This window comes from Dactylosporangium sp. NPDC051087, from assembly GCF_055586325.1.
In genome coordinates this window covers 159496-258860 of record NZ_JBVJIJ010000021.1, presented here as the reverse complement: position 1 = coordinate 258860, position 99365 = coordinate 159496, and the positions used below count along the sequence as shown (strand labels likewise).

The window sequence follows — 99365 nt, the reverse complement described above, 5'->3', positions numbered from 1 at the left end:
AGCCAGGATCAAACTCTCCAACAAAATCTGTGGAAAACCTGTCCTAGCAACAAACAATCGTTTGTCACCAAAGGAATCTCCGACCACGCCATAAAAGACGCGGCACGGGGTCAATCAATTGGCACTGGCTTAACAAGCACCCTGTTGAGTTCTCAAACAACCAACACACACCGCTGAAGCTCGCTTAGCGAAGCTTACTTCATCCGGGGCAACTTCTCTACTTTACCAGGTCGCTCGCCGTTGTCAAGTCCGTATTTCCGGGCTATTCAACTTCAAGCGGCTTTCCCGAGCATAACAACAGCACCGTTTCCGGTGATCTTGTTTCGGGAGATCCGGTAGGACCGGCCGGCACTGGAGCGTTACGCTCGCTTGCCCGCCCGGCTCCCTGCCGACTTTGTTACTTTACCAGTCCGTTCCGTCCTGTCAAGTTCGCGTTATCCGCTTGTCGACCTTCTGGAACGTTTCCCGCACACGGCAGCCGCACCGTTTCCGGTGTGGTGTCGTGCTGGGAATTCCGGCTGGACCGGCCGGCTCGAGCCTCTCGGCTCTCACCCGCCCGGCTCCCTGCCGGCTGGATCAACCTACCCGGCCGGCTTCGCGATCGCAAATCCGGCCGAGACCGGTTGTTACCGCACCACCCAAGCAGAAGTCCGGCGAACCGGTCGTTTCCGACCAGCCCCTCGGACCTGGAGAACCGTACGGGGAACGGCGAACCTGCGTCAAATCGGCCGTGCGCCGGTGTCCCGGAACAGGGAGGATGACGGAATGACGCCTAGCCCCCGTGCGGACGCGCTGATGGAGATGCTCTTCCCGTTGTGGCAGCTCGTCATCGGTGTCGTCGTGGCGTTGGTGATCGTCGTCGCCACCTATCGGCTGGCGCTGCGCGGACCGTCGAGAATGCGGACCGTGCTGCTCATCACTGGCGCCGCGATCGTGGGCATCACCGTCTTCGGCATCCTCAGCGCCCGCCAAGCCTGACGAAGCTTTCGTCAGGCTTGACGAAACCCCCGTCAGGCCTGACGAAGCACGACCCGGCACCGCAGCACGGCGGACCCGATCAGACGAGGCGGCGGTTGGCGAGGCTCGGCAGCGTGGCCCGGATCTCCGCCTGGCGTGCGAAGTCGAGATCCGCGAACGTGACACCCACGACATCCGGCGCCATGGCGACCACGGTCCCCCACGGGTCGATCACCATGCTGCGCCCGAAGCACGTCCGGTTCGGGTCGTGGTTGCCGACCTGCCCCGCGGCGAGCACGTAGCACTGGTTCTCGATCGCTCGGGCGCGCAGCAGTGGCTCCCAGTGATCCCGTCCGGTGTGCAGCATGAACGCGGCAGGCACCACGAGGACGGTCGCCCCGTCGACGGCCAGTTGCCGGTACAACTCGGGGAAACGCAGGTCGTAGCAGATCGACAGACCGACGACGGCCCCGTCGATCGGCAGGAGCGTGGTCTGCGCGCCGGGCGCGACGGTCTGGGACTCCTGATAGGAGACCCGGTCGGGGATCTCGACGTCATACAGGTGGATCTTGCGATACGTGGCGGCGAGCCCGCCCTGCCGGTCGAACACAAGGGTCGTGTTGTAGGTGTGCTCGGGATCCGGTCCGATCTCGTGGAACGAGCCGGCGTGGACCCAGATCCCGAGCTCTCTCGCGGCGTCGGCGAAGAACGCCGCGAACTCGCCGTCGATCGGCTCGGGCTCCGGCGCGCCGTCGGCGCGGCCGAGATAGTCCACATATTCCGGGAGCACCGCCAGGTCCGCTCCGCCCGCTGCCGCACGCTCCAGCAGGGTCCTGGCCACCTTCAGGTTCTCGGCCCGGTCGTCACGGGCGTTGAGCTGACACACCGCTACGCGCATACCTTCAGCCTACCGATCAGGCGGCGGTGAGCACGAGGGCCGCGGCGGCGAGACCGAGCCCGGTGATCTGCAGCGGCCGCATCCGCTCCCGGTCGACGGCCATCGCGAGGAAGACGGTGCTCACCGGGTACAGCGACGCGATCGGCGCAGTGATGCTCAGCATCCCCCCGCGGACGGCGATGAGGTAGAACGCGTTGGCGGTCACGTCGAACACGCCCGCGGTGCTCGCGAGCGCGACGGACGGGCGGTCCATCTTCAGCGGCACCCGCATGACGCGCATCGCGGCGAGGAGCCCGATCACGCCGACGATCCGGCCGGACAGCAGCGGCCACATCCCAGACTCGTGCGAGGTCTGCGCGATCAGCGTGAAATACCCGCCGAACAGCAGCCCGGCGCCGAGCGCGGCGGCGATCACGCCCCGGGAGACCCGGACGCCGCCGGTCGGACCGGCGCTGACGAGCGTGATGGCCGCGACGGCGAGCACCGCGCCGGTCAGGGCGAGCGCCGACGGGCGGCGGTCGAGGAAAAGGCCGAGCAGCAGCGGCACGGCGGCGGTCGTCGTCGCGGTCAGCGGTGCGACGACGGACATGGCGCCGCCGGCGAGCCCCCGGTAGAACACGACGAGTCCGGCGACGCCGACGATGCCCGCCGCGGCGCCCCAGACGAGGTCGGCGACGGTCGGCAGGCCCGGCCGGGTGACGATCAGCCAGCCGGCGACGAGCGGGATGCCGGCCAGCTCGGCGACGAGCGCGATGCCGAACGAGTTGGTGCGCTGACTCGCCTTGCCGCCGGCGAAGTCACCCGCACCCCAGATGAGCGCGGATGTGGCGGCGAAGACGAGTGACAACACGTCGGCAACGATATGGGTTGCCTCAGCGACCCGCCACCACGTTTTCCGTCGCCCATCCGTCGTTCAGCCAGGGTTTCCTCATGTTGAGCTGGGATCCGTCGGTACCGCGGGAGCCAGTGCGACATGCGACACGCCGCCCACCCCGGTGGGGGTGGACGGCGTGCCGTTCGCGTTTGTCGCCGGCCTCAGGCCGACTTCTCCTCGCGGTCCGCGCGGCGGCGGCCGGCCCGGTGGGCGGCGAGGTCGCGCGGGACGATGGTCGGGATGACCTTCTCGAGGACGACCTCGCGGGTGATCAGGACGCGGGCGATGTTGGGGTTGCTGGGCACCTCGTACATCACGCTGAGGAGGACCTCCTCCATGATCGCGCGGAGCCCGCGGGCGCCGGTGCCACGGAGGATCGCCTGGTCGGCGATCGACTCGAGGGCCTCGGCGTTGAACTCCAGCTCGACGCCGTCGAGCTCGAACAGCCGCTGATACTGCCGGACGAGCGCGTTGCGCGGCTCCGTGAGGATCTTGACCAGCGCGTCGCGGTCGAGGCTCTTCACGCTGGTGATGACGGGGAGGCGGCCGATGAACTCGGGGATGAGCCCGAACTTCAGCATGTCCTCCGGCATCACGTCGCCGAAGCTGTCGTCCATGGTGCGGTCGGTGATCGAGCGCAGGTTGGCGCCGAAGCCGGTGCCGCCCTTGCCGACGCGGGCCTGGACGATCCGGTCGAGCCCCGCGAAGGCGCCACCGCAGATGAACAGCACGTTGGACGTGTCGATCTGGATGAACTCCTGGTGCGGGTGCTTGCGGCCGCCCTGCGGCGGCACGTTGGCGACCGTGCCCTCGATGATCTTCAGCAGCGCCTGCTGCACGCCCTCGCCGGACACGTCCCGGGTGATGCTCGGGTTCTCCGACTTGCGGGCGATCTTGTCGACCTCGTCGATGTAGACGATGCCGGTCTCGGCGCGACGGATGTCATAGTCCGCGGCCTGGATCAGCTTCAGCAGGATGTTCTCGACGTCCTCGCCGACATAGCCGGCCTCCGTCAGCGCCGTGGCGTCCGCGATCGCGAACGGCACGTTGAGCATCCGGGCCAGCGTCTGCGCCAGGTGCGTCTTGCCGCAGCCCGTCGGGCCGATCAGCAGGATGTTGGACTTCGCCAGCTCGACGCCGTCGCCGGAGTTGCCGCCGGACTCCGCCTGGACCCGCTTGTAGTGGTTGTAGACCGCCACCGCGAGGGCCTTCTTGGCCTGGTCCTGGCCGACCACATACTGGTCGAGGAAGGCGCAGATCTCCATCGGCTTGGGCAGCTCGTCGAACTTGACGTCACCCGACTCCGCGAGCTCTTCCTCGATGATCTCGTTGCAGAGATCGATGCATTCGTCGCAGATGTAGACGCCGGGTCCTGCGATCAGCTTCTTCACCTGCTTCTGCGACTTGCCGCAGAAGGAACATTTCAGTAGGTCGCCGCCGTCGCCGATCCGTGCCACCTACGATCTCCCTGCCTTCGGCCGGACTGACTGCCCGGATCGCGTCGTGCTTTCGCCACTCTTGGCGCCGCGCGTGTGTGGTGCCGCGCTGTCGCTTGCGTCTTGCTTCGTGCGTGTTGCTTGGTGCTGCCTCGACGTTACCTGGTGGTCGGCAGTATTCCGACCCCCTGAGCGGTGGTGTCTTTCCGGAGGGCCACATCGGCCCGCCAGACCGTGAGGTGAGGCGGGCCGACCGTGGATCGCGTGGGCTACGCCCCGGAAGCGACCAGCGCCGATTTCTTGCGGCTGACGAGGATGTTGTCGACCAGGCCGTACTCCTTGGCCTCATCGGCCGTCAGGATCTTGTCGCGGTCGATGTCCTTGCGGACCTTCTCGATCGGCTGCCCGGTGTGCCGGGACACCATCTCCTCGAGATTCGTGCGCATCCGCATGATCTCGCGGGCCTGGATCTCGATGTCGGACCCCTGACCGTAGCCGCCCTCGGTGGCCGGCTGGTGGATGATGATCCGCGAGTTGGGCAGGGCGAGCCGCTTGCCGGGCGTGCCGGCGGCGAGCAGCACCGCGGCCGCGCTGGCGGCCTGGCCGAGGCAGACCGTCTGGATGTCGGGCCGCACATACAGCATCGTGTCGTAGATCGCCGTCATGGCCGTGAACGAGCCGCCGGGCGAGTTGATGTACATGATGATGTCGCGGTCCGGCTCGTTGCTCTCCAGCGTCAGCAGCTGCGCCATCACGTCGTTGGCCGACGCGTCGTCGATCTGCACGCCGAGGAAGATGATCCGGTCCTCGAACAGCTTGTTGTACGGGTTGGTCTCCTTGATCCCATACGACGTGCGCTCCACGTAGGACGGGAGGATGTAACGGTTGTGCACCTCGCGCATCGCCGGGGGCAGGCTCAGATCGGTCATCGCTTCGCTCCTCAAGCCAGGGTTCCGGCGCCTTCCGGAGCCTGCTGGGCCCCGGTGATCACCTTGTCGATGAAGCCGTAGTCGCGCGCCTCTTCGGCGGTGAACCAGCGGTCGCGGTCGGAGTCGGACTCGATCTGCTCGAGGCTCTGGCCCGTGTGGAACGAGACCCGCTCCTGGAACATCCGCTTGGTGTAGAGCATCTGCTCGGCCTGGATCGCGATGTCCGAGGCCGTGCCACCGATGCCACCCGAAGGCTGGTGCATCATGATCCGCGCGTGCGGCAGCGCCATGCGCTTGCCCGGCGCGCCGGCGCACAGCAGCAGCTGGCCCATCGACGCCGCCATGCCCATCGCGACCGTCGCCACGTCGTTGGTGACGAACTGCATGATGTCGTAGATCGCCATGCCCGAGTAGACGGAGCCACCGGGCGAGTTGATGTAGAGCCAGATGTCGCGCTCCTCGTCCTCGGCGGCGAGGAGGAGCATCTGGGCGCAGATCCGGTTGGCGACCTGGTCGTTGACCTCGCTACCCAGGAAGATGATCCGTTCCTTGAGCAGCCGGTTGAACACCGAGTCGTCGAGCGTCAGGCTCGTGTCCGCGCCCCGACCGCGCCCAGAGGGCGCGGGACTGACTGGCGACGCTGGAATATGCAGGTCGGTCATGGCAGCCCTTCGCAAGAGTCTTGTACTTGCCGACCCTAACCGGTGTTGGGAGCGGGAGCTTCCCATGCTCACCGCATTTCGCTATGAGCGCACCGTGGTCGACCGGGCCCGTAACGTCTCCGCCGGGCCCGGTCGCTCAGGTCAGTGGTTGTGACCCTCGTGGTCGCCGTGGTCGTGACCCTCGTGGTCGTCGGCCGGCCCACGCAGGTCGTCCAGCGACAGCGCGTTGCCCTCCGAGTCGACGATCTTCACCCGCTCGAGGACCAGGCCCAGCGCCTTGCCCCGCCGCACGTCACCGAAGACCGCGCCGGCGACACCGGCCTGGACCAGCTGGTCGTAATACTGCTGCGGGCCGACACCCGCGCGCTGCGCCCGGTGCACGATCTCGTGCCCGAACTCGTCGTCGCTGACCTGGATGTCCTCGGCGTCGGCCAGGGTGTCGAGCACCAGCTGCACCTTCACGCCTTCGGTGGCCGCCTCGTTGAGCTCGGCGTCCATCTCCTCCTCGGTCTTGCCCTCGGTGGAGAGGTAGTCCTCGAACGACGCACCGATGCGCTGGAGCTGATCGTTCATCGACTCCTTGCGCGACTCCACCTCGTCCTTGACCACGCCCTCCGGCGCGGGGACCTCGGTGGCCTCGATGACAGCCTTCAGCGCCAGGTCACGGGCCGAGTAGAGCTGCTCCATCCGCTTCACCCGGCTCAGCCGCGTGCGCAGGTCGCCCTTGAGCTCCTCGAGCGTGTCGAACTCGCTCGCCAGCTGCGCGAACTCGTCGTCGACCGGCGGCAGCTGCTTGTCCTTGACCGACTTCACCGACACCGACACCTCGGCGTCGCGGCCCTCGAAGTCGCCACCCACCAGCTGCGTGGTGAAGGTCGTCGACTCACCGGCCGACATCCCCACCAGCACGTCGTCCAGACCCGGCACCAGCTGGCCGCTGCCGACCTCGTGGGAGATGTTGTTGGCGGAGCCGCCCGGCACCTCCTCGCCGTCCACGGTCGCGACCAGGTCGATCTGCACGAAGTCGCCGGCCAGCGCCGAGCGCTCCACCGTCTTCAGCGTCGCGAACCGGTCGCGCAGCCCCTTGAGCTGCTCGTCGACGTCGTCCTCGTTCACCACGAGCGCGTCGACCGTCACCTCGATCGCCGACAGGTCCGGCAGCGTGATCTCCGGACGCACATCCACCTCGGCGGTGAACTTGAGCGGCTGCCCATCCGCGAACTCGGTGATCTCCACCTCGGGCCGGCCCAGCGTCTTCACCTCGTGCTCACGGACCGCGGCCAGGATCTGCGTCGGAATGACCTCCTGCACCGCCTCGTTGAGCACCGCGCCCCGGCCGACCCGCTGGTCGATCACGGCGGTCGGCACCTTGCCGCGGCGGAACCCGGGAATCACGACCTGCGAGCCGATCTCCCGGTAGGCCTTCTTCAAGCTGGGCTCCAGCTCGGCGAACGGCACCTCGATTTCGAGCCGCACGCGCGTCGGGCTCAGGGTCTCGACGGTGCTCTTCACAGAACTTCTCCTCATGGGTCGCGGTCAGCCGCTCCAACGGCTGGGTGGACTGGCGGCTGCCTGGTATGTCCCGGTCGGGGTGGCGGGATTTGAACCCACGGCCCCTCGCTCCCAAAGCGAGTGCGCTACCAAACTGCGCTACACCCCGGTGCTGTGCGTCGGCAAGTGTATGCGTTGGGTCCGACAGTCCGCCGCTCGGTATGGCGGTGTCGCACTGCATGGACCCGCCGTCTGCCCTTCGGGACAGGATTCGGTACGCTTGGAGGCGCACCCGGGACGACCGGGCGCACGCGGGCGTAGCTCAATGGCAGAGCTTCAGTCTTCCAAACTGACGGTGTGAGTTCGATTCTCATCGCCCGCTCTTAGGTATTCTTGCAGTTCAGAGCCGATTCGGCTTCTCATCCTGAGTCTTTGCAGCGGTCGCCGTGCCATTGGCGTGCCAGTATTCGACGCCCACCCTGACCGTCACCCAGTCGTTGGTCAGACCGAACCAATCCGCGACCTGGCGAAGCATGTCCGCTTCATCCCCTAAACCGCTGGACTCGCACGAATAGAGCGGATCTGTCTCCAGACCCGTCCGGGTCCACCGTTCGCGCACGGCCAGCAGGGTGAGACCGTCCGGCCCCGGCTCGATCCGCACAACCACCTGCCGGTCCGGCCGCGCGGTGCGGGCGATCTCCCGGACCAGGTCGTGCACCTCGTCGACGAAGGCGCCCGGGTACGGCCGCGACATGCTCCGCCAGCCGGCCACGTCGACCAGGTCGCCGGCCCAGGCGACCGCGGCGGACGAGTCCGGGCCGATCCGCGGTGACTCATGCTCCGCGTCACCCAGGAGGCCACTCGCTCCATCCAGGTGACGGAGGGTCCACGTGCCGTCCTGCTCCGGGTGCAGCACCCAGTACCGGTCGGTGCGGTTCGCTTCACGGATCAGGTCCACGGTCCGGCGCTCCGGACGTCGCGCAACGGCCACGGCGCTGCCGGGCTCGTACTCGGCGTACCTCATACGAGTCACTGTAGGCGGCATCGGACCACGCTGATCAGGGACTCTGCGACAGGGATCGAGAACCGGAAGGGCGTGCCGTCCGGGCCGAGCCCTTCCGCGCGTGCCCGCACCCGCCAGTGACCGTCGATGCAGCCGGTCGAGATCGTGTACTTCCGGCCCGGCGGCGCCGGCGGGATGTCGGAGGCTTTCTGGTACGTGTACGTCTGGCCGACCTGCAGCCACGTCTTGCCGTCCGATCCTTCCCGCTCCAGCCAGAGCGTCAGGGTGTGCCGCTTCGGCGCCGGTTCGCAGTACGCGGTGACCGCCGCCTCGATCGTTCCCTTCCCACGGCCGGCGGTCCACTTCGGCGGCTGGCTCTCCCGCATGTCGCACGCCTGCTTCCTGCCGCCGCCTTCTTCGCACTTGGCAGCCGCGACGAACGGCACCAGCAGGACGAGCACGGCCACGAGCTTCCTCATCGTTTCTTCCCCTTCCGTGTCTGCTTCGCGATCCGGCGGTCCATGCCGTCGGCGATCTCCCGGTCGCGTTCGCTGGTGGCGTGCTGGTAGATCAGGGCCGCCCGCATGCTCGACTGGCCCATCCGGTGCATGAGTTCGCGGGTACTGGCGCCGGACGCCGCCGCGAGGGTGTTGCCGGTGTGACGCAGGTCGTGGAAGTGGAAGCCGGACGGCAGCCCGAGCCGCTGGATGGTCTCGATCCACTGCACGGCCCGCCCGAAGTTGCCGGAACGCAGCAGCGCCCCCTTCCCGCCCGTGAAGATCAGCGCCTCTTGCCCCTCTTGGACGAAGTCGCCGTTCAGGTGAACGCGCAGGGCCGTGGTCGCCGCCGAGGGCAGCGCGACCGTCCGTACACCGGCCTCGGACTTCGGTGCGCCGAACGCCATGCCGTTCCGGAGCGCCGCCAGCTTCCGCGGGACCTTCACCCAGCCCTCGACGAGGTCGAGGTCACACCGGCGCAGGGCAGCGAGTTCACCCCATCGCAGACCGGAGAACGCCGCGACGATGATCAGCGCCTTGAACCGCGGCGGGACGGCGCCTGCCAGAGCGACGACCTGCGCGACGGTCGCCGTCGGGCGCTCGGGCGTGTGATAGCGGTCGTATCCCTTGATCCGGCACGGGTTCTGCCGGATCAGCTCGTCTTCCTTCATCGCCGTGTTCAAGATCGCGCGAAGCAGGCGGTACGCCTTCACGGCCTGCGGCTCGGGCGTGCCGCCGTCGAGGAGGCGCTTGCGCCAGCTCCGGATCGTCGCGGACCTGATCGCGCCCAGCTCCAGGTCACCGAGCAGCGGCCGGACGTGCAGGCGGAACAGATCTTCGTAGTTCTCGCGGGTGCGGGGTGCCAACTTCCGCTCAGTGATCCACTGGGCTCCGTAGTCGCCGAGTTTGATCTCCCCCGCTTCCGGGGCCGTCCACGCGCCCTGAATGATCTCCGACTCCATGACGGTCAGCCAGTTCGCCGCCGCTTTCTCCGTGTCGAAGGTGTTCGGCGCCTTCCGCTCGATGCCGTCCGGCCCGAGGTACCGCGCCTGGAAGCGTCCCGATGGGAGCTTCCGGATGTTGCCGAAACGCCGCCGGCCTTTCTGGTTGGCCACCTACGCCGCCCTCCTGATCTGGCGCCGCAGCTCGGCTGCGCTCAGCGGCACCACTCGATTCCGGTTGATGTAGTCGGTGACGGCCGCCGGTTCGAAGCGGACGAGGCGGCCGACCTTCACGTACTCGATCCGCCGGTCGGCGACGAGCCGCCGCACGAACCGCGGTGTCGTCTTGAGCAAGGCCGCGACCTGCTCCCCCGTCAGCAGCTCGTCAGCCAACGGTCAGTGCCTCCTGTCTCTCCAGCGCGTCCCTGATCTCGGCGCGCTGTTGGATGCGGGCTGAGATCGCCCGCAAGAGCCGGTGCTGGATCGGTGGGACGTCCGGGTCGTCTCGCCGCGCCATCTCCCAGGCGACCGGCGCCGGCGCTCCCGGTTCGCCGTCGGTGACCGGGATCTGGTCGTGGGGGCCGCTGACACCGAGGAGCGCCTTCACCCAGGCGCGGGTGTCGTACTTGTGGTCGGCGAGGGTCTTGCCGGACCACTGGCGGGAGACGAGCACCCGCCGGCCGCCCATGCCGAGGGTGGTCCGCTGGTGGACCTTGGCCTTGCAACGGCCGGCGGACTGGTTCGGTCGGGCGTTCTTGGGCTGGACGCCGTACCGGAGCCAGTTCGCGCACCGCGGCGAGCAGGGCGTGTAGCGGAGTTCGTGCCAGAACCGTTCGAGGTGGGTGCGCTGCCGGTCGGTGTCGATCGCGTGGCAGGTGTCGACGGACTTGGTGAGGTACTTGGTCAGGTAGCCGATGAGCTTGCTGGCCTTCGCTGTGCCGCCGAGGACGCCCTCTGCGTGGACTTGTGGCCCGAACCGCGCGACGTGTACGGGCTCGTCGCCGATCTCGTCGAGGGCGTCTTCCCAGGTTGGGAGAGCTTCCCGGGTGTCCGGGTCGACGTAGGCGCGCTGGTCCGGGTCCCAGATCGGCGCGTGGTGGTCGGGGTAGTGCACGGTGTCGATGGGTGGCCACCAGACCTGGTGGTAGGTGGCCGCGGTGATCCTGCGGAGGAGGTCGCGGGACATCGTGCCGCGCATCGCGAAGTGGGCGTGTGGAGCGAGGCGGCGTTGGGGTTCGACGGCGCCGAAGTACTGGATGGACCAGCCGGCGGCGCGGCGGGCGTTCTGCCAGAACCGGTCGAGCAGCGCCGGGAAGTGCACGGCGTCCCAGGCTGCGCGCCGGTAGTCGTAGGTGGCCGGGTTGACGGGGGTGCCGTCGGTGCGGACCCGGCCGTAGGTGTCGAGGGTGAGGGTCAGGAACGTCGAGGGCTGGAACACGTGCCCGTCGCGGCCCTCGTACGTGCGCCCGACCGTCGTTGGGGCGACCTTCAGCCGCGGGAGATCGGGTGCGTCCTGGCGCCGTTTGGTCGAGCGGACCCGGCGCGTCGGTTTGGGCTCGCCTTCTGGTTTGCCGACCGGGGTGAGTCGCCCCCGCATGCCGGATTCGGTGATCGCCTGGTCGAGTTCGGTGATGGCGGCTTCGAGCTCGCGGACCTGGTCCCATTCCGCGGCCTGTTCCGCGCGGTTGCGTTCGAAGACGAAGTGCGCCCGGAGCACGATCAGGGACCGTTGACCTTCGGTCGGCTCGTCCGGGTCAGGGAGCGGCTCGTCGGTGCGGTGCCAGCCTTCCCGGCACTGCTGCTGCCGCAGCCGGCGGGCGCGCTTCGCGCACGGCGGGCACTTGTCCTCCCGCGTCGCGCCGCATGGCAGGTCGATGACTTCACTGACACCGGTGGTGAGGTTGGTGCGGCGGAGCATGACCGGACGGGTGCAGACGCCGTACTCATGGGCAAGCTGCTGGAGAGCGTCGACGGAGCGGGGCATCGCGAACCGGGCGGCACGGGAACCGGGGCGTTCGGTTGTCTGGGTCACCGGTGGGCGGCTCCGTTCACCCGGACGAACGCGTCAGGCGACACCAGCAGCCGTGGCGGACTGTCGACCGGCACAACTTCCTTGGGCGGCTCGACCACAGCCGGCGTTTCGACGGTCGCCGGTGGGGTGGACAGGACGAGCTTGATCAGTGCCAAAAAGCCGAGCGCCGGGATGGCCGAGATGATCCAGCCGGACAGGCCGGGTTTGGCCTCGGCGAACTGACCGGCGAGGGACAGCGTGACCGCGCCGACGATCATGCCGATCGGGTACCGGCCGACCGGGATGCCCCGCCTGCGCCGCCGGCGGGCTTCCAGGCCGGCGGCGAGGGGGATCAGTTCGGTCACGGCGGCATTGGCCCAGCCGAACCAGTCGCCGGTGCCACGCGGCGAGTTGTGCATGGTCCAGTCGTGGACGTGGGTGAACGAGGCCGCGCCGGCCATCCCGGCGACGGCGAGCAGAATCAGCACCTGCGCGCCGCCCTCGATCCGCTGGGTCATGCCGCCACCCGCCCCGCCGGCAGCGCCCGCCGCACACCCTCCAGGACCGCACGGGCGGTCAGGTCGACGCCCACGGCGAGGAGATGCGCCTGCCGGGACGCCGTGACCTCGTCACGGTCGAGCCGAGCGGAGAGCCGCAACTCGATGTGACCGACGCCCTTGATCGTCTCGACGCGGGTGGCGACGAGGCTGCCGTACGGCGACGGCCACGACGCAGGCGCCGACCGGTGCTCTCCCGACGGGTAGCCAAGGCGAGCGGTGCACCGGTGGCCTGCGGCGCACCAGACCGGGCACTCCCGGTGGCCGCGGAACCAGGTCCGGCCGGTGGCGGACTCGCGGTGGCCGATGCGCAGGGCGGTGGCAAGGTTGCGGGCGGCGGTCCAGACGTTGGCGTTCATGCTGCGGCACCTCCACGGGTAACCGGCCGGAGCCGGGCGTAGTCGTGGGCGAGTTCGGTGATGTCGTCGTCGGTGAGGTACGAGAACCGGACCCGCATCGGCGTCGGGTCGCCGTCGAGGACGACGTACGCGACGCCCGGCGAGCTGCGCGGGATCCGGTCGCACAGCGCGCCCCGATCGCGGGCACCTTCGCCGAGGGTCAGGTCGACGTGCGCCTGCTCGGTGAGCCGCAGCCCGATTCGGGTCGGGAACAGGTCCCGGAACGGCAGGACCTCCTTGCGCGGGTCCTGCAGGCACGCGACGACGTGCACGCCGACCGCGCGGCCCTGCGTGAGCAGCACCCCAAGCGCGGCCTTGATCCGGTCTTTGAGCTGCCGGTCGGTGAGGTACGCGGTCAACGCCGCAAGCTCGTCGATCACGATCACAATCAGCGGATCACCGACCGACGGCACGTGCTGACGCGTCTTTCCCCGCAGCCGGGCCGTGCGTTCGCGCATCGTGGCGACGGCCTCTTCGAGCATGTCCGCCATCGCCTTGAAGTCCTCACAGGCGAACCGGGCGAACAACGGCATGCCCGCGGCGAGTTCCATCCCGCCCTTCGGGTCGAACGCCCACACCTGCACCAGGCCAGAACGGATGCCCGAGGCGAGCGCCCGAAGCAGGGACCAAATCACCGAGCCCTTGCCCGCGTCGGTCGCACCGACCACGAGAACCTGCGTGCCGAACAGCTGCAGCGCGTACACCTCGCCGTCCTCACGCTGCGCCAGCTCCAGCGCCCGGAAGTCCGGCCCCTCGGGGACGGGAAACGGCGGGACCGTAGCGAGCAGCGGATCGCCGCGCAGCAGCGTGATCACCACCTGGTCGGGACGCGAGCCGCCCGACACGCGGCAGGCGCGGGCACCGAAGGTGTGCGCCAGCCGTTCCGAGACCTTGGCGAAATCGTCCGGGATCTGCCCGGTGACCATCCGCACGGTCAGGACGTCGGCCATGCCGGAGCAGCGGACCCGCTTCACCACCGGGATCACGGTCCGGCCGTCGAAGGTCACGCTCAGGCCGGCGGTCGCCATCGCGGGCAGCCATTGACGTCGGTACAGCCACCGCCGCCAACGAGCGAGCACGGGGTAGTAGCCGAACTGGAAGAAGCTCGGCCGGTGCAGCGACCACCAGGAGCCGGCGACGGCCGCGAGCCCCAGGACCAGGACGACGGGGCCGTACCAGTCGAAGCGGACGTACAACGTGGCGAGCACGAGCGCCGGCAGCGTGACGACCCAGTGTCGGACGAGGAGCACCGTCAGGGTGAGCAGGCCCTTGCCCAGCCAGACGAAGAGGATGAGCCAGAGCGGGACGCGGAGGTACGGCGTCCGGACGTTGAACGGCGCAGGCTCGATCCGCTCCCCACGGATCACGTTGACTAGCGGCATCGGGCGTCACCGCTTCGGACCCGACGCTCCACGCTGGTGAGCAGGGCGCGGCTCGACCGGATCGCCAAGGCCATCCGGTCCAGCGCCGTGTGCAGCCGGGCCAGCTCGTCGGGGCCGCTCCCCCACAGGTCCCACGACCCGGGGTCGCCGATCTCGTGGTGCGTGATGTCGCGCAGTACCGCGGCGAACATGCAGCCGGCGTCGTAGATGTCGCTCAGGTCGATGTCATCGAACCCGTCGGCGGGCAGCAGCAGCGCCGCCTCCGCGCGGGTCTTCGGCTTGTACTCGGAACGCTGCGCCTCTGCTGTGATCTGGGCAGCGTCAACTACCTTGGCCATGACAGCCTTCTCCTCTTTCAGGGCGTGGGAGGTTGGCGCCGGGGGCGGGAGACTCTTGCCGGAGATGGCCCGCCCCTGGCGTGTTCACGTACGCGTCAGGCAGCGACCTTCGCGGGCCGTGCGGTCTCGCCGGGCGCGACCATCGCGCTGGCGCGGATGGACCAGGCGAGGCGGGCGCGGCACTTGTGCGGCTGCCGCTCGCCCTTGCATCCGGTCGAGTCGTTGTACGGCGTCACCGTCAGATCCGAGAACGCCACCGGCGTGACCGTGATCCCGCCGGGCAGGGTGACGCCCTCGGGCGGCACCGGCTGGTGGGCCGCTGCGATCTTCACCTTGACTTCGGTGGAGCGGCCGAACTTCCCGGCCTCCGGGTCCTGGTCCATGACCTTCACGACCCACAGCCGGGTGCCGTGCTCGTCGCGCGCCTGGTTGTCGTCCTGCCTGAGCCGGTCGAAGTCGACCAGCTTGTCAACTCCGAGGAACAGAGCACCGTTCGGGAACACGTACTCGAACGGCACGGGAATCTTGATCGAGTTGGGAACCACTGCGAGCGCCTCCATGCATTTCCGTCGTTATGCACGAGTGTATATGCGCGCGTGCATAACGCCAACAAGTTAGCCCGGTTGTGTTGACAAGCCTTCAGATGGCGAACAAAGACGCCTTCCGGACTCAGCGCAGCGGGTACGTGTGCCGGAGTCCGTCGACAACGCCGACCAGGACGAAGAGCACCGCCAGCACCGGCGCTCCCGCGGCGTCGTTGACCGTCGTCGCCAGGTCAAGCACCGGCGAGCCCTCGGCGATGTCGAGCAGGCCGGCCTCCTCGACCGTCGCCCGCCGGGCCGACGCCTGTTCGACCGCGTGGTCGGCGTGCACATGGTGCCGAGAGGCGAGGAGTTCGAGGAAGCCGGTCGCCAGCGGATCCGGCCTCGCCGCGGCAGAGCCCGCGGCAAGCTCGACCGCGAGACATACCACCGCCAGGCCAACCGGAACGCCGTCGATACTGAAGCGCCGAAGCCGCCGGTACACCGGAGTCCCCTCGGGGACGTTGAGCATCGCGGCCACCCGACCATCTGCCAGGACCGGCGCGACGCCGATCAGCTCGTGATCGCCGGTTTCGGCCGCATCGAGGACCATCCTGGGCAGGGCAGGGCCGGGGCCGACCGGCGAACGACCGGTCGGCCTCGAACGAAGTTGGCGCGGCCCTGCTGCGAGTCGATCCAGCCTTCCTGCTTCAGGAAGGTCAACGCTTTCAGGACGGTTGGTCGCGAGACCCCAAAGAGTTCCGCAAGGCGATGCTCCGACGGCAGCGCGGAGCCCGGCGCGTAAACGCCGTCGGTGATGCGTTGCCGGAGCGTCGCCAGGATCTGCAGGTACTTCGGAAGTCGCGGTTCTTCGCGGAGCATCTCGCCACCATCGGAGCGGGGAAAGGTCAGGACCGGGCGGTGAACCAGGAACGACCGGTCGAGCCGGCCCGCGGAGCGATGAGGTCTGGACGGGTGGCACCCGGCTTACGACGCGGTAGTCGCTGGTAGCGGCAGAGCAGGCGGATCGCGGCCCGCCGCTGTGCACACGGCCCGGCAGCGCCGCACCCCGCGCACTGCTCGCCGAGGCCGACCGGTACGTGCGCATCGAGGACCGCTTGCGCCTGCCGGACGGCATCTTTCGCGGCCGAGCTGAGGTAGATACGGGCGGTCATTGGCGCACCAGCTCGTCAGCGGCGGAGCCGGCGTACTCCGCGAGCAGGGAATGCATCTCGTTGCACGGCACCAGACGCGGCGGCACACCGGGGACGACCGCATGCCGGAGGCCCTGGCAGACGTGGCACCGCTCCCCCGGCACCAGCGCCCAGACAACGAACCTGCGGTACATGACGGTGAGGTCGTGCTGACCGGTCTCGGCCATCGCGGCGGCGAGCAGGCCGAGCATCTGCCGTTGGGCCGCCGTGGAAGTCCCGCCGTGCATGTCGAGGATCGCGCGTCGGGCGTCGGCGCATGGCCATTCAGCGCCATCGACGGCGCACGTCCAGGACGGCCGCCGCGCGGCGTGGGCGGTCATGCGGCAACCTTCCGCACCCCGGCGAGCAGAACGAAGACCTCACGTTGGGCTACCGCGAGGCCCTGGCCGTTGAGCGCGTAGCCGCGAATCCAGGCCCAGCCGTCGTACGTGGGCCGCTGGTCAAGCGCCGCGACGATGAGCTTGATAGCGCGATCACCAGCGAACTGTGGCGATGCTTTCGCATCGAGTACGACGGTGTCGCCGGCGCGTGGGACGTAGGGCATGCGAGCCTCCTCCATGGAAGGCGCCGAGACGGACGGTCTCCTCACCTGCTTCGGTGTTCAGCACCCGCCCCGGCGCCGCCTGTGGCGACGTGACAAGACACGTCGGCGCGCGTACATCAGCAGATCAAGCCACCTCTATGCACGCATGAATGTTATTATGCACGCGTGCATAAGTGTGGTCAACGCAGGTCACCCAGGCGATTCGCAAGAGACTTACTGCTTCCGGAACGGCCAGGTCAGAGCAGCCGCAACCAGCAGCAGACCGACGGCACACAGCAGCGGAGTGGTGAGGCCGTACCGATCGGCAACGACACCGCCGACCAGAGCGCCCAGACCGGCCGATCCGAGACCGATGATGCGGAACGCCGAGACGACACGACCGAGAAGGCCATCAGGGGTCAGCTCCTGACGAGCCGAACCGATCGCGACGCTGGACAGGGAGCCGCTCGCACCGAGGAGCACGAACATCACTCCGGTGACCCAGACGTTCGCGGCGAGCGCGATGCCGGCCCATCCGAGCGCCTGCCCGACGTGGACGATCGCCGCCGTTTGACGGTACGAGAGGTTCCGGGTCAGGAGTCCCGCTCGCCAGCCGACCGCGACTCCACCGATCGCGCCGGCGGCGAGGAGCACGCCGTACACAGCGTCGGACACGTCCAGGACGTCAGTCACGTAGAGCACGAACGTCGCCAGCGCCACGTTGTAGCCGAAGTTGTAGGCGCCCATGCTCATCGCGAGGACCCGGAGCTCTCGCGTGTGGATCAGATGCCGGACGCCGGCCTTGATGGCGGCGCCGATCGGCTCGTGCTGTACATCTGCGCGAGGAGTGGCGGGCAGTCTCCGCACGAACAGCGCTGACACGAGGAACGACATCGCGTCGAACGCGAACGGGACCGCCCGGTTGAGGACGAACGTCAGCGAGCCAAGGGGCGGACCGAGCAGCGACCGGCCGACCGTGTCGAGCGCCCAGAACCGGCCGTTGACGTGAGCGAGCGTCTCTTTGTCGCGGCCGACAACCGCGGGGATGGTGGCCTGCGCCGCGGAGTCGAAGAAGATCTGCGCGGCACCGACCACCACGATCAGCGCGACCAGAACGGGAAGGCTGACGTATCCGGTGGCCACGAGCACCGCGAGTCCAGCCAGCAGCACGGCCCGGACGACATCGGCAACGACCATGACCGCGCGGCGCGACCAGCGGTCGACGAGCGCGCCCGCTGGGAGGCCGAAGACCAGCCACGGCACGTAGAACGCCGCCGTCACCGCGGAGATGGCGACCGGATCGCGGGTGAGCGATGCGGCGAGCAGCGGGCCGGCGGCGAGGAACGCCCCATCACCCGTGACCGAGACACCGGTTGAGACGAGCAGCGGCGTCACCCGGCGCGTGGATTCCACGTCAGGTGCCGCCGCTGAAGCCGTCATGTCCCGGACTACCGGGACAACGTGTCGATCTCGAACTCACTGCCGTGCGCGCCGGCCAGGAACGCCGTCCACTCCCGCTCCGTGAAGGCGAGAACCGGACCGGTGCCGTTGGCCTTGGTGTCGCGTACGCCGATCATGCCGTCAGCGTAGGCGACTTCGACGCATCCGCCATCCGCGCTGTGCGTGCTCTTCCGCCAGACCGCGCCGGCGAACCTGTCCTCGCTCATGCTCTGCCGCTCCCCTCGACCGGGCCGACGTACCGCTCGATGTCGGCTGCGAATGATCGAAGATATTCAACAGACTTCTCTGGGCTCAGCGCAACACCCTGTAGCCTCTCAAACAGCTCTGAGTAATGCGCGACGTCCTCCTCAGCAGAGAAGTACACGTCGCCCGCCGGCGCCTCGACGAAGGCAACCGACGGACTCTCCTCCGCGATGAAGTCAAAGATGATGAACCCGACCGTCGCGATCACCGTCGACCGCGCGCCTAGCGGGATGATCCGGAGGTCAAGCCGCTCCTGCGCCTCGCCGGCCTCAGCGAGCGCAACGACCTGCTCGCGAAGCGAGCCAAGGGAGCCGGGCCGGAGTAGTAACGCGCGCGTATCGAGCACCACTTCGTACCGCGGTCCGCCCTCTCCACGCACGACAGCCTGACGCCGCATTCGCGCATCAGCTGAGGCCTCAGGGTCAGGCACGTTAGCGGCAGCCGTGATGTCGCGGGCGTACTCGCGTGTCTGCAGAAGCCCGGGCACTGTGATGATCTGGAAGTGACGTAGCCGTCTCGTTACAACCTCAAGGGAACCGACAGAGCCCTGACGACGCGGGTACCCACCTGCCCGGACAATCCATGCTCCTTCGCCGGTGTCAACCGCAGTAGCACCCAGCAATTCGGCTCTGACGTCGTCTCCCACACCGTACAACGCAAGCAGATGTGCGATATCACGGACGGTGAAGGCGGTCCTGCCCGCCTCGATACGAGACACCTTCGGCTGTGACCAGCCAAGGGCATCAGCGACCTGCTCTCCCGACAGTCCCGCGGACATGCGTAGCCGCCGAACCTCCGAGCCGATTCGCAGTCGCTGGGCTGATGCGTCAGATGGCACGCCACTATCATTACAGCCGGACGCGGCGCCCACTAGGGCGACCACCCTGCAGACTTGCTACACAAGGAGATTCGTCCAGTCACTCATGCGAATCGAGAAGGTTCAGCTACGGCATCGAATCAGTATTTAACCGTCGTCTTTCCTGCCTTGCAATCCGCAGCCACCCTCGCATTTCATCGTGTTCAATAGCGGTGATCTTCTGAACCAAAACCTGATCTCGTTGCTCCGAGTCGTACGGCGGGGCGAGCGTGCGGTACTGTCGGCGCTCCGTTTCTATGGCCTCTCGGGCCTCCGAATACCGCAAGTAGTTTTCTTGCCAGTGGAAGGTGGCCTTTAGCCCAGTCAGAACCACAACTGCAGTTCCAAGCAAGGCGGAAAGGATTGGGCGCTGAGGAACCACGACAACCGAAGCCGGAATCGCTGCAGCGATCAGAACGACTGACACTTCGGTGAACTTGTGCCATTTCCTCGATCGTATAGCATGAGACCGGTACCAATCGTACGAATCATCCGCCACCTTGATAGCATAATCCGCAACAGTCGCCCTGCTGCTACTCGGCTCCATTGCACCCTTCCGCTCGCGACCAGATTCCGAGATCCACGACATTGTCTAAACGTTTACTATCTGGAGTGTGTACGCATAAGTCTAGAAAGTTTTTGCAAGCTCATCCCACGACCTTAAGATCTTCATTGAGTCTCGGATTGCCATAACACCCTTGTGTCCAGGCGTAAACGCGCGACGCAATGAGATACTCATGCGTTGCACGAACGCCAACATCTCGACCATCTCATTTAATTGCTCCGGCAAATCCTCCATTCCATCCGTGAAAGACCGAACCTCCTGCAGCGCCTCTCGGAGACCTGCACTCACTCCGGGCGCTTTTGTTTCTCCTACTTCAAATACCACTTGGCGCAGAGCCGCGTCGGCCGCCGATAGGTGCTGGAGCATCGCGGCACCGCTGACACCCAGTCGCTGCGATGGCTCCTCAACCTCCTTTGCGACAAGGACAGAATTTCGACTCACCGCCTGCCGGTCAGTCGACGCGTTGAGCCTTCCGATACCCGACATAACGACATCAAAGAATTCCTTCACGTCTGCGAGAGCACCCGGCGCCACCTTTCCGAAACTCTCGCATTCCTCCTGGAACTCATGAACTAAATAGTAAAGTCCGCCCTCAACGTCGTCAAAATCTTCTTCTTGCTCTCCATTCGCGCCGGACGGGTCGGATGAACGACCGATAGCATCTGCACCAGAAGCGCGCTGCTCACCGGACACCTCTAGCTCTGCTAGCTTGTTCTCTGCCTTCTCCAGCGCGAGAATCAGTTTGTCAGTTATTCGATTCATCGCGACCGCCCACTCGGCAGACTTAAACCCATGCACCCATACATCTTCTAGCGACTCACGCTGGAGCCGCTCTACGATGCGCACCTCTTCCCTCGGATCCAACGGATCAATTAACCTGCCGCCCGCCAGAATTAACGGAAGGATCAAATCCGTAACACCCAGTACCTTTGCGCTAGCATAGAATGCCATAAGTTCTTCTCGACAGGCCGCCCGGTTGAAGTAGTTCATCGTAATCAGAGGGATGAAGGCGGTCGCCCCCCGAACTGCGTCGGCGATACTTACGCGCCAATCCTCTCCCCATTTAATGTCCTGCCGGTCAACGAAAACTCTCAGATTCTTTCCGGTCTTGGCTCGATAGAGGCCTTCAATTCGGGCCTTTATCTCGCCAGCAATGCCATTCATTACAGCATCATCGTCGCGAGAGTAGCTCAGGAAGCAAGCGGCATCTCCTGCCGCGGCATCGTGTTCTGATGACATCGACGCAACGTACCGCAGCCGAGCGCTACAGGACGATTCGGACACATAGACGAGCTATCACGTTGATCGTTTGCAGATTCTGTCAAGCGGACGACTAATTTCCGCCGTCACGTACATATGGCGATCCCGATCTACCCACGGCAACCGGCCGCCCAACGACAACTTCAGTCCTTTTGGCTGATGCGCCTGGCCGCCACAGGCTAGCGCAAACGGGACTTCTCTAGACGCATTGCCGAATTTGCCTTTATAAAATCAAGCGGCCCGCCGCGGCGGGCCGTCCGACTCAGTCCGGCAAGTTGTAGCGGAACTTCGTGGTCGACAGATGTTCGTCCGCGGGGGACCACGACGCGTAGACCCTCATCACGCCGCCGCTCGTGGTGTAGCCGCCGCCAGGCTTGCGACGACACTGAATCTGGTCAACGACAACCAGGTCGGTAGGTGAGAAATTGCGTGCATGGGCAACCTCGTTGACCGTGAGCTCGACGGCCTCAACCTGCACGGAGCTTCCTTTGACCTCAACGTGTCGCTCTGGTCCCAGGCCGTGCACAACCAGGTCGTACGGTTTGCCAAGTTCGATGATCCCTGTGGCGCCCTGGGCGTAGTAGTGCTCCTTCGCCCGATCGACGGCCCACCGTTCCACTGCTCTCGCCTGTTCCGGATCCCTGGTACGCGGCATGCCGACCGCGCGCTTCACCTTCGATGCGGTAGCCGTCCCCTTCGTCTCCGGGCCTGTCGGCACGGCTCCCTGGAGCTCGGGGATCGCCGCAACGAGTGCGGCGGGAAACTTGGCGAGATAACCCTGCTGAGCCCGCAGTTCGGTCGGCCGGTAGAAGATGAAAGGAAAGTAGAGCGTTCCAGACACCTGGCCCGAGAGCTCGTCATACACACTCTTCACCGTCAAGATTTGCTGATTGAGATCATCGAGGGTCACCGGATTGTCGAGTCCGTTGAACCCACCGAGCCCCATCTGGTAGCTGGCCCCGGTCGTCGGAACGCCTCGCGCTCGGCCTCGGGTTCCTCGTGCCTGCCAGGTCATCGAGCCGCTGGACAGCGGTCCTGTCACTTCGGACCAGCCCACGAGAGCGGGTCGGCCGGCGAGTGTTCGATGCCAATGCAGGACGACATCGCCAGGCTTCGTCTCCGCGACGAGGGTGTACGACCACTGCCCTTTGCCCGCGCCATCGGCCTGGGGTGCCAGGAGATCAGCACCTAATTGCTCTTCGTCCCTGTCGGTAACTTCCATCCAAAATCGTTCGGCCGGACGGTTCGACCACCAGATGTTCAGGGACATTTGGTCATACTGCATCGTCGTGAGCGCGTTAGCATCAGCCGAACTCACGGTTTGCGCCTATCGCATTGGTGTCCGTAGGCCCGAGGTGGTGCGCGTCGACACCGGCCGCTTCGCTTCCTGCGAGCTCCGTGGGTAGTTGCCCTCTCGCCTCCGGCGGGGCCTCTGGCTCCGGGGAGGTCGCTCCGCTCCCCGCACCGTCGTCCAGGACGAGCCGAGCAGACCGGCACCGGGCACGCCAGGCCAAGCCGCTCCGCGGTCGCCTACGGCGAGCCTGGCCCACCCGGCACCGCCCCGCTCCCTGGAAGGTGGACGACGGCATACGGGGAGACTCCGCTCAGCTCGGCTCAGGGGACGGGGACGCGGTGACAGGAACGCCGCTCGCGCTCGGCCTGCTGGCGGCGCAAGCGCCGGCATCGGCCGGCGCGGCGGCTACGCGGCCAAGTCGAAGGATTCGCTCCACCGGCTGTCGTCGGTCTCGACCGTCAACCTCACCATGCCGACAGACATGTCGGTGCCGGACTCGAAAGACCACTGTCCGAGCCACTCGGTTCCCGTGCCCCCGCAGGACCGGCCCATCAGGCGCAGCGGAATGCCGCCTTGTTCGGCGTGCAGCTTCACGGACTGGAACGTCAAGTCAGCCGGCGACCTGGGCGGTGGAGTTCCAGCCGCTGCGGCTCCGGAGGTGTGCCACTCGACCAGCGCGGCTTCATGCGCCCCTGCGGGATGACGAGTCTCGTCATCAGGCACGCCGACCAGACGAACCGCAAGGCGACCGACCCACGCTTCCACCGTCAGCAGGTGGATAAGCACGTCGTCGACGCGGGCGACCAGCTCACCGGACGCAACCACCCGTGGAATACCCGCCATGCACACGACCATAGCCGCCTACGTCAGCCGACGTTCTCCGACACGTTGACCTGCGATAGAGGCTCCGGACCGGGCATCGGCCTCATAGACCGCCATGACGGCGCAGGGCAGAAGGCGCGTCATGATCGAACGTGCCATTCGCGTGCCAGTAGTCCTGTCCGACAGGGGTCGCGAACGGGCACGAGCGGGCGTGAGAACCGCGCTCCCACCAGGCCAATCGGGCAGATCACCCCACCTCAGGGCGATCTTCCAAACTGACGGTGTGAGTTCGATTCTCATCGCCCGCTCTTAGCTCTTCACGCAGGTCAGGGCCTGGATCAGATCCTCGTCCCGGACGTCACCCGTCGTCGGCGAGCGGTTCGAAGACCGCCCGGCACTTCACCTTCCGCGCCACCTATCCAAGGAGCCGGCTCAGGCTCGCCGTCGAGTCGCGCCGCGAGCGAGGACCGGCTACCGCGGCCCGGGCATCGTCCGGCACGACGCGATGCCGAGACCGCGAGACCGCGAGACCGCCCGTGGGGTTGCGTCACGGGGCGCGCCAGCGGGCGCGGTCCTCGCCCGGCTTGCGGGTGCAGCGCATCAGTTTGCCGGTGGAGGTGTGGCCGGTCGCGCCTTCCGGGGAGCAGAACGCGCCAGCGTGGACGACGTTGCCGCCACCTCCCGCCGGGGCGGTCGTCTTCGGGGCGGCGGGTTTCGTCGTGGGCTTCGTCGTGGCCGGCGTCTTCGGCGCGGGCGCTCCCGTGGCCGGAAGCGACGCCGGCGCGGCCGTCCCGACGGCCGACGCGGACGGCGAGGGCGACGGGGACGGCGACGAGGACGGCGACGGTGACGTGGAGGCCGACGTGGAGCCGGCGGCGCCGAGGGGCTGCGCGTCAGGCTTGGCGGTGGAGCCGCAGCCGACGAGGGTCAGCAGGATGATCACGGCGGCGGTGAGGCGGCGACGGCTCATGGGGTGATCCTGCGCCGTGGGTGGCGGGTGGCCGATCGGCTGTGCGGGTGGCATGGAGATCACGTTCAGTCAGGCGTACGGCACGTTCGGATACGTGTCGGTCGTTCCCGCGGCCGGGGGTCACAGATCGGGGGAAGATGCCGCACCCGTCCAGCGGACCGGGAAGACGCCGAGGCGGGCCTCGTGGACCGGGTCGCCGGACGCGACGTGATCCGGGTGCTTCGCGCAGCGGACCGGTACGTCGCCGGTGGCGGTCGGGGTCAGCTTCACGGCGGCGCAGGTGATGATCTCCATGAGCCGGAACCTTAGTCGAACACGCGTTCGAAATCAGCCCGATCATGGAATTGACCAGGGAGAACGTCCACTACGTGCCGCAACGTCCGATCATTGGCACGCGGTGGCGCGGGCGTGCAGGTACCGGCGCAGCGGCAGACTCCCAGTGAGCTCCGCGGCCCTGAGGTAGGCGTCCCTGGCGGGGGCCGGCGAGCCGGACATCTCCAGCAGGTGGCCCCGGACCGAGTGGAAGCGGTGGTCACCGTGCAGGGAGGTCAGCGCCGACAGCAGGGCGAGGCCCTCGGCGGGGCCGGTGGCCATCGTGACCGCGACGGCGTGGTTCAGCGCGACCATCGGGTTGTCGGTGAGGGTGAGCAGCACCTCGTACAGCGCGACGATCTGCGGCCAGTCGGTCGCCGCCGCGGAGGGGGCCTCGTCGTGCAGGGCCGCGATCGCCGCCTGCAGCTGATACGGGCCGACGGGTCCGCGGGGCAGCGCCGCCGTGACGAGTGCCACGCCCTCGGCGATCGCCGCGGCGTCCCACAGGCTGCGGTCCTGCGCGTCCATGGGCACGGGGGTGCCGTCCGGCGCGGTGCGGGCGGCCCGGCGCGCGTCGGTGAGCAGCATCAGCGCGAGCAGCCCGGCGACCTCGTTGCCGAAGGCGTCGGGGGGCAGCAGCCGGTGCACGAGCCTGGTCAGCCGGATCGCCTCCGCGGCCAGGTCGGGCCGGTGCAGGTCGGAGCCGGCGGTGGCGGCGTACCCCTCGTTGAACATCAGGTACAGCACGTGCAGGACGGTGCCGGAGAAGGTGTCCGGCAGGGCGAACGGCACCCCGCTCGCCTTGATGCGCTGTTTCGCGCGGGTGATGCGACGGGCCATGGTCGCCTCCGGCACCAGGAAGGCCCGCGCGACCTCGGCGGTGGTCAGGCCGCCGACGGCCCGCAGCGTCAGGGCGATCTGGTCGGGCGGGCTCAGCGACGGGTGGCAGCACATCGCGAGCAGGATGAGGCTGTCGTCGACGCCGGCGCCGGCGGCCGACGGTGGCGGCGGCACCCATTCCGCCTCGCGGCGCAGCCTGGCGGACTCGCTGCGCAGCAGGTCCGTCAGCCGGCGGGACGCGACGGTGATCAGCCAGCCGCGCGGCGAGTCGGGGACGCCGCCGGCCGGCCACTGCGCGGCGGCCGCGATGAGGGCCTCCTGCACGGCGTCCTCGGCGTGGTCGAAGTGCCCGTAGCGGCGCACGAGCGCACCGAGGACCTGCGGCGCCAGGGAGCGCAGCAGGTCCTCGAAGGACTGCTCAGAGACCGATCTCATCGGCGGAGTCGATGATCGGCCGCACGTCGGCGTACGCGGTCGTGGCCACCGACGGCGGCGCCGGGCATTCGCCGAGCCGCGCGGCGATCTCGGTGGCCCGGTCGAAGCTGTCGACGTCGACGATCCAGTAGCCGGCGAGGACCTCCTGCGTCTCCGCGTAGGGCCCGTCGGTGACCAGGGCGGGCGCGCCGCCGATCCGGCGGGTGTGCACCGGGGCGCCGAGCGCGCGGGTCTCGACCAGCTCACCGGACGCCTCGAGATCCTGGTTGAACTTCGTCATGAACTCGCCCATGGCGGCGAAGTCCTCGCCGGTCCAGACGGGGTCGTTGCCGGGCCTGCCGGCCATCTCGTCGTAGTCCCGCTGCGACGCGTACGTCAGGATCATGTACTTCACGGTCACTCCTCTCGAACGGCACCGTCCATCGGTGACGCCGGAGACGTCGGAGCGGGCGTGCCGTCCCGGACAGCATCGCCGAGAAATCGCAGCACGGTCTCGCCGAACCGCGACGGGTCGGTGCTGTGGATGCGGTGCCCGACCGCCAGGGTCACGAGGTCACATCGCGGGATGAGCGCCGCCACCTCGGCGAGCCGCGCCGGCGCGATGTGGCTGGCGGGACCGCCGGACAGCAGCAGGGTCGGCGCCGTGATGCGCGGCAGCGCGTCCCACCAGTCGGGATGTGCCTGCCGCAGCTGGGTGATCGCGGAGGTGAGGGCCAGCCGGTCGTACCGGCGGCGAGGATCGGCGGTGCCGATGGACAGCAGCAGCAACCGGCCCAGCGGCAGCCTGCCCTCGTCGTGCCGCGGCGGCGCCGGCGGGTCCTCGAGCACCAGCCGCGTGACACGTTCCGGCTGCTCCTGCGCGACCAGCGTCGCCGCGAACCCGCCGAGCGAATGCCCGACGAGCGTCACCGCATCGAGGCGGAGCCCATCGAGCAGCGCGATGACATCGTCGCGGTGGGATCGCAGCGTGTACGGCCGGGAGCGCGGGCTCCCGGCGTGGCCGCGCAGGTCCGGCGTGACGACCCGGTATCCGGCGGCGATCAGCTCCGGGGTGAACCTGTCCCAGGTGGCGCCGCTGCTGCCCCCGCCGTGCAGCAGGACCACGGCGGGCGCGTCCCGCGGGCCCTCGTCGCGGCGGTGCAGGTCCACTAGGTGCCGAGCTGGTCGGCGAAGTCGTGCAGGGAGCTCACCAGGTGGGACATCGGGATCGGCCGCCGGCTGGTCTCGGCGATGTCCTTGCCCTCGGCGGTGAACAGCGGCGGCAGCGTGTGCAGCCCGGCGTCGAACGGGATCGCGGCCACCTCGTCCTGCCAGCCGGGCCAGCGCCAGCTGAGGTAGAACTGGTCGATCGCGCCGCTGAGCATGCCGTACAGCCAGTCGGTGTACCCGAGGCCGAGGTCCTCCCAGCCGAGGGTGTCGGGCGCGAAGTAGTGGATCGACGGCGACGGTCCGTCACCCTGCCGCCACACGAACTCGCCGCCCATCACGTCCTGCGCGACGACGAGACCGGCGCCGGTGAACGCGGCGTTGACCGTGTGGATGTCCGGCAGCCGTCGCTCGGGATATCCCGAGCCCAGGATCCGTAACCAGCCGTCGTCGACGACCAGCCCACCCGACAGGTACACCAGCGAACCCAGCCACGACTTCGTGGTGACCTGAAGTCGTTGCAGGCAGGAAGCCGCCCGATCGGGATCTGTCGGCAGGATTTCCACCGCGAACGGTGACCCGCTGACCGCCGCCTCGACCTCGGCCCAAGCCGACCGGTCCTCGGAGATCAGCTCGGCGAGCGAGCGCATGCCGCAACTGTACGACGATGTTCCCCGACGTACACGAACGACGGATTTCCGCGGTGAATGACGGTCACTCACGTTTCTCGGCCTGTTCCGGAGCAGATACTCAGAGTCACTATGTCGAACATGACTCGCCGCTGGTTGATCACCGGATGCTCCACGGGCCTTGGTCGCGCCCTCGCCGAAGCCGTCGCCGCCTCCGGGCAACAGGTCCTAGCCACCGCCCGCCGCACGTCCACCCTCGAAGACCTCCGCGACGCCTACCCGCGCACGCTCGCCACGTGCGCGCTCGACGTCCGTGACCCCGACGACTGCCACAACGCGGTGCACGCCGCGGTGGCCCGCTTCGGCGGCATCGACGTCCTGGTGAACAACGCCGGCTACGGCCACTTCGGCGCCGTCGAGGAGGTCACGGACGAGGAGCTCGCCGCCCAGTTCGCCACGAACCTCTTCGGCCCCTGGCGCCTGACCCGCATGGTCCTGCCCCTGATGCGCACCCAGGGCCACGGCGACATCGTCATGGTCTCCTCGACGGCGGGGCGGCTCGCGTACCCGGGCCTCGGCGCCTACACGGCCGCCAAGTACGCCCTGGAAGGCATGGTCGAGGCCCTGTCCCAGGAGCTCGCCGGCACCGGCGTGCACGTCGTCGCCGTCGAGCCCGGCATGTTCGCCACCGAATGGGGCAGCACGCTCACCGAGTCCCGCCACATCGACACGTACCACGACGTCACCGCCCCCATGCTCGCCGGCTCCCGCGCCATGAAGGACCTGCCGATGGCGAACCCGCCGTCGCTGTTCGCTTCGGAGGTGCTGCGCCTCATCGCCTCGGACGAGCGCCCCACCAGACTCCCGATCGGCGCCGACGCCTGGCAGGCACTCCTGGACGCCGCTCAGCGCGAGCACACCGCCCTTCTGAACGCCCGCCCCGTATCCGTCTGACCCGCCCTGCTCCCGGTTCGGCAGCGGTACGGCCCCGGACCGCCGACCCGGACCGGATGGTTCCCCGGATTCACCCTGGCCCCACCCTCGCCCAACCCCTCAGGGTCGATGACGCAGCCCGTCATCCAGCGCGTCCACAGCGTCCCCGGCCGTCGTCCCGACGGTCCCGGCCGCGGTGAGACGCGCGAACCGCGGGCCGCGTCGTCGCCTCGGCGTTTTCCGTCCTGGCGCGGTACGGCGCGGCGCGGCCCGCTCCGCTCGCGAGGAGCCCTCCGTTGACCTACCCACCTGGGCACCACCTCCGGCGCCTCCACTCCCTGACGGGCCGGGTGTCAGGCGACCAGCGCCGCTCGTAGGGCGGACAGGTCGTCGTCCTTCAGGCCGTACGTGTGGGCCCAGTCCTGGATCGAGCCCCACCGGTCCTTCGCCAGGTCCAGCGTGCGCAGCATCATCGTGGCCTCCGGGGTCCAGTCGAGGACGGAGGCGGGGCGGGGTGGGAGGCCGAGGCGGTCGACGACGGCGGAGACCCGCTCGTGGATCCGGGGCATCGCGGTCGCGGTGGCGGCGTAGTCCGCGGCGATGGCCTCGTCAGGCACGCCGAGCAGGCTCAGCACCACGGCGGCCAGGACGCCCGTGCGGTCGCAGCCCGCTTCGCAGTGGAAGACCGCGGGCAGGGTGGAGGACGTGGACAGGAGGCGGACCGTGCCGGCCAGCACGTCGCCCTTCTCGGCGAGCATGGCGACGTAGTGGCCGACGAGGTCCTCGGCGCCGCTGACGTCGGCGATCGGGGCCGAGACGTACGAGACGGGGGCGTTCGCGAAGGCGCCGCGGCCCAGGTGGGTCACCTCGAACTCGCCGCGCAGGTCGATGACCGTGGTGACCTTCAGGTCGTCGACCAGGTGGGTGACGTCGGCCCGGGTGGCGTACGCGAGTGAGTCGCTGCGGAAGAGGCGGCCGGGGCGGACGGCGCCGCCGGTCGTGGGCAGGCCGCCGAGGTCGCGGAAGTTGATGAGCCCTTCCAGGGTGTGCGGGGCACGACCGCGGCGGCGCCAGCGTCTCACCCGGACAGGCCCGTCAGCCAGTTCCAGAACTGCATGAACCAGCCGACCTCGCGCAGGTAGGCGATGCCCGCGGCGGCGAGGAAGAGGCCCGTCAGCGCGTGGGCGCCCTTGGCGCTGCGGCGGACCCGGCCGAAGCGCTGCTCCAGGACGAGGCGGCCGACGAGGCGGGTCAGGGCGAACACGCCGACGGCGACGGCCAGCACGACCAGGAAGGCGAAGAACGGGCCGCCGAGGCTGCCGTCGCTGTCCAGGGCCCACAGGCCCCAGCAGATGAAGGCGATGAACGCGCCGGTGCCGGTCAGCTCCCAGCCGACCTTGAGGGTGCGGGCGCGTTCGCCGGGCTCCGGGCGGTACATGGGGCGGTCGTTCTCGGGCTCGACGGGCATCATGCCGGTCGGGTCGGGGGCGGGGCGGTGGACGACCTTCGCGCGGCCGCGCATCTGCGGCACCCCGGCGTCGGAGACGGCGACCCCAGCGGCGCCGGGAGAGACGGGCACGCCCGACACGGGCGGCGCGGAGACCGGCACCGAGTTGTGGAAGGCGGTCGGCGCCGAGATCGCGGAGGTGGCGGAGCGCAGGGCGACCAGCTCCCGCTCCAGGCGCTCGATCCGCTGGTACGCGTCGGTCTCCGTCCCCGTGACCGACGGCCGGGCGCGGCCGATGGCGCGGGACGTCTCCGAGGCCTCGGGCTCGACCCAGTCGCAGCCGACGTCGGGCAGGCCCGACCTGCGGACGAGCTCCGCCAGGTGGGCGAGCCACGAGGGCAGCTCGCGCGTGTCGGGGCGCTCGGACGGGCGGTCGGCGAGCGGCGCGTGCAGGTGGTCGCGCAGCGCCGGGATTCGCTCCAGCAGCGGGTGGCGGCGCAGCACGTTCCACTGCGGCGGGGACGCCTCGTGCGGGTTGCGCTGGTCGGTGCGGCCGTCGACGCGCGGGTAGGCGCCGGTGACCATGAAGTAGGCGACCGCGCCGTAGCCGTGCACGTCGTAGGCGGGGCCGACGTGCTTGACGCCGCCGAACGCCTCCGGGCCGCCGGACTCCGGGGTGTAGGCGATCTGGGTGATCTCCTCCTCGCGGAAGTAGCGGGCGCCGGTGAAGTCGATCAGGCGCACCTCGCCGGTCGCGAGGACCATGAGGTTGGAGGGCTTGACGTCCATGTGCAGGACGGCCGTCGCGCCGGACTGCTGCGGGTGGTGCAGCGCCTGCAGGACCGACCCGAGGGTCTTGAGCGCGGCGACGGCGTTGAGCCGGCGGCCGCCGGGTGCCATGCCGGAGCGTTGCGCGATGTACTCGCGCAGGTTGACCCCGTGCAGGTAGTCGTAGACCTGGTACGGCACGGCGTCGCCCGGCGCCGGGCGCTCCCCCGGCCGGTGCGGCGGCGGCCCGTAGAAGCCGTCGGCGCGCCGGCAGATGCCGCCGACGCCGCGGTTGTTGAGGTCCATGAGCGCGGCGTCGCCCTTGTCCCAGGACCGCAGCTCGTCGGCGATCGGTCGCTGCGGGTCGATGCGGAACACCTTCACGGTCATCGGTGCGGACGTCACCCCGCCGCAGATGCGCACCGCTCGGTAGACGTCCGCCTGGCCGCCCGAACCCAGGTGGGCGACGAGCCGGTAGCGCTGGAACGTCTCCGGCAAAGGGCTCGCCGGACCACACACGAGGTCCAGCAACGCACCCTGCGTCATCGTGCGACTCCCCCCAGATGAAGTTTCCGCCCCCGGATACTGCTGCAATCACTTCCGAGAGTAACCAGCGCGCGAAATCGGTCGCGCTCGACGGAGGTCACGAGGTAGACACGACTGCGTGACCGGATACACGCTGCGCGCCGCGACGACCGCCGATATCGACTCGTTCAGCCGGGTGATCCGGGCCGCGTTCAACGTCCCGGGCGACCCCGACCCGACCGACACGATCCGCACGGTCATCGACCCCGCGCGGTACACGCTGGCGGAGCTCGACGGCCAGATCGTCGGCACCGCCGGCGTCTTCACCCGGGATCTCGCCGTGCCGGGTGCCGTCATCCCCGCCGCCCACGTCACCGGGGTGTCGGTCGCCCCGACGCACACCCGCAAGGGGCTCCTGCGCCGCATGATGACCGGGCAGCTGACCGGGGTGCCGGAGGCCGTCGCCGTGCTGTGGGCCTCGGAGGGGCGCATCTACCAGCGGTTCGGCTACGGTCTCGCCTCACAGAACGTCACCCTGCGCGCCGACCGCCGCGAGCTCGCGATCCGCGGCACCGCCGGCGACGGGACCGGCACGTTGCGTGCGGTGGTGCCGTCCGAGACGTGCAAGGAGCTGTCCGAGGTGTACGACCGCGCGCTCGCCGGACGCCCCGGGTGGTCCGGTCGCGACGAGACGTGGTGGACGCACCTCACGAGCGACCCCGAGAAGCAGCGCGAGGGATACACCGCGACCCGCGCCGTCCTGTACAGCGACCAGAGCGGCGTCGTGCAGGGGTACACGCGCTACCGCATCAAGAACGACTGGGACGACAACGGCCCGAAGGGCGAGGTCAACGTCGTCGAGCTGGTCGCCGTCACCCCCGACGCGGCGGCGGCGCTGTGGCGCTTCCTGCTCGGCCTCGACCTGACCCGCTCGGTCGTCAAGGGCCTCGCCGGCGTCGACGAGGAGATCTTCCACCTGGTGGAGGAGCCCCGCCGCCTCGGCGGCAAGGTCAGCGACGGGCTCTGGGTCCGCATCGTCGACCTGCCCCGGGCGCTCACCGCACGGAAGTACGCGGCACCCGTCGACGTCGTCCTCGAGGTCACCGACGCGCTCGTGCCCGCCAACGCGGGCCGCTGGCGGCTGCGGGCCGGCGCCGGCGGGGCCCTGGTCAACTGCTCGCCGACCGACGCCCCGGCCGACCTGACCTGCGACGTGACGGAGCTGGGCGCGGCGTATCTCGGCGGCACGAAGCTCGGCTCGCTCGCCGCGGCCGGCCGCGTCCAGGAGCACCGCCCCGGTGCGGTGGCCGCCACCAGCACCGCTTTCGGCTGGCACGTCACCCCGTCATCGATCGAGATCTTCTGATCCCTCTGCCAGGGGGCGCGGAGCGGGTAGGGTCTGTGCTGTGGGTGGGATCCAGCGCCGGCGGCGCCGAATGCGGCATCACCAGCCGTCCGCTGCGGATCCGTCGGCACCGGAAACGCCCACCCCGGCGGACAATGCGGCAGTGGACGAGCCGGTGCAGGAAGCGCACATCGAGGAGACCCCTGTGGTCAAGCCTCATCCACCGGTGCCCCGGCCACCGATCCATCCGCCGGTCAGCACCCAGCCCGCACCGGGCCCTCCGGCCGCACCGGCGCCTCCCCTGGCAGCGGCCGCCCCGGCCGGGCCACCGGCCCCCGCGGTGGACGGGCACCCCGCAGGGTCACCCGGCCCGGCGACGGAGCAGGTCCCTGCCACCGCCGCCGCCCCGAGCGTCGCGCCGGTCCCGAGCACGGCGCCGACCAGTCCCGCGCCGCCGAGTCCCGCGCAGCTGGCGGAGCTGTCGGGTGCGTTCGCCATGACCGCCAACGTCCACGACCCCGAGCCGGTCGACGCCGATCAGCCGCCGGCCGGACACGCGGCGGGTCACGGCAAGGACGATCACGACCGTGATCACGATCATCACCACCACCACGACAACCACCATCACCACCATCACGACGAGGTGGTGTCGGAGCGGGGCCTGCGCGGCCTCGTCGGCGGTGGCGCGTCCCAGGTGAGCGTCTCGGCGGCCATGCGCGCCCGCGACGCGGCCCGGCCCACCGACGACGACCTCGCCGCCGCCGACCGCGACCTGCAGATCATCCGCCGGGGCTGGGTGCCCCGCGAGGAGCTCACCCGCCCTGGTCACCGCCCCCGCGCCTGACCCTGCGCCCACGCGACGGCCCGCCTGGGCAGCCGCCCGCACCTGACCGGGGCGCCACGCACCGGAGGCCTGAACTGTCGCCCGCTCCCGGCCCGGCGCCACGCGACGGACGTCCGGGCCGCCCGTGCCTGAGCGGATGTGGCCGCGGGTGGCAGCCGCATCCGCCTCTCGGCGAAGGACAATCAGGCGTCTGGAAGCGGCGGGAGGACGCGGGTCGTGTCGTAGTCCAGGACCTGCGCGATGCGGCGGGCGTGCCGCTCGTTGCCCGAGAAGGCCGTCGACAGGAACGTCGTGACCAGCGACGTGGCCTCGTCGAGGGTGTGCTGCCGGGCGCCGACCGCGACGATGTTCGCGTCGTTGTGCTCGCGGCCGAGACGGGCCGTGTCCAGGTTCCACGCGAGTGCGGCCCGGACGCCGGGGACCTTGTTGGCCGCGATCTGCTCGCCGTTGCCCGAGCCGCCGATGACGACGCCGAGGCTGCCGGGGTCGGCGACGACGCGGGCGCCGGTGTGGAAGCAGAAGACGGGATAGTCGTCGTCGGGGTCGAACTTCGCCGGGCCGACGTCGACGACCTCGTAACCCTGCAGCTGCAGGGCGCCGGCGAGGTGCACCTTCAGCTCATAGCCGGCGTGGTCCGAACCAAGATAGACGCGCATACCGGGAAGTCTGTCAGAACTGGATCAGGCCCAGGCAGGAACCCACCACCAACGCGAGACCCACGAAGAGCAGCCCGGAGACCCATCCGGCGGTGGCGCCCCCGGTGAGGCGCCAGTGCCGCCGCCGGTCCCAGACGAGGGCGGCGGCGGCGAAGGAGCCGATACCGAAGGCGGCCACCATGGCCGCGATGAAGATCCGCATGTGCACACCCCAGGCCGTAGACGAAGCGGCCTAGTGTCTACCACGATCGGGTGAACCTACGACAGTTGGGCGACGACCAGCCCGGCGCGTGCCTTGGGGGTGAACCAGGTGCTCTTGCGGGGCATCTTCTGCCGGGCGAGGTTGACCGCGACGAAGTCGTCGACGGTGACGGGGGCGATGAGCACGGCCAGCTCGGCGCGGCCCGCGTCGACCTCGTCACGCAGCCACGACGCGGGGTAGTCGCCGCCGACGTAGGTGATGCGCTTGTCGCCCGGGTCCAGGCCGAGGGTCTCGGCGAAGAGGCGGCGCTCGACGAGGGCGTGGTCGAGGTTGTCGATGACGCCACCGTCGGCGTCGCGCGGCAGCTCGACGGACCAGGCGCCGTCCCGGGTGTAGAGGTGGACCCGCCCGCCCGCGGCCGGCACGTCGGCGGTGTCCAGCGCCGTGCCGTCGAAGGAGACGCCGGCGGGAAGCTCCGAGACCAGGCGGTTGTACGGCTGGATCGCCACCGACTCGGGCGTGGTGACCACGGCGAGGAAGCGCGGGTAGCCGGCGGTCTGCGCGGCGAGGCTGCGGTGGTTGCCGTCGGCGACGACGAGCTCACCGCCGCCGGCGAGGGCGAGCAGCCGGTCGCGGGTCGTGCCGGCGCCGACGGCCCAGATCTCGTGGCTGCGGCCGGCCGGGTCGGTGTCGGTCACCGCGGGCTTGCCGGCGTCGGCGACGGCGTGGGCCAGGGCGGCGTGCAGCGCTTCCCCGTGCGCGGTCTGCAGCAGCAGTACCGGCGACAGCAGGTGCGACGTCGCCTCGGCCAGGGCGACCCGCTCGCGGACCTTCTCGATGAAGACGTCCTCGTTGCGGATCACGGCGCCGGGCTCGTCGGCGCTGGTGGAGATCTCGTCGGTGGCGACCATGCACCACAGCCCGTAGGCGCGGGTGCCGTCGGGCGCGGTGATCCGGTAGAGCACGACCACGTCGTCGGCGGACGTGTAGTGCCCGTCGTCCTTCGCGGCCTGCAGGCGGCTCACGGCGTCGGGGAGGCTGTCGCGGAACGAGCGGCCGACGTTGTCCGGCGCCCGGTGGGGCATCTCGATGGCGAGCGCGCTGGACGGGTTCGCCGCGATGATGGCGGTGATCTCCGCGTCGTCGGCGAACTCGTCGTAGTTCTGCGCGCCGGTGCCTCCGGTGGAGAGCCAGGCGTGGGCGATCGGGTACGCAACCGTCATGCCCGAAACGGTATAGGTCAGACGGGCTGGGGCACGGCACGGGGGACGGCGCGTCCCGAAGTGCGGTGCTCGATCGTGGACGTGGACGCGCTGACCACGACCGGCGGCGCGAGCAGCGCGATGACGTCGTCGGGCAGATCGGGCAGGTCCTGCTTCCAGGCGCGGTCCTGCACCGTCCAGCGGGTCGTGGTGGTCGGCGTGGTCATGGGTGCCCTCCGGCTTCGCGGCGTGACGTTGCACACTGCGCAACGCTGCCCAGATGTGCCGGAGTCGCACCGGCTGTGCGCTTCCATTGCAGACCCACGGAGAACTCACAGGCATGGTTCTGTCCAGAAATCACCAGCGAGGGTGAGGTCAGATCAAGGACGGGTGATTCAGGCGGTCGCCGGGGTCACCCTCGTCAGCATCTTCACGATCCGCAGCGCGACCCCGTGGGGCTGACGGCGGCGGAGCTCGACCATGTCGGCGAGCGCGTGGATGATCCTCAGCCCGCGGCCGCTCTCGGCGTCCACCGCGGTCTCCGTGGCATCGGCGCCGTCCTCCATGGCGGACATGCCGATGCCGTCGTCGACGACGTCGATCACGCAGCGGTCCTCGTGGATGGTGACCGTCACCTGGTAGTCGGCGCCGAGATCGGCGTGCTGCACGGCGTTGGCGCAGGCCTCCCCGACGGCCAGCCCGATGTCGTCGCGGCAGTCCCTGGTGACGGAGAACACGCCCAGCGCCGCGTCGAGAACCCGGCGGGTCAAGGGGACGGTGGACCGATCGCGTGGCAACGACAGCGTCAGCCGGATCTCCATGCCCACGGCCCTGCCCCCTTCTGGTCACTGCAACGTCGGTACTGAACTAGTGCCCCGGCATACGGTGGCAGAAACGACTGCCGTCATATAGCGAAGCACGCATAAGATGTCGGACATGGGTCACGACCACGGCCACCACCACGATCACCACGCGCCTTCGGCGGACGCCGACCGGCGGCTGCTGGTGCTCGCCCTGGCGCTGATCACCGGCTTCATGGCGGTCGAGGTGACCATCGGCCTGGTGGTCGACTCGCTCGCGCTGCTGTCCGACGCGGCGCACATGCTGTCGGACGCCGCCGCGATCGCCCTCGCGCTGTTCGCGACCAGACTCGCGGCCCGGCCCCCGTCGGGCGGGTTCACGTTCGGGCTGAAGCGGGCGGAGATCCTCTCCGCGCAGGCCAACGGGCTGACGCTGCTGCTGCTGGCGGTGTGGATCGGCTACGAGTCGGTGACCCGGCTCATCCACCCGCCCACCGTCGGCGGCGGGGCGGTCCTGGTCACCGCGCTGGTGGGCGTCGCGGTCAACCTGCTGGTGGTGTGGATCCTCGGCCGGGCCGACCGGACCAGCCTCAACGTGGAGGGCGCGTTCCAGCACGTGCTGACGGACCTGTTCGCGTTCGTCGCGGCCGCGATCTCGGGCCTCGTCGTGCTGCTCACCGGCTTCGACCGGGCGGACGCGATCGCCTCGCTGGTCGTGGCGGCGCTCATGGTGCGCTCAGGGGTCGGCCTGGTCCGCGACTCGGGCCGGATCTTCCTGGAGGCGGCGCCGGCCGGGATGGACCCCGCTGAGGTCGGCCGCGAGCTGGTCGGCGTGCCGGGCGTGGTGGAGCTGCACGACCTGCACGTCTGGCAGGTCACCTCCGGATATCCCGCGCTGTCCGCGCACGTGCTGGTGGCGCCGTCCGGCGACTGCCACGCGGTCCGCGAGGCGATCGAGCGGCGGCTGCGGGAGCACTACGCGATCGAGCACACCACGCTCCAGGTCGACCACGTGCTCGACGCCGAGCACTGCGTCGACTCACACGGCGCTTCCTACAAGGGGACGGGCTGACTGCACGCGCCGGGTCACGATCCGCTCGGCCACGAACGACAGGAACGGCACCGTGCCGGCCAGCAGCACCAGCACCGTGAAGCCGAGCTTCCACTTCGCGCGCCGGGCCAGGTCCGCCGCGAGGACCAGGTAGGCCATGTACAGGAAGCCGTGCGCCGGACCGACCATGGCCACGAGCGTGTCGTCGTCGGTCGTGTACTTCAGCACGGTGCCGACGGTGAGCACGACCAGCAGCACGCCGACGATCCAGGCGATGATCCGGAAGCGCGTGAGCGCACTCTTCAACTGCACGGGAACCTCATCCGGGGAAGTCGCGGGGGCGGCGGTCGGGATCGGCCGCGAGCCAGGCCAGCATGCGGTTGTACTCGGCCAGCTGCGGGTCGTCGTCGGCGGCGGCAGCCTGGGGCGGAGCCGTGGGCGCGGCCCTCGGGCGCAGGGGCTCCTGCGTCTTCACCGGCCTCGGCCCGAGCACGTCCCGGACGGCGCGCACCCACAGGAACACCACAAACAGCGCGAAAAGCGGCCACTGCACGGTATACGCCCAGCTCAGCATGTTGCCCGCCGTGGCGCGCTGATACTGCCAGCGCCCGGCGAGCAGGCACACGGCCACCCCGGCGAGCGCCAGGACATGCCAGAGCACCCACCGGGGAGTCAGGAACCGCCGCACAGGTAGGCAGCCTACCTCTACCCCGTCAGTCGAAAACCGGCCCCACGTCGCGGGTGCGCTTGATCTCGTAGAAGCCCGGCGTGCCGGCGACCAGCAGCGTGCCGTCCCAGAGCCGCCCGGCCGCCTCACCCTTCGGGCGCGGGGTGACGACCGGACCGAAGAACGCGATCAGCTTGCCGTCCGGGCCGGGCACGTGGATGACGGGCGTGCCGACGTCCATGCCCACCGGGTTCATCCCGGCGAAGTGACTCTCCCGCAGCTGCTCGTCGAACTCGGTCGAGTCGGCGTACTCCGCGAGCTGCGCCGGCAGGCCCGCCTCGACCAGCGCGCTCTCGTACAGCTCCGGGCTGAGCTCCTGCTGCTGCAGGTGCAGCCGGTTGCCCAGCGCCGTGTACAGCGGGCGCAGCACGTCGTTGCCGAACTTCTGCTCGGCCGCGATCGCGATCCGGACCGGGCCCCAACCCTTGGCCAGACCCTCTTTGTATCGCTCGGGGAGATCGTCGCGCCCCTCGTTGAGGATCGACAGACTCATGACGTGAAACCGCACGTCAACTGGGCGAACCTGCTCCACCTCGAGCAGCCAGCGGGAGGTGATCCAGGCCCACGGGCACCGCGGGTCGAACCACATGTCTGCGATGATGCGCTCTTCCGCCATGGCGGCGACACCTCACTTCAAGCGAGCACGACAGCAACACTACTGAAAGCGTCTGGAATCCCATTCGATCCTTACGCCTCGCGGACCCCCGGTGCCAACCGGTCTGCGGGTGACCTGAGCCACTCCTCCGTTGTCCGCCATGGACGTGGAAGACTCAGGGATGGCGCCGTCGACGGGGACGGCCACAGCGAACGACAGGAGACGACACGTGGCCGGTGTACGCAACCTACGCCAGGTTGAGGCGGTCGACCGGGCCCGCCTGCTCGACGTTGCGGCGTACGACATCAGTCTCGACCTGACGGACGGCGCCGGCTATCCGGGCGAGGGCACGTTCCGGACGACGACCGAGGTGCGCTTCACCTGCACCGAGCCGGGCGCCGACACCTTCATCGAGCTCGCCGCGGCGTCGGTGCTGCGCGCGACGCTCAACGGCGCCGACCTCGACACCTCCGACTGGTCCCCGCAGACCGGGCTGCGCCTGCACGGTCTCGCCGCCGACAACGTCCTGGTCGTCGAGGCCGAGGGCGCCTACTCGACGACCGGCCAGGGGCTGCACCGCAGCGTCGACCCGGTCGACAAGGAGGTGTATCTCTACAGCCAGTTCGAGACGACCGACGCGCAGCGGGTCTACGCCTGCTTCGACCAGCCCGACCTCAAGGCGAGCTTCACGTTCCACGTGACCGCGCCGGCGCACTGGCGGGTCATCTCCAACATGCCGCCGGAGCGGCGCGACGGCCTCACCGTGCATTTCCCGCCCACGCCGCGGATGAGCACCTACGTCACGGCGGTCTGCGCCGGGCCGTATCACGAGGTCCGCGACAGCCACGACGGCATCGACCTGGGCGTGTTCTGCCGCCAGTCGATGAAGCAGTATCTGGACGCCGACGACATCCTGCTGATCACCAAGCAGGGCTTCGACTTCTTCCACGAGGAGTTCGGCATCCGGTATCCGCTGCCGAAGTACGACCAGGTCTACTCGCCGGAGTTCAACGCGGGCGCGATGGAGAACTTCGGCTGCGTCGTGCACGCCGAGCAGCACTACATCTTCCGCTCCCCCGTCACCGACTTCGAATACGAGCAGCGGGCCAACACGATCCTGCACGAGCTCGCCCACATGTGGTTCGGCGACCTCGTGACGATGCGCTGGTGGGACGATCTGTGGCTCAACGAGTCGTTCGCGGAGTGGGCCAGCCACTGGTGCAACACCCGCGCGACCCGCTTCACCGACGCGTGGACGACGTTCCTGTCCATCCGCAAGAACTGGGGCTACCGGCAGGACCAGCTGTCCTCCACCCACCCCGTCTACTGCGAGATGCCGGACGTCGAGGCGGTCGAGGTCAACTTCGACGGCATCACGTATGCCAAGGGCGCCAGCGTCGTCAAGCAGCTCGTGGCGTACGTGGGGATCGACCCCTTCCTGACGGGCCTGCGCGCCTACTTCGAGCAGCACCAGTGGGGCAACGCGACCTTCGACGACCTGCTGTCGGCGCTGGAGGCGGCCTCGGGCAAGGAGCTGCGCAAGTTCGCCGCGCAGTGGCTGGAGACCGCCCAGGTCAACACCCTGCGCCCTGAGCTGACCATCGCCGCCGACGGCACGTATGAGCAGGTCGTCGTCGTGCAGGAGGCGCCCGCCGCCTACCCGACGCTGCGCACCCACCGCATCGGCATCGGCCTGTACGACGTGACCGACGCCGGTCTGGTCCGCCGCGAGCTCGTCGAGGCCGACGTCGACGGCGAGCGCACCGAGATCACCACCCTGGCCGGCCGCCGGGCCGCCGACGTCCTGCTGCTCAACGACGACGACCTGACCTACGCGAAGCTGCGCCTCGACCCGCGCTCGATGGACACCGTCGCCGATCACATCCTCGGCATGGACAACTCCCTCGCCCGCGCCCTGGTGTGGACCGCGGCGTGGGACATGGTCCGCGACGCCGAGCTGGCCGTGCGCGACTACATCAAGCTGATCTCGTCCGGCCTGCCCGCCGAGCGCGACATCAACCTGGTCACCGCCACGATCCGGCAGGCGCAGTCGGCGCTCGTCTTCTACGCCGACCCGGCCTGGGCGCCGGAGGGCTGGCGGATCCTGTCCGCCACCGCCCGCACGGCGCTGCGCGACGCGGCACCCGGCAGCGGCTTCCAGCTCGCGTGGGCCCGCTCGTTCGCGGCCGCCGCCCGTACACCGGAAGACCTCGCGGTCCTGACCGGCTGGCTCGACGACGTGGACGTCCCCTCCGGGCTGACCATCCAGGCCGACCTGCGCTGGGGCATCCTGCACGCCCTCATCGCCAACGGCGCGGCCGACCCGGCCCAGATCGAGACCGAGCTGGACCGCGACCGGACCGCGAGCGGCGAGCGCCAGGCGGCCCTCGCCCGCGCCCTCGTCCCGACCGCGGAGTCGAAGGCGGAGACGTGGCGCCGCCTCGTCGAGGACCACCACCTGCCCAACTGGCTGCAGCGCTCGCTCCTGCAGGGCTTCCAGCACTCGGCCCAGGTGTCCCTGACCGCGCCGTTCCTGCCCGCGTTCTTCGACGCCCTCGCCACCGTCTGGGAGCACCGCGACTCGGAGCCGGCGGCGGAGTTCGTCGAGCTCGGCTACCCGTCGTTCCAGGTCAGCGAGGACACGGTGGCCCGCACCGAGGCGTGGCTGGCCGAGCCCGGCCGCCCTGCCCCGCTGCGCCGCCTGGTCGGCGAGGGCCGCGACGGCATCGTCCGCGCCCTGAAGGCCCGCGCCAAGGACGCGGCCGCCGGGAGCTGACCCACGTTCCACCCCGGAGGACGGGTCGCGTTCAGTTCCGACGCGCCCGTCCTCCGTCATGTCCGCCGCGGGCAACGCCCGGCAGGCTATTCGGCGGACAGGCTGTCGGGCTGCCGGCCGGCGACGGCGGCCTTGAGCGCCGCCGCGAGGTTCGCGTTCTCGGCACGGGCCGCGGCGAGCTCCGCCTGCAGCTTGACGACCTCGGCGTGGGTCTGCGCCCGCACCGCCTCGATCGCGGCGATGATCGGCTCCGCCGAGATGGACGCGCCGCCGGTCTGGATCGAGGTGACGAGGCTGTTGATGGCGGCGATCGCCGCCACGTCCCGGGTCTCGTCGGCCGCGGCCGCGGCGATGAGCGCGTCGAGCTTCACGGCCATCTGCCGCAGCGGGTTGGGGTACCCCTGACCGGCCTGGTCGTTCCACGGGAAGTCGAACTGGATGACGTCGGTGCCGGCGACGAGCGCGGTGATACCGCGTTCCGCGTTGGCGATGAGCTGTGAGTCGGCCACGCTGAAGTCCCTTCCTTGCAGGCGCCCGATCGGGTCGTAGTCGTCGGCGCGGTCGTCGTCGTCGGCGTCGGAGCGGCCGGAGATGTGGATGTGGCCCTTGTCGCTGCTGGGCTTGACCGACTTGCCGGGCTTCCAGCTGACCTGCTGGCAGTTGCCCTTCTCATCGGTCCAGTTGATGTACTTGATCCACATGGCGCCGGGGTGTCCGGCGTCGCGGTCCTTGATGAGCTGCCGCGCGATGTCGGCGTTCTCCTTGCGGTGCGTGGCGGAGTCGGAGCGCGGCATGACGTCCAGGCCGCGTGCCTTCCACCGCTTGTTCGTGCCCGGCCAGCCGGTCACCGAGTACGGCGTGTGGTCCTCGGGCGTGTTGGCCTTCTGGTGCTCCTCGTTCGGATAGTCGTAGACCGTGAGTCCGTAGCCGCGCAGCGTGTCCTGGACTGCCTTGGCCGGGCGGATCAGCGTGTACGGGCGGCCCGCGTTGAGCCAGTCGCGGTAGCCCTGCGATGCCATCTGGTGGTCCTCCCTCCATCCGCGGTCGTGCATCCAACCTATTCGCCCGCCGCCAGGGTCCGCATCGACGCGTGCCGACATTCGGCCGGACGTCGCCGGGACCTGTCCGCGCAGCCAACGGGAAAAGGCCCCCGTCAAGCGACGGGGGCCTTTCGATCGACCACGTTCAGACGGGCAGCATCGCCAGCCGTGCGTGCCACTCGCCGCCGATCTTCTCGGTGTCCGAGCCGACCAGCAGCCCGTACGGCGTCGCCAGCAGCGCCCTGGCGCCGACCCCGCGCGGCTCCCGCTTGGGGTTGAACGACGTGGCCTTGCCGGTGACCGGGCTGATCGCGGCGATGCCGGGCCGGGCCACCGCGCCCTTGCCGGCGTTCTCCTTGCCGAACGGGTTGTCCATCCAGCGCTGGTGCCCGCCGACGTAGACCGCGGCGCCGGTGTCGGCGACCGAGTACAGCGAGTCCCCGCCGGTCCAGTTGGTCCACAGCGGCTTGTGCAGGCCGGTGCCGCGCAGGTCGAAGCGGGCCGCGGTGTCGCACATCAGGTGGTCGCCCCACTTGCGGCCGGTCGAGACGATCGTCGCGTAGGTGCCGGTCGGGTCGAAGTCGATGCCCCGCAGGTAGGTCTCGAAGCCGGCACGGCACGGCTTGGTGTAGACGTCGGTGTACCAGTCGGCGAGCCGGGCCTGGTTCGCCGCGTTCTCGATCACGACGAGCTGGGCCCGGTACTGCCCGAACGCCTGCTCGACGGCGCCGACCGCGGCGAGCCGGTTGCCGTCCGGGCTGATCGCCAGGTCCTCGAGCTTGACCCGGGTCAGGTTGGGCGCGGCGAGCTTCGCGTCGAAGGTCGTGTCGGCCCAGCCGCTGGTGGCGTTGAGGCGGGCCAGCCCGACGCGCTTCTGGCCGCCGATGGAGCTGAACGAGCCGGCGGCGTACAGCCACGGCCCGAACGTCACGAGGCTGCGGATGTCCCCCCAGTTGATCGAGCCGGTGAACGCCGGGACCCGCTTGCCGTCGGCGAGGCTGAGCTGGGCGAGGCCGCGCTGCGCGCCGCCGCCGATCTTCTGGAAGGCGCCGCCCGCGTAGACGGTGTTGTTCGGCCCGGCGGCGAGCGTCAGGACCACGTCGTCGGCCTCCGGGGCGAACGGCAGGATCTCGCCCGTCGTCACCCGGTACGCGAAGATGTTCTTGCGCTTGAGCTTCGCGCTCTTGCCGGCCGGGACGACGGTGGTGAAGTCGCCGCCGACCACGACGACGTCCCCGACGAGGGCGAACGCGCGCACCTCGCCGTCCAGGACGTTCGGCGTGTTGTCGACGGGGTTGGTCGACACGGTCGAGGCGTGGTTCAGCGCCGCCGAGGCGGGGATGGCGACCGCGATCGCGGCCAGTGCGGTAGCGGCGGCGGCGATCAATCGTCGGCGCATACGTGCGGCTCCTTCGTCATACAGGGGAAGCGCCCAACATGGGGCGCATACACCGCTAACGAAGGAAAGTTACCTAAGACACGATGTGTCCGATTTCGTCACCTGGACCGGGTGTGTTGACCATGAAGTGCGCCGCGCGTTCCAGGTACTCCCAGAGCACCGCCTCGGCCTCCGGCTCCAGCGCGATCGCGTCCACGGCCCGGCGCATCTGGCGCAGCCAGGCGTCCCGCTCGGCGGGCCCGACCACGAACGGGGCGTGCCGCATCCGCAGCCGGGGATGGCCGCGCTGCTCGGAGTAGGTGCCGGGGCCGCCCCAGTACTGGATCAGGAACAGCCGGAACCGCTCATTGGCGGGCCCGAGGTCCTCTTCCGGATACAGCGGCCGCAGGATCGGGTCGTCGGCCACGCCGGCATAGAACTCGTCGACCAGCTTGCGGAACGTCGGCTCGCCGCCGACGAGCTCGTAGAAGTTCGGGGAGGACGTCACCCGTCAACTATGCCGCGCCCGCGGCTGAGCGAGCGCGGCGGGAGCGCACCGAGGTCCGCCGTGCGCTCGCTGAGGTCGACCGTGCGGTCCGGCGGGTCGGCGACCGGCGACCGGCGCGGGGCCGGCCCGGGCGACGGGCGGGGGCGGCGCGCGGCGAGTGGCGCGCGGCCCAGGTCGATGGTGACCTCGCCGAAGTCCTCGCCGCCGCCGGCCGGGACGGCGTGCTCCTCGGCCGCGACCCGGACCTTGTTGGCGGCGATCGCGTCGGCGATCGTGGCGCGCGCCGGCCAGGTGGTGACGATGAGCGCCATGGCGACCACGCCGAAGATCGCGAAATACCCGACGACCTGCGGCAGCGGGTAGTGACTGGCGAGCCAGCCGGTGAAGAGGATCGAGCCGCCCTGGATGAGGTGCACACCGCTCTGCATCACGCCGAACGCGCGGGCCCGGTACGCCGGCGGCAGCACCTGCACGAACAGCCCGTTCGTGGCCGGGAGGGTGCCGGACAGCGCGGCACCGGAGATCAGGGTCATCAGGACGACCCCGTAGATGTTGAGGTCGAACAGGGCCGGCACCAGCACCAGCGGCGTGAGCAGTGCGAACGGCCGGATGAACGCGATACGCCGCTGCGGTGACACCAGCCACGTCATCACGACGCTGCCGGCCACGAAGCCGACCGCCGCGGCGACCATGATCGTGCCCAGGTATATGGCGTTGGGGCCGCCGGCCAGGTCGGCGGTCCAGGCCGCGGCGAGGCCCTCGGGGACCACGCCGAAGCAGACGCCGCAGAAGACGACCAGCGCGATCGAGCGCATCACCGGCGAGCGGAACACGACCGTGTATCCCTCGGCGGCCTCCCGCACCAGGTTGCTGCGCTTGTCGGCGGTGAGGCTCGGGATGCGTTCCTTCACCCACACGGCCAGCAGCAGCGCCGACACGCCGAAGCTGGCGGCGTTGAGCAGCAGCGCGTACCGCGCGTCGACGGCGGTCAGGGCGGCACCCACGGCGTAGCCCGCGATCAGGGCGAACTGGCCGGACGTGCGCTGCAGGGTCAGCGCGGTGACGTACTGCTCGCCCTGCAGGATCCGCGGCAGCAGGGCCGAGCGGGCGCTGTCGAACGGGGGGCTCAGCAGCGCGCTGATGAACAGCAGCCCGATGAGCGCGCCGACGGGCAGGCCGCCGAAGACCGCGAGCGCGGTCATGATGCCCATCCGGACCAGGTCCGACAGGATCATGATCTTGCGATACGAGTGCCGCTCGCTGATCGCGGCGAGGACCGCGCCGATGCCGAGCCAGGGCAGGTAGCTGATCGCGAACGCCGCCGCCGACGCGATGGGCGACTCGGTGCGCAGGTAGACGAGCGCGATGATCGCGGCCCGCGCGGCACTGTCCCCGAACCACGACAGTGTGCTGGCGGTGAACACGGCCAGGTATTCACGGTCGCGGAGGACCTCCCGTGCGCCGGCCGGGCGTTCGGCGGACTCGTCGGGATCGGACACCGGTGGAGCCCCCTTTCCATCGGTCACGACAGCGGCGTCGAGCGTTCGCGGGCGCGGCCGAACCGGTCTGCTCCGGCGTCGGGAGGGGTCGAACGGCGCCGGACCGGGACATTGTGCAGCGATGCACCTGAACGAACGGACGATAACCGAATAGCCACCCGATGCGCGACCCTACCCGCAGGGCTGGCCGCAAGAGCCCACAAGATCGGACAAACCCACCTAAGGGTCAGACTTAGGTCGGACCGGCCTGGCCGGATTCCGGGCCGGTGTCCGCGGGCGGGCGGATGAACATCCGCGAGGCGTTGATCTGCGCGGCGATCCCGGCCTTCTCCAGGGCCTCGGTGAGCCGTCGGCGCAGCTCCCGGCCGACCCGCCACTGCGCGTCGGTCGACGTCTTCACCGTCGTGCGCAGGACCGCGCCCTCGACGGTGAGCTGCTCGACGCCGAGCACCTTCGGCGGGTCGATGAAGTCGTCGACGAAGTCGGGGTCCTCGGCGACGGCGTCGGCCGCCTCGCGCAGCACCGCGGTCGCCTGGTCGACGGCGACGAAGCCGACCGGCACGTCGATGTTAACCACGGCCCAGCCCTGGCTCTTGTTGCCGACCCGGACGATCTCGCCGTTGCGCACGTACCAGACGACGCCGGCCGCGTCCCGGATCGTGGTGATCCGGAGGCCGACCGCCTCGACGGTGCCGACGGTCTCGCCGATGTCGACCACGTCACCGATGCCGTACTGGTCCTCCAGGAGCATGAACAGGCCGGCGATGAAGTCCTTCACGAGGTTCTGGGCGCCGAAACCGATCGCCAGGCCGGCGATGCCGGCGCTGGCCAGCAGCGGCCCGAGGTTGAGGCCGATCTCGCCGAGCACGAGCATGGCGGAGATGCTGAACACGACCGCCGAGGCGATGCTGCGCAGCACCGAGCCGAGCGCGCGGGCCCGCTGGTTGCGCCGCTCCCAGGGCGCGGTGAGCGAGTTGGGCAGCCGCCGGCGCAGCGGGCGCAGCAGCGAGCCGCCGGACTCGTTCTCCGACACCGTGTGCCTGATCAGGCGGTCGATGGCCCGGTGGATGATCGCCCGGATCAGGAACGCCAGGATGACGATCACGACGATGGTCAGCGGCTTGACCAGGACCCAGTAGCTGCTCTCGGCCAACCAGGTGATCTTGGTCTGGTCGTACACGAACTGGCAGAAGTCGTTGTTCGAGCAGCTCGGGATGGGGTCTGGCGCCTGCTTCAGCGACAGGACGAGCGCGCTACTCAACAAGAACTCCCCACTAATCAGGACAAACACTCAAGGGGTCGGCCGAAGGTTCACCCACCGGCCGCAAATAGTACGTGCAATCCGAGGATCTATCAGGGACGATTAGCGCACGGACCACCACCTCGGCGGCCCGTCACACAGACCTTCTCGAGGCCTTCTACAGGGAGTTTCCTTCACGCACTAGGGGGACGGCGATGCCTGACATACGACCCGCACGAGTATCGGGTGCGCTGGTTCTGAATGCCACCTACGAGCCCCTGTGTGTCGTGTCTGTCAGACGTGCCACAATCCTGGTCCTCACTTCGAAGGCGGTCTGTGTCGCCGACGGTGAGGGCATCCTGCACAGTGCGATGAACGAGCTTCCGGTCCCCTCTGTGGTCAGGCTCACGCGCTACGTCCGGGTCCCCTACCGCACCCACATAGGCCTGTCGCGCCGGGGCATCTTCGCCCGCGACGGCTGGCGGTGCGCCTACTGCCGCGGCCCTGCCGAGACCATCGACCACGTGATGCCACGCAGCCGCGGTGGGCGGCACGCCTGGGAGAACGTCGTCGCCGCCTGCGCCCGCTGCAACCACACCAAAGGTGACAAAACGCCAGCCGAACTCGGCTGGCGTTTGCTTGCCAGCCCTCATGCGCCCAAGGGCGTCGCGTGGCGGGTCCTCGGCCACCGCACCCCCGACCCGCGCTGGGCCGACTGGCTCGACATGCCGCTGGACGGTCAGCAGCTGGCCGCCTGAGCGCCTCACGTCACCCGGCCGGCGGCTGCTTCGAAGTTCAGGTAGGAGCCGTCGGCCAGGATGTCGCGCAGCCGCGCCATGCCATCCCACACGTCGACGAACCGCGTGTAGAGCGGCGCCAGCCCGAGCCGCAGCCGCTCCGGCGTGCGGAAGTCGGGAATGACCCCCGCGTGCTTGAGGGCCTGGCAGATCTGCCACGCGTGCCGGTGGTGGAAGGTCACGTGCGAGCCGCGTCGTGCCGGGTCCGCCGGTGAGGCGAGGTCGAGCCCTTCGCTCAGCCGGATGGTGTACTGCGAAAGCTCGGCACTCTTGTCGTACAGCCGCGGTACCCCCGCCTCGGCGGTGATCCCGGCTCCCTCGAGGACGGCGTAGACGCCCAGGACCGGGGGCGTGCCGACCTGGAACCGCTCGATCGACTCGACGGGGTTGTAGCCCGCGCCCATGGCGAACTGGTCGCGCTGCCCGAACCAGCCCCAGATCGGCTGCCGCAGCCGCGCCTGCAGGTCGGCCCGGACGTACAGGAACGCGGGCGCGCCGGGTCCCGCGTTGAGGTACTTGTACGTGCACCCGACCGCCAGGTCCGCGCCGGACTCGCGCAGGGGCACCGGCACCGACCCCGCGGAGTGGCACAGATCCCACAGTGTGAGGGCCCCCACCCGGTGCGCGGCAGTGGTGATCGCCACCATGTCGGCGAGCGCGCCCGACCGGTACGCCACGTGCGACAGGCAGACGAGCGCGACGTCGTCGTCGAGTGCCGCCGCGATCCGGGCCGGGTCGATGCCTTCGTCGATGTCGGTCGGCACCGTGCGCAACCGCAGGTTCCTGGAGTGGGCCAGGCCCTCCAGGACGTAACGGTCGGTCGGGAAGTTGTCGTCGTCGGTGACGATGACGCTCCTGCCCGGGTTGGCGTCCAGCGCGGCCGACGCGAGCTTGAACAGGTTGACCGTCGCCGAGTCGGACAGGATGACCTGGCCTTTGTCGACGTCCAGGACACCTTCGGCGATCACGTCGCCGGCCTGTCCTGCCAGGTCGATCCAGCTGTCCCAGCCGCGGATCAGCTCGCCGCCCCACTCCCGCTCGACCGCGTCGCGCAGCCGGTCACGCGTCGCGAGCGGCAGCCGGCCGAGCGAATTTCCGTCGAGGTACACCAGACGCTCGTCAGGGATGTGGAAACGCGCGCGGAAGTGACCGATCGGGTCCTGTGCGTCGCGGGTTTCGGCGTACTGACGGCTGAGGTCCATGCACCTGACGGTATCTTCTTGAAGATCGGCAATACCCCCCGGCAACGCGCTGGTCATCATGGCCCGCTAACGTGAAGCCGGTCTTCTAGTCCCTTCGACGCCTGGGGGCGTTGAGCTTGTCCATCATCGAGACGACGCTGATCTTCGCCGGCATCCCGGCCGCGGTCATCGTGCTCATCGCGGGCGCCGGCTACGCAGGCGGTGCCCGGCGCAGCAAGCGCTACCGGCCCGGCAGGCCGTTCGACTTCACGCCGGTCTGGTTCCTGTCCGTGCCCGAGCAGGTGACCGGGTCGGCGACGGCCCGCGAGCTCACCGGTGCCCGGCGGGCGGAGCTGACCGCCGGGTCGTCCGCCGTGACCGAATGGTCCGGCGACCGGGCGCAGCCGCACGTCATGGGAGGCGCAAGTGACCGGTGGTAACGGAGCTGGCCTGGTGGGCCAGCCCGACGTCCTGAACGGCCCGTTCACCACGCGCCAGCTGCTGCGCCTCGACGAGGCGCTGCGCCTGGCCGACTCGTCGACCGGCCTCACCTTCAGCATCTATGTCGGCGACCTCACCGACCCGATGCGCGGCCACGCCGAGCAGTTGCACGCCCAGCTCGCCGACCCGGCGCACTCGGTCCTCATCGCGGTGTCGCCCAACCAGCGCACCCTGGAGATCGTCACCGGCGGCGAGGCACGCCGCCGGCTCCCCGACCGTGCGGCCAAGCTGGCCGCCCTGTCGATGGCCGCGGCCTTCGGCGGTGGCGACCTCGCCGGCGGCCTGGTCGCCGGTCTCTCCCAGCTGGCCGACCACGCCGGTCGCCACTGACGCACCGCTCGCGCTCTTCCGACGGCGCGCCGCCCCCAGCACGTGGGGACGGCGCGCCGTTTCGTCTGCGCCTTGAAGCCCCGTTCGCCTTGAAGCCCCGTTCGCCTTGAAGCCCCGTTCGCCTTGAAGCCCCGTTCGCCTCGCGTGCGCCTGAAGCCTGGTCCGTCTCGCGGCGCTCCGGTCCTTCGGGGCCCTGGTCCGTTTCGCGGGGCTCCGGTCCTTCTGAGCGCCGGTCCGTCTCGCGGCGCTCCCGTCCTTTGAGCCCCAGCCTTCGTCCGTCTCGCAGCGCTTCCCTTTTGAAGCCCCGGTCCCGTCTCTCGGCGCTCCAGTCCCTTTTGGAGGCCCGGTCCGTCTCGCGGCGCCCCGGTCTGCCTCGTGGCGCTTCCCGTCCCCGCAAACGGGTTGAGCCCCGGTCCGAAGACCGGGGCTCAACAACCGCATGGGGTGACTGATGGGATTTGAACCCACGACACCCGGGACCACAACCCGGTGCTCTGCCAACTGAGCTACAGCCACCATGAACGTGCTCGCCAATAATAGGGCATGAGCACGGGGATTCGTCGACTGGGTTAGCGCGTCCGGGTGTCGGTTTCCCGGCTCAGCTCCGCACCGATCGCCTTGGCCGCCTCCACGTCCGGTCCCGGCAGCGGGACGAACAGCGTCCGGCGGTAATACTCCAGCTCACGGATGCTTTCCCGGATGTCCGCGAGGGCGCGGTGGGCGAGGCCCTTCGGCGGCTGGCCGAAGTACACCCGCGGATACCACCGGCGGCACAGCTCCTTGATCGAGGAGACGTCGATCATCCGGTAGTGCAGGTGGTTGTCCAGCCGTGGCATGTCCCGCGCCAGGAACCCCCGGTCCGTGGCGATCGAGTTGCCGCACAGCGGCGCGGTGCGCGGATCCGGCACGTGGGTCGTGATGTAGTCCATGACGAGGTCCTCGGCCTCCGCCACGGTGACGGCCGAGGCCCGCACCGCCTCGGTGAGCCCCGACTTGGCGTGCATGTCGCGCACCACGTCGAGCATGCCGTCCAGCAACGCGTCCTCGGCGTGGATCACCACGTCGACGCCTTCGCCCAGCACGTTGAGATCCGGGTCCGTGACCAGCGCCGCCACTTCGATCAGCGCGTCCTTCCCCAGATCGAGACCCGTCATCTCACAGTCGATCCAGACCAAAAGATCACCCACGCCCCACAGCCTAGTGTTCATCTGGCCGACTTCTCACACTCCCTGACTCCTCGTTACCTTTATCCTTCGGTCGTGCCCGCCGGACGGGTCGCCCGTCAGCTGGCCGTGGCCGCCTTTTCCTGCTGGTCAGCCTGCTGCCCGGGCTCTTCCTCGACCGCCACCGGCGCCCAGGTGAACTGCAACTCGATCGGCGGCAGCTTCGGCAGCGGCGGCAGTGCCAGGTCCTCGTCGTCGATCGCACCGGCGGGCGCGGGCCGGTCCAGCTCGGTCTGCCCCGCTGTCTGCTGCGTCACAGGTACCGGCATGCTCCCGCCCTCGGCCGCCTGCGCTGCAGTGCCGTCCGCGACCTCTGCCTCGCCTGTGGTCTTGGTCTCGTCCCCGACGACGGTGACCTCGGTCGCCTCGATCGTCACCGCGACCGTGACAACCTGCGCCGCCTGGTCCCCGGCAGCGCCCTCGCTTCCAACGCCGTTCCCAGCGTCGTTCGCGGCGTCCTTCGCGCTGCCCTTCGCGGCGTCGCTCGCGGCGCCTTTCGCGGTGCCCTTCGAGGCCTCGGTCGTAGTGCCCTTCGAGGTCTCAGTTGTGGTGCCCTTCGAGGCGTCGCTCGGGGCATGGCTCGTGGTGTCCGTCTGGGCGCGGCTCGCGGTGCCTGTCGGGGCTTCGCTCGCGAAGTCGTTCGGGGCGTCGTTCGCGGTGTCCGTCGCGGTGTCCGTAGCGGTGTCGTTCGCGGTGTCCTTCTGGGTTTCCTTCGGGACGACGGGGTTGAGCAGGGCGGCGATCGGCTCCGACAGCGTCGACAGGTTGCGGCGCAGGCCCGCCCGGCTCTTCTTCGTCGGCTGGGACGGCACCGTCGGCAGCACGAGCCGCTCCTCCACGCGCCGCGGCGGCCACGCGAGGATCAGCACCGCCAGCAGGAACAGCGCAGTGCCGAGCATGAGCAGCCCGCCGGCCGTCGGCCCGATCCACGCCGGCGCGAGCCGGGCGGTCACCGTGGCGTTGATCCCGGCGGTGCCGTCCGCGTTCATGACGACGAGGGCCAGGTGCCGCCCCCGCATCGCCGACGGCGACCAGGTCAGCTCCGCCGCCCCACCGACGGTGACACTCTTCGCCAGCCAGAACGGCTGCTCCCCCGGCGCCGCCAGCGGCACCGCGCTCCCCCCGCCGGTCGCCGTCGCGCCTGTCGCACTGCTCGTCGCGTTCGGGTCACCGGCGTTGGCGTTCGGGTCCCCCGCGGTCGCGTTCGGGTCGGCCTGCCCCGCCGCGTTCGGGTCGGCCTGGCCGCCGGCGTTGGGATCGCTCTGAGCCCCGGCGTTCGGGTCGGCCTGAGCACCCGCGTTGGGGTCGGCCTGCGCGTTGGGGTCGGCCTGGCCGCCGGCGTCGGGGTCGGTCTGAGCGCCGCCGCTGGGGTCGGTCTGGGCGCCCGCGTTCGGGTCGCCGGGAACAGCGGGGCCGGCGGTCCCGGGACCCGCAACGGCCGGACCGCCCTGCGCCTGTCCGTCAACGCCGCCGGGCCGCGCGGCCGTGGCCGCCGCGGCACGGGTCTCGATCTCGGTGAGCTCGACCGGCAGTGGCCCGCGCGCCAGCCTGACCCGGGAGACGCGAGCCTGGACGAGACCGTCGAGGTACTCCTGCACGGCCGTGTCCGGCGCCAGCCCCACGAACAGGGGGCCGCTGGAGCCGACCGCCGACAGGCTGAGCGTCGTCTGCCCACCCCGCGCGAACGGCGCATCAGCTCGCAGCAACGCGTCGACGTCAGGCACGACCACGGCACGCCCACCGGAACGCAACCGCTCCAGCCGCGCCGTGAACGTGTCATCGGCGGCGCGATGCTCCATGGCCACCCAGAGTCCGCCACCGGCAATCGCCAGCGGCACCGCGATGAGCAGCAGCAGCACGCCGACACCTGCCCGAACCAGACGCACGACCATGGCAGCGGCCCCTTCCCCCAGCGATCCGAAGCCGACAATACCGCCAAAAGCGCTCGAATTATCTTGTTTCGACCAAACCCCCTGATCGGCAAAGAATTCCCCACTCCGAGCCCACACGACCCAGACACGGTGTCAACGGGACGCTCCCTCACACGGGGCGGTCCCGCCCGACCAACCACCGGCGGAGCCACGGTCTCAACGGCCGGACCGGCGGACGCACGACCGAGTTGCCTGACGCACGCCGAACCGCCGCCCGTCCCTGACTCCAGCCCGCCCGACCGGGCTGACCTGATGGCCGGGACCCTTCTCGCCGCCGACGGCCCTGAGGCATTCGACCACCACGCCGACGACTCCCAGACATGCCCGACCCCACGGGGCAGACCACACAGACCGGCACGACAGACCGGCACGACAGACCGGCACGACAGACCGGCACGACAGACCGGCACGACATATCCCGCCGGGAACACCCACGCACGCCCAGCCGCGAAACCGCCGATCGGCCCGCCGACCCCGCCCGCGAACACCCGGAAAGCGGTGCGGGCAACCAGCACGCCGAACCCCACCCAGCAACGCCGGAGAAGGCCCGGGAACACCCACGAGCGGAGCCGACGACCGGACCACACCGAGCCCCATCCCAGAGAACGCCTGGGAGCGTTCGCGCCGCCCCAGCAGCGGGGCGGCGGGTCAGCGGATGGGGACCTGGACGGCGATCGTCGTCTGGTTGAGCTCGTCGACGCGGACGGTGAACTTCAGCTCCCACGTCCCCGCCGGCGTCAGCGTCACCGAGCCGGTGGCATGGTCTGGCGTGATCGGCAGGGTCGGCAGGACGATCGGCTCGATGCCCTTGGCCGGGAGCGCCGCGGTCGCCTTCCACTCCGCGACCGTCTGCGGCTGGCCCGAGCCGTCGGGCTTGAAGGCATACAGGTGGACGGTGTTGGGGCCGACCTTCCCGGGCGACACGTCGACCTCGAGCTTCACCAGGTTGGTCGTGACCGTCGTCGTGAAGGGACCCTCGGCGGCGTTGTCACCGGCCTGCGCGCTGCGTGCGGGGCTCGTCTGCACCAGTACCGAAGTGAACCCGAGCACGACGACGGCCACCAGCCCCTCGATCAGCACCGCGCGCCGCAACCTGGCCCGGTCCGCGGGCTCGGCCGGCGGGTCCGCCACCTCCTCCTCGACGTCGTCGAGGGAGTCGTCGTCCGCGTCGTCAAGGTCCGCGGACGGGTCCGGGGCGGGGGCGGGCGTGAAGCGCCGGTTGGTGATGCTGCGGGAATAGGCCGCGACCCCCAGGATGATCGCCAGCAGCCCGACCTTGACCATGACCAGCTGGCCATAGGCCGTGCCGGTCAGCGCGTCCAGGGTGCCGATCTCGACGAGGGCCTGGGCGGTGCCCGCGAGGACTAGCACGGTGATCGCCAGCAGCGCCCAGCCGGACCAGACCGGCACGATGGCCGTCAGCTCGCGGGTGTCGGCGCGGCGCAGCAGGAACGCGAACAGCATGACGAGACCGCCGAGCCACACCGCCATCGACGCGAGGTGCGCGACGTCGGCGACGACGGTGAGCGTCGGCACCGGCGAGGCGCTCGGGTGGCCGGAGATCGGCCAGGTGGCGAGGCCGACGATGCCGAGGATGATCAGCAACGTCTGGTCGATCTTGCCGGCGCGGCCGGCGATGAGGGGGCGCAGCAGCACCGCGACGGCGACCGCGACCGCGACCCGGATCAGGTGCGCCGCACCGAACGGGGTGCCGAGCACCTCCCGCGCGGCCGTCGAGGACACGTCGAAGATCGAGGTGCCCGAGGTGTACGGAATCTGCAGGTACAACTCCAGCAGGGCGCTGAACGCGAGCAGTCCGGTGCCGGTCAGTGCCAGCCTGCCCGGGTCGCGGGCGGAGAGCCGGCGGGGCCAGAGGGCGAAGAGCACCAGGGCGGGGCCGACCAGCAGGACCAGGCCGGCGAAGCCGATGAACCGCGCGACGGACATCGCGTTCTTCACCACGGCGTCGGTCTTGACGTCGGCGCCCGCGCCGCTCGCGTCGGGGGTGGCGGAGACCTGACCGTAGGAGAAGCTGTAGCCGCCGCTGACGGGGTGGCTGTCGGCGGAGATGACCCGGTAGCTGACGAGATAGGTGCCCTTCGGCCCGCCCGACTTGACCGGGATGACGAGCTCGGTGTCGCGGGCGACGGGCTTGCCGGTGTCGGCGCGGGAGCCGTCGGGCGCGATGACGCGGATCTTGTCGGCGACGATCCGCACCGGCTCGCTGAAGGTGAGCGTGATCTCGCCGGGCATCTGGTCCACGACGGTCCCGGCGACCGGGGCGGTGCGCTCGATGATCGCGTGCGCGCTCGCGGGCGGAGCGGGCAGCACCAGGATCAGCAGCGCCCCGAAGAGCGTCGCCAGGGGGATGGACCATGCGCGGCGGGTCATGGACCCCATGATTTCGCGGTTTTCCGATCGATGCCGCCGCGGGGGTCGGGTTTATACGATCCGTCACGACACAGGGACGTAATGCTATCCGCCGCCGTGGATGTCACTGCCACGCGATAGAGTGCCGGTCCATGACGACGACACGCCTGGAGCCGGGTGACACGGCCCCCGAGTTCACGTTGCAGACAGATCGCGACGAGCCCCTGTCGCTCGCCGACCTCCGGGGGCGCAAGGTCGTCCTCTATGCCTATCCGGCGGCCATGACCCCCGGGTGCACCAAGCAGGCGTGCGACTTCCGTGACAATCTCGCCTCCTTACAGGCGGCCGACTATGAGGTCATCGGCATCTCACCGGACTCACCGGCCAAGCTGGCCCAGTTCCGCGAGCGCGACGCGATCACGTTCCCGCTCGTGTCCGACCCCGACCGGGCGGTGCTGAAGGCCTATGGCGCGTTCGGCGAGAAGCAGAACTACGGACGCACCGTGCTGGGCGTGATCCGCTCGACCTTCGTCATCGACGAGAAGGGTCACATCGAGCGCGCTCTCTACAACGTGAAGGCGACGGGGCACGTGGCGAAGCTCCGGAGGGACCTCGGCCTGGACTGATGGCAAGATCGGCGGGCAAAACACATCGGTAATGCGGTTGAAACCGATCGTGCCTAGGCTCTCGTCATGGCGGACATCTTCGACGACTACTCGATGTCCGGGGCCATGTTCGAAGCGTGGGACGAGATGTTCGAGCGCCCCGGTCAGCCGCGCTCGCCGTATCGCTCGCTGTTCGCCGCGCTGCAGCCGCTCGCCCCGGCCGATCTACGGTTCCGTGCCGACCAGCTGGCCCGGGTCTTCACCGACCGGGGGGTCACGTTCGCCTATGCGGGCGAGGAGCGACCCTTCCCGCTGGACCTGATCCCCCGCATCCTCGACGCCCACGAGTGGGACCTGCTGACGGCCGCCGTCCAGCAGCGGGTCAAGGCTCTGGAGGCGTTCCTCGCCGACATCTACGGCGCCGGCCGGGTGTTCAACGACGGCGTCGTGCCCCGCAAGCTCATCACCACCAGCGCGCACTTCCACCGCCAGGCACACGGCATCGAGCCGGCCAACGGCGTGCGCGTGCACATCAGCGGCGTCGACCTGATCCGGGACGAGGAGGGCAGGTTCCGCGTCCTGGAGGACAACCTGCGCATCCCGTCCGGGGTGTCCTACGTGATCGAGAACCGGCGCGCCCTGACCCACACCATGCCGGCGTTGTTCGCCGAGGCGCGGGTCAGGCCGGTCGACGACTACCCGGCACGGCTCCTGGCGGCGTTGCGGGCGGCGGCGCCGGAGGGCGTCGAGGACCCGACGGTCGTCGTGCTGACCCCCGGTGTCTACAACGCCGCGTATTTCGAGCACGCGCTCCTCGCCCGGCTCATGGGCGTCGAGCTCGTCGAGGGCCGCGACCTGGTCTGCAGCGGCAACCGCGTCCGGATGCGCACCACGCAGGGCGAGCGTCCGGTCCACGTGGTGTATCGGCGGGTCGACGACGAGTTCATGGACCCGCTGCATTTCCGCCCCGACTCGGTGATCGGCTGCCCGGGCATCGTCAACGCGGCCCGCGCCGGCCATGTCACGCTCGCCAACGCGGTCGGCAACGGCGTCGCCGACGACAAGCTCGTCTACACGTACGTGCCGGACCTGATCCGGTACTACCTGTCGGAGGAGCCGCTCATCGACAACGTCGAGACGTACCGGCTGGACGACCGCGACCCGGACGTCCTGCACGACGTGCTCGGCCGGCTCGAACAGCTCGTGCTGAAGCCCGTCGACGGCGCGGGCGGCAAGGGCATCGTGATCGGCCCGCAGGCATCGGAGGAAACCCTCAGAGGCCTCCGCGCCGTGGTCGAGAAGGACCCGCGGGGCTGGATCGCGCAGCGGCCCGTGGCGCTGTCGACGTCGCCGACGCTGCTCGGCGACCGGGTCGCGCCGCGCCACATCGACCTGCGGCCGTTCGCGGTCAACGACGGCAACGAGATCTGGCTGCTGCCCGGCGGCCTGACCCGTGTGGCGCTGCCGGAGGGCGCGCTCGTCGTCAACTCCAGCCAGGGCGGCGGATCGAAGGACACCTGGGTGCTCGCGCACCACTCCGACCCGGCGCCGGTGGTACCACGCGCGAAGGTCGTGCCGGAGCCACGCGAGGCCGGCGGCCCACGTGACAGCGGGCCGGTCGCCGCACAGCTCGCCGGACAGCAGTAGGAGGGGCCGTGCTCAGCCGTATCGCGGAGTCCCTGTTCTGGATCGGCCGCTACATCGAGCGCGCCGACGACACCGCCCGCATCCTCGACGCGTTCCTCGGCCGGCTCCTGGAGGACCCGTGGGCCGACGAGGACGCCGCGTGCCGGACGTTGATGTCGGTGCTCGGCGCTCCCGCGCCGCAGGACCGCCGGATCACCACCGGCGACGTCCTGGAGCTGCTCGCGTTCGACGCCGAGGACCCCAGCGCCATCTCCGGCGCGATCGTGGCCGCGCGGGACAACGCGCGCGGGGTCCGCGAGACGATCTCCAGCGAGATGTGGGAATGCCTCAACGTCACATGGCACACCCTCGCCTCACGCCGGGTCGCCGCCGAAAGGCTCGGACCGACCGTGTTCCTGAGCTACGTGCGGGAGCGTGCCGCGGTACTGGCCGGGCTCGCCGAATCCACGATGAGCCGCGACGACGGGTGGCGGTTCCTGGTGCTGGGACGCAGCCTGGAGCGCGTCGACATGACCGCCCGGCTGCTGTCGATCCAGACCAACACGACCGACGAGGTCACCGGCTGGCGGACCGTGCTGCGCTCCTGCGGCGCCGACGAGGCGTTCCTGCGCACCCACGGCGGCACGTTCGACCCGCAGCGGGTGACGGAGTTCCTGCTGCTCGACCGGCTGTTCCCGCGATCGGCGTTGCACGCGCTGGGCACCGCCGAGCAGTGCCTGCGCGACCTTGCGCCGACGACGGAGCGGGCCGGCGTGACCGACGCGGCCCGGCGACCCATCGGGCAGATCAGGACGCGCCTCGAGTACGCCGACACCACCACCCTCCTGGCCGAGCTGCCGCAGCACCTGCGGGCGTTGCAGCAGACCTGCGCAACGGCCAGCGCGGCGATCACGGCCCGCTACTTCCCGCAGTCCACGCCCGTCACCTGGGGCACCGTCGCATGGGGTGGATCATGAGCGGCCAGCGAAGCGGCTCGGGCCGCTCATCATGTGACAGTTCCGGCTCAGGCCGACGCCGGAGCGCAGCGGAGGTGGCGGCATGAGCGGCCAGCGAAGCGGCTCGGGCCGCTCATCATGTGACAGTTCCGGCTCAGGCCGACGCCGGAGCGCAGCGGAGGTGGCGGCATGAGCTGGCGTCTGAAGATTAGGCACGTCACCGGGTATCGGTACGCGGGCAACGTCTCGGCGTCTTACAACGAGGCGCGGCTGACCCCGATGACGCTGCCGTGGCAGACGACGCTGTTCAGCCAGGTCGAGGTGACGCCCGGCGCCACCACCTACCGCTACTACGACTACTGGGCGACCCAGGTCACCGCGTTCGACCTGCACCGGCCGCACCAGCAGCTGCGGGTCGTGTCCAGCAGCCTGGTCGAGGTGTCCCCGCCGCCGCTGCCGGTCGTCAACCTGACCTGGCCGGAGCTCGCCGCGCCCACGGTGCTCGACACGCACGCGGAGCTGCTGACGGAGAGCCCGTTGACCGCCGTCGACGCGGCGCTGGTCGACGAGGCGTGGGACGCGATCGCCGGCAGGTCTCCGCAGGCGTCCGCCGAGGCCTTGTCGCATTGGGTACGGGAGAACGTCGCCTACGTCCCGGGGTCCACCGGCGTGCAGACGAGCGCGCAGGAGGCGTGGAAGCTGCGCAAGGGCGTGTGCCAGGACATCGCGCACCTGACGGTGGGCCTGTTGCGGGCCAGGGGCGTGCCGGCCCGGTACGTCTCGGGCTACCTGCACCCGAAGGTCGAGGCCGAGGTCGGCGAGACGGTCGCCGGGCAGAGCCACGCCTGGGTCGAATGGTGGGCCGGCGAATGGACCGGGTTCGATCCCACGAACGGGGTCGCGGTCGGCCCGCGGCACGTGGTGGTGGCCCGTGGCCGCGACTACGACGACGTACCGCCGCTGCGCGGGGTGTATCACGGCGCGCCTAGCGAGCACCTCGGGGTCACGGTGGAGATCACGCGCATGGCGTGAGTAGAGTGATGGCCGGTCGCTACGGGGCCGTAGCCCAATGGCAGAGGCACACGGTTTAGGTCCGTGCCAGTGTGAGTTCGACTCTCACCGGCCCCACGTTTTTCGGATGATTTTCGTCGCACCCGGCTCGTACACTCGGCGCATTATGACGAAGCTCAATCAGATCATCGCGGTGGAGAAGGGCGTCAAGTCACGCTCCTTCCAGGAACTCACCGACGCGCACCACGTGCTGCAGAAGCCCGCGCTGCTGGCCGGCATCGCGCGGACCTACCGTCCGAAGGACGAGGAGGGCGAGCAGCTGCCGCCCGAGTCCACCCGGGTGCAGGTCAAGGCCGACGAGATCATGCGGCAGACCGCCACCATCCTGACCCGGCTCTTCGACGTGACCGCGACGAAGGACTGGACCAACTGCGTCGCGCGCGCCGACGTCGTCGTCGACGGCACGCCGCTGCTGCGCGACGTCCCGGTGTCCTATCTGCTGTTCCTGGAGAAGCAGCTGGTGGACCTGCTGACGTTCGTGCGGAAGCTGCCGGTGCTGGACGCGTCGGAGTCGTGGGCCTATGACGCCTCCGCGGACTGCTACGCGACCGAGCCGACGCAGACCACCCGCACCAAGAAGATCCCGCGCAACCACGTGAAGGCGGAGGCGACCGAGAAGCACCCGGCGCAGGTCGAGGTGTATTACGAGGACGTCGTCATCGGCTACTGGAAGACGGTGAAGTTCTCCGGCGCGCTGCCGGCGCAGCGGGTCAACGAGCTGGTCGAGCGGGTCGAGAAGCTCCAGTCCGCGGTGAAGTTCGCCCGCGAGGAGGCCAACGCCGCGGAGGTCGTGCAGCAGGAGGCCGGCGAGAAAGTGTTTCGCTTCCTCTTCGGCTGACGGCTAGGATCGGCGGTGCGCAAGGAGCGCAGACTGAACCTGAGGCTCAGTTTGACAGGTGCGCGCGGTGTCAATGTGGAGGTTCGATTCCTTCCGCCGTCACTCGTGGCGGTGTAGCCCAATGGCAGAGGCGGCCGCGGGAGCCGAAACACAAACTCAACTTCTCGCTCCAGTCTGAGCATTCGCCGCTCAACGCCGGATCGACCGATCGCAGACCTCGTCGTCGAGGCTACGGGTTCAACTCCCGTTCGGGCCTCCAAACCTGGCCCGATAGCTCAATCGCAGAGCGCGACGCCTTCAAGCTGATCTGCGACCTTAAACGTGCCGGTGTGTGCAATTGGGCGGCAAACCGAGGCCCGGGGATGGATACTCCCCGGGCTTCACCAATTCCCGGCCTCAGCGCGCGGAGCTGCGCATCCGGTTGAGCGCCGCCTCGGCCACCTCGGGGTCGTCGACGCTGACCGTGAACTCGCGACCGGCGAAGTCGAACAGCAGCGCGGGCCCTGACCGCACGATGACGGCCCTCCCCCGGCCGGGGATCCAGGTCCATCCCCAGCGCTGGGCGAGGCCCGGCCGCACGTCGACGGCGCGCAGGCTGTTGACCATGCGCAGCGGCACCGTGATCGGTGGCATCGGCAGCAGACCGTGCCGGATGCGCACGTTGTACATGCTGATCTGGACGCCGACGTGCGCCATCGCCGCGGCCCAGACCATGGCGGCGACCGCGGCGACCGCCAGCAGCACGGCGGCCGCCAGGGTCTTCGCCCGGTCGAACGGGTGGTCCGGGAACAGCGTCACCGCGCCCGCGGCGCAGGCCACCCCGGCCAGCGCTCCGACGGCGGCGCGGCGATGCCCGACGGCTTGTCCCGACCACAGCAGAAATGACACGCGCGTTGTTCTACCAGAGGCGCCGGCTCAGACGGCGCGTGCCCTGACCGCCTCGGCGAGGTGGGTCAGCGACTGGACGACGGCGTTGCTGCCCTCGCCGCCGTGCAGCATCTTGCGGGGTTCGCGGATGCGTTCGACGCCGATCGCGTGGGCACCGGCCCGTTGCGTCGCGGACATGGCGGAGAACGTGGCGCACACCACCGCCGTCTCTCCCGGGTGGGCGCCGATCGCCTCCAGTACCGGAGCCATCGTGCGGACCGCGGGATGCCGCATCGCGAAGCCGCGCCCCAACGCCGGCCCGACCAGGGCGCGCAGGCCGTGCAGGTGCAGGAACCGCCCCACCGACGACTCGCTGTGCGGCGCGTAGACGGTGACGGCGCGGCCGGTGGCGCGGCACGCGTCGAGCAGTTCGGGCGCGCCCGCCGTGATGGGCGCCCGGCCGGCGGCGTCAAGCTCCGCGTCGTGGACGAGCTGCTCGGCACGCCTGCCGGGGTCCTCGCCGGCGGTGTACGCCTCGGCGAGCATGTCGAACGGGTTGTCGCCGGCGCCGACCAGGATCGACATCTGATGGCCCGTGTCGAGCAGCATCTCGCGGACCTGCCTGGCGACCGCCCCGGGCTCGGGCAGCAGGTTGCCGAGCACGCTGAACGTCAGCACCACGTGCGCGGTCCGGTCCAGGATCTCGGCGAGGTGGGGCCGGACCCGCAGGGGTGTCACCCCTTGATCATGACGCGTCACCCGCCCCGCCGGGTCCGTTATGCCACGATCACCTCGTCGCCCACGGCGATCTTGCCCTCGTGGTCCGGGATGAGGTTGACGCCGAACAGCAGGCCTTCCGGGAAGCGGCGGCGCTTGCCGAGGATGTGCAGCGGCTGGCGCCCCTTGTCCCCGGTCTCCGGGTCGAGGGTGGTCATGACGCAGCGGCTGCACGCCTTCGGCACGCGGAACGACACGTCGCCGATGACGATCCGGCCGCCGATCCAGCCGTCCTCGGCCCAGGCCGGCGCGCCGCTGACGACCACGTTGGGCCGGAAGCGGGTCATCTCGACCGGGTCGTCGCCGCCCTCGGCCAGCCAGTCGTTGACGGCGTCGAGCGAGGCGGCGTTGACGAGCAGCAGCGGGAAGCCGTCGGCGAAGCTGACCGTGTCGCCGGGCTCGCTGAAGCCGGGCTCCACCGGACGGCGGGTCGGGTCGTCGAGATAGACGAGCGTGACCGGACGGCCGATCACCTCAGAGATCCATCGGTCCGCGGGTGTACCGGCGGGGGTGGCCGCGATCCACAGGAAGAAGTGTTTGACGTCGACGGTGCTGCCGTCGGGGAACGGGACCCAGAGGTCCTGCATGCCGGGCGCGCGCAGCAGGAGGCCGCCGTCGCGCGGCTCGGGCCGGATCCTGCCGAGCGACGGGGTGTCGCGCTGGGTGACCAGCTTCGCGTTGCCGTCGACGACGAGCCAGCGGCGGTCGCCGGCCAGCCCCCAGGGCTCCACCTGGGCGGACTCCGTCTCGACCCGGTAGCAGCTCTTGATGGGATACGTAGCCAGATAGGTCAGCCGCACTGTGTCAGCCTCGCACGCCGGGACCCGGGTTAGGCAACACTGTGAATGACTTGATGCGCTTGACTGTGGTCTGAAACGAGTCTTACATTCGAGGGCATGACCACGGAGATGGAGCGGCGGCTGCTGGAGCTGTTCGACGGGCAGCGCCTCACGCCCGCCCAGCGGCGCATCGCCCGCTGCCTGGTCGACAACGCCGGCCAGGCGGGCTATCTCTCCAGCGGCGACGTGGCCTCGCTCGCCGGGGTGAGCCAGCCGTCGGTCACCAGGTTCGCCACCGCGCTGGGCTTCGACGGCTATCACGCGCTGCGCGACGAGATCAGGGTCACCTTCGACGGATATCAGCACCGCCCGCCCCGCGACGACGAGCCGGTCGAGGCCGACACCAACCAGTTCCAGCAGGCCCTGGCCGCCGAGATCGCCAATCTGCAGCGCCTCGCCGACGCGCTCGCCGACCCCGCGCCGCTGGCCGAGGCGGGCAAGCTGCTGATCGGCAGCCGGCCGCTGCCCGTGTTCGGCATGCGGGCCGCCCGCGCGCTGGCCACCGCGTTCAGCTATTTCGCCGCGAAGGTCCACCCCGACGTTCGCCCGCTGCACGAGCACGGCAGTCTGCTGGCGGATCGGCTGGATCAGGCACGCGCGGCGGGCGCAGTTGCCATGCTGGCGTTTGTGCTGCCCCGGTATCCGCGCGAGGCGGTCGACGCGCTGCGCGAGGCACGCGCCGCCGGTCTCACGGTCGTGACCGTCACCGACTCGCCGGTCAGCCCGGCCGCGGCGGAGTCCGACCTCGTCCTGCCCGCGGCCGTCGGGTCGCGGCTGGTGTTCGACTCCCACGGCGCCCCGACGGCGATGGTGACGATGCTGCTGCAGGCCATGTGCGACGCCGCGCCGACAGAGACCCAGGCCCGCCTCGAGTCGTTCGAGCGGTCCGCCGCCACCCGCCAGGTCTTCCTGCCCTAACCCGAGGAGTTCCATGGAGACGGTCCGTGCCCCTCGCGGCACCAAGCTGACGGCCCGCGGCTGGCAGCAGGAAGCCGCGCTGCGCATGCTGATGAACAACCTCGACCCCGACGTCGCCGAGCGGCCGCAGGACCTGGTCGTCTATGGCGGCACGGGCAAGGCCGCGCGCGACTGGCCGTCGTTCCGGGCGCTGGTGCGCACCCTCACCACCCTCGCGCCCGACGAGACGATGCTGGTGCAGTCCGGCCGCCCCGTCGGCGTGCTGCAGACCCACGAGTGGGCGCCGCGGGTGCTGATCGCCAACTCCAACCTCGTCGGTGACTGGGCGACCTGGCCGGAGTTCCGGCGGCTCGAGGCGCTCGGCCTGACCATGTATGGGCAGATGACCGCCGGCTCGTGGATCTACATCGGCACCCAGGGCATCCTGCAGGGCACCTATGAGACGTTCGCCGCGGTGGCGGAGAAGCGCTTCGGCGGCACCCTCGCCGGCACGCTGACGCTCACCGCCGGCTGCGGCGGCATGGGCGGCGCCCAGCCCCTCGCCGTCACCATGAATGGTGGCGTCTGCCTGATCGTCGACGTCGACCGGGCACGCCTGGACCGGCGGGTCGCGACCCGCTATCTCGACGTCGTCGCCGACTCGCTCGAAGAGGCGGTGCGGCTCGCGGTCGAGGCGAAGGCCGCCCGCCGGGCGCTGTCGGTCGGCGTCACCGGCAACGCCGCGGTGCTGCTGCCCGAGCTGCTGCGCCTGGGCGTGCCGGTCGACATCGTCACCGACCAGACCTCCGCGCACGACCCGCTGTCCTATGTGCCGATCGGGATCGAGCCCGGCGACGCCGCCGACTACGCGGCGAAGAAGCCCGAGGAGTTCACCGACCGGGCCCGGCACTCGATGGCCCGGCACGTCGAGGCCATGGTCGGGTTCCTCGACGGGGGCGCCGAGGTCTTCGACTACGGCAACTCGATCCGCGGCGAGGCGCAGCTGGGCGGGTTCGACCGGGCGTTCGCGTTCCCCGGGTTCGTGCCCGCCTACATCCGGCCGCTGTTCTGCGAGGGGAAGGGGCCGTTCCGCTGGGCCGCCCTGTCGGGCAACCCGGCCGACATCGCCGCCACCGACCGGGCCGTGCTCGACCTGTTCCCCGAGAACGACTCGCTGCACCGCTGGATCCGCATGGCCGGCGAGCGGGTCGCGTTCCAGGGGCTGCCCGCCAGGATCTGCTGGCTCGGGCAGGGCGAGCGGGACAAGGCCGGCCTGAGGTTCAACGAGATGGTCGCCGACGGCACCGTCGAGGCGCCGCTGGTGATCGGCCGCGACCACCTCGACACCGGCTCCGTCGCCTCGCCCTACCGGGAGACCGAGGCGATGCGCGACGGCTCCGACGCGATCGCCGACTGGCCGCTGCTCAACGCGCTGGTCAACACGGCCTCCGGCGCGTCATGGGTGTCGATCCACCACGGCGGTGGCGTCGGCATCGGCCGGTCGCTGCACGCGGGGCAGGTGTCCGTCGCCGACGGCACCGAGCTCGCGGCGCAGAAGCTGGCCAGGGTGCTCACCAACGACCCGGCGATGGGCGTGCTGCGGCACGTCGACGCCGGCTATGACGAGGCCACCGAGGTCGCCGGGCGGACCGGGCTCCGGGTGCCGATGGGAGAGACAGCATGACGATGACGGGGGAAAGGTTCGCCGCACTGTGGGGGTCGCTCAGCCCCATCGGCAAGGCCGGCGGCGACGGTGGCTATCTGCGGCACTCATGGACCGACGCCGACATGGTCTGCCGGGAGTGGTTCGTCGAGGAGGCCCTCGACCGCGACCTCGAGGTGGAGGTCGACCGCAACGGCAACCTGTGGGCATGGTGGGGCTCCCCCGACGGCGAGGGTGCCGTCGTCACCGGCAGCCACCTCGACTCGGTGCCGCACGGCGGCGGCTATGACGGGCCGCTCGGCGTCGTCTCCGGGCTGCTCGCCATCGACCGGCTCCGCGAGCGGGGAGTGACGCCGTCCCGGCCGCTGGCGGTGGTGGTCTTCACCGAGGAGGAGGGCGCCCGCTTCGGCGTGCCGTGCCTGGGCTCGCGGCTGCTCACCGGCGCGGTCGACCCGGCACAGGCGCTGCGGCTGCGCGACCGCGACGGCACCTACCTGGCCGAGGCCATGGGCAAGGCCGGCCTCGACGTCGACGCGCTCGGCCCCGACCCCTCGCGGCTCGCCCGCATCGGCGCCTTCGTCGAGCTGCACGTCGAGCAGGGCCGCGCCCTCGACGTGCTCGACGAGCCCGTCGGGGTGGCGAGCGGCATCTGGCCGCACGGGCGCTACCGGCTCGACTTCTCGGGCGAGGCCAACCACGCCGGCACCACCAGGATGAGCGACCGGCACGATCCGATGCTGACCCTCGCCCACACCGTCCTCGCCGCCGACGAGACCGCCCGCGCACACGGCGCCCACGCGACCGTCGGCCGGGTCGACGTCGCACCCAACGCGACCAACGCGATCGCCGCCCGCGCCTCGGCCTGGCTCGACGCGAGGGCCGCCGACACCGACACCCTCGACCGGCTCGTCACCGCGATCCAGCACCGGGCCGAGGAGCGCGCCCGCCACGACGGCACCCACGTCACCCTCTCGCCGGAGTCGGTCACGGGCGAGGTCGCGTTCACCGGCGACGTGAGCCGGCTCGCGGCGCTGGAGCTCGGCGCTCCCGTCCTGCCGACCGGCGCCGGCCACGACGCGGGCGTCCTGTCCAAGCACGTCGACACCGCCATGCTGTTCGTGCGCAACCCGACCGGGATCTCGCACGCGCCGCAGGAGTCGGCGTCGGACGCGGACTGCGCGGTCGGCGTCGAGAAGCTCACCGACCTGCTCGCCCGGCTGTGCCAATGACCCGTCCTTCGGCTTCGGCGTCGGCTTCGGGTCCGTTGACGGCTCCGGGCGGGTCGCCGGGTGCGGGCTCCGGCGCGGGTGCTGGGGTGCTGCGGTTTCACTGCGCGTGGGCGTGGTTGCCGGGCGGGGTCGCGGCCGATGTGCTGATCGAGGTGGTGGACGGCAGGTTCGCCGCGGTCACGCCCGGCACCGCGGGCGACGGGCTCGACGCGGTCCGGCTGCCGGGGGTGACGCTGCCAGGGTTCGCCAACGCGCATTCGCACGCGTTCCACCGGGCGTTGCGCGGGCGGACCCACGGCGGGCGGGGCACGTTCTGGACGTGGCGCGAGCAGATGTATTCGGTGGCCGCCGCCCTCGACCCCGACACCTACTTCCTTCTCGCCCGCGCCGTGTACGCCGAGATGGCCCTGGCCGGCATCACCTGCGTAGGCGAGTTCCACTACCTGCACCACGGTCCGGGCGGGACGGCCTATGACGACCCCAACGCGATGGGCGAGGCGTTGATCGCCGCGGCGGGCGAGGCGGGCATCAGGATCACGCTGCTCGACACGCTGTACCTGACCTCGGGCGTCGACGGGAGCCCGCTCGAAGGGGTCCAGCTGCGCTTCGGCGACACGGGCGTCGACGGGTGGGCGCAGCGCGTCGGACGGCTCAAGGCCCGACCGCACGCGAAGATCGGCGCCGCCGCGCACAGCGTGCGGGCCGTGCCGGCGGCCGCGCTGGGTGAGTTCGCACGGCTCACCGAGGACGTGCCGACCCATGTGCACCTGTCGGAGCAGCGCGCCGAGAACGACGCCTGCCTCGCGGTGCACGGGCGCACCCCGACGGAGCTGCTCGCCGACCGGGGGCTGGCGGGCCCGAGGGTGACCGCCGTCCACGCCACCCACCTCACCGACACCGACCGGACCGAGCTCGGCGACAGCGGCACCGGCGTGTGCTTCTGCCCCACCACCGAGCGCGACCTCGCCGACGGCATCGGCCACGCGTGGGCCCTCGTCGACGCGGGCAGCCCGTTGTCGCTCGGCAGCGACAGCCACGCGGTGATCGACCCGTTCGAGGAGGCCCGCGGCGTCGAGATGCACGAGCGGCTGTACACCGAGCACCGCGGCCACTTCACCGGCACCGACCTGGTCACCGCCGCGACCGCCACCGGCCACGCGTCCCTCGGCTGGACCGACACCGGCGGCATCACGCCGGGCGCCCGCGCCGACCTCGTCACGATCTCCCTGACCTCACCCCGCACCGCCGGCTGCGACCCGGCGGCGGTGATGTTCGCCGCGACCGCCGCCGACGTCCGCCACGTCGTCGCCGACGGCCGCGTCATCGTCCGCGACGGCGTCCACCTCACCGTCCCCGACGTCGGCGCCGCGCTGACCGCCGCCCTGCACACCATCGACCGGTCAGCACTCCCCGGCAGGCGACAGCGATGACACCGATCCAGGCCACCACCATCCGCGCCACCACCTTCGACGCCCTCACCATCGGCGCCGCCACCATCGGCGCCGGCACCACCATCGCCACCCAGGTGCCGGCGGACGGCGCGGGTGACGCGCTCGGCATCCGGCGACAGACGGCGGTCGTCGTCGACGGCAGCGATGCGCTCGTTGCCCGCTCGCCGAGTGGCGGCGTCGTCATTGCTGGGGCGTACATCAGGGGCGGGGTGCGATGAGGGCGATCCTGGTCACCAACATCGGGGAGCTCGTCACCTGTGTGCCGGGGCGGGGTGAAGGGCCGCTCGGCATCCGGCGGCAGGCGGCGATCGTCGTCGATGACCGGAAGGTCGCGTGGATCGGGCGGGCCGTGGACGCGCCGGCCGCCGACGCCCGGGTCGACGCCGGTGGGGGTGCGGTGCTGCCCGGGTTCGTCGACAGTCACTCGCACCTGGTGTTCGCCGGGGACCGGGCGGCGGAGTTCGCGGCGAGGATGGCGGGCGAGGCGTACACGGGCGGCGGCATCCGCACGACCGTCGGGGCGACCAGAGCGGCCGGCGACGAGCAGCTGCGGACCAATGTGGCCAGGTTGCGGGGTGAGGCGCTGCGGCAGGGCACCACCACGATGGAGATCAAGTCGGGGTACGGGCTGACCGTCGCGGACGAGGCCCGGTCGTTGCGGGTCGCGCGGGAGTTCACCGCCGAGACGACGTTTCTCGGCGCGCACGTCGTGCCGGCCGAGTACGCGGGACGGACCGACGACTACGTGAGCCTCGTCTGCGGGCCGATGCTGACCGCGGCCAGGACCGCCGGGGCGCGGTGGGTGGACGTGTTCTGCGAGCGGGGCGCGTTCGACGCCGACCACTCGCGCGCCATCCTGACCGTCGGCGCGGCGGAGGGGCTCGGCACCCGGATCCACGCCAACCAGCTGACGGCCGGGCCGGGGGTACAGCTGGCCGTCGAGCTCGGGGCGGCGTCCGCGGACCACTGCACGCACCTGACGCCGGCGGACATCGCGGCGCTGGCCGGGTCCTCGACGGTGGCGACGCTGCTGCCGGGGGCGGAGTTCTCGACGCGGTCGCCGTACCCGCCGGCGAGGGCGCTGCTCGACGCCGGGGCGACGGTCGCGCTCGCCACGGACTGCAACCCCGGGTCGTCGTACACGACGTCGATGCCGTTCTGCGTGGCGCTCGCGGTCCGGGAGATGGCGATGACGCCGGCGGAGGCGGTGCTCGCGGCCACCGCCGGCGGCGCCGCGGCGCTGCGCCGGGACGACGTCGGGCAGTTGCGGGTCGGCGCGCGCGGCGACCTCATGATCCTCGACGCGCCTTCGTATCTGCATCTGGCGTACCGGCCGGGTGTGCCCCTCGTATCCACCGTCATGCTCAATGGGGAGCTGTGTTGATCACCGTCACCGCCTCAGGCATCACCCCCGCCGACCTCATCGCGGTCGCGCGGGGCAACGCGCGGGTGACCCTCGCGCAGGACGCGCTCGACGCGATGCGCGCCAGCCGGTCGATCGTCGACGCCATCGAGCGTGACGGCCGGCCGGTGTACGGCGTGTCCACCGGGTTCGGCGCGCTGGCCAACACGTTCATCGCCCCGGAACGCCGCGCCGAGCTGCAGCACGCGCTGATCCGCTCGCACGCGGCCGGCATCGGCGCGCCCATGCCCCGGGAAGTGGTCAGGGCGATGATGCTGCTGCGGATCCGCTCCCTCGCCATGGGTCGTTCGGGGGTACGGCCGGAGATCGCCGCCGGCCTGGTCGACCTGCTGAACTCGGACATCACGCCGTGGGTGCCGCAGCACGGCTCACTCGGCGCGTCCGGGGACCTCGCGCCCCTGGCCCACTGCGCGCTGGTCCTCATCGGCGAGGGCTGGGTCCTCGCCAAGGACGGCACCCGGATCAGCGCCGTCGACGCGGGGGTCAGCCCGATCGCCCTGTCGTCGAAGGAGGGGCTGGCGCTGATCAACGGTACCGACGGCATGCTCGGCATGCTGCTGCTGGCGATCTCCGACGCGGCGCACCTGTTCACGATGGCCGACGTCACCGCCGCGCTGTCGATCGAGGCGATGCTCGGATCCGACCGGCCGTTCATGCCCGAGCTGCACACGATCCGCCCGCACCCCGGCCAGGCCGCCTCCGCCGGCAACCTGCACCGCCTGCTGCAGGACTCCCCGATCATGGACTCGCACCGTGACGACCTCGAGCACGCGGTGCAGGACGCGTACTCGATGCGGTGCGCCCCGCAGGTCGCCGGCGCCGCCCGGGACACGCTCGACTTCGCGACGACCGTCGCCGCCCGGGAGCTGCTGTCGATCGTCGACAACCCGGTCGTGCTCACCGACGGCCGGGTCGAGTCGACCGGCAACTTCCACGGCGCGCCGCTCGGGTTCGCCGCGGACTACCTCGCGATCGCGGCGGCGGAGGTGGGCGCGATCGCCGAGCGGCGCGTCGACCGGATGCTCGACGTGTGCCGGTCCCGGGACCTGCCGCCGTTCCTGACCCCCGACGCGGGGGTGAACTCGGGTCTGATGATCGCGCAGTACACGGCGGCCGGCATCGTCGCGGAGAACCGGCGGCTCGCGTCGCCGGCCAGCGTCGACTCGCTGCCGACGTCGGGCATGCAGGAGGACCACGTCTCGATGGGCTGGGCCGCGACCCGCAAGCTGCGCACCGTGCTGGACAACCTGTGCAGCATTCTCGCGGTGGAGCTGCTGTCCGCGGTACGAGGGCTGCAGCTCCGCGCTCCCCTCACGCCGTCGGTGGCGGGGCGGATCGCGATGGCGGCGGTCGAGCAGCACGCGGGCCAGCCTGGACCGGACGTGTTCCTCGCCCCCGTCCTCGAGTCCGTCCGCTCCACGATCTCGAGCCGCGACCTGCTGACCGCCATCGAACGGGAGGTCGGCACCCTGGCCTGAGTCACGCGGTGGCGGGTTCTGCCTGATCGACAGGGGCTGGCCGAGGTCGGCCGTCCCCTGTCGATCGACCGAGGTCTGGCCAGGTCAAGCCGAGGGTTGCCGCTCAGCGCGGAGGCACGGTCACCAGCCGCGGAGGACCGCCGCCGGCTGCGGACGCACGTCGCCGGCCGCGGAGAGCCGCCGCTTGGCCGCGAAGGCAAGCGACCCACCTCGTGAAGGCAAGCCACCCGCTATGGAAGCTGCCCACCGCGGAAATGCTGGCCGCCGCGCAAAGCCAGCCGCCGCGCAAAGCCAGCCGCCGCGGAAAGCTGGCCACCGCGGAAAGCCAGCCGCCGACTGGCAGGGCCGACGACGCCGTCGAGGACCAGCCGTCGAGCCCCAAGCAGTCGAGCCCCAAGCAGTCGAGCCCCAAGCAGTCGAGCCCCAAGCAGTCGAGCCCAAGCGGTCGAGCTCAGTGGTCGAGGGCGTCGAGCGTCGAGGGTCGGCCCCCGGCGGTCAAGGAGCGCCGGGGGCCGGGGTAGGTAGGGGTCAGAGGGTGGCGGCCAGGGCGCGGAAGGCCTTGCCGCGGTGGCTGATGGCGTCCTTCTCGGCCGGGGAGAGTTCGGCGGTGGTCAGGTCGTGGCCGTCGGCGACGAAGACGGGGTCGTAGCCGAAACCGCCGTCGCCCCGTGGGGTCCTGATCAGGCGGCCGCGCATCTCGCCGAGGAAGACCTGCTCGCGGCCGTCGGGCCAGACGAGGGCGGCGGCGCAGACGAAGGCGGCGCCCAGGTGTTCGTCGGGGACGTCGCCGACCTGGGCGAGGACCAGGCGGAGGTTGGCGCCGTCGCGGTCGGGGGTGCCGCTGGGCAGGCCTGACCAGCGGGCGCTGAAGACACCGGGCATGCCGTTGAGGGCGTCGACGGCCAGGCCGGAGTCGTCGCCGACGCTGGGCAGGCCGGTGACGGTGGCCGCCTCGCGGGCCTTGAGCAGGGCGTTGTCCTCGAAGGTGAGGCCGGTCTCCGGCGACTCGGGATACGCCGGCACGTCGTCCAGGCCGACCAGCTCGACGTGCGGGGCCGACTCGGCGAGGACCCGGCGCAGCTCGATGAGCTTCTTCGCGTTGCGGGTCGCGAGCAGCAGCTTCATCCGGCGATCGCCTTCTGCTGGAGGGCGGTGAGCTCGGCGCAGCCGAGGGCGCCCAGGTCGACGAGGAGGTCGAGCTCGGCGCGGGAGAACACGGCCTGCTCGCCGGTGCCCTGGACCTCGACGAAGTCGCCGGTGCCGGTGCAGACGACGTTCATGTCGACGTCGGCGATGACGTCCTCCTCGTAGCACAGGTCCAGGCGCGGCTCGCCGGCGATGATGCCGACGCTGACGGCGGCGACGGAGCGGTGCAGGACCTGGGCGGGCTTGCCGGCGAGCTTCTTGTTGCCGGCCAGGTAGGCGACCGCGTCGTGCAGGGCGACATACGCGCCGGTGATGGCGGCGGTGCGGGTGCCGCCGTCGGCCTGCAGGACGTCGCAGTCCAGGACGATCGAGTTCTCGCCGAGGGCCTTGAGGTCGATGCAGGCGCGGAGGCTGCGGCCGATGAGGCGGGAGATCTCGTGGGTGCGGCCGCCGATCTTGCCCTTGACGCTCTCCCGGTCGTTGCGGGTGGTGGTGGCGCGGGGCAGCATCGCGTATTCGGCCGTGAGCCAGCCGAGGCCGGAGCCCTTGCGCCAGCGCGGCACCCCTTCGGTGACGCTGGCCGTGCAGAGCACCCGGGTGTTGCCGAACTCGACGAGCACGGACCCCTCCGGGTGCATGCTCCACTGGCGGGTGATCGAGACGGGTCGAAGTTGATCTGCTGCGCGAGCATCCGGTCGAGCCATGCGGTCCAGCCTAGTCAAGCCACCCTGTCGGGCAGCGACAGCCCCGGGGGCAGGTCCGGCGCCTCCGATCCGAAGACCTCGGCGAACGCGAGGCCGAGCAGTCCCGGCAGCAGGTCCGTCGAGCGGCGGATCATCCAGCGGGTGCCCTGGGTCGCCATCCACCACGCCTGCGCGGTGCGCGTCGGAGGCGGGCTGCTCGGCGACGGGTCCGGGCGGGTGCCGATGCCGGCGCCGAGGCGGGCGGTGAGCAGGTCGAAGAACGAGCAGGCGAGGAAGCGGTGGCCGCGTTCGCTCGGGTGGAGCCGGTCGACGCTCCACATGCGGCGGTCGTACGAGCCGGGATCCGACGCGGCGTCGAAGTGCACGGTGTCGTGCCGGGCGGCGACGAGGTCGGCCGCGGCGTTGAGGTCGCGCATCCGGCGGGCGAGGGGACGGGCGAGCGGGCCGGGCAGCCCGAACATGCGCCCTGGGTCGGGCAGCCGGATGGTGAGGACCTCGGCGCCGGTGGCGCGGAGGGCGGCGACGACGCGTTCCAGGTTGACCGACACCCGGACGGGGTCGAACGGGCTGCGCAGGGTGTCGTTGGTGCCGATGAGCACGGCGGCGACGTCGGGGCGCAGGTCGAGGGCGTGTGGCAGCTGCTCGGTGACGACGTCGGTGGTCTGCGCGCCGCTGCGGGCGATGTTGTGCAGGCGGGCGCCGAGCGCGGCGGCGAGGATCGGTGCCCAGCCGCGCCAGGACCCGTCGGGCATCCGGTCGCCGAAGCCGACGGTGGTCGAGTCGCCGAGCGCGACGAAGACCGTCACGGCACACTCGCAGAGACGGGGGCGTCGTGCACGGACAGGAAACCGCTGACCGCGGCCGGCCAGGAGAACCTTTCGGCCCGCTCCCGGGCGGCCTGCCGCCGCTCGGCGACCGGACGGGCGAGCACGTCCAGTACACCTGCCGCGAAATCGGTGAGAACGGCTGCTCCGGCGGCGCCGACGACCTCGGGCAGGGCGGACGCCGAGGACACCACGACCGGGGTCCCGCAGGCGAGGGCCTCCAGGGCGGCCAGCCCGAACGTCTCGATCGGGCCGGGCGCCAGGACCACGTCAGCGGTGGCGAGCAGCGCCGCGACGGCGGTGCGGTCGGCGACGAACTCCATGAAGTGCACCGCGTGCCCCTGCGCCAGTTCCTGCAGGCGGGGGCGCAGCGGGCCGTCGCCGGCGACGACCAGCACCGCGTCGACGCCTTGGGCGCGCAGGGCGATGAGGGCCTCGACGGATCGTTCGGGGCGCTTCTCGGTCGACAGCCGCCCGCAGTGTACGAGCAGCACCTGACCGGGACCGGCGAAACGGGAGCGCAGCGCCGCCGACGCCCGTGAGGGGTGGAAGAGGCCGAGGTCGACGCCGAGGGGGACGCGGACGAGGTTGCCCGCGCCGATCCGGTCGAACTCGGCCGCGGCCCAGGCGGTGGTGCACAGGATCTGGTCGTAGGCGCGGTGGCTGCGGGCGTTGAGCAGGTCCGCGCAGGCGGCGCCGACCGGGCCGGCGAAGCTGAGCAGCCCGGCGAGGCTCTCGTGGGACACCATGACGGCGGGGATGCCCCGGTCGCGTGCCCACCGGCCGGTCCAGCGCAGCGTGAAGCGGTCGGAGACCTCGAGCCGGTCCGGCTGGAGCCGGTCGAGGAGCTGGGCGAGCCGGCGCCGGTGGATGAGGACCCGGTAGCCGCCGGTGCCGGGCACGACGGGGCCGGGCAGCGTGATCACCCGGCCCTGGGCGTCGGACACGTCGGAGTGCTCCTCGCCGGGCACGATCAGGATCGACTCGTGCCCGGCGGCGACATAGCCCTCGCCGAGGGCGCGCAGGGCGGTCCGCAGACCGCCGGACCGGGGCATGACGAAGTTCGCCAGGCGGACGATCCTCACGCGCTCACCGCCGGCACGGCCGTCGCTCCGGACAGGGGCAGCACCTCGGCGTAGTGCTTGATCAGCTCGTCGCCGACGGCGGACCAGCTGCGGGAGGCGACGGCGACCCGGGCGGCGAGGCCCATCGACTGGCGCCGCTCGGCGTCGGCGGCGAGGCCGGCGACGGCGTCGGTGAGCGCGGCGGCGTCGCAGGGCGGCACGAGCAGCCCCGTGCGCTTGTCGTCGACCAGGTCGAGGGGGCCGCCCTGGGCCGGCGCGACCACCGGTACACCTGACGCCAACGCCTCCTGGACGGTCTGCCCGAACGTCTCGAACGGTCCGGTGTGCGTGAAGATGTCGAGGCTGGCGTAGAGGCGGGCGAGCTGGTCGCCCCGGCGCTCGCCCAGGAAGACCGCGCCGGGCATGGCGCGTTCCAGGGACGCTCGGGCGGGGCCGTCGCCGACGACCACGACGCGGACGCCGGGGATGCGGCTCAGCGGGGCCAGGAGGTCGACCCGCTTCTCCACGGCGAGCCGGCCGACGTAGCCGACCAGCACGGAGCGGTCGGCGCCGAGCAGCGCCCGGCGGAGGGCGGCGCTGCGGCGGCTCGGGTCGAAGCGGGCGGCGTCGACGCCGCGGCGCCACAGCCAGACCCGTTCGATGCCGTGGCTGTGCAGGGCGGTGGCGGCCGCCGTCGACGGTGCGAGGGTCCGGTCGGCGGCGTTGTGGATGCGCCGCAGCCACCGCCACGCGGCCTGTTCGCCGAGGCCGGAGTGGTAGTACAGGCGGGCGTAGGCGGGCACGTCCGTCTGGTACACCGCGACGGTCGGCAGCCCGAGCGACGCGGCGACGGTCATGCCGCGCGCGCCGAGCACGAAGGGGCTGGCGAGGTGGACCAGGTCGGTGCGGTGGGCGCGTAACGCGGCGGCGAGGCGGCGGCTGGGCAGCCCGAGGCGGAAGGTCCCGTAGCCGGGGGTGGCGACCGAGGGGACCCGGATGATCTCGTACGGGAAAGCGCCGGTGACCGACCGCGCCCCGGAAGAGGGCTGAGGTGCGATCACGAGGGGCTCGTGGCCACGCGCGACGAGGTGCTCGGCGACCCGTACGACGGAGTGGGCGACGCCGTTCACATCGGGCGGGAACGATTCGGTGACGATCGCGATCCGCATGCCGTCACCATGGGGGCGGAGACCGTGCGTGCGGCCACCATCGACTGACGAATCGGCGAACCCTGCCTAAATACACGGCCTAAATGTCGTACCTCGCGCCCGGCCTGACGATGTCGATCGGCCCGTCGAAGGCGGCCTTCGCCGCCTCCAGGGTGAGCGCCTCGCTCCCCCACGCCGGCACCAGGTGGGTCAGCAGGAGCCTGCCGACCTCGGCCTTGGTGGCGTGCTCGGCCGCCTCGCGCCCGGTGAGGTGCAGGTCCGGCGGGTTGTCCTCGCCGTCGAGGTAGCTGGCCTCGCACAGGAACAGGTCGGCGCCCTGGGCGAGCCGGATCAGCTGGTCGCAGGGGGCGGTGTCGGCGGAATACGTGATGACCCGCCCGCCGTGCTCGATGCGCACGCCATAGGTCTCTATCGGGTGGTTGACCCGGTCGACGGTGACGTGGAGCGGGCCGATCGGGAAGCTGCCGGGCTGCAGCGAGTAGAACGTGTAGACGTCGCTGATCGCCATGGGCTCGTTCTCGCCGCCGTACGCCGCGGAGATGCGTTCCGGGGCGGCGACCGGGGCGTAGACCGGCAGCGGCGGCAGCGGGCCGGACGGTGCGTAGCGCCGGGCCACGATGTAGGAGCACGCGTCGAGCATGTGATCGCAGTGCAGGTGCGTCAGCAGGATGGCGTCGACGTTGTACAGGCCGGAGAAGCGCTGCAGTGTCGACATCGAACCGGGGCCGAAGTCCACGAGGAGACGGAATCCGTCTGCCTCCACGAGATACGCCGAGCAGGGCGCCTCGGGACCCGGGAAGCTGCCGGCGCAGCCGAGAACGGTGAGCCTCATGCTTCCCCTACCAACAACGCCAAGACGCTGTCTCCCATCGCTCTGGTCGCGCTGACCATGGCCGGCGCGCCAGTGTGGATCACGCCGGTCACGTGAGGATAGTTCGTGGTCCTGTGATGCCGGATGACGGCACCGCCACAGCTACCGGGTGCTGACGGACTGCACCGGCGGGGGTTGCCCGGCCGGTTGCTGCCGATGGGCAAGTCCGTCACGAGGCGCAGCCTACGCCGGACCGGCGGGCAAGGCTGAACGATCGGACGGCAGATGTCGCCAACGTGACAGGGTTGCGTGACGCGGGGTGCGCCGGCTCGTTGGGATTCGTAAGCCACCAAACGACCCCAGGAGTGGACGTGCCCGTCGACGTGTCCAGGACCACCAGGCGGCTGCGACGGCATCTCCCCGATGCCTTCCGGCTGCCGACCGAGCGGGACCCCGCCCCGGAGCCGCGGCACCTTGCCGCCGTTTGCGGCTGGGCGGCGGCGCTCGGGCTGGGCGGGATGGCGGTGGCGCTGCGGGCGTTCGTCGGGCTGGTCAGCGCGTCCCGGGCCTGGTACGCGCCGACCGTCACCGTCATCGGGCTGATCGGGCTGGTGTGCACGATCGCCGCGTTCGCCAGCGTGCACAAGCGGCGGCTGCCGTTCGCGCTGCTGGGCGCGGCGTCGGTGAGCCTGCTGCTCGGCTGGATCGTGACCGGGCTCTGACCGCGGCTTCCTGGAGGCGGCCTTTTCCGGGAGGCGGCCGGGCCGCCTCCCGGGGAGCTCGTCAGGCCCAGAGCTGGCCGTCGAGCGCGGACTCCGCCTCGGCGAGGGTGCCGCCGTAGGCGCCGGTCGACAGATACTTCCAGCCGCCGTCGGCGACCAGGAACACCACGTCGGCCCGCTTGCCCGCCTTGAGCGCCTGGTGCGCGACGGCGAGCGCGGCGTGCAGCACCGCACCGGCGGAGAAGCCCACGAACATGCCCTCGACCTCGACCAGCTGCCGGGTGCGCAGCACCGAGTCACGGGTGCCGACGGAGAACCGCCGGGTGAGGACCTTCGCGTCGTACAGCTCGGGGACGTAGCCCTCGTCGAGGTTGCGCAGCCCGTAGACCAGCTCGCCGTAGCGCGGCTCGGCGGCGATGATCTCGATGTCCTCGACCTTCTCGCGAAGGTAGCGGCCGATGCCCATGAGCGTGCCCGTGGTGCCGAGACCGGCCACGAAATGCGTGATGGTCGGCATGTCCCGGAGGATCTCCGGACCGGTCGTCTCGTAGTGCGCCCGGGCGTTGGCCTCGTTGCCGTACTGGTAGAGCATCACCCAGTCGGGGTGCTCCGCGGCGATCTCCTTGGCGACGACCACGGCACGGTTGGAACCGCCGGCCGCCTCCGAGAAGATGATCTCCGCCCCGTACATCCGCAGCAGCGCCGTGCGCTCGGACGACACGTTCTCGGGCATGACGCACACCAGCCGGTAACCGCGCAGCTTCGCCACCATCGCCAGGGCGATGCCGGTGTTGCCGCTGGTCGGCTCGATGATCGTGTCGCCGGGACGGAGGCGGCCCGCTTCCTCGGCCGCCTTCACCATCCACAACGCGACCCGGTCCTTCACGCTGCCCGTCGGGTTGCGGTCCTCGAGCTTGGCCCACAAGCGGACCTCGGGACTCGGGGACAACCTGGGCAACCCGATGAGCGGCGTGTTTCCGCACGCCTCGAGAATCGACTCGTAGCGCGCCACGGAGATCAGCCCCGCAGAGCGTGGGCGGCCGCGAACGCCAACGCGCCACCCGCGACGGCGGGCAGGATCGTCACCGAGTCGCCGTCGTTGAGCTTGGCGTCCAGGGCGCCCAGGAAGCGGACGTCCTCGTCGTTGACGTAGACGTTGACGAAGCGGTGCAGGCCGCCCTCAGGGGTCAGCAGGCGGGCCTTGATGCCCGAGTGCCGGCTGTCCAGGTCGGAGAGCAGGTCGGCGATGGTGTCACCGGCGCCCTCGACGGTCTTGGCACCGCCGGTGTAGCTGCGCAGGATGGTCGGGATGCGAACCTCGATAGCCATGATCATTTCCTCTTGTGTACGAGCGGGTTGACGACTGGACATGGTGCAACTGCAGGCGGTCAGCTGCCTGCGCGACACTCGTAGTCGACGGTCGTCGGGCTCTGCCCGAAGAGATATGACTGGACGGCGTGTGAGTCCACGACTGCATTAACTACCTGAACCGGCTCTTCGGTGACGGCTCCGTCCACGATGCGGAACGACCTGATCTCGGTCTGCTCCGGGTCGCGGGTCGAAACCAGCAGATAGTGCGCATTCGGCTCACCCGCGAAGGACACATCCGTCCGCGACGGATAGGCCTCGGTGGCGGTGTGCGAGTGGTAGACGACCACCGGCTCCTCGTCCGCGTCGTCCATCTCGCGCCACAGCCGCAGCTGCTCCTTCGAGTCGAACTCGTAGAACGTCATCGAGCGGGCGGCATTCTCCATCGGCACGTGCCTGGCCGGGGTGTCCGAGCCGAGCGGACCCGCGACGATCCCGCACGCCTCGTCGGGGTGGTCCCGGCGGGCGTGCGCAACGATCGCGTCGAGGATCGCGGCGTCGATGGTCAGCACGTCCGACAGCCTACCGAAACCCGAGCGCCGCTCGCTCGTGACCGACCTCACCCCATTAGGGCGCCCACCAGACTTTCCTGGAGATAGGTCAGGTACTGGTACACCGACAGCTGCCCGACCCTGGCCGACGTGGGGTCCTTCAGGATGGCCTCGTCGAGCTCCTCCTCGATGTCGACGTCGTCGTTGTCGATGCCGAGGCGGGAGCCCAGGGTCAGGCGGACGTCGGTCAGGGCGCGCAGCCACGCCTCGGCCTGCTCCTCGTCGAGGGCCACCTCGCCGCCCTCCACGGGCAGCACGTCCAGCAGCAGCGCCGCCTGCTCCAGCTTCGCCGAGCGGAGGTCGTCCTCCAGGTAGCGGCGCAGCTCCTCAGAGGCGCCGGCGTCGTCGCGGTACATGTCGGGGAAGAGCCGCGCGATCACCGGATCGGTGCGGTCGAACCCCTCCGACAGCAGCGTGATGACCTCGAGCATGACCTCGTTGAGCACGGCCGCCTCGGCAGGACCGAACCGGGCGATGCACACCGTGCCGTTACGCACGAACATCGTCACGACGTCACCTCCGCTGCGCTCCGGCGCCGACGTGACGTCACACTGTGCCCCCTGTCGTGCCCGGCTCCTCCGCTGCGCTCCGGACCGGTCACGACGTCACCTCCGCTGCGCTCCGGACCGGTCACGACTTGTCCACCGTCGCCCACAGCCCGTAGGCCTGCAGCCGGGAGGCGTCGTATTCCATCTTCTCCCGGGGACCGCTCGACACGATCGCCTTGCCCTTTTGGTGCACGTCGAGCATCAGGCGCTCAGCCTTCTCCCTGCTGAATCCGAACAGTTTCTGCAGGACCCAGGTCACGTAACTCATGAGATTGACCGGATCGTTCCAGACCACGGTCACCCACGGACGGTCGGTCTCGGGCACCTCATCAGCCTCGAGACGGGTCTCTTCGATCGGTACGACCTGCGGCGCCGCCATACCAACATGGTGCCATCAAGCGAGCAGCACGCCATGGTCGACCGCGTCCCCACCAATGATTGTCAGCGCCTGGCGCAGTCCGGAATAACGCTCGCCCAGCTCGTGGCCCATTTCGACCTCGATCTCGCGCAGCGCGTGCTGCAACCACCTGCGGCAGTCCTTCTTGTCGGCGTGCTTGGGCGGGCCGCCCGGGGCGACCTTCGGCTGCCACAGCGCGTAGCAGCTGGCGTTGAGGGCGATGCCCAGCGACGGGAGCACCTGGTCGGCGGGCTCGGCGCCACCGACGGCGGAGAGGTTGTCCACGGCCGTCGCGCCGGCCATCGTGGCCACCGCCGAGGTGGCGGTCAGCAGCAGCGCGTGATCCCGGTCGCGGCCGTCGTCGCGCAGCGAGTCGACCGCCCGGCGGGCCGCGGCGGCGACCCTGGCCAGGACGACCTCGTCGGGCGCGGTGTCCAGCAGCTCGGCGAAGACGGCGCCGATCACCTCGCGCGTGTCGGCGCGCAGCTGGCGGGTGGTGCGCACGGACAGCGCGTGCAGCTCGCGGTCGAGCACGTGCGGCAGCTCCGGGCAGCCCTTGCCGGAGCCGAGCTCCTGCACGCACCGCACGTGGATGGTCGCCAGGTCGATGGAGACCCGCTGCACGGCGGCGACCCGCCGGACGGCGATCTCGCGCTCCAGGATCTCCTGCCACTCGTCGCCGGCGCCGGAGACGGTCGCGGCGGCGACCCCGACCGGCGCGGGCCGGGCCTCGGCCCAGGTCTCCAGCTCGTGGCGCAGCTCGGCGACGCCGAAGACGGCCTCGGGGTCCAGCGACACCGGGAACCAGGGGGCGGCGGCGAGCCGCTGGCCCCGGGAGGCGAGCAGCGCCCGGTTGGCGACCAGCATCTCGGGCCAGGCGTCGTGCTGGTCGATGCGGGTCAGCACGAACGCGATCCGGTCGACCCGGCCCGCGGCGGCGGCCAGCAGGTCCAGGTCGGCGCGCGACAGCGGGGCCGCGGCGTCGACGACGAACAGCAGCCCGAGGCCCCGCTCGGTGGCGTCGAGAATGATCTCCGCGTTGGCGGCGTCCAGGCCCCCGCTGCCGGGCGTGTCGACCAAGGCGACGCGTTTGAGCAGGCTCGCGGGGTGAGTGATCTCGATGCGGCGGGCCGGCCGGCTCGGGCCGGGACGCGGGTCGCGCTGGGTGGGGACGAAGGCGCCGACGACGGTGCGGGGCTCCCGGTGGCCGGGGACGTACGCGTGGGTCTCGGGCTTCTCACCGTGGCGGAAGACGAGCCAGGCGTCGCCGGCCGGGGTCGGCTCGACGCGCCGGATCAGCGCGTTGAGCAGCGCCGTCTTGCCGCTGCGGGGCGAGCCGGCGATCACCGCGTAGCTGCGGGCCCCTGATGCGGAGCAGGGCTCGGGCTGCCGACGACTCCTGCTGCCGCGGACCGGCATGGCGGACACTGGACCCCCGGGCGTCGTGACTGTCAGATCGATCAGCGGCGCCTGCATGATCCCAGACCCCATGTGCGACCTCCTTGTGCACGGCCGGGTAAGCATCGGAACGCTACGTGAACAGGCACTTACGGAGGCAGTACTCGTGCTACTCAACTGACTCCGGAGGCACTACTCAAGTTCGTGCTTCCTCGGGTACGCGCAGTAATCGACCTATCGATATGCTGCGACGGTGCCCCCCTGGAGCTTTGTCGGTCGAAACGCTGAACTGGTCCGTCTCGCCGAGGCAGCCACCGGCTCAACCGGTCGCGGTCTCATTCTGGGCGGCCCGCCAGGCATCGGCAAGAGCCGATTGCTGAGAGAGGGCGTCAATGCCCTTGACCAGGACAGGCTCGCGGTCTGGACGGCGACGGCGAACGCCGCCACGGCGGGTCTGCCGCTCGGCGGACTGGCCCAGGTGCTGCCGCCGGACCAGCCCTCGGGCGGCTCGCCGGCGGGCCTGCTGCGGTGGGCCGTCGACGCGTTGCACCGGCAGGCGGCCGGCCGGCCGATCGTCGTGGCCATCGACGACGCTCACCTGCTCGACCCGCTGTCGGCCGCGCTCGTGTATTACGTCGCCCGGTCCGAGAACGCGACGGTGATCGGCACGGTGCGCACCGGCGAGCCGGTCCACGACCCGATCAGCGCGCTGTGGAAGGACGACCTGGTCGAGCGGATCGAGCTGACCCCGCTGACCCCGCAGGAGACCTCCGACCTGCTCCAGCAGGTGCTCGGCGGCCCCGTCGACTCGGCCTCCGTCGACCGGCTCCAGCAGCTCTCCCAGGGCAACGCGCTGCTGCTGCGCGAGCTGGTCATCGCCGCGCACGCCAGTGGCGAGATCATCGAGAGCTACGGCATGCAGCGCTGGACGGGCAAGGTCGACCTCGCCCCGACGCTGACCGAGGTCGTCGACGCCCGCATCGGCAAGCTCACCCCGCAGGAGCGGGCGGTGCTGGAGCTGGTCGCGTTCGGCGAGCCGATCGGCCTGCCGCTGCTGGTCAGCGCCACCGACCTCAACACGGTGGAGACCGCCGAGGAGCGGCAGCTGATCCGCGTCGTCGTGGAGGACCGCCGCACCACGGTCCGCCTGGCGCATCCCCTGTACGGCGAGGTCGTGCGCCGCCGCTGCCCGGTCACCCGGGTCCGCCGGCTGCTCGCCGACCTGGCCACGCTCGTGGAGAGCAGCGGTGCCCGGCGCCGCGACGACCTGCTCCGCGTCGCCGTGTGGCGGCTGGACAGCGACACCGCCCGCGACCCGCAGCAGCTGCTGATGGCGTGCCGGCTCGCGTTCGCCACCTATGACATGGCCCTGGCGATGCGGCTGGGCAAGGCCGCGCTCGCCGCCGGCGGCGGGTTCGACGCCGCGGAGACCCTCGCCACCATCCTCATGTTCGTCAACATGCCCGAGGACGCCGTGGCGATCCTCGACGCCAACGAGGGCCAGACCGTCGAGGAGTCCCAGCGCAGCCGGTGGCTGGCGATCCGGCACATCACCGCCCAGTGGGGCCTCGGCGACCCGGACACCGTCGACGACATCGACCGCCAGGCGTACAAGCTCAACGACCTGCGGGAGCGTTCCCTGGTGCTGGCCGTGGAGTCGACGATGCGGCTGCACCGCGGCAACTACGCCCAGGCGCTCACCCTCGCCCGCCAGGTCCTCGACAGCGCCGCCAGCGCCCCCGGGCCGCGGGCGCTCGCCCGCAGCAACATGGCACAGCTGCAGGCGATGCGCGGCACCCCCGTGCAGACCGTGAAGGCGCTGACCGCGGTCGACGCCGAGTCGGCGCAGTGGCGGGTCGAGCTGCCCTACTTCCAGCTCGGCATCGAGCTCGCCCGCGGCACCGCGATGATCCTCGCCGCCGACCTCGACGCCGTCGACGCGATCGTCGCCGCCGAGTTCGCCGGCATGGCCGACGCCGGCAACTTCAACATGGGCTCCGGCTACCTGCAGATCGTCCGCGCGCAGGCGGCCCGCCTCCGCGGCCGGCTGACCGAGGCGGCCCGCGCCGCGTCGCAGGCCTGCGCGGCGCTGGCCACCGGCAAGGTGTTCGTCGCGCTCGCCCACGCCGAGCGGGCCCACATCGCGGCCCTCACCGGGGACGCGGCCGGCGCGACCGAGGCGTTCGCCATCGCCGAGAACTCGCACTACCGCTCCATGGAGGTGCTGTACCCGTGGCTGGAGGAGGCCCGGGCGTGGGTGGCGGTCGCCTCCGGTGACCTGCCGACCGCGGCGGAGGTGCTGCGGCTGCTCGCGGCGCGCACCCGCAGCGACGGTTTCGCCGCGCACGAGATGTTCGCGCTGTACCACCTGGGCCGGCTGGGCTTCGCGGGCGAGGTCTGCGACCGGCTCGACGCGCTGTCGAACACCGTCGAGGGCCGGACCGCCCCGGCGATGGCCTGGCACGTCCGCGCGATCGCCAACGAGGACGGCGGCAGCCTGCTCGCCGTCGCCGAGGAGCTCGCCGACCAGGAGCTCAACCTGTACGCCGCGGAGGCCGCCGCAGGTGCGGTCACCCTGCTGCGCGGGATCCGCTCGCCGCAGACGCCGCGGGCCGCCCAGCGGCTCGCCGAGCTGCGCGTCCTGTGCCCGACCGCGGCCACCCCGGCGCTGGTCGTGCCGCAGCCGATGCTCACCGGGCGGGAGCGGCAGATCGCCCGGCTCGCCGCCGCCGGTGTCCCCTCGAAGGAGATCGCGGACCAGCTGTACCTGTCCTCCCGTACCGTCGACAACCACCTGATGCGGGTCTACGCGAAGCTCGGTGTGACGGGACGCGCAGAGCTGGCCGCGGCCCTGCGCTCGCTGCCCCCGGAGGAGTGAATAGTCTTGACGGCGTGACCTCTAGCGCGCTGCTGACCGACCACTACGAGCTGACGATGCTGTCGGCGGCGCTGCGCGACGGTTCCGCGTCACGCCGCTGCGTCTTCGAGGTGTTCGCCCGCCGCCTGCCCACCGGCCGCCGCTACGGCGTCGTGGCCGGCACCGGGCGACTGGTCGAGCACCTGGCGTCCTTCCGGTTCTCCCCGGAGGACGTCGCCTTCCTGGTCGACCGCGGGATCGTCTCCCCCGCGACGGGCGAGTGGCTCTCGGCGTACCGCTTCAGCGGCGACATCGACGGCTACGCCGAGGGTGAGCTGTTCTTCCCCGGCTCGCCGATCCTCACCGTCAGCGGCACGTTCGCCGAGTGCGTGGTCCTGGAGACGCTGATCCTGTCGGTCCTCAACCACGACAGCGCGATCGCCGCCGGGGCCGCCCGGATGGTCACCGCCGCCCGTGGCCGCGCCGTGATCGAGATGGGCTCCCGCCGCACCCACGAGGAGGCGGCCGTCGCCGCGGCCCGCGCCGCGTACCTGGCCGGCTTCGCCTACACCTCCAACCTGGAGGCGGGCCGCCGCTACGGCATTCCGACGACCGGCACCGCCGCGCACGCCTTCACCCTCCTGCACGACACCGAGCAGGCCGCGTTCGCCTCGCAGGTCGCCACCCTCGGCAAGCAGACGACGCTGCTGGTCGACACGTATGACATCGCTCAGGGCATCCGCAACGCGATCGAGGTCGCCGGCCCGGACCTGCGCGCCGTGCGCATCGACTCCGGCGACCTGTCCGTCCTCGCCGCGCACTCCCGCGCCCTGCTGGACTCCCTCGGCGCGACCGAGACGCAGATCATCGTCTCCGGCGACCTCGACGAGTATGCGATCGCCGCCCTCGCCGCCGAGCCCGTCGACGCGTACGGCGCGGGCACCGCCGTCGTGGTCGGCTCCGGCGCCCCGACGGCCGGCCTGGTGTACAAGCTGGTCGAGGTCGACGGCCGTCCAGTGGTCAAGCGCTCCGAGAACAAGGGCACCGTCGGCGGCCGCAAGACCGCGGTCCGCCGGCACAAGCCGACCGGCACCGCCACCGAGGAGGTCGTGGTGTCCATGGGCAGCCCCGTGGCGGAGCCCAACGACCGGTCCCTGCAGCGGGCCTTCGTCCGCGCCGGCGCGATCGTGCCCGACCTGCCCGACCTGGCCGCCTCCCGCGAGCACCTGCGCCAGTGCCTCATCTCCATCCCCTGGGAGGGGCTGAAGCTGTCCGCCGGTGACCCGGCGGTTCCCGTCCAGATGCTCGGTGGCTCCGTATGACCCGCGTACAGATGCTTGGGGGACCCGCATGACCCGCGCTTTGATCATCGTCGACGTCCAGAACGACTTCTGCGAGGGCGGCTCTCTCGCCGTCGGCGGCGGCGCGGGTGTCGCGGCCGCCATCTCCGCCGCCGTGGCCGACGGATCCTGGGACCACGTGGTGGCCACCCAGGACCACCACATCAACCCCGCCGGGCACTTCGGCGACCCGCCGGACTACGTCACCACGTGGCCCGTGCACTGCGTGGTCGGCACCGGCGGCGTCGATCTCCACCCGTCACTGGACGTGTCGCGCGTCGAGGCGGTGTTCACCAAAGGTGAGTACACGGCGGCCTACTCCGGCTTCCAGGGAAGCTCGTCCGGCGTCGATCTGACCACCTGGCTCCGGGACCGTTCCGTGACCTCGGTCGACGTCGTGGGCATCGCGACCGACCACTGCGTGCGAGCGACCGCAATCGATGCCGCGCGGGCCGGATTTGTTACATCCGTGCTGCTGGACCTCACTGCGGGCGTCGCCCGCCCCACCGTCGACGCCGCCCTTGCTGAGCTGCGCGAGGCCGGGGTCACCCTCGTAGGTGAACCAGTCGTATCGTCAACCTGACCATCTGGCTGATGGCACGTAACTGGACTTGCCGTGTAACAACCGACGTGTACCGTCATCCCGGCAAGCGGTTCCGCACCCGATGTGAGGACTTCTCACGTCACTACGTAAGGACCACCTACACGGAGCGTGGCGAAACAGGGAAGACTTCGCTACGCTTGCGGGACCTCGAAGGGTCGTCCATGGTGGACGACTCAGCACCAGGAGGGTCACGTGAAGTTGTCGATCGAAACCCGCCCCTCGGATCAGCGGGAAGCCCTGCTGACTCTGAGCGGCGAAATCGACTATGAGACCGCTCAGGAGCTTCGCACAGCGGTGAGTTCAGTGCTCGACGGCAACATCGACACGCTCGTCATCGACCTCGCCGGCGTCACGTTCCTCGACTCCACCGGCATCGGCACCCTTGTGGTCGCCAAGCGCATCTGCCACAGCATGGGCGTCAAGCTGCACATCCGCCGCCCCAACCCGTTCATCGCGCGGCTGTTCGCGGTGGTCGGTGTCAGCGACATCCTCGGGGTCCCGATCCCGCCGGGCACAGTCTCCGGCCGGCTCCCCCAGCCCCGCGAGCGCGGCGTCACCCAGCCGGCCTGACGCACCGGCCCGGCGACGACCCGGACCTTGGACCCCGCACGTCCAAGGTCCGCGCCTGACGAAGCCACTTGCTCCCAGGACCACCATGAGGTCGATCGAGGCCGGGAGCGGCCCGCTGAGGCCCCTTTCTGTGCGTCCCTCTTGCAATCACCCGCAGTCACTCTCAGGGATCACAGCGCCCTGCCGCCGGTTTCACGGAAGGTCGGAGGACTGCCGTGCTCTCCCGCGCCATTCGCCCAAAAGGATGAATCCGACAACTCCGCCCGGGGCAACGGCCGAGTTGCCGTTCCCAGCCATCGGCACACCCGGCGGCTCGACGCGCCCCGCGGACCGCCCGCCCCCTTCACCCGTTCGTGGGAATTGCCCATTCCGGACCGGGAGCATCTCGCATCGGATCGTTACCGAGCAGCCACAGATGCCGACCGCGAGGAGCGCCACCGTTCCGAGGCAAGCCCTCATGCCTCAGGGCTGACCCGGCCGGCGGACTGCTGCCGCCCTGGAGGATCCGGTCATCGGGCTTGCTGGACAACGCCGCCGGCAGGAACAGGCCGCGCACGCTGACCACCGACAAAGACGCGGTAACCGACGGACGTGGCCCGCCGAGTCGGCGGCAGACCGGGAGCCGCTGAGCGGCGGATTCCTGGCGTCCTCACCCCACCGACCTGACGCGTTGCGGGCGGGGTTACGAGTCGTCGACTGTGGCGGCGTCCGCTCCGATCGGGTGCGCCGCCCAACTGTGCCGCGGCCGGTCACTCGCACCGATGCGCGCGGCCGCCTGACCGGGCCCGTCCGCCTCGGCCTCGCCGACGTGGTGTGACACAAACCCGGCCGCCCCACACCCCACTCAGGCCACCGCGTTCCGGGGCGCGGTCAGGGCGGCCCGCCGACCACAGGTGTTGGTCGCTGAAGTCGCACGAGGGTCAACTGCGGCATTGTTCACACCGCCCAACGTCGGCAACCCGCGCGGGCACGGCAGACCTGGCGGTCGCGACGGTCGCAGCGGACGCGGCGGACGAGGCGGTCGCAGCGGACGAGGCGGACGCGGCGGACGCAGCCGGCACGGCGGACGCAGCCGGCACGGCGGACGCAGCGGGCACGACGGCCGCAGCGGGCACGACGGCCGCCGACGGACGCAACGGCCGCGACGGGCACGACGGCCGCGGCAGAGACAGCGGGGGCGATAGAAGTGGCAGACCGGTGCGAAATCGGAGCAGGCGGGCTAGCTGGAGACAACAACCAGGTCGGTTGAGCGCTCCCGAGCCGGGCCGACGGTCGCGGCAACCCAACGGAACGCAGCAGAACGCAGCGGAACGTCAAGGCCACAGCGGACGCGGCCAACACAGCCGACCAGCGAGGAATACCAGCCAACGGCGGGCCAGAGACAGCGGCCACGCCAGTTGAACGTTCCCGAGCCGAGCCGGACGCCCCAGCGACCCGACGGCACACAGCGAAATCACGCCGCCGATCCCGCAGCCCGGCCCGCAGCGGAACGACGACGCCGCATTGGAGGCGGCGGACACAGCCGACCGGCGAGAACTGCCGGCAAACGCGCGGACTGAAGACAGCAGCCACGCCGGTTGAGCGCATCCCGACCCGAGCCGGACACCGCGGCAACCCGACGGCACACAGCGAAATCACGCCGCCGATCCCGCAAGTCCAGCCCGCAGCGGAACGACGACGCCACGTTGGAGGCGGCGGACACAACCGACCGGCGAGGAACGCCAGCAAACGGGCGGACTGGAGATACCGGCCAGGCTCGTTGAGCGGATGTCCCGAGCCGGGCCGGACGTCGCAGCAACCCGGCGGCAGGCGGCGAATCGACAAGCTGCTGCGGGATGACGGGCCTCGGAAGGGCAGCGGACTGGGGCGGACCACGAAACTCGCAAAACGGCAAAAGGAGGCGAACCGGCCCGCCGGGGCAGAAACAGCGAGCCTCGCAGAGCGACCCGCCGAGGCAGAACAGCAGGCCGAGGCAGAACAGCAGGCCGAGGCAGGACAGCAGGCCGAGGCAGAGTGGCCGGCTGAAGCAGGACAGCGGGCCGAGGCAGGACAGCAGGCCAAGGCAGAGCGGCCCCCCGAGGCAGAGCCGCCCGCCGAAGCAGGACAGCAAGCCGATGCAGAGCGGCCCCTGAAGCAAGAGCGGACCGGCCGAGGCAAGAGCAGCCGGCCGAAGAGGGGGAGAGCCGAGGGCGAAAAGGAAAGGGAGCGGCCCCGTCCCGGTGGCCTGGAGTGCCAGGCTGGTTGGGACGGGGCCGCTCTGCGTTGTGGTGTGGAGGAGCTGCTGGTGCGGGGTTAGCGCTGTTCCTCGTAGGTGGCGCCGCCGTCGGCCTCGTGGCTGAGGGGGCGGGCGCCGCCGGGCGGTGGGGCGTCGAGCGAGTGGCCCGGGGCGTGGGCCGGGAAGCGGGCGTCGAAGGCTGGGCGCTCCGAGCGGATGCGGGGCATCGAGTCGAAGTTGCGCAGCGGGGGCGGGCAGGACGTGGCCCACTCCAGGGACATGCCGTGGCCCCAGGGGTCGTTGACCTCGACGACGCGGCCGGCCTTGTAGGACTTCCACACGTTCCAGATGAAGGGGAGGGTGGAGAGGCCGGTGATGAAGGAGCCGATGGTCGAGATGGTGTTGAGGGTGGTGAAGCCGTCGGACTCGAGGTAGTCGGCGTAGCGGCGGGGCATGCCCTGCGTGCCGAGCCAGTGCTGCACCAGGAAGGTGGTGTGGAAACCGATCGTGGTGAGCCAGAAGTGGACCTTGCCGAGGCGGTCGTCGAGCATGCGGCCGGTCATCTTCGGGAACCAGAAGTAGATGCCCGAATAGACGGCGAAGACGATGGTGCCGAAGAGCACGTAGTGGAAGTGGGCGACCACGAAATACGTGTCGGACACGTGGAAGTCGATCGGAGGGCTGGCGAGCAGGACGCCGGAGAGGCCGCCGAAGAGGAAGGTCACCAGGAAGCCGATGGCGAAGAGCATCGGTGTCTCGAAGGTGATCTGGCCTCGCCACATGGTGCCGATCCAGTTGAAGAACTTCATGCCGGTCGGGACGGCGATGACGAAGCTCAGGAACGAGAAGAACGGCATGAGGACCTGGCCGGTCGCGAACATGTGGTGGGCCCACACGCTCATCGACAGGGCGCCGATCGCGATGGTGGCACCGACGAGGCCCTTGTAGCCGAAGACGGGCTTGCGGCTGAAGACCGGGATGACCTCCGTGATGATGCCGAAGAACGGCAGCGCCACGATGTAGACCTCGGGGTGGCCGAAGAACCAGAACAGGTGCTGCCAGAGCATCGCGCCGCCGGTCTCCGCGTCATAGACGTGGGCGCCGAGGCGGCGGTCGGCCTCCAGGGCGAGCAGGGCGGCGGCCAGGATCGGGAAGACCATGATGACCAGGACGCTGGTGACCAGGATGTTCCACGTGAACATCGGCATGCGGAACATGGTCATGCCGGGCGCGCGCAGCGTCAGGATCGTGGTGATCATGTTGACGGCGCCGAGGATGGTGCCGAGGCCGGACAGGACCAGGCCGACGATCCACAGGTCGGCGCCGACGCCGGGCGAGTGGATGATGCTGTTGAGCGGGGCATAGGCGAACCAGCCGAAGTCCGCGGCGCCGCCCGGCGTGATGAAGCCGATCAGGGTGATCGAGCCACCGAACGCGTAGAGCCAGTAGGCGAACGAGTTGAGCCGGGGGAACGAGACGTCGGGGGCGCCGATCTGCAGCGGCGTGATGTAGTTCGCGAAGGCGAACACGATCGGCGTCGCGAAGAACAGCAGCATGATCGTGCCGTGCATCGTGAACAGCTGGTTGTATTGCTCCGGGGAGAGGAACTGCAGCCCCGGCCGGGCCAGCTCGGCGCGCATCAGCAGCGCCATGAACCCGCCGATCATGAAGAACACGAACGACGTGGTCAGATACATCAGACCGATCTGCTTGGCGTCCGTCGTGCGCAACAGCCGAGCGAACGCCGAGCCCTTGACCGGCTTGTGCACCGGCCAAGGCCTGGTGACGATCGGCTTTGGTGCAACGGTGGTCACGAAAGGCCTCCTGAGGCTGTTGAACCCGCTGGCGAGCCAGCTCCGCGAGGCGAGCGCGAGATCAACACGGCCCGCCGCGCGATCAACACGTCACCTCGGAGGCAGGATAGTCTCCCGGTCCGACACAAAATCGCTGGGGGCACAAGACCTAGCGGGTAGCCGGTGTGGCGCCACCCGCCGCGCCGAGGTTGAACGTGATCGCGCCGGCGGCGATGGCCGCGAGCACCAGCAGGATGATCCCCCAGAAGATCAGCCGGTCCGCGGGCGTCGGCTCCTTCCAGGCACCGGCGATCCGCGCGGTGACGGGGGCGGTGGCGACGGCGGGGTCGGGGTCCGAGGAGGCGGCAGGAGCCGCGGCACGGGCCGGCAGCGCGCGGAGCATGATCAGGGTCGCGCCGGCGAGGACCAGCAGAACGCCCAGGACGGCGATGATGACGGCGATCCAGTCACGCATGACGGCTCTCCCGACTGAAGGGGGTTGATGCCAAGCAGGCTAGGAGATCGCCGGACCGGGCACCAGAGCACGCACCCGCGTGAAAGCCGGTGAAATTTACAGTGGAAACCCCGGTAGCGAAACCTGACGGCAATCTCGTGTTGACAGTGCGGAAACCGTGTACGACGCTCGGCATGGAAGCGCTCCCAATATCGACGCCTTGCTATCCGAGGAGGTCGCGATGTCGATTACCGCCGCTGCCGAACACCCCACCCTCGCCCATGTCGCCGCGCTTGCCGGTGTTTCTTCCGCCACCGCCTCCCGCGTGCTCAACGGCTCCGCCCGAGTCAGCCCCACCGCACGTCAGCAGGTCAGAGATGCCGTCGACCGGCTCGGCTACGTCCGGCAGCGCGCCGCCCGCGCCGTCGACCGCCGCCCCCGCTCGGTCGCCGCCGTCGTCTGCGAGCCCAACGCACGGCTGTTCGCCGATCCGTTCTACTCCCGCGTGCTGGCCGGCGCCAGTGCGGCGTTCGCCGAGCGGGACATGCCCATGCTGCTCGCCGCCGGGGAACGACCGGCTTCGCTGCAGCGGTACCTCAGCAGCGGCCACATCGACGGGGTCCTGCTGATCTACTGCCGCAGCAGCCACCCCCTGGTCGTGACGCTGCCCGCGCTCGGCGTGCCGGTCACGCTCATCGGCCGGCCGCTGCAGACCAGCACGCTGCCCTACGTGGACGCTGACAACAAGGGCGGCGCCCGCCAGGCCGTCGAGCACCTCGCGCGTACGGGCCGCAAGCGCATCGTCACGATCGCCGGCCCGCCGGACGTCTCCGCCGGCGTCGACCGGCTCGCCGGCTTCCGGGAGGGCCTCGAGCGGGCCGGCCTGGAGCCGGGACCGATCGCCTACGGGGACTTCACCCGCCCCGCCGGCGTGCACGCCATGACCCGGCTGCTCGACCACCGGCCGACCCTCGACGCGGTGTTCGCCGCGTCCGACCTGATGGCCGTCGGGGCGCTGCACGCGCTGCGGCAGGCCGGCCGGCGGGTCCCGGAGGACGTCGCGGTCATCGGCTTCGACGACCTGCCCCTTGCGGCCTTCACCCAGCCGCCGCTCACCACGATCAAGCAGCCCGTCGAGGAGATCGGCGCGGCCGCCGCCCGGCAGCTCCTGGCGCTGATGAACGGCGACAGCCCGGAGCCGTCCCCGGTGCTGCCCACCACCCTCGTGCGGCGGCAGTCCGCGTGAGGAGGTTGCATCCAAACACCGCCCTCGCAACGAACAACTCAATATGCGACAACTCCTGGAGGCGGCCCGGTCGTTCGACACCGGCACGGTCGCGCGCACCGTCCGGGAGCTGATGGACGAGCACGGCGTGATGGAGGTCTGGACCGCGGTGTGCGTCCCGGCGCTGCACCAGGTGACCGGCGACGTCGCCGTCGAGCACGCCTTGAGCCAGGGCGTCGCGCACGGTCTCGACCTGGTCAGCGCCCCGCGGCACGACGACATCAGGACCAACCACGTCCTGCTGGCGTGCGCGCCGCGGGAGGCGCACTCGCTGCCGCTGCGCGCCCTGGCCGCGGCCCTGTTCGAGCGGCGGATCGGCACGTTCCTGCTCGGCGCGGAGGTGCCGTGGAGCGCGTTGCGGGCCGCGGTGCACCGGACCGTGCCCGGCACCGCGATCGTCTGGTCGCAGCAGCCGGGCACCGCCGACCCGGCGACGCTGCTCGGCCTCGCCGGCCGGTTCCCGGGCACCCGGTTCGCCGCGGCCGGGCCGGGCTGGGATCCCGCGCCGGCCGGGCTGCCGCACCTGACGTCGATCGAGGAGGCCGTCGCCGCGTGTGTACCGGTGGCCGCCGGTCGGTCTCCCGACGCCTGATGGCCTTGGTACGCCGAATTCGCTAGCGTGCCGGGCATGATCGAGCCGGGCCCGTCCGCGTACACCGGAAGGCGCAGGGCAGGCATCGGCGGCCAGCCACGCTTCGTGTTCGTCGCGGTGCTCGTCGTGGTGGCGCTCGTGGCGGTCGCGCTGCGGGTCATGGCGAGCGGCGCCGGCGAGCGGCCCGAGGCGCGGACGCCGGCCGACCAGCTGGGACCGGTCGCGCCGACCGGGGCCGCCGGCACCGCCGGGCCGACGAGCGCCGCGGCGCGGTCCACGAGCGCCCGGCCCAGCCCCAGGACGTCGCCGAGTGTCACGGCTCCGCCGTCCGCGTCCGCCGCTGCCCCGGTGTCGGGTCCGGCCACGCCGCGTGCGTCGGCGAGCTCGACCGGTACCGAAGCGAAAACCGTCGAAGCCGAAGCCGCGGCGAACCGTCGGCCCGGTCAGATGACGGTGCGTGAGGTCTCCTCGGCGTCCGGCGGGCGGGCCGTCACCGGCGTCGGCAACAACCGGGTCCTGGAGTTCACCGGGGTCACCGCGCAACGCTCCGGCGAGGCCACCGTCACCGTCGCCTACCTGTCCACCGAGGACCGCTCGTGCTGGCTGCGGGCCGGGCGCGGCGGCTGGCAGCAGGTCAGGTTCCCCGCCAGCGGCGGGTGGGACCGGGTCGCGACCGTCACGCTGACCGTGCGCCTCGAAGCGGGCCAGAACGCGATCGAGGCCGGAAACACCACCGGCAGATGGTGTCCCGACCTCGATCGCATCACCGTTGCCCCCCGCTGACCACCCCAGCCGCGGCAAGATGATGTGGAACGTTTGGCGTTGCTCCCCGCTGAGCACCCCCAGCCGCAGCAACATGTCGTGAAACGTTTGGCGTGACCGCGCCGGATGGACCATCCAGGGAGGCTTCCGGTTTTTCCGGCGCCGGTCACATGAACAAATATGCGGGGCGGACCTGAGTCGCACCCGTAATCGCGCTGGGAAGTTCCTGGTAATAGGGTCGCCGGCATGGCGCTCTTCGACCTGCCCCTCGCCGAGCTGCGGCAATACCGCTCGGCGACACCCGAACCCGCCGATTTCGACGAGTTCTGGACCGCGACCCTCGCCGAGGCGCGTGACCTCGCCGCGCCCGCGGTGCTCACCCCCGCCGACACCGGTCTGCGCGCCGTCGAGACGACCGATGTGACGTTCACGGGTTTCGGCGGCCAGCCGGTCAAGGCGTGGCTGAGCCGGCCCGCCGGGGTGACGGGGCCGCTCCCGGTGATGGTGGAGTTCGTGGGGTACGGCGGCGGCCGCGGCTACCCGCACGACTGGCTGCTCTGGTCGGCGGCCGGCTACGCCCACCTGGTGATGGACACCCGCGGGCAGGGCGGCGGGTGGCGGGCCGGCGACACGCCCGACCCGGACGGCTCGGGCGGGCCGCAGTCGCCGGGCTTCCTCACCCGCGGCGTCCTGGACCGTGACACGTACTACTACCGCCGCCTGATCACCGACGCGGTGCGCGCCGTCGAGACCGCCCGGGCGCTGCCGTTCGCGTCCGGCGTGCTGGTCAGCGGCATCAGCCAGGGCGGCGGGCTGGCCCTCGCGGCGGCCGGCCTGACCGACGTCGAGGGTGTCATCGCCGGCGTGCCGTTCCTGTGCGACATCCGCCGCGCGGTGACGATCAGCGACCGCATCCCCTACGCGGAGTTCGCCGCCTTCTGCCGGCTCAACCCGGCCCGGGCGGCGCTCGCTCTGTCCACAGTGGACTACGTGGACGGGGTGCACTTCGCCGCCAGGATCACCGCGCCCGCCCTGGTGTCGGCGGCCCTGATGGACCTGACGTGCCCGCCGTCGACGGTGTTCGCGGCGTACAACGCGATCCCCGGCACCAAGGACCTGCAGCTCTACGAGTGGGACGGCCACGACGGCGGCCAGGGCCACTTCGCCGCCCGGTCCGTCGCGTTCGCGAACGCGCTGCTCAGGTGACCCGGTAGGACTCGCCCAGGGTGTGCACGACGTCGCCGCGGTGCAGCTGGCGGCCGCGGCGCGTGTCGACCTCGCCGTTGACGGTGACCTCGCCGTAGGCGATCAGGTCCTTGCCCTCGCCGCCGGTCTCCAGGACGTCGGCGAGCTTCAGGAACTGCCCCAGCCGGATCATGTCGCCGCGGATCTGGACGTCTCTCATCGGGCTTGCTCCAGCAGGGTCAGCATCTCGGGCAGGTCGAAGAAGCGGGCGGTCTCCAGGGCCGACGGGCCGCCCGCCGCCGGGTCGGCGCCGGCGGCCAGCAGGGCCCGCACCGACTCCTCGGACCGGCGGAACACGGCGGCGGCGAGGGCCGTCTGACCGCGGTCGTTGGCCCGGCCGGTGTCGGCACCGCGGGCGAGCAGCGCGGCGACCGCCGGCGGGTGATTGTGATACGCGGCCAGCATCAGCAGCGTGTCACCCTTGTCGTTGGTCAGGTTCACCGGCAGGCCCGCGTCGACGTTTGCGGCGAGCTCGTCGGCCGCCCCGGCGCGCGCCAGGTCGAACATGCGGTGCGCGAACTCCAGCACGTCCGGGTCGATCGGTTCACTCACGTGCCAGATCGTAGCTGTCGGCCAGCCGACCGCCGGACGCCGAACCCTGGCGCGGCCGCCCCCGTGTCACTGGGCAACGCTGCGAACCAGGAGACCCGACATGCGAAAGATCGTCCTCACCCTTGCGGTGGCCGCCGCGGCCGCCCTGTCGCTGACCGGCTGCGACTCGATCGACCTGACCAAGCAGGACCAGGCCGCGACCGGCGCCGAGGCCCCCGCCGCCGGCACGGACGCGCCGGCCGCCGCGGAGACGTCCGCCGCGCCGTCCGCCGCCGCCAACGTCGCCGGGGTCAAGGTCCGCGACGACGCCACGCTCGGCAAGGTGGTGACCGACTGGAAGGGCTGGACCCTCTACCGCTTCGAGAAGGACACCCCGAAGCCGCCGAAGTCCAACTGCGAGGCGGACTGCCTGGCGAAGTGGCCGTACGTGCCGTACGTGGAGAACATGAAGATCGAGGGCGTCGACCAGAAGCTCATCGGCAAGGTCACCCGCTCCGACGGCTCGCTGCAGCTGACGATCAACAGCTGGCCCGCGTACCGGTTCGCCGGCGACACGAAGGTCGGCGAGACCAAAGGCCAGGGCGTGGGTGGCACCTGGTTCGCCTTCACGCCCGAGGGGAAGAAGGCCCAGGCCGTCACCGGGGACAGCGGCGGCGGGTACTGACCTCCCTTCGGCCGCGCCGGCTCCTACCCCCCTGGGAGCCGGCGTGGTCGTGTTGCGCAGATCTCGTGACGAGGGCCGCCGAAGCCGCGCCGACGGGCCTACGCTGCGGCCATGACCACGCGGCGGAAGATCCGCATCTGGCTCGTGCTGTTCCTGATCGGCCTGGTCGCCAGCGGAGTGACCGCGTTCCCGCTCGAGCACGAGGTGCACTGGCTGCGGTCGGTCCTGGACCGGATCGACGCCGCGCCCGACCCGCTCGTCGACTGGATCGCGCGGGTCGACCTGGGCATCACCGAGACCAACGACCGTTATCCGTTCATCATGTACGGCACCGACTGGCTGGCCTTCGCGCACCTGGTGATCGCGGTCGCCTTCTGGGGGCCGCTGCGCGACCCGGTGCGCAACATCTGGGTGATCGAGTTCGGCATGATCGCGTGCGTCGGCGTGGTGCCGCTGGCCCTGTTCGCCGGGCCGGTCCGCGGCATCCCGGGCTGGTGGACGGTGCTGGACATCTCATTCGGCGTCTTCGGCATCGTCCCGCTGATCATCGTCCGGCGGCTCATCAAGCGGCTCGAGGCCGAAGACAACCTGCTTGCTCCCGAAAAACCGTTGCAGCCGCTCGAAGCTCGTGGCTAGGTTGGTCGTACATGGGAAAGGAGGTGGTCCAAAGTTGTGTAGCAATGGGACTCATGAGGTGACTGTCCGCTAGCCGCCGTCCTCTGGACTCGCACTTCGTGCGGCCGCTCGGATGGCGGCACGGCGAATACGAGGCAGTTTCCCAGCCCCCGAGGCTTTCCGGTGTCAGTCCAGCCGGCCCACGCGCAGTCAGCGCGGGAACCTCGGGGGCTGTTCCATGTCCTGTTCCATATTCTGGTGCACATGATCTCCGCCGATCGTCTCCGCGGCCACGTCGCCGCGCTCGTCGCCCACGGGCCGCGCTGCGGCGACCTGCCCGGCGTGCCCGCCGCCCTCCGGTACATCACCGACGAGCTCAGCAGCCTCGGTCTCGTCGTACGGGTCGAGCGGTACGGCGGTGAGCTGCACGACGTGAACCTCGTCGCCGAGATCGAGGGCGGCACCTCCGACGACGCGGTCGAGCTGTGCGCGCACTGGGACACCGTCGAGGACACCCCCGGCGCGGACGACAACGCCAGCGGTGTGGCCGGCGTCCTGGAGGCCGCCCGCGCGCTGCGCGACCTGGACCTGCCGGCCCGCACGATCCGCTTCTGCCTCTTCGGCGGCGAGGAGGACGGCTTCCAGGGCAGCACCGCCCATGTCGGGCAGATCACCCCGGGCACCGAGTCGATCGTCTTCGAGATGATCGGCCGCACGTCACCGACCCAGTCGGCGCCGTCGTTCCTGCTCGACCCGCCGACGGTCGGCGACTTCATCGCGCTGGTCGCCGACCCGGCCTCGGCCGGCCTCGCCGACGCGTTCGCCTCCGCGGCCGCCCCGCACCTGCCGACATTCCCCCTCGTCATCCCGGTCGAGGCGATGGACGTCGTGCTGCGCAGCGACCACGTGCCGTACTGGGCCTCGGGCCGCCGCTCGCTGCTGGTGACCGACACGGCCGAGTACCGCAACCCGGACTACCACCGGCCCACCGACACCCTGGACACCCTCGACCTGGACTTCGCCGCCAGGGTGACGACCGCCGCGGTCAGGACTATCACCCGTCTGGCGGGCTGAGCGCTTCGCGTGTTGGGCCGCGCTTCGCGGGGCAAACAGTGATTCGGATCACTGTGATATGGGCAATACGTTCCGTATGGAGCGCGACAAGACTCGATTCCTGTACCTCGCGGTGATCATCGCTGTCGCGGCCGGCATCGCCGTGGGACTGCTCTGGCCGGAGTTCGGCAAGAGCCTCAAACCGGTCGGTGACGGCTTCGTCAACCTGATCAAGATGATGATCAGCCCGATCATCTTCTGCACGATCGTGCTCGGCATCGGGTCGATCCGCCAGGCGGCGAAGGTCGGCCGGGTCGGCGGGCTCGCGCTCGGCTACTTCCTGGCGATGTCGACCGTCGCGCTCGCGATCGGGCTGGTCGTGGGCAACCTCATCCACCCGGGTGCAGGCCTCGACCTGACCGACGCCGCCAGGGAGGCCGGGGACAAGGCCGCGGGCACAGCACCGAAGGGCACCGTCGAGTTCCTGCTCAGCATCATCCCCACCACCCTGTTCTCGTCGCTGACCAGCGGCTCCGTGCTGCAGACCCTCCTCGTGGCCCTGCTGGCGGGGTTCGCGGTGCAGACCATGCCGTTCGGCGACCGAGTCCTGCACGGCGTGTCGATCCTGCAGCGCCTGGTGTTCCGCATCCTGGCGATGATCATGTGGGTGGCCCCGGTCGGCGCGTTCGGCGCGATGGCGGCCGTCGTCGGCGCGACCGGCTGGAAGGCGCTCGCCGGGCTCGCCCAGATCATGCTCGGCTTCTACGCGACCTGCCTGATCTTCGTGCTGCTCGTCCTGGGGCCACTGCTGCGTCTCGTGACAGGGCTCAACCTGCTGAAGCTGCTGCGGTACCTCGGGCGCGAGTTCCTCCTGATCCTGTCGACCTCGTCGTCGGAGTCGGCGCTGCCCCGGCTGATCGCGAAGATGGAGCACGCCGGCGTGTCCAGAGCGGTCGTCGGGATCACGGTGCCGACCGGCTACTCGTTCAACCTCGACGGCACCGCCAT

General features: G+C 70.5%; 105 protein-coding genes and 4 tRNA genes (1 of these 109 running past the window's edge). 36 read left to right on the top strand and 73 right to left on the bottom strand.

From position 1 onward, the window contains the following. Positions 1 to 765 precede the first annotated feature (765 nt). A complete protein-coding gene (locus tag ACZ6TV_RS36230; RefSeq protein WP_465302518.1) occupies positions 766 to 978 on the top strand; it encodes a hypothetical protein in 213 nt (70 codons plus the stop codon). Between the two features lie 79 nt (positions 979 to 1057). Here ACZ6TV_RS36230 and ACZ6TV_RS36225 read toward each other — a convergent pair whose 3' ends face one another. The 7 genes from ACZ6TV_RS36225 to ACZ6TV_RS36195 form a co-directional block, all read right to left on the bottom strand. After that, positions 1058 to 1855 (bottom strand): carbon-nitrogen hydrolase family protein, encoded by a 798-nt coding sequence (locus ACZ6TV_RS36225; RefSeq protein WP_465302516.1) that lies wholly within the window; start codon positions 1853 to 1855, stop codon positions 1058 to 1060. Positions 1856 to 1871: 16 nt separating this feature from the next. Next, entirely contained in the window at positions 1872 to 2705 is an 834-nt protein-coding gene (locus ACZ6TV_RS36220) for an EamA family transporter (protein ID WP_465302514.1), read from the bottom strand. Between the two features lie 185 nt (positions 2706 to 2890). After that, entirely contained in the window at positions 2891 to 4186 is a 1296-nt protein-coding gene (gene clpX / locus ACZ6TV_RS36215; protein ID WP_465302512.1) for an ATP-dependent Clp protease ATP-binding subunit ClpX, read from the bottom strand. A 248-nt stretch (positions 4187 to 4434) separates the two neighbouring features. Continuing rightward, a complete protein-coding gene (locus ACZ6TV_RS36210) occupies positions 4435 to 5094 on the bottom strand; it encodes an ATP-dependent Clp protease proteolytic subunit (RefSeq protein ID WP_327008554.1) in 660 nt (219 codons plus the stop codon). A gap of 11 nt (positions 5095 to 5105) precedes the next feature. Further along, on the bottom strand, positions 5106 to 5756 hold the full coding sequence (locus tag ACZ6TV_RS36205) for an ATP-dependent Clp protease proteolytic subunit (RefSeq protein WP_465302510.1): 651 nt from the start codon (positions 5754 to 5756) through the stop codon (positions 5106 to 5108). A gap of 141 nt (positions 5757 to 5897) precedes the next feature. Continuing rightward, positions 5898 to 7268: a trigger factor gene (gene tig / locus ACZ6TV_RS36200; protein ID WP_465302508.1), complete on the bottom strand. Its 1371-nt coding sequence runs from the start codon at positions 7266 to 7268 to the stop codon at positions 5898 to 5900. 74 nt (positions 7269 to 7342) lie between these two features. Continuing rightward, positions 7343 to 7416: transfer RNA gene (locus ACZ6TV_RS36195), tRNA-Pro, on the bottom strand. A gap of 142 nt (positions 7417 to 7558) precedes the next feature. Between ACZ6TV_RS36195 and ACZ6TV_RS36190 the strand changes: the two genes are divergently transcribed. Continuing rightward, positions 7559 to 7629 (top strand) — tRNA-Gly (locus tag ACZ6TV_RS36190). Positions 7630 to 7647: 18 nt separating this feature from the next. Here ACZ6TV_RS36190 and ACZ6TV_RS36185 read toward each other — a convergent pair. From ACZ6TV_RS36185 to ACZ6TV_RS36055, 27 genes are all read right to left on the bottom strand, one after another. Beyond that, the gene (locus ACZ6TV_RS36185) at positions 7648 to 8271 is read right to left on the bottom strand and encodes a hypothetical protein (RefSeq protein WP_465302506.1); all 624 of its coding nucleotides are present in this window, start codon (positions 8269 to 8271) and stop codon (positions 7648 to 7650) included. 5 nt (positions 8272 to 8276) lie between these two features. Then, a complete protein-coding gene (locus ACZ6TV_RS36180) occupies positions 8277 to 8729 on the bottom strand; it encodes a hypothetical protein (protein WP_465302504.1) in 453 nt (150 codons plus the stop codon). Next, complete coding sequence (locus ACZ6TV_RS36175; RefSeq protein ID WP_465302502.1) at positions 8726 to 9862, bottom strand: tyrosine-type recombinase/integrase; 1137 nt, start codon at positions 9860 to 9862, stop codon at positions 8726 to 8728. The genes ACZ6TV_RS36180 and ACZ6TV_RS36175 overlap by 4 nt, the downstream gene beginning before the upstream one ends. Then, positions 9863 to 10081, bottom strand: a complete 219-nt coding sequence (locus ACZ6TV_RS36170) for a helix-turn-helix domain-containing protein (protein ID WP_465302500.1) — start codon at positions 10079 to 10081, stop codon at positions 9863 to 9865. Next, positions 10074 to 11672 (bottom strand): replication initiator, encoded by a 1599-nt coding sequence (locus tag ACZ6TV_RS36165; RefSeq protein WP_465302544.1) that lies wholly within the window; start codon positions 11670 to 11672, stop codon positions 10074 to 10076. Before ACZ6TV_RS36165 ends, ACZ6TV_RS36170 begins: the two co-directional genes overlap by 8 nt. 44 nt (positions 11673 to 11716) lie before the next feature. Continuing rightward, positions 11717 to 12217, bottom strand: a complete 501-nt coding sequence (locus ACZ6TV_RS36160) for a DUF2637 domain-containing protein (RefSeq protein WP_465302498.1) — start codon at positions 12215 to 12217, stop codon at positions 11717 to 11719. Further along, positions 12214 to 12615 carry a hypothetical protein gene (locus ACZ6TV_RS36155; protein WP_465302496.1) on the bottom strand — a complete coding sequence of 134 codons (402 nt, stop codon included), beginning with the start codon at positions 12613 to 12615 and terminating at the stop codon, positions 12214 to 12216. The genes ACZ6TV_RS36160 and ACZ6TV_RS36155 overlap by 4 nt, the downstream gene beginning before the upstream one ends. Next, positions 12612 to 14036 (bottom strand): FtsK/SpoIIIE domain-containing protein, encoded by a 1425-nt coding sequence (locus ACZ6TV_RS36150; protein ID WP_465302494.1) that lies wholly within the window; start codon positions 14034 to 14036, stop codon positions 12612 to 12614. The genes ACZ6TV_RS36155 and ACZ6TV_RS36150 overlap by 4 nt, the downstream gene beginning before the upstream one ends. Then, entirely contained in the window at positions 14027 to 14374 is a 348-nt protein-coding gene (locus ACZ6TV_RS36145; protein ID WP_465302492.1) for a hypothetical protein, read from the bottom strand. Before ACZ6TV_RS36145 ends, ACZ6TV_RS36150 begins: the two co-directional genes overlap by 10 nt. A 95-nt stretch (positions 14375 to 14469) precedes the next feature. Next, positions 14470 to 14934 carry a hypothetical protein gene (locus ACZ6TV_RS36140; protein WP_465302490.1) on the bottom strand — a complete coding sequence of 155 codons (465 nt, stop codon included), beginning with the start codon at positions 14932 to 14934 and terminating at the stop codon, positions 14470 to 14472. A gap of 109 nt (positions 14935 to 15043) precedes the next feature. Continuing rightward, a complete protein-coding gene (locus tag ACZ6TV_RS36135) occupies positions 15044 to 15508 on the bottom strand; it encodes a UTRA domain-containing protein (protein ID WP_465302488.1) in 465 nt (154 codons plus the stop codon). Then, positions 15469 to 15777, bottom strand: coding sequence for a GntR family transcriptional regulator (locus tag ACZ6TV_RS36130; protein ID WP_465302486.1), 309 nt, complete (start codon positions 15775 to 15777; stop codon positions 15469 to 15471). The genes ACZ6TV_RS36135 and ACZ6TV_RS36130 overlap by 40 nt, the downstream gene beginning before the upstream one ends. Positions 15778 to 16066: 289 nt before the next feature. After that, positions 16067 to 16429, bottom strand: coding sequence for a hypothetical protein (locus ACZ6TV_RS36125; RefSeq protein ID WP_465302484.1), 363 nt, complete (start codon positions 16427 to 16429; stop codon positions 16067 to 16069). After that, positions 16426 to 16653, bottom strand: coding sequence for a hypothetical protein (locus ACZ6TV_RS36120; protein WP_465302482.1), 228 nt, complete (start codon positions 16651 to 16653; stop codon positions 16426 to 16428). The genes ACZ6TV_RS36125 and ACZ6TV_RS36120 overlap by 4 nt, the downstream gene beginning before the upstream one ends. A 213-nt stretch (positions 16654 to 16866) precedes the next feature. Further along, positions 16867 to 18072, bottom strand: a complete 1206-nt coding sequence (locus ACZ6TV_RS36115; RefSeq protein ID WP_465302480.1) for an MFS transporter — start codon at positions 18070 to 18072, stop codon at positions 16867 to 16869. An 8-nt stretch (positions 18073 to 18080) separates the two neighbouring features. Further along, complete coding sequence (locus ACZ6TV_RS36110) at positions 18081 to 18299, bottom strand: DUF397 domain-containing protein (protein WP_465302478.1); 219 nt, start codon at positions 18297 to 18299, stop codon at positions 18081 to 18083. Beyond that, positions 18296 to 19174: a helix-turn-helix domain-containing protein gene (locus ACZ6TV_RS36105; protein WP_465302476.1), complete on the bottom strand. Its 879-nt coding sequence runs from the start codon at positions 19172 to 19174 to the stop codon at positions 18296 to 18298. The genes ACZ6TV_RS36110 and ACZ6TV_RS36105 overlap by 4 nt, the downstream gene beginning before the upstream one ends. A gap of 106 nt (positions 19175 to 19280) precedes the next feature. Further along, positions 19281 to 19739, bottom strand: a complete 459-nt coding sequence (locus tag ACZ6TV_RS36100) for a DUF4231 domain-containing protein (RefSeq protein ID WP_465302542.1) — start codon at positions 19737 to 19739, stop codon at positions 19281 to 19283. A gap of 81 nt (positions 19740 to 19820) precedes the next feature. Then, complete coding sequence (locus ACZ6TV_RS36095) at positions 19821 to 20996, bottom strand: toll/interleukin-1 receptor domain-containing protein (protein WP_465302474.1); 1176 nt, start codon at positions 20994 to 20996, stop codon at positions 19821 to 19823. A 283-nt stretch (positions 20997 to 21279) separates the two neighbouring features. Beyond that, positions 21280 to 22287, bottom strand: coding sequence for a protein NO VEIN domain-containing protein (locus ACZ6TV_RS36090; RefSeq protein ID WP_465302472.1), 1008 nt, complete (start codon positions 22285 to 22287; stop codon positions 21280 to 21282). A 429-nt stretch (positions 22288 to 22716) separates the two neighbouring features. Beyond that, on the bottom strand, positions 22717 to 23154 hold the full coding sequence (locus tag ACZ6TV_RS36085) for a hypothetical protein (protein WP_465302470.1): 438 nt from the start codon (positions 23152 to 23154) through the stop codon (positions 22717 to 22719). Between the two features lie 526 nt (positions 23155 to 23680). Further along, complete coding sequence (locus ACZ6TV_RS36080; protein WP_465302468.1) at positions 23681 to 24103, bottom strand: hypothetical protein; 423 nt, start codon at positions 24101 to 24103, stop codon at positions 23681 to 23683. A 120-nt stretch (positions 24104 to 24223) separates the two neighbouring features. Then, entirely contained in the window at positions 24224 to 24397 is a 174-nt protein-coding gene (locus ACZ6TV_RS36075) for a hypothetical protein (RefSeq protein WP_465302466.1), read from the bottom strand. A 90-nt stretch (positions 24398 to 24487) separates the two neighbouring features. Then, positions 24488 to 25690: an RNA polymerase sigma factor gene (locus ACZ6TV_RS36070; RefSeq protein ID WP_465302464.1), complete on the bottom strand. Its 1203-nt coding sequence runs from the start codon at positions 25688 to 25690 to the stop codon at positions 24488 to 24490. Beyond that, on the bottom strand, positions 25674 to 26075 hold the full coding sequence (locus tag ACZ6TV_RS36065) for a YciI family protein (RefSeq protein ID WP_465302540.1): 402 nt from the start codon (positions 26073 to 26075) through the stop codon (positions 25674 to 25676). Before ACZ6TV_RS36065 ends, ACZ6TV_RS36070 begins: the two co-directional genes overlap by 17 nt. A gap of 11 nt (positions 26076 to 26086) precedes the next feature. Further along, positions 26087 to 26839, bottom strand: a complete 753-nt coding sequence (locus tag ACZ6TV_RS36060) for an alpha/beta fold hydrolase (RefSeq protein ID WP_465302462.1) — start codon at positions 26837 to 26839, stop codon at positions 26087 to 26089. Continuing rightward, positions 26839 to 27486 carry a DUF2625 family protein gene (locus ACZ6TV_RS36055; protein ID WP_465302460.1) on the bottom strand — a complete coding sequence of 216 codons (648 nt, stop codon included), beginning with the start codon at positions 27484 to 27486 and terminating at the stop codon, positions 26839 to 26841. The genes ACZ6TV_RS36060 and ACZ6TV_RS36055 overlap by 1 nt, the downstream gene beginning before the upstream one ends. A 120-nt stretch (positions 27487 to 27606) precedes the next feature. On the opposite strand from ACZ6TV_RS36055, the gene ACZ6TV_RS36050 reads away from it, so the two are divergent. After that, entirely contained in the window at positions 27607 to 28419 is an 813-nt protein-coding gene (locus tag ACZ6TV_RS36050; protein WP_465302458.1) for an SDR family oxidoreductase, read from the top strand. 332 nt (positions 28420 to 28751) lie between these two features. Here the strand turns inward: ACZ6TV_RS36050 and ACZ6TV_RS36045 are convergent, their stop codons facing one another. After that, entirely contained in the window at positions 28752 to 29480 is a 729-nt protein-coding gene (locus tag ACZ6TV_RS36045; protein ID WP_465302456.1) for a tyrosine-protein phosphatase, read from the bottom strand. Continuing rightward, on the bottom strand, positions 29477 to 31159 hold the full coding sequence (locus ACZ6TV_RS36040; protein ID WP_465302454.1) for a serine/threonine protein kinase: 1683 nt from the start codon (positions 31157 to 31159) through the stop codon (positions 29477 to 29479). Before ACZ6TV_RS36040 ends, ACZ6TV_RS36045 begins: the two co-directional genes overlap by 4 nt. A gap of 118 nt (positions 31160 to 31277) precedes the next feature. Here ACZ6TV_RS36040 and ACZ6TV_RS36035 point away from each other — a divergent pair, with 118 nt between their 5' ends. Together ACZ6TV_RS36035 and ACZ6TV_RS36030 are read left to right on the top strand one after the other, a co-directional pair. After that, positions 31278 to 32504, top strand: coding sequence for a GNAT family N-acetyltransferase (locus ACZ6TV_RS36035; protein ID WP_465302452.1), 1227 nt, complete (start codon positions 31278 to 31280; stop codon positions 32502 to 32504). 475 nt (positions 32505 to 32979) lie between these two features. Further along, complete coding sequence (locus ACZ6TV_RS36030) at positions 32980 to 33327, top strand: hypothetical protein (RefSeq protein WP_465302538.1); 348 nt, start codon at positions 32980 to 32982, stop codon at positions 33325 to 33327. Positions 33328 to 33509: 182 nt separating this feature from the next. On the opposite strand, the gene ACZ6TV_RS36025 is transcribed toward ACZ6TV_RS36030, so the two are convergent. The 5 genes from ACZ6TV_RS36025 to ACZ6TV_RS36005 form a co-directional block, all read right to left on the bottom strand. Continuing rightward, entirely contained in the window at positions 33510 to 33983 is a 474-nt protein-coding gene (locus ACZ6TV_RS36025; protein WP_465302450.1) for a ribose-5-phosphate isomerase, read from the bottom strand. A gap of 13 nt (positions 33984 to 33996) precedes the next feature. After that, positions 33997 to 34185 (bottom strand): hypothetical protein, encoded by a 189-nt coding sequence (locus ACZ6TV_RS36020; protein WP_465302448.1) that lies wholly within the window; start codon positions 34183 to 34185, stop codon positions 33997 to 33999. A gap of 56 nt (positions 34186 to 34241) precedes the next feature. Continuing rightward, positions 34242 to 35408 carry a DUF1015 family protein gene (locus ACZ6TV_RS36015; protein ID WP_465302446.1) on the bottom strand — a complete coding sequence of 389 codons (1167 nt, stop codon included), beginning with the start codon at positions 35406 to 35408 and terminating at the stop codon, positions 34242 to 34244. Positions 35409 to 35425: 17 nt separating this feature from the next. Continuing rightward, a complete protein-coding gene (locus ACZ6TV_RS36010) occupies positions 35426 to 35614 on the bottom strand; it encodes a hypothetical protein (protein WP_465302444.1) in 189 nt (62 codons plus the stop codon). Between the two features lie 168 nt (positions 35615 to 35782). Beyond that, positions 35783 to 36208 carry an ATP-binding protein gene (locus tag ACZ6TV_RS36005; RefSeq protein ID WP_465302536.1) on the bottom strand — a complete coding sequence of 142 codons (426 nt, stop codon included), beginning with the start codon at positions 36206 to 36208 and terminating at the stop codon, positions 35783 to 35785. 115 nt (positions 36209 to 36323) lie between these two features. Between ACZ6TV_RS36005 and ACZ6TV_RS36000 the strand changes: the two genes are divergently transcribed. Then, positions 36324 to 37259 (top strand): cation diffusion facilitator family transporter, encoded by a 936-nt coding sequence (locus tag ACZ6TV_RS36000; RefSeq protein ID WP_465302442.1) that lies wholly within the window; start codon positions 36324 to 36326, stop codon positions 37257 to 37259. Here the strand turns inward: ACZ6TV_RS36000 and ACZ6TV_RS35995 are convergent. From ACZ6TV_RS35995 to ACZ6TV_RS35985, 3 genes are read right to left on the bottom strand one after another with little or no spacing between them, the layout of a single operon-like run. Next, positions 37227 to 37544, bottom strand: a complete 318-nt coding sequence (locus ACZ6TV_RS35995) for a DUF3817 domain-containing protein (protein ID WP_465302534.1) — start codon at positions 37542 to 37544, stop codon at positions 37227 to 37229. The genes ACZ6TV_RS36000 and ACZ6TV_RS35995 overlap by 33 nt on opposite strands. Before the next feature lie 13 nt (positions 37545 to 37557). Next, positions 37558 to 37926, bottom strand: a complete 369-nt coding sequence (locus ACZ6TV_RS35990) for a hypothetical protein (RefSeq protein WP_465302440.1) — start codon at positions 37924 to 37926, stop codon at positions 37558 to 37560. A gap of 25 nt (positions 37927 to 37951) precedes the next feature. Continuing rightward, positions 37952 to 38581 (bottom strand): mycothiol-dependent nitroreductase Rv2466c family protein, encoded by a 630-nt coding sequence (locus tag ACZ6TV_RS35985; RefSeq protein WP_465302438.1) that lies wholly within the window; start codon positions 38579 to 38581, stop codon positions 37952 to 37954. A gap of 160 nt (positions 38582 to 38741) precedes the next feature. Between ACZ6TV_RS35985 and pepN the strand changes: the two genes are divergently transcribed. Next, positions 38742 to 41336: an aminopeptidase N gene (gene pepN, locus ACZ6TV_RS35980; protein ID WP_465302532.1), complete on the top strand. Its 2595-nt coding sequence runs from the start codon at positions 38742 to 38744 to the stop codon at positions 41334 to 41336. Between the two features lie 86 nt (positions 41337 to 41422). On the opposite strand, the gene ACZ6TV_RS35975 is transcribed toward pepN, so the two are convergent. The 5 genes from ACZ6TV_RS35975 to ACZ6TV_RS35955 all read right to left on the bottom strand — a co-directional run bounded on the left by ACZ6TV_RS35975 (position 41423) and on the right by ACZ6TV_RS35955 (position 47022). Next, positions 41423 to 42355, bottom strand: coding sequence for a hypothetical protein (locus ACZ6TV_RS35975; protein WP_465302436.1), 933 nt, complete (start codon positions 42353 to 42355; stop codon positions 41423 to 41425). 166 nt (positions 42356 to 42521) lie between these two features. Then, positions 42522 to 43775, bottom strand: a complete 1254-nt coding sequence (locus ACZ6TV_RS35970; RefSeq protein ID WP_465302434.1) for a delta-60 repeat domain-containing protein — start codon at positions 43773 to 43775, stop codon at positions 42522 to 42524. Between the two features lie 73 nt (positions 43776 to 43848). After that, positions 43849 to 44262 (bottom strand): globin, encoded by a 414-nt coding sequence (locus ACZ6TV_RS35965; protein WP_465302432.1) that lies wholly within the window; start codon positions 44260 to 44262, stop codon positions 43849 to 43851. Further along, positions 44259 to 45761, bottom strand: coding sequence for an MFS transporter (locus tag ACZ6TV_RS35960; protein ID WP_465302430.1), 1503 nt, complete (start codon positions 45759 to 45761; stop codon positions 44259 to 44261). The genes ACZ6TV_RS35965 and ACZ6TV_RS35960 overlap by 4 nt, the downstream gene beginning before the upstream one ends. A 232-nt stretch (positions 45762 to 45993) precedes the next feature. Next, the gene (locus ACZ6TV_RS35955) at positions 45994 to 47022 is read right to left on the bottom strand and encodes a mechanosensitive ion channel family protein (RefSeq protein WP_465302428.1); all 1029 of its coding nucleotides are present in this window, start codon (positions 47020 to 47022) and stop codon (positions 45994 to 45996) included. 194 nt (positions 47023 to 47216) lie between these two features. On the opposite strand from ACZ6TV_RS35955, the gene ACZ6TV_RS35950 reads away from it, so the two are divergent. Then, positions 47217 to 47759: an HNH endonuclease gene (locus tag ACZ6TV_RS35950; RefSeq protein WP_465302426.1), complete on the top strand. Its 543-nt coding sequence runs from the start codon at positions 47217 to 47219 to the stop codon at positions 47757 to 47759. 5 nt (positions 47760 to 47764) lie between these two features. Here the strand turns inward: ACZ6TV_RS35950 and kynU are convergent, their stop codons facing one another. Further along, positions 47765 to 49000, bottom strand: a complete 1236-nt coding sequence (kynU, locus tag ACZ6TV_RS35945) for a kynureninase (RefSeq protein ID WP_465302424.1) — start codon at positions 48998 to 49000, stop codon at positions 47765 to 47767. 116 nt (positions 49001 to 49116) lie between these two features. Between kynU and ctaJ the strand changes: the two genes are divergently transcribed. Next, on the top strand, positions 49117 to 49419 hold the full coding sequence (gene ctaJ / locus ACZ6TV_RS35940) for an aa3-type cytochrome oxidase subunit CtaJ (RefSeq protein WP_465302422.1): 303 nt from the start codon (positions 49117 to 49119) through the stop codon (positions 49417 to 49419). Further along, positions 49406 to 49810 (top strand): DUF5130 family protein, encoded by a 405-nt coding sequence (locus tag ACZ6TV_RS35935; protein WP_465302420.1) that lies wholly within the window; start codon positions 49406 to 49408, stop codon positions 49808 to 49810. Before ctaJ ends, ACZ6TV_RS35935 begins: the two co-directional genes overlap by 14 nt. 440 nt (positions 49811 to 50250) lie before the next feature. Here the strand turns inward: ACZ6TV_RS35935 and ACZ6TV_RS35930 are convergent. The 4 genes from ACZ6TV_RS35930 to ACZ6TV_RS35915 form a co-directional block, all read right to left on the bottom strand. Continuing rightward, a tRNA-His gene (locus ACZ6TV_RS35930) sits at positions 50251 to 50326 on the bottom strand. Between the two features lie 53 nt (positions 50327 to 50379). Beyond that, entirely contained in the window at positions 50380 to 50997 is a 618-nt protein-coding gene (gene orn / locus ACZ6TV_RS35925) for an oligoribonuclease (protein ID WP_465302418.1), read from the bottom strand. A 95-nt stretch (positions 50998 to 51092) separates the two neighbouring features. Next, positions 51093 to 52925 carry a hypothetical protein gene (locus ACZ6TV_RS35920; protein WP_465302416.1) on the bottom strand — a complete coding sequence of 611 codons (1833 nt, stop codon included), beginning with the start codon at positions 52923 to 52925 and terminating at the stop codon, positions 51093 to 51095. 687 nt (positions 52926 to 53612) lie between these two features. Continuing rightward, the gene (locus ACZ6TV_RS35915) at positions 53613 to 55364 is read right to left on the bottom strand and encodes a copper resistance CopC/CopD family protein (protein WP_465302414.1); all 1752 of its coding nucleotides are present in this window, start codon (positions 55362 to 55364) and stop codon (positions 53613 to 53615) included. Positions 55365 to 55486: 122 nt separating this feature from the next. On the opposite strand from ACZ6TV_RS35915, the gene bcp reads away from it, so the two are divergent. The 6 genes from bcp to ACZ6TV_RS35885 all read left to right on the top strand — a co-directional run bounded on the left by bcp (position 55487) and on the right by ACZ6TV_RS35885 (position 60430). Beyond that, entirely contained in the window at positions 55487 to 55960 is a 474-nt protein-coding gene (gene bcp / locus ACZ6TV_RS35910; protein WP_465302412.1) for a thioredoxin-dependent thiol peroxidase, read from the top strand. 66 nt (positions 55961 to 56026) lie between these two features. Next, positions 56027 to 57586: a circularly permuted type 2 ATP-grasp protein gene (locus tag ACZ6TV_RS35905; protein ID WP_465302410.1), complete on the top strand. Its 1560-nt coding sequence runs from the start codon at positions 56027 to 56029 to the stop codon at positions 57584 to 57586. Positions 57587 to 57594: 8 nt separating this feature from the next. Further along, positions 57595 to 58542, top strand: a complete 948-nt coding sequence (locus ACZ6TV_RS35900) for an alpha-E domain-containing protein (RefSeq protein ID WP_465302408.1) — start codon at positions 57595 to 57597, stop codon at positions 58540 to 58542. Between the two features lie 168 nt (positions 58543 to 58710). Beyond that, positions 58711 to 59553, top strand: coding sequence for a transglutaminase family protein (locus tag ACZ6TV_RS35895; RefSeq protein WP_465302406.1), 843 nt, complete (start codon positions 58711 to 58713; stop codon positions 59551 to 59553). Positions 59554 to 59576: 23 nt separating this feature from the next. Then, a tRNA-Leu gene (locus ACZ6TV_RS35890) sits at positions 59577 to 59649 on the top strand. Between the two features lie 49 nt (positions 59650 to 59698). Beyond that, complete coding sequence (locus tag ACZ6TV_RS35885) at positions 59699 to 60430, top strand: DUF7873 family protein (protein WP_465302404.1); 732 nt, start codon at positions 59699 to 59701, stop codon at positions 60428 to 60430. Between the two features lie 396 nt (positions 60431 to 60826). Here ACZ6TV_RS35885 and ACZ6TV_RS35880 read toward each other — a convergent pair whose 3' ends face one another. Genes ACZ6TV_RS35880 through ACZ6TV_RS35870 form a run of 3 tightly spaced genes read right to left on the bottom strand, consistent with a single transcriptional unit; the run spans position 60827 to position 62874 of the window. Further along, on the bottom strand, positions 60827 to 61318 hold the full coding sequence (locus ACZ6TV_RS35880) for a hypothetical protein (RefSeq protein ID WP_465302402.1): 492 nt from the start codon (positions 61316 to 61318) through the stop codon (positions 60827 to 60829). 27 nt (positions 61319 to 61345) lie between these two features. Then, entirely contained in the window at positions 61346 to 62035 is a 690-nt protein-coding gene (locus ACZ6TV_RS35875) for an HAD family hydrolase (RefSeq protein WP_465302400.1), read from the bottom strand. A gap of 38 nt (positions 62036 to 62073) precedes the next feature. Next, the gene (locus ACZ6TV_RS35870; protein WP_465302398.1) at positions 62074 to 62874 is read right to left on the bottom strand and encodes an MOSC domain-containing protein; all 801 of its coding nucleotides are present in this window, start codon (positions 62872 to 62874) and stop codon (positions 62074 to 62076) included. A 96-nt stretch (positions 62875 to 62970) separates the two neighbouring features. On the opposite strand from ACZ6TV_RS35870, the gene ACZ6TV_RS35865 reads away from it, so the two are divergent. From ACZ6TV_RS35865 to hutH, 7 genes are all read left to right on the top strand, one after another. Then, positions 62971 to 63831 carry a MurR/RpiR family transcriptional regulator gene (locus tag ACZ6TV_RS35865; RefSeq protein WP_465302396.1) on the top strand — a complete coding sequence of 287 codons (861 nt, stop codon included), beginning with the start codon at positions 62971 to 62973 and terminating at the stop codon, positions 63829 to 63831. A 13-nt stretch (positions 63832 to 63844) separates the two neighbouring features. Beyond that, the gene (hutU, locus tag ACZ6TV_RS35860; RefSeq protein ID WP_465302394.1) at positions 63845 to 65494 is read left to right on the top strand and encodes a urocanate hydratase; all 1650 of its coding nucleotides are present in this window, start codon (positions 63845 to 63847) and stop codon (positions 65492 to 65494) included. Between the two features lie 2 nt (positions 65495 to 65496). Then, complete coding sequence (locus ACZ6TV_RS35855; RefSeq protein ID WP_465302530.1) at positions 65497 to 66702, top strand: allantoate amidohydrolase; 1206 nt, start codon at positions 65497 to 65499, stop codon at positions 66700 to 66702. Between the two features lie 86 nt (positions 66703 to 66788). After that, positions 66789 to 68132: a formimidoylglutamate deiminase gene (locus ACZ6TV_RS35850; RefSeq protein ID WP_465302392.1), complete on the top strand. Its 1344-nt coding sequence runs from the start codon at positions 66789 to 66791 to the stop codon at positions 68130 to 68132. Next, entirely contained in the window at positions 68129 to 68371 is a 243-nt protein-coding gene (locus ACZ6TV_RS35845; RefSeq protein WP_465302390.1) for a hypothetical protein, read from the top strand. Before ACZ6TV_RS35850 ends, ACZ6TV_RS35845 begins: the two co-directional genes overlap by 4 nt. Further along, the gene (hutI, locus tag ACZ6TV_RS35840) at positions 68368 to 69537 is read left to right on the top strand and encodes an imidazolonepropionase (RefSeq protein ID WP_465302388.1); all 1170 of its coding nucleotides are present in this window, start codon (positions 68368 to 68370) and stop codon (positions 69535 to 69537) included. Before ACZ6TV_RS35845 ends, hutI begins: the two co-directional genes overlap by 4 nt. Next, positions 69534 to 71054 carry a histidine ammonia-lyase gene (hutH, locus tag ACZ6TV_RS35835; protein ID WP_465302386.1) on the top strand — a complete coding sequence of 507 codons (1521 nt, stop codon included), beginning with the start codon at positions 69534 to 69536 and terminating at the stop codon, positions 71052 to 71054. The genes hutI and hutH overlap by 4 nt, the downstream gene beginning before the upstream one ends. Before the next feature lie 528 nt (positions 71055 to 71582). Here the strand turns inward: hutH and rdgB are convergent. From rdgB to ACZ6TV_RS35805, 6 genes are all read right to left on the bottom strand, one after another. Then, a complete protein-coding gene (rdgB, locus tag ACZ6TV_RS35830; RefSeq protein ID WP_465302384.1) occupies positions 71583 to 72179 on the bottom strand; it encodes an RdgB/HAM1 family non-canonical purine NTP pyrophosphatase in 597 nt (198 codons plus the stop codon). After that, the gene (gene rph / locus ACZ6TV_RS35825; protein WP_465302382.1) at positions 72176 to 72904 is read right to left on the bottom strand and encodes a ribonuclease PH; all 729 of its coding nucleotides are present in this window, start codon (positions 72902 to 72904) and stop codon (positions 72176 to 72178) included. The genes rdgB and rph overlap by 4 nt, the downstream gene beginning before the upstream one ends. A gap of 14 nt (positions 72905 to 72918) precedes the next feature. Next, positions 72919 to 73710, bottom strand: coding sequence for an SGNH/GDSL hydrolase family protein (locus ACZ6TV_RS35820; RefSeq protein WP_465302380.1), 792 nt, complete (start codon positions 73708 to 73710; stop codon positions 72919 to 72921). Beyond that, positions 73707 to 74813, bottom strand: a complete 1107-nt coding sequence (locus tag ACZ6TV_RS35815) for a glycosyltransferase (protein WP_465302378.1) — start codon at positions 74811 to 74813, stop codon at positions 73707 to 73709. The genes ACZ6TV_RS35820 and ACZ6TV_RS35815 overlap by 4 nt, the downstream gene beginning before the upstream one ends. Then, entirely contained in the window at positions 74810 to 75961 is a 1152-nt protein-coding gene (locus ACZ6TV_RS35810) for a glycosyltransferase family 4 protein (protein WP_465302376.1), read from the bottom strand. The genes ACZ6TV_RS35815 and ACZ6TV_RS35810 overlap by 4 nt, the downstream gene beginning before the upstream one ends. A gap of 79 nt (positions 75962 to 76040) precedes the next feature. Beyond that, complete coding sequence (locus ACZ6TV_RS35805; protein WP_465302374.1) at positions 76041 to 76793, bottom strand: MBL fold metallo-hydrolase; 753 nt, start codon at positions 76791 to 76793, stop codon at positions 76041 to 76043. Between the two features lie 350 nt (positions 76794 to 77143). On the opposite strand from ACZ6TV_RS35805, the gene ACZ6TV_RS35800 reads away from it, so the two are divergent. Beyond that, the gene (locus tag ACZ6TV_RS35800) at positions 77144 to 77494 is read left to right on the top strand and encodes a hypothetical protein (protein ID WP_354776001.1); all 351 of its coding nucleotides are present in this window, start codon (positions 77144 to 77146) and stop codon (positions 77492 to 77494) included. A gap of 61 nt (positions 77495 to 77555) precedes the next feature. Here ACZ6TV_RS35800 and ACZ6TV_RS35795 read toward each other — a convergent pair whose 3' ends face one another. From ACZ6TV_RS35795 to ACZ6TV_RS35770, 6 genes are all read right to left on the bottom strand, one after another. Continuing rightward, positions 77556 to 78506 carry a PLP-dependent cysteine synthase family protein gene (locus ACZ6TV_RS35795; protein ID WP_465302372.1) on the bottom strand — a complete coding sequence of 317 codons (951 nt, stop codon included), beginning with the start codon at positions 78504 to 78506 and terminating at the stop codon, positions 77556 to 77558. 5 nt (positions 78507 to 78511) lie between these two features. Next, positions 78512 to 78823 carry a MoaD family protein gene (locus ACZ6TV_RS35790; RefSeq protein ID WP_465302370.1) on the bottom strand — a complete coding sequence of 104 codons (312 nt, stop codon included), beginning with the start codon at positions 78821 to 78823 and terminating at the stop codon, positions 78512 to 78514. A gap of 59 nt (positions 78824 to 78882) precedes the next feature. Next, positions 78883 to 79374 (bottom strand): M67 family metallopeptidase, encoded by a 492-nt coding sequence (locus ACZ6TV_RS35785; RefSeq protein WP_354776007.1) that lies wholly within the window; start codon positions 79372 to 79374, stop codon positions 78883 to 78885. Positions 79375 to 79421: 47 nt separating this feature from the next. After that, complete coding sequence (locus tag ACZ6TV_RS35780) at positions 79422 to 79916, bottom strand: DUF2017 domain-containing protein (protein ID WP_465302528.1); 495 nt, start codon at positions 79914 to 79916, stop codon at positions 79422 to 79424. Positions 79917 to 80043: 127 nt separating this feature from the next. Next, a complete protein-coding gene (clpS, locus tag ACZ6TV_RS35775) occupies positions 80044 to 80340 on the bottom strand; it encodes an ATP-dependent Clp protease adapter ClpS (RefSeq protein WP_344501532.1) in 297 nt (98 codons plus the stop codon). Between the two features lie 15 nt (positions 80341 to 80355). Then, a complete protein-coding gene (locus tag ACZ6TV_RS35770) occupies positions 80356 to 81849 on the bottom strand; it encodes a dynamin family protein (RefSeq protein ID WP_465302367.1) in 1494 nt (497 codons plus the stop codon). Between the two features lie 160 nt (positions 81850 to 82009). On the opposite strand from ACZ6TV_RS35770, the gene ACZ6TV_RS35765 reads away from it, so the two are divergent. The 4 genes from ACZ6TV_RS35765 to ACZ6TV_RS35750 all read left to right on the top strand — a co-directional run bounded on the left by ACZ6TV_RS35765 (position 82010) and on the right by ACZ6TV_RS35750 (position 87127). Beyond that, positions 82010 to 84634 (top strand): LuxR C-terminal-related transcriptional regulator, encoded by a 2625-nt coding sequence (locus ACZ6TV_RS35765; RefSeq protein ID WP_465302365.1) that lies wholly within the window; start codon positions 82010 to 82012, stop codon positions 84632 to 84634. A gap of 14 nt (positions 84635 to 84648) precedes the next feature. Beyond that, positions 84649 to 85935, top strand: coding sequence for a nicotinate phosphoribosyltransferase (locus tag ACZ6TV_RS35760; RefSeq protein ID WP_465302363.1), 1287 nt, complete (start codon positions 84649 to 84651; stop codon positions 85933 to 85935). Between the two features lie 28 nt (positions 85936 to 85963). Next, positions 85964 to 86536, top strand: coding sequence for an isochorismatase family protein (locus ACZ6TV_RS35755; protein ID WP_465302361.1), 573 nt, complete (start codon positions 85964 to 85966; stop codon positions 86534 to 86536). A gap of 129 nt (positions 86537 to 86665) precedes the next feature. Then, positions 86666 to 87127 carry an STAS domain-containing protein gene (locus ACZ6TV_RS35750; protein ID WP_465302359.1) on the top strand — a complete coding sequence of 154 codons (462 nt, stop codon included), beginning with the start codon at positions 86666 to 86668 and terminating at the stop codon, positions 87125 to 87127. Positions 87128 to 89419: 2292 nt separating this feature from the next. Here the strand turns inward: ACZ6TV_RS35750 and ctaD are convergent. Both ctaD and ACZ6TV_RS35740 read right to left on the bottom strand, forming a co-directional pair. Next, positions 89420 to 91156, bottom strand: coding sequence for an aa3-type cytochrome oxidase subunit I (ctaD, locus tag ACZ6TV_RS35745; protein ID WP_465302357.1), 1737 nt, complete (start codon positions 91154 to 91156; stop codon positions 89420 to 89422). Between the two features lie 148 nt (positions 91157 to 91304). Continuing rightward, positions 91305 to 91610 (bottom strand): hypothetical protein, encoded by a 306-nt coding sequence (locus ACZ6TV_RS35740; protein ID WP_465302355.1) that lies wholly within the window; start codon positions 91608 to 91610, stop codon positions 91305 to 91307. A gap of 220 nt (positions 91611 to 91830) precedes the next feature. Between ACZ6TV_RS35740 and ACZ6TV_RS35735 the strand changes: the two genes are divergently transcribed. The 4 genes from ACZ6TV_RS35735 (at position 91831) to ACZ6TV_RS35720 (ending at position 95434) form a co-directional block, all read left to right on the top strand. Further along, complete coding sequence (locus ACZ6TV_RS35735; protein ID WP_465302353.1) at positions 91831 to 92835, top strand: LacI family DNA-binding transcriptional regulator; 1005 nt, start codon at positions 91831 to 91833, stop codon at positions 92833 to 92835. 43 nt (positions 92836 to 92878) lie between these two features. After that, positions 92879 to 93466, top strand: a complete 588-nt coding sequence (locus ACZ6TV_RS35730; protein WP_465302351.1) for a transcriptional regulator — start codon at positions 92879 to 92881, stop codon at positions 93464 to 93466. A gap of 36 nt (positions 93467 to 93502) precedes the next feature. Then, positions 93503 to 94249 carry a hypothetical protein gene (locus tag ACZ6TV_RS35725; RefSeq protein WP_465302349.1) on the top strand — a complete coding sequence of 249 codons (747 nt, stop codon included), beginning with the start codon at positions 93503 to 93505 and terminating at the stop codon, positions 94247 to 94249. Positions 94250 to 94474: 225 nt separating this feature from the next. After that, positions 94475 to 95434 (top strand): acetylxylan esterase, encoded by a 960-nt coding sequence (locus ACZ6TV_RS35720; protein WP_465302347.1) that lies wholly within the window; start codon positions 94475 to 94477, stop codon positions 95432 to 95434. Here ACZ6TV_RS35720 and ACZ6TV_RS35715 read toward each other — a convergent pair. Together ACZ6TV_RS35715 and ACZ6TV_RS35710 are read right to left on the bottom strand one after the other, a co-directional pair. Further along, positions 95427 to 95633, bottom strand: a complete 207-nt coding sequence (locus ACZ6TV_RS35715) for an RNA-binding S4 domain-containing protein (RefSeq protein WP_354776032.1) — start codon at positions 95631 to 95633, stop codon at positions 95427 to 95429. The genes ACZ6TV_RS35720 and ACZ6TV_RS35715 overlap by 8 nt on opposite strands. Beyond that, positions 95630 to 95980: an ankyrin repeat domain-containing protein gene (locus ACZ6TV_RS35710; protein WP_465302526.1), complete on the bottom strand. Its 351-nt coding sequence runs from the start codon at positions 95978 to 95980 to the stop codon at positions 95630 to 95632. Before ACZ6TV_RS35710 ends, ACZ6TV_RS35715 begins: the two co-directional genes overlap by 4 nt. Positions 95981 to 96125: 145 nt before the next feature. On the opposite strand from ACZ6TV_RS35710, the gene ACZ6TV_RS35705 reads away from it, so the two are divergent. The 4 genes from ACZ6TV_RS35705 to ACZ6TV_RS35690 all read left to right on the top strand — a co-directional run. Further along, complete coding sequence (locus tag ACZ6TV_RS35705; protein ID WP_465302345.1) at positions 96126 to 96689, top strand: hypothetical protein; 564 nt, start codon at positions 96126 to 96128, stop codon at positions 96687 to 96689. 111 nt (positions 96690 to 96800) lie between these two features. After that, a complete protein-coding gene (locus ACZ6TV_RS35700) occupies positions 96801 to 97325 on the top strand; it encodes a hypothetical protein (protein WP_465302343.1) in 525 nt (174 codons plus the stop codon). 243 nt (positions 97326 to 97568) lie between these two features. Beyond that, positions 97569 to 98378: a M20/M25/M40 family metallo-hydrolase gene (locus ACZ6TV_RS35695; RefSeq protein WP_465302341.1), complete on the top strand. Its 810-nt coding sequence runs from the start codon at positions 97569 to 97571 to the stop codon at positions 98376 to 98378. Between the two features lie 76 nt (positions 98379 to 98454). After that, positions 98455 to 99365 carry the 5' portion of a cation:dicarboxylate symporter family transporter gene (locus tag ACZ6TV_RS35690; RefSeq protein ID WP_465302339.1) on the top strand. Its footprint extends 451 nt past the window's final position, so 911 of the gene's 1362 nt are visible here — the first part of the coding sequence; the start codon lies at positions 98455 to 98457; the stop codon falls past the right edge of the window.

Excerpts from the sequence above, each read along its gene's own strand:
- ACZ6TV_RS36230 (WP_465302518.1), top strand. The coding sequence starts at position 766 with ATGACGCCTAGCCCCCGTGCGGACGCGCTGATGGAGATGCTCTTCCCG.
- ACZ6TV_RS36225 (WP_465302516.1), bottom strand. The coding sequence starts at position 1,855 with ATGCGCGTAGCGGTGTGTCAGCTCAACGCCCGTGACGACCGGGCCGAG.
- ACZ6TV_RS36210 (WP_327008554.1), bottom strand. The coding sequence starts at position 5,094 with ATGACCGATCTGAGCCTGCCCCCGGCGATGCGCGAGGTGCACAACCGT.
- ACZ6TV_RS36205 (WP_465302510.1), bottom strand. The coding sequence starts at position 5,756 with ATGACCGACCTGCATATTCCAGCGTCGCCAGTCAGTCCCGCGCCCTCT.
- ACZ6TV_RS36185 (WP_465302506.1), bottom strand. The coding sequence starts at position 8,271 with ATGAGGTACGCCGAGTACGAGCCCGGCAGCGCCGTGGCCGTTGCGCGA.
- ACZ6TV_RS36180 (WP_465302504.1), bottom strand. The coding sequence starts at position 8,729 with ATGAGGAAGCTCGTGGCCGTGCTCGTCCTGCTGGTGCCGTTCGTCGCG.
- ACZ6TV_RS36165 (WP_465302544.1), bottom strand. The coding sequence starts at position 11,672 with ATGCCCCGCTCCGTCGACGCTCTCCAGCAGCTTGCCCATGAGTACGGC.
- ACZ6TV_RS36160 (WP_465302498.1), bottom strand. The coding sequence starts at position 12,217 with ATGACCCAGCGGATCGAGGGCGGCGCGCAGGTGCTGATTCTGCTCGCC.
- ACZ6TV_RS36155 (WP_465302496.1), bottom strand. The coding sequence starts at position 12,615 with ATGAACGCCAACGTCTGGACCGCCGCCCGCAACCTTGCCACCGCCCTG.
- ACZ6TV_RS36150 (WP_465302494.1), bottom strand. The coding sequence starts at position 14,036 with ATGCCGCTAGTCAACGTGATCCGTGGGGAGCGGATCGAGCCTGCGCCG.
- ACZ6TV_RS36145 (WP_465302492.1), bottom strand. The coding sequence starts at position 14,374 with ATGGCCAAGGTAGTTGACGCTGCCCAGATCACAGCAGAGGCGCAGCGT.
- ACZ6TV_RS36140 (WP_465302490.1), bottom strand. The coding sequence starts at position 14,934 with ATGGAGGCGCTCGCAGTGGTTCCCAACTCGATCAAGATTCCCGTGCCG.
- ACZ6TV_RS36135 (WP_465302488.1), bottom strand. The coding sequence starts at position 15,508 with ATGGTCCTCGATGCGGCCGAAACCGGCGATCACGAGCTGATCGGCGTC.
- ACZ6TV_RS36130 (WP_465302486.1), bottom strand. The coding sequence starts at position 15,777 with ATGCTCCGCGAAGAACCGCGACTTCCGAAGTACCTGCAGATCCTGGCG.
- ACZ6TV_RS36125 (WP_465302484.1), bottom strand. The coding sequence starts at position 16,429 with ATGACCGCCCACGCCGCGCGGCGGCCGTCCTGGACGTGCGCCGTCGAT.
- ACZ6TV_RS36120 (WP_465302482.1), bottom strand. The coding sequence starts at position 16,653 with ATGCCCTACGTCCCACGCGCCGGCGACACCGTCGTACTCGATGCGAAA.
- ACZ6TV_RS36115 (WP_465302480.1), bottom strand. The coding sequence starts at position 18,072 with ATGACGGCTTCAGCGGCGGCACCTGACGTGGAATCCACGCGCCGGGTG.
- ACZ6TV_RS36110 (WP_465302478.1), bottom strand. The coding sequence starts at position 18,299 with ATGAGCGAGGACAGGTTCGCCGGCGCGGTCTGGCGGAAGAGCACGCAC.
- ACZ6TV_RS36100 (WP_465302542.1), bottom strand. The coding sequence starts at position 19,739 with ATGGAGCCGAGTAGCAGCAGGGCGACTGTTGCGGATTATGCTATCAAG.
- ACZ6TV_RS36095 (WP_465302474.1), bottom strand. The coding sequence starts at position 20,996 with ATGTCATCAGAACACGATGCCGCGGCAGGAGATGCCGCTTGCTTCCTG.
- ACZ6TV_RS36090 (WP_465302472.1), bottom strand. The coding sequence starts at position 22,287 with ATGTCCCTGAACATCTGGTGGTCGAACCGTCCGGCCGAACGATTTTGG.
- ACZ6TV_RS36085 (WP_465302470.1), bottom strand. The coding sequence starts at position 23,154 with ATGGCGGGTATTCCACGGGTGGTTGCGTCCGGTGAGCTGGTCGCCCGC.
- ACZ6TV_RS36080 (WP_465302468.1), bottom strand. The coding sequence starts at position 24,103 with ATGAGCCGTCGCCGCCTCACCGCCGCCGTGATCATCCTGCTGACCCTC.
- ACZ6TV_RS36075 (WP_465302466.1), bottom strand. The coding sequence starts at position 24,397 with ATGGAGATCATCACCTGCGCCGCCGTGAAGCTGACCCCGACCGCCACC.
- ACZ6TV_RS36070 (WP_465302464.1), bottom strand. The coding sequence starts at position 25,690 with ATGAGATCGGTCTCTGAGCAGTCCTTCGAGGACCTGCTGCGCTCCCTG.
- ACZ6TV_RS36065 (WP_465302540.1), bottom strand. The coding sequence starts at position 26,075 with ATGATCCTGACGTACGCGTCGCAGCGGGACTACGACGAGATGGCCGGC.
- ACZ6TV_RS36055 (WP_465302460.1), bottom strand. The coding sequence starts at position 27,486 with ATGCGCTCGCTCGCCGAGCTGATCTCCGAGGACCGGTCGGCTTGGGCC.
- ACZ6TV_RS36050 (WP_465302458.1), top strand. The coding sequence starts at position 27,607 with ATGACTCGCCGCTGGTTGATCACCGGATGCTCCACGGGCCTTGGTCGC.
- ACZ6TV_RS36040 (WP_465302454.1), bottom strand. The coding sequence starts at position 31,159 with ATGACGCAGGGTGCGTTGCTGGACCTCGTGTGTGGTCCGGCGAGCCCT.
- ACZ6TV_RS36030 (WP_465302538.1), top strand. The coding sequence starts at position 32,980 with ATGACCGCCAACGTCCACGACCCCGAGCCGGTCGACGCCGATCAGCCG.
- ACZ6TV_RS36025 (WP_465302450.1), bottom strand. The coding sequence starts at position 33,983 with ATGCGCGTCTATCTTGGTTCGGACCACGCCGGCTATGAGCTGAAGGTG.
- ACZ6TV_RS36020 (WP_465302448.1), bottom strand. The coding sequence starts at position 34,185 with ATGCGGATCTTCATCGCGGCCATGGTGGCCGCCTTCGGTATCGGCTCC.
- ACZ6TV_RS36015 (WP_465302446.1), bottom strand. The coding sequence starts at position 35,408 with ATGACGGTTGCGTACCCGATCGCCCACGCCTGGCTCTCCACCGGAGGC.
- ACZ6TV_RS36010 (WP_465302444.1), bottom strand. The coding sequence starts at position 35,614 with ATGACCACGCCGACCACCACGACCCGCTGGACGGTGCAGGACCGCGCC.
- ACZ6TV_RS36005 (WP_465302536.1), bottom strand. The coding sequence starts at position 36,208 with ATGGAGATCCGGCTGACGCTGTCGTTGCCACGCGATCGGTCCACCGTC.
- ACZ6TV_RS36000 (WP_465302442.1), top strand. The coding sequence starts at position 36,324 with ATGGGTCACGACCACGGCCACCACCACGATCACCACGCGCCTTCGGCG.
- ACZ6TV_RS35985 (WP_465302438.1), bottom strand. The coding sequence starts at position 38,581 with ATGGCGGAAGAGCGCATCATCGCAGACATGTGGTTCGACCCGCGGTGC.
- pepN (WP_465302532.1), top strand. The coding sequence starts at position 38,742 with ATGGCGCCGTCGACGGGGACGGCCACAGCGAACGACAGGAGACGACAC.
- ACZ6TV_RS35975 (WP_465302436.1), bottom strand. The coding sequence starts at position 42,355 with ATGGCATCGCAGGGCTACCGCGACTGGCTCAACGCGGGCCGCCCGTAC.
- ACZ6TV_RS35970 (WP_465302434.1), bottom strand. The coding sequence starts at position 43,775 with ATGCGCCGACGATTGATCGCCGCCGCCGCTACCGCACTGGCCGCGATC.
- ACZ6TV_RS35950 (WP_465302426.1), top strand. The coding sequence starts at position 47,217 with ATGCCTGACATACGACCCGCACGAGTATCGGGTGCGCTGGTTCTGAAT.
- kynU (WP_465302424.1), bottom strand. The coding sequence starts at position 49,000 with ATGGACCTCAGCCGTCAGTACGCCGAAACCCGCGACGCACAGGACCCG.
- ACZ6TV_RS35920 (WP_465302416.1), bottom strand. The coding sequence starts at position 52,925 with ATGGTCGTGCGTCTGGTTCGGGCAGGTGTCGGCGTGCTGCTGCTGCTC.
- ACZ6TV_RS35915 (WP_465302414.1), bottom strand. The coding sequence starts at position 55,364 with ATGGGGTCCATGACCCGCCGCGCATGGTCCATCCCCCTGGCGACGCTC.
- bcp (WP_465302412.1), top strand. The coding sequence starts at position 55,487 with ATGACGACGACACGCCTGGAGCCGGGTGACACGGCCCCCGAGTTCACG.
- ACZ6TV_RS35905 (WP_465302410.1), top strand. The coding sequence starts at position 56,027 with ATGGCGGACATCTTCGACGACTACTCGATGTCCGGGGCCATGTTCGAA.
- ACZ6TV_RS35895 (WP_465302406.1), top strand. The coding sequence starts at position 58,711 with ATGAGCTGGCGTCTGAAGATTAGGCACGTCACCGGGTATCGGTACGCG.
- ACZ6TV_RS35885 (WP_465302404.1), top strand. The coding sequence starts at position 59,699 with ATGACGAAGCTCAATCAGATCATCGCGGTGGAGAAGGGCGTCAAGTCA.
- ACZ6TV_RS35865 (WP_465302396.1), top strand. The coding sequence starts at position 62,971 with ATGACCACGGAGATGGAGCGGCGGCTGCTGGAGCTGTTCGACGGGCAG.
- hutU (WP_465302394.1), top strand. The coding sequence starts at position 63,845 with ATGGAGACGGTCCGTGCCCCTCGCGGCACCAAGCTGACGGCCCGCGGC.
- ACZ6TV_RS35855 (WP_465302530.1), top strand. The coding sequence starts at position 65,497 with ATGACGGGGGAAAGGTTCGCCGCACTGTGGGGGTCGCTCAGCCCCATC.
- ACZ6TV_RS35845 (WP_465302390.1), top strand. The coding sequence starts at position 68,129 with ATGACACCGATCCAGGCCACCACCATCCGCGCCACCACCTTCGACGCC.
- hutI (WP_465302388.1), top strand. The coding sequence starts at position 68,368 with ATGAGGGCGATCCTGGTCACCAACATCGGGGAGCTCGTCACCTGTGTG.
- rdgB (WP_465302384.1), bottom strand. The coding sequence starts at position 72,179 with ATGAAGCTGCTGCTCGCGACCCGCAACGCGAAGAAGCTCATCGAGCTG.
- rph (WP_465302382.1), bottom strand. The coding sequence starts at position 72,904 with ATGGCTCGACCGGATGCTCGCGCAGCAGATCAACTTCGACCCGTCTCG.
- ACZ6TV_RS35810 (WP_465302376.1), bottom strand. The coding sequence starts at position 75,961 with ATGCGGATCGCGATCGTCACCGAATCGTTCCCGCCCGATGTGAACGGC.
- ACZ6TV_RS35805 (WP_465302374.1), bottom strand. The coding sequence starts at position 76,793 with ATGAGGCTCACCGTTCTCGGCTGCGCCGGCAGCTTCCCGGGTCCCGAG.
- ACZ6TV_RS35790 (WP_465302370.1), bottom strand. The coding sequence starts at position 78,823 with ATGGCTATCGAGGTTCGCATCCCGACCATCCTGCGCAGCTACACCGGC.
- ACZ6TV_RS35780 (WP_465302528.1), bottom strand. The coding sequence starts at position 79,916 with ATGTTCGTGCGTAACGGCACGGTGTGCATCGCCCGGTTCGGTCCTGCC.
- clpS (WP_344501532.1), bottom strand. The coding sequence starts at position 80,340 with ATGGCGGCGCCGCAGGTCGTACCGATCGAAGAGACCCGTCTCGAGGCT.
- ACZ6TV_RS35770 (WP_465302367.1), bottom strand. The coding sequence starts at position 81,849 with ATGGGGTCTGGGATCATGCAGGCGCCGCTGATCGATCTGACAGTCACG.
- ACZ6TV_RS35755 (WP_465302361.1), top strand. The coding sequence starts at position 85,964 with ATGACCCGCGCTTTGATCATCGTCGACGTCCAGAACGACTTCTGCGAG.
- ACZ6TV_RS35740 (WP_465302355.1), bottom strand. The coding sequence starts at position 91,610 with ATGCGTGACTGGATCGCCGTCATCATCGCCGTCCTGGGCGTTCTGCTG.
- ACZ6TV_RS35735 (WP_465302353.1), top strand. The coding sequence starts at position 91,831 with ATGTCGATTACCGCCGCTGCCGAACACCCCACCCTCGCCCATGTCGCC.
- ACZ6TV_RS35730 (WP_465302351.1), top strand. The coding sequence starts at position 92,879 with ATGCGACAACTCCTGGAGGCGGCCCGGTCGTTCGACACCGGCACGGTC.
- ACZ6TV_RS35725 (WP_465302349.1), top strand. The coding sequence starts at position 93,503 with ATGATCGAGCCGGGCCCGTCCGCGTACACCGGAAGGCGCAGGGCAGGC.
- ACZ6TV_RS35720 (WP_465302347.1), top strand. The coding sequence starts at position 94,475 with ATGGCGCTCTTCGACCTGCCCCTCGCCGAGCTGCGGCAATACCGCTCG.
- ACZ6TV_RS35715 (WP_354776032.1), bottom strand. The coding sequence starts at position 95,633 with ATGAGAGACGTCCAGATCCGCGGCGACATGATCCGGCTGGGGCAGTTC.
- ACZ6TV_RS35710 (WP_465302526.1), bottom strand. The coding sequence starts at position 95,980 with ATGTTCGACCTGGCGCGCGCCGGGGCGGCCGACGAGCTCGCCGCAAAC.
- ACZ6TV_RS35705 (WP_465302345.1), top strand. The coding sequence starts at position 96,126 with ATGCGAAAGATCGTCCTCACCCTTGCGGTGGCCGCCGCGGCCGCCCTG.
- ACZ6TV_RS35700 (WP_465302343.1), top strand. The coding sequence starts at position 96,801 with ATGACCACGCGGCGGAAGATCCGCATCTGGCTCGTGCTGTTCCTGATC.
- ACZ6TV_RS35695 (WP_465302341.1), top strand. The coding sequence starts at position 97,569 with ATGATCTCCGCCGATCGTCTCCGCGGCCACGTCGCCGCGCTCGTCGCC.